The sequence below is a fragment of the Herbaspirillum sp. NPDC101397 genome (genome assembly GCF_044767325.1).
Taxonomy (GTDB): Bacteria; Pseudomonadota; Gammaproteobacteria; order Burkholderiales; family Burkholderiaceae_D; genus Herbaspirillum.
Window position 1 is genome coordinate 514,913 of the sequence record NZ_JBIWNS010000002.1, and the last position, 115,343, is coordinate 630,255.

97 protein-coding genes and 1 other RNA gene (2 of these 98 running past the window's edge) are annotated in these 115,343 nt (G+C 61.2%); 52 read left to right on the top strand and 46 right to left on the bottom strand.

Translation table 11 applies throughout. From position 1 onward, the window contains the following. The 9 genes from ACIROW_RS07120 to ACIROW_RS07160 form a co-directional block, all read left to right on the top strand. Window positions 1-722, top strand: the final stretch of a protein-coding gene (locus ACIROW_RS07120) for an aldehyde dehydrogenase family protein (RefSeq protein WP_402273491.1). The gene continues 790 nt to the left of window position 1, outside the view; the window shows 722 of its 1,512 coding nt (coding positions 791-1,512); its start codon lies beyond the left edge, outside the window; it ends in the stop codon at window positions 720-722. Window positions 723-797: 75 nt separating this feature from the next. Then, on the top strand, window positions 798-1,886 hold the full coding sequence (locus ACIROW_RS07125; RefSeq protein ID WP_402273494.1) for an ABC transporter ATP-binding protein: 1,089 nt from the start codon (window positions 798-800) through the stop codon (window positions 1,884-1,886). Then, window positions 1,879-2,754, top strand: a complete 876-nt coding sequence (locus ACIROW_RS07130) for an ABC transporter permease (protein WP_402273496.1) — start codon at window positions 1,879-1,881, stop codon at window positions 2,752-2,754. The genes ACIROW_RS07125 and ACIROW_RS07130 overlap by 8 nt, the downstream gene beginning before the upstream one ends. Before the next feature lie 15 nt (window positions 2,755-2,769). Continuing rightward, window positions 2,770-3,567, top strand: a complete 798-nt coding sequence (locus tag ACIROW_RS07135; RefSeq protein WP_402273498.1) for an ABC transporter permease — start codon at window positions 2,770-2,772, stop codon at window positions 3,565-3,567. After that, window positions 3,564-3,866 carry a (2Fe-2S)-binding protein gene (locus ACIROW_RS07140; protein WP_402273500.1) on the top strand — a complete coding sequence of 101 codons (303 nt, stop codon included), beginning with the start codon at window positions 3,564-3,566 and terminating at the stop codon, window positions 3,864-3,866. The genes ACIROW_RS07135 and ACIROW_RS07140 overlap by 4 nt, the downstream gene beginning before the upstream one ends. Beyond that, entirely contained in the window at window positions 3,863-5,281 is a 1,419-nt protein-coding gene (locus tag ACIROW_RS07145) for an FAD-dependent oxidoreductase (protein ID WP_402273502.1), read from the top strand. The genes ACIROW_RS07140 and ACIROW_RS07145 overlap by 4 nt, the downstream gene beginning before the upstream one ends. Next, entirely contained in the window at window positions 5,278-6,435 is a 1,158-nt protein-coding gene (locus ACIROW_RS07150) for an NAD(P)/FAD-dependent oxidoreductase (protein ID WP_402273504.1), read from the top strand. Before ACIROW_RS07145 ends, ACIROW_RS07150 begins: the two co-directional genes overlap by 4 nt. Before the next feature lie 78 nt (window positions 6,436-6,513). Beyond that, entirely contained in the window at window positions 6,514-7,563 is a 1,050-nt protein-coding gene (locus ACIROW_RS07155) for an ABC transporter substrate-binding protein (RefSeq protein ID WP_402273507.1), read from the top strand. A 133-nt stretch (window positions 7,564-7,696) separates the two neighbouring features. Further along, window positions 7,697-8,905, top strand: coding sequence for a PLP-dependent aminotransferase family protein (locus ACIROW_RS07160; protein ID WP_402273509.1), 1,209 nt, complete (start codon window positions 7,697-7,699; stop codon window positions 8,903-8,905). A gap of 21 nt (window positions 8,906-8,926) precedes the next feature. Here ACIROW_RS07160 and gshA read toward each other — a convergent pair whose 3' ends face one another. Beyond that, window positions 8,927-10,531, bottom strand: a complete 1,605-nt coding sequence (gene gshA, locus ACIROW_RS07165; protein WP_402273512.1) for a glutamate--cysteine ligase — start codon at window positions 10,529-10,531, stop codon at window positions 8,927-8,929. 195 nt (window positions 10,532-10,726) lie between these two features. Here gshA and folD point away from each other — a divergent pair, with 195 nt between their 5' ends. The 11 genes from folD to ACIROW_RS07220 all read left to right on the top strand — a co-directional run bounded on the left by folD (window position 10,727) and on the right by ACIROW_RS07220 (window position 21,772). Continuing rightward, window positions 10,727-11,572, top strand: a complete 846-nt coding sequence (gene folD, locus ACIROW_RS07170) for a bifunctional methylenetetrahydrofolate dehydrogenase/methenyltetrahydrofolate cyclohydrolase FolD (protein WP_116433698.1) — start codon at window positions 10,727-10,729, stop codon at window positions 11,570-11,572. Between the two features lie 6 nt (window positions 11,573-11,578). Next, a complete protein-coding gene (locus ACIROW_RS07175; RefSeq protein ID WP_402273515.1) occupies window positions 11,579-13,669 on the top strand; it encodes a M3 family metallopeptidase in 2,091 nt (696 codons plus the stop codon). 60 nt (window positions 13,670-13,729) lie between these two features. Next, window positions 13,730-13,804, top strand: a non-coding RNA gene (locus ACIROW_RS07180) — sX9 sRNA. Between the two features lie 79 nt (window positions 13,805-13,883). Beyond that, window positions 13,884-14,303, top strand: a complete 420-nt coding sequence (locus ACIROW_RS07185; protein ID WP_402273518.1) for a DNA polymerase III subunit chi — start codon at window positions 13,884-13,886, stop codon at window positions 14,301-14,303. Window positions 14,304-14,307: 4 nt separating this feature from the next. Next, entirely contained in the window at window positions 14,308-14,823 is a 516-nt protein-coding gene (locus tag ACIROW_RS07190; RefSeq protein ID WP_402273521.1) for a hypothetical protein, read from the top strand. A 180-nt stretch (window positions 14,824-15,003) separates the two neighbouring features. Then, complete coding sequence (locus ACIROW_RS07195) at window positions 15,004-16,311, top strand: D-amino acid dehydrogenase (protein WP_402273523.1); 1,308 nt, start codon at window positions 15,004-15,006, stop codon at window positions 16,309-16,311. A 308-nt stretch (window positions 16,312-16,619) separates the two neighbouring features. Then, window positions 16,620-17,519: a lipid A hydroxylase LpxO gene (gene lpxO, locus ACIROW_RS07200; RefSeq protein ID WP_402273525.1), complete on the top strand. Its 900-nt coding sequence runs from the start codon at window positions 16,620-16,622 to the stop codon at window positions 17,517-17,519. Window positions 17,520-17,553: 34 nt separating this feature from the next. Continuing rightward, entirely contained in the window at window positions 17,554-17,850 is a 297-nt protein-coding gene (locus ACIROW_RS07205) for a hypothetical protein (protein ID WP_402273528.1), read from the top strand. Window positions 17,851-18,066: 216 nt separating this feature from the next. Next, window positions 18,067-19,107: a GGDEF domain-containing protein gene (locus tag ACIROW_RS07210; protein ID WP_402273531.1), complete on the top strand. Its 1,041-nt coding sequence runs from the start codon at window positions 18,067-18,069 to the stop codon at window positions 19,105-19,107. Between the two features lie 213 nt (window positions 19,108-19,320). Next, on the top strand, window positions 19,321-20,391 hold the full coding sequence (locus ACIROW_RS07215; RefSeq protein ID WP_402273533.1) for an asparaginase: 1,071 nt from the start codon (window positions 19,321-19,323) through the stop codon (window positions 20,389-20,391). A gap of 310 nt (window positions 20,392-20,701) precedes the next feature. After that, window positions 20,702-21,772 (top strand): type II asparaginase, encoded by a 1,071-nt coding sequence (locus ACIROW_RS07220; protein WP_402273535.1) that lies wholly within the window; start codon window positions 20,702-20,704, stop codon window positions 21,770-21,772. Between the two features lie 78 nt (window positions 21,773-21,850). Here ACIROW_RS07220 and ACIROW_RS07225 read toward each other — a convergent pair whose 3' ends face one another. Both ACIROW_RS07225 and ACIROW_RS07230 read right to left on the bottom strand, forming a co-directional pair. Beyond that, window positions 21,851-22,495, bottom strand: coding sequence for a DedA family protein (locus ACIROW_RS07225; RefSeq protein WP_402273536.1), 645 nt, complete (start codon window positions 22,493-22,495; stop codon window positions 21,851-21,853). A 103-nt stretch (window positions 22,496-22,598) separates the two neighbouring features. Next, window positions 22,599-23,822 (bottom strand): serine hydrolase domain-containing protein, encoded by a 1,224-nt coding sequence (locus ACIROW_RS07230; RefSeq protein ID WP_402273538.1) that lies wholly within the window; start codon window positions 23,820-23,822, stop codon window positions 22,599-22,601. Window positions 23,823-24,025: 203 nt separating this feature from the next. On the opposite strand from ACIROW_RS07230, the gene ACIROW_RS07235 reads away from it, so the two are divergent. After that, window positions 24,026-24,247, top strand: a complete 222-nt coding sequence (locus tag ACIROW_RS07235; protein ID WP_402273540.1) for a hypothetical protein — start codon at window positions 24,026-24,028, stop codon at window positions 24,245-24,247. Here the strand turns inward: ACIROW_RS07235 and ACIROW_RS07240 are convergent. After that, the gene (locus ACIROW_RS07240; RefSeq protein WP_402273543.1) at window positions 24,201-24,905 is read right to left on the bottom strand and encodes a GntR family transcriptional regulator; all 705 of its coding nucleotides are present in this window, start codon (window positions 24,903-24,905) and stop codon (window positions 24,201-24,203) included. The two genes, ACIROW_RS07235 and ACIROW_RS07240, sit on opposite strands and share 47 nt — an antisense overlap. Window positions 24,906-25,379: 474 nt before the next feature. Between ACIROW_RS07240 and ACIROW_RS07245 the strand changes: the two genes are divergently transcribed. From ACIROW_RS07245 to ACIROW_RS07300, 12 genes are all read left to right on the top strand, one after another. Beyond that, on the top strand, window positions 25,380-26,642 hold the full coding sequence (locus ACIROW_RS07245) for an ABC transporter substrate-binding protein (RefSeq protein WP_402273545.1): 1,263 nt from the start codon (window positions 25,380-25,382) through the stop codon (window positions 26,640-26,642). A 100-nt stretch (window positions 26,643-26,742) separates the two neighbouring features. After that, window positions 26,743-27,618: a branched-chain amino acid ABC transporter permease gene (locus ACIROW_RS07250; RefSeq protein ID WP_116433711.1), complete on the top strand. Its 876-nt coding sequence runs from the start codon at window positions 26,743-26,745 to the stop codon at window positions 27,616-27,618. Window positions 27,619-27,626: 8 nt separating this feature from the next. Then, a complete protein-coding gene (locus ACIROW_RS07255) occupies window positions 27,627-30,149 on the top strand; it encodes an ATP-binding cassette domain-containing protein (protein WP_402273549.1) in 2,523 nt (840 codons plus the stop codon). 31 nt (window positions 30,150-30,180) lie between these two features. Next, window positions 30,181-30,963 (top strand): SDR family oxidoreductase, encoded by a 783-nt coding sequence (locus tag ACIROW_RS07260; protein ID WP_402273552.1) that lies wholly within the window; start codon window positions 30,181-30,183, stop codon window positions 30,961-30,963. 34 nt (window positions 30,964-30,997) lie between these two features. Further along, window positions 30,998-31,930, top strand: coding sequence for a 3-hydroxyacyl-CoA dehydrogenase (locus ACIROW_RS07265; RefSeq protein ID WP_402273555.1), 933 nt, complete (start codon window positions 30,998-31,000; stop codon window positions 31,928-31,930). 376 nt (window positions 31,931-32,306) lie between these two features. Continuing rightward, window positions 32,307-33,239 (top strand): 3-keto-5-aminohexanoate cleavage protein, encoded by a 933-nt coding sequence (locus ACIROW_RS07270; protein WP_402273557.1) that lies wholly within the window; start codon window positions 32,307-32,309, stop codon window positions 33,237-33,239. 435 nt (window positions 33,240-33,674) lie between these two features. After that, entirely contained in the window at window positions 33,675-34,412 is a 738-nt protein-coding gene (locus tag ACIROW_RS07275; RefSeq protein WP_402273560.1) for a gluconate 2-dehydrogenase subunit 3 family protein, read from the top strand. Window positions 34,413-34,492: 80 nt separating this feature from the next. Then, on the top strand, window positions 34,493-36,271 hold the full coding sequence (locus tag ACIROW_RS07280) for a GMC family oxidoreductase (RefSeq protein ID WP_402273562.1): 1,779 nt from the start codon (window positions 34,493-34,495) through the stop codon (window positions 36,269-36,271). Next, entirely contained in the window at window positions 36,268-37,602 is a 1,335-nt protein-coding gene (locus ACIROW_RS07285) for a c-type cytochrome (RefSeq protein WP_402273565.1), read from the top strand. The genes ACIROW_RS07280 and ACIROW_RS07285 overlap by 4 nt, the downstream gene beginning before the upstream one ends. Before the next feature lie 781 nt (window positions 37,603-38,383). Next, the gene (locus tag ACIROW_RS07290; RefSeq protein WP_402273567.1) at window positions 38,384-39,178 is read left to right on the top strand and encodes a thymidylate synthase; all 795 of its coding nucleotides are present in this window, start codon (window positions 38,384-38,386) and stop codon (window positions 39,176-39,178) included. Between the two features lie 240 nt (window positions 39,179-39,418). Then, complete coding sequence (aqpZ, locus tag ACIROW_RS07295; protein ID WP_402273570.1) at window positions 39,419-40,117, top strand: aquaporin Z; 699 nt, start codon at window positions 39,419-39,421, stop codon at window positions 40,115-40,117. 117 nt (window positions 40,118-40,234) lie between these two features. Continuing rightward, complete coding sequence (locus tag ACIROW_RS07300) at window positions 40,235-40,456, top strand: hypothetical protein (protein WP_402273572.1); 222 nt, start codon at window positions 40,235-40,237, stop codon at window positions 40,454-40,456. A gap of 41 nt (window positions 40,457-40,497) precedes the next feature. On the opposite strand, the gene ACIROW_RS07305 is transcribed toward ACIROW_RS07300, so the two are convergent. The 4 genes from ACIROW_RS07305 to ACIROW_RS07320 are packed head-to-tail and all read right to left on the bottom strand — an operon-like array spanning window position 40,498 to window position 47,387. Continuing rightward, the gene (locus ACIROW_RS07305) at window positions 40,498-41,976 is read right to left on the bottom strand and encodes an efflux transporter outer membrane subunit (protein ID WP_402273574.1); all 1,479 of its coding nucleotides are present in this window, start codon (window positions 41,974-41,976) and stop codon (window positions 40,498-40,500) included. Between the two features lie 16 nt (window positions 41,977-41,992). Further along, the gene (locus ACIROW_RS07310) at window positions 41,993-43,225 is read right to left on the bottom strand and encodes an efflux RND transporter periplasmic adaptor subunit (RefSeq protein ID WP_402273845.1); all 1,233 of its coding nucleotides are present in this window, start codon (window positions 43,223-43,225) and stop codon (window positions 41,993-41,995) included. 29 nt (window positions 43,226-43,254) lie between these two features. After that, entirely contained in the window at window positions 43,255-45,828 is a 2,574-nt protein-coding gene (gene mdoH / locus ACIROW_RS07315; protein WP_402273577.1) for a glucans biosynthesis glucosyltransferase MdoH, read from the bottom strand. Further along, complete coding sequence (locus tag ACIROW_RS07320) at window positions 45,801-47,387, bottom strand: glucan biosynthesis protein G (protein ID WP_402273580.1); 1,587 nt, start codon at window positions 47,385-47,387, stop codon at window positions 45,801-45,803. The genes mdoH and ACIROW_RS07320 overlap by 28 nt, the downstream gene beginning before the upstream one ends. Before the next feature lie 403 nt (window positions 47,388-47,790). On the opposite strand from ACIROW_RS07320, the gene ACIROW_RS07325 reads away from it, so the two are divergent. Further along, entirely contained in the window at window positions 47,791-48,330 is a 540-nt protein-coding gene (locus tag ACIROW_RS07325; RefSeq protein ID WP_402273582.1) for a dihydrofolate reductase, read from the top strand. A 37-nt stretch (window positions 48,331-48,367) separates the two neighbouring features. On the opposite strand, the gene ACIROW_RS07330 is transcribed toward ACIROW_RS07325, so the two are convergent. Continuing rightward, entirely contained in the window at window positions 48,368-48,568 is a 201-nt protein-coding gene (locus ACIROW_RS07330) for a hypothetical protein (RefSeq protein WP_116433731.1), read from the bottom strand. A 129-nt stretch (window positions 48,569-48,697) separates the two neighbouring features. Here ACIROW_RS07330 and ACIROW_RS07335 point away from each other — a divergent pair, with 129 nt between their 5' ends. Then, on the top strand, window positions 48,698-50,962 hold the full coding sequence (locus ACIROW_RS07335) for an Orn/Lys/Arg decarboxylase N-terminal domain-containing protein (RefSeq protein ID WP_402273584.1): 2,265 nt from the start codon (window positions 48,698-48,700) through the stop codon (window positions 50,960-50,962). Window positions 50,963-51,053: 91 nt separating this feature from the next. On the opposite strand, the gene ACIROW_RS07340 is transcribed toward ACIROW_RS07335, so the two are convergent. Further along, the gene (locus ACIROW_RS07340; protein ID WP_402273586.1) at window positions 51,054-51,578 is read right to left on the bottom strand and encodes a chromate transporter; all 525 of its coding nucleotides are present in this window, start codon (window positions 51,576-51,578) and stop codon (window positions 51,054-51,056) included. After that, on the bottom strand, window positions 51,575-52,204 hold the full coding sequence (locus ACIROW_RS07345) for a chromate transporter (RefSeq protein WP_402273588.1): 630 nt from the start codon (window positions 52,202-52,204) through the stop codon (window positions 51,575-51,577). The genes ACIROW_RS07340 and ACIROW_RS07345 overlap by 4 nt, the downstream gene beginning before the upstream one ends. Window positions 52,205-52,324: 120 nt before the next feature. Between ACIROW_RS07345 and ACIROW_RS07350 the strand changes: the two genes are divergently transcribed. After that, a complete protein-coding gene (locus ACIROW_RS07350) occupies window positions 52,325-53,248 on the top strand; it encodes a LysR family transcriptional regulator (protein WP_402273590.1) in 924 nt (307 codons plus the stop codon). A gap of 68 nt (window positions 53,249-53,316) precedes the next feature. On the opposite strand, the gene dcd is transcribed toward ACIROW_RS07350, so the two are convergent. Together dcd and hrpA are read right to left on the bottom strand one after the other, a co-directional pair. Beyond that, complete coding sequence (dcd, locus tag ACIROW_RS07355) at window positions 53,317-53,883, bottom strand: dCTP deaminase (RefSeq protein WP_016833037.1); 567 nt, start codon at window positions 53,881-53,883, stop codon at window positions 53,317-53,319. A gap of 86 nt (window positions 53,884-53,969) precedes the next feature. Then, window positions 53,970-58,097: an ATP-dependent RNA helicase HrpA gene (gene hrpA / locus ACIROW_RS07360; RefSeq protein ID WP_402273592.1), complete on the bottom strand. Its 4,128-nt coding sequence runs from the start codon at window positions 58,095-58,097 to the stop codon at window positions 53,970-53,972. Between the two features lie 52 nt (window positions 58,098-58,149). On the opposite strand from hrpA, the gene argA reads away from it, so the two are divergent. The 3 genes from argA to ACIROW_RS07375 all read left to right on the top strand — a co-directional run bounded on the left by argA (window position 58,150) and on the right by ACIROW_RS07375 (window position 62,803). Continuing rightward, window positions 58,150-59,478: an amino-acid N-acetyltransferase gene (argA, locus tag ACIROW_RS07365; protein WP_402273595.1), complete on the top strand. Its 1,329-nt coding sequence runs from the start codon at window positions 58,150-58,152 to the stop codon at window positions 59,476-59,478. A gap of 113 nt (window positions 59,479-59,591) precedes the next feature. Then, window positions 59,592-59,867 (top strand): oxidative damage protection protein, encoded by a 276-nt coding sequence (locus ACIROW_RS07370; protein WP_116433740.1) that lies wholly within the window; start codon window positions 59,592-59,594, stop codon window positions 59,865-59,867. A gap of 203 nt (window positions 59,868-60,070) precedes the next feature. Next, a complete protein-coding gene (locus tag ACIROW_RS07375) occupies window positions 60,071-62,803 on the top strand; it encodes a M16 family metallopeptidase (protein WP_402273598.1) in 2,733 nt (910 codons plus the stop codon). A gap of 87 nt (window positions 62,804-62,890) precedes the next feature. Here the strand turns inward: ACIROW_RS07375 and rpiA are convergent, their stop codons facing one another. The 3 genes from rpiA to ACIROW_RS07390 all read right to left on the bottom strand — a co-directional run bounded on the left by rpiA (window position 62,891) and on the right by ACIROW_RS07390 (window position 66,360). After that, window positions 62,891-63,562 (bottom strand): ribose-5-phosphate isomerase RpiA, encoded by a 672-nt coding sequence (gene rpiA, locus ACIROW_RS07380; protein ID WP_402273600.1) that lies wholly within the window; start codon window positions 63,560-63,562, stop codon window positions 62,891-62,893. 28 nt (window positions 63,563-63,590) lie between these two features. Then, entirely contained in the window at window positions 63,591-65,354 is a 1,764-nt protein-coding gene (locus tag ACIROW_RS07385; protein WP_402273602.1) for a cation:proton antiporter, read from the bottom strand. Between the two features lie 496 nt (window positions 65,355-65,850). Further along, entirely contained in the window at window positions 65,851-66,360 is a 510-nt protein-coding gene (locus ACIROW_RS07390) for an Lrp/AsnC family transcriptional regulator (protein WP_016833047.1), read from the bottom strand. A gap of 271 nt (window positions 66,361-66,631) precedes the next feature. On the opposite strand from ACIROW_RS07390, the gene ACIROW_RS07395 reads away from it, so the two are divergent. After that, window positions 66,632-67,774 (top strand): branched-chain amino acid ABC transporter substrate-binding protein, encoded by a 1,143-nt coding sequence (locus tag ACIROW_RS07395; RefSeq protein WP_402273606.1) that lies wholly within the window; start codon window positions 66,632-66,634, stop codon window positions 67,772-67,774. 146 nt (window positions 67,775-67,920) lie between these two features. Here the strand turns inward: ACIROW_RS07395 and ACIROW_RS07400 are convergent, their stop codons facing one another. Continuing rightward, on the bottom strand, window positions 67,921-68,232 hold the full coding sequence (locus ACIROW_RS07400) for a c-type cytochrome (RefSeq protein WP_116433745.1): 312 nt from the start codon (window positions 68,230-68,232) through the stop codon (window positions 67,921-67,923). 199 nt (window positions 68,233-68,431) lie between these two features. Beyond that, on the bottom strand, window positions 68,432-70,102 hold the full coding sequence (gene ilvD, locus ACIROW_RS07405) for a dihydroxy-acid dehydratase (RefSeq protein WP_402273609.1): 1,671 nt from the start codon (window positions 70,100-70,102) through the stop codon (window positions 68,432-68,434). A gap of 205 nt (window positions 70,103-70,307) precedes the next feature. Here ilvD and ACIROW_RS07410 point away from each other — a divergent pair, with 205 nt between their 5' ends. After that, a complete protein-coding gene (locus ACIROW_RS07410; RefSeq protein WP_402273611.1) occupies window positions 70,308-71,213 on the top strand; it encodes a LysR substrate-binding domain-containing protein in 906 nt (301 codons plus the stop codon). Between the two features lie 48 nt (window positions 71,214-71,261). Then, window positions 71,262-72,074, top strand: coding sequence for a prolipoprotein diacylglyceryl transferase (gene lgt, locus ACIROW_RS07415; RefSeq protein WP_402273614.1), 813 nt, complete (start codon window positions 71,262-71,264; stop codon window positions 72,072-72,074). Window positions 72,075-72,187: 113 nt separating this feature from the next. On the opposite strand, the gene ACIROW_RS07420 is transcribed toward lgt, so the two are convergent. Both ACIROW_RS07420 and edd read right to left on the bottom strand, forming a co-directional pair. Continuing rightward, on the bottom strand, window positions 72,188-72,811 hold the full coding sequence (locus ACIROW_RS07420) for a bifunctional 4-hydroxy-2-oxoglutarate aldolase/2-dehydro-3-deoxy-phosphogluconate aldolase (protein ID WP_402273616.1): 624 nt from the start codon (window positions 72,809-72,811) through the stop codon (window positions 72,188-72,190). Continuing rightward, window positions 72,808-74,661, bottom strand: a complete 1,854-nt coding sequence (gene edd, locus ACIROW_RS07425) for a phosphogluconate dehydratase (RefSeq protein ID WP_402273618.1) — start codon at window positions 74,659-74,661, stop codon at window positions 72,808-72,810. Before edd ends, ACIROW_RS07420 begins: the two co-directional genes overlap by 4 nt. A 260-nt stretch (window positions 74,662-74,921) precedes the next feature. Between edd and pgi the strand changes: the two genes are divergently transcribed. From pgi to tal, 5 genes are all read left to right on the top strand, one after another. Continuing rightward, the gene (gene pgi, locus ACIROW_RS07430) at window positions 74,922-76,580 is read left to right on the top strand and encodes a glucose-6-phosphate isomerase (RefSeq protein WP_402273620.1); all 1,659 of its coding nucleotides are present in this window, start codon (window positions 74,922-74,924) and stop codon (window positions 76,578-76,580) included. A gap of 48 nt (window positions 76,581-76,628) precedes the next feature. Continuing rightward, window positions 76,629-78,098 carry a glucose-6-phosphate dehydrogenase gene (zwf, locus tag ACIROW_RS07435; protein WP_402273623.1) on the top strand — a complete coding sequence of 490 codons (1,470 nt, stop codon included), beginning with the start codon at window positions 76,629-76,631 and terminating at the stop codon, window positions 78,096-78,098. A gap of 68 nt (window positions 78,099-78,166) precedes the next feature. After that, on the top strand, window positions 78,167-79,021 hold the full coding sequence (locus tag ACIROW_RS07440; protein ID WP_116433752.1) for an SIS domain-containing protein: 855 nt from the start codon (window positions 78,167-78,169) through the stop codon (window positions 79,019-79,021). A 58-nt stretch (window positions 79,022-79,079) separates the two neighbouring features. Further along, window positions 79,080-80,309, top strand: coding sequence for an AGE family epimerase/isomerase (locus tag ACIROW_RS07445; RefSeq protein ID WP_402273625.1), 1,230 nt, complete (start codon window positions 79,080-79,082; stop codon window positions 80,307-80,309). A 55-nt stretch (window positions 80,310-80,364) separates the two neighbouring features. After that, window positions 80,365-81,300, top strand: a complete 936-nt coding sequence (gene tal / locus ACIROW_RS07450) for a transaldolase (protein ID WP_402273628.1) — start codon at window positions 80,365-80,367, stop codon at window positions 81,298-81,300. An 88-nt stretch (window positions 81,301-81,388) separates the two neighbouring features. On the opposite strand, the gene ACIROW_RS07455 is transcribed toward tal, so the two are convergent. The 26 genes from ACIROW_RS07455 to gyrA all read right to left on the bottom strand — a co-directional run bounded on the left by ACIROW_RS07455 (window position 81,389) and on the right by gyrA (window position 109,832). Next, window positions 81,389-81,763 carry a DUF3597 domain-containing protein gene (locus tag ACIROW_RS07455; RefSeq protein WP_402273630.1) on the bottom strand — a complete coding sequence of 125 codons (375 nt, stop codon included), beginning with the start codon at window positions 81,761-81,763 and terminating at the stop codon, window positions 81,389-81,391. A gap of 240 nt (window positions 81,764-82,003) precedes the next feature. Then, window positions 82,004-82,855 carry an ABC transporter permease gene (locus ACIROW_RS07460; protein ID WP_116433756.1) on the bottom strand — a complete coding sequence of 284 codons (852 nt, stop codon included), beginning with the start codon at window positions 82,853-82,855 and terminating at the stop codon, window positions 82,004-82,006. Window positions 82,856-82,906: 51 nt separating this feature from the next. Further along, entirely contained in the window at window positions 82,907-83,716 is an 810-nt protein-coding gene (locus tag ACIROW_RS07465) for an ABC transporter ATP-binding protein (protein WP_016833060.1), read from the bottom strand. 166 nt (window positions 83,717-83,882) lie between these two features. Next, the gene (locus ACIROW_RS07470; RefSeq protein WP_402273634.1) at window positions 83,883-84,920 is read right to left on the bottom strand and encodes an ABC transporter substrate-binding protein; all 1,038 of its coding nucleotides are present in this window, start codon (window positions 84,918-84,920) and stop codon (window positions 83,883-83,885) included. 50 nt (window positions 84,921-84,970) lie between these two features. Next, the gene (locus ACIROW_RS07475) at window positions 84,971-86,218 is read right to left on the bottom strand and encodes a CaiB/BaiF CoA transferase family protein (RefSeq protein WP_402273636.1); all 1,248 of its coding nucleotides are present in this window, start codon (window positions 86,216-86,218) and stop codon (window positions 84,971-84,973) included. A 17-nt stretch (window positions 86,219-86,235) separates the two neighbouring features. Then, complete coding sequence (locus ACIROW_RS07480; protein ID WP_402273638.1) at window positions 86,236-87,303, bottom strand: esterase; 1,068 nt, start codon at window positions 87,301-87,303, stop codon at window positions 86,236-86,238. A 91-nt stretch (window positions 87,304-87,394) separates the two neighbouring features. Then, on the bottom strand, window positions 87,395-87,991 hold the full coding sequence (gene recR / locus ACIROW_RS07485) for a recombination mediator RecR (RefSeq protein ID WP_402273640.1): 597 nt from the start codon (window positions 87,989-87,991) through the stop codon (window positions 87,395-87,397). Then, window positions 87,988-88,290, bottom strand: coding sequence for a YciI family protein (locus ACIROW_RS07490; protein ID WP_116433760.1), 303 nt, complete (start codon window positions 88,288-88,290; stop codon window positions 87,988-87,990). Before ACIROW_RS07490 ends, recR begins: the two co-directional genes overlap by 4 nt. A 52-nt stretch (window positions 88,291-88,342) precedes the next feature. Further along, window positions 88,343-88,669 carry a YbaB/EbfC family nucleoid-associated protein gene (locus ACIROW_RS07495; RefSeq protein WP_116433761.1) on the bottom strand — a complete coding sequence of 109 codons (327 nt, stop codon included), beginning with the start codon at window positions 88,667-88,669 and terminating at the stop codon, window positions 88,343-88,345. A gap of 109 nt (window positions 88,670-88,778) precedes the next feature. Continuing rightward, a complete protein-coding gene (locus ACIROW_RS07500; RefSeq protein WP_402273644.1) occupies window positions 88,779-90,794 on the bottom strand; it encodes a DNA polymerase III subunit gamma/tau in 2,016 nt (671 codons plus the stop codon). Window positions 90,795-90,908: 114 nt separating this feature from the next. Beyond that, window positions 90,909-92,354, bottom strand: coding sequence for a mannose-1-phosphate guanylyltransferase/mannose-6-phosphate isomerase (locus ACIROW_RS07505; protein WP_402273847.1), 1,446 nt, complete (start codon window positions 92,352-92,354; stop codon window positions 90,909-90,911). A 59-nt stretch (window positions 92,355-92,413) separates the two neighbouring features. Continuing rightward, a complete protein-coding gene (locus ACIROW_RS07510) occupies window positions 92,414-93,382 on the bottom strand; it encodes a diguanylate cyclase (protein WP_402273647.1) in 969 nt (322 codons plus the stop codon). A 306-nt stretch (window positions 93,383-93,688) separates the two neighbouring features. After that, window positions 93,689-94,066 carry a ComEA family DNA-binding protein gene (locus tag ACIROW_RS07515; protein ID WP_402273649.1) on the bottom strand — a complete coding sequence of 126 codons (378 nt, stop codon included), beginning with the start codon at window positions 94,064-94,066 and terminating at the stop codon, window positions 93,689-93,691. Between the two features lie 195 nt (window positions 94,067-94,261). Continuing rightward, window positions 94,262-95,206 (bottom strand): D-glycero-beta-D-manno-heptose-7-phosphate kinase, encoded by a 945-nt coding sequence (gene rfaE1 / locus ACIROW_RS07520; protein ID WP_402273651.1) that lies wholly within the window; start codon window positions 95,204-95,206, stop codon window positions 94,262-94,264. A gap of 4 nt (window positions 95,207-95,210) precedes the next feature. Further along, window positions 95,211-96,587, bottom strand: a complete 1,377-nt coding sequence (locus ACIROW_RS07525) for a UDP-glucose dehydrogenase family protein (RefSeq protein ID WP_402273653.1) — start codon at window positions 96,585-96,587, stop codon at window positions 95,211-95,213. Window positions 96,588-96,620: 33 nt separating this feature from the next. Next, a complete protein-coding gene (lapB, locus tag ACIROW_RS07530; protein ID WP_116433767.1) occupies window positions 96,621-97,796 on the bottom strand; it encodes a lipopolysaccharide assembly protein LapB in 1,176 nt (391 codons plus the stop codon). 12 nt (window positions 97,797-97,808) lie between these two features. Next, window positions 97,809-98,135: a lipopolysaccharide assembly LapA domain-containing protein gene (locus ACIROW_RS07535; protein WP_402273656.1), complete on the bottom strand. Its 327-nt coding sequence runs from the start codon at window positions 98,133-98,135 to the stop codon at window positions 97,809-97,811. Window positions 98,136-98,344: 209 nt separating this feature from the next. After that, window positions 98,345-98,650 (bottom strand): integration host factor subunit beta, encoded by a 306-nt coding sequence (locus ACIROW_RS07540; protein ID WP_007876341.1) that lies wholly within the window; start codon window positions 98,648-98,650, stop codon window positions 98,345-98,347. A gap of 13 nt (window positions 98,651-98,663) precedes the next feature. Continuing rightward, window positions 98,664-100,379 (bottom strand): 30S ribosomal protein S1, encoded by a 1,716-nt coding sequence (gene rpsA, locus ACIROW_RS07545; protein ID WP_402273658.1) that lies wholly within the window; start codon window positions 100,377-100,379, stop codon window positions 98,664-98,666. A 175-nt stretch (window positions 100,380-100,554) separates the two neighbouring features. After that, on the bottom strand, window positions 100,555-101,217 hold the full coding sequence (cmk, locus tag ACIROW_RS07550) for a (d)CMP kinase (RefSeq protein WP_402273660.1): 663 nt from the start codon (window positions 101,215-101,217) through the stop codon (window positions 100,555-100,557). Between the two features lie 34 nt (window positions 101,218-101,251). After that, a complete protein-coding gene (gene aroA, locus ACIROW_RS07555; RefSeq protein ID WP_402273662.1) occupies window positions 101,252-102,583 on the bottom strand; it encodes a 3-phosphoshikimate 1-carboxyvinyltransferase in 1,332 nt (443 codons plus the stop codon). A gap of 72 nt (window positions 102,584-102,655) precedes the next feature. Next, window positions 102,656-103,552, bottom strand: a complete 897-nt coding sequence (locus ACIROW_RS07560) for a prephenate dehydrogenase (RefSeq protein ID WP_402273664.1) — start codon at window positions 103,550-103,552, stop codon at window positions 102,656-102,658. An 11-nt stretch (window positions 103,553-103,563) separates the two neighbouring features. Next, complete coding sequence (hisC, locus tag ACIROW_RS07565; protein WP_402273666.1) at window positions 103,564-104,670, bottom strand: histidinol-phosphate transaminase; 1,107 nt, start codon at window positions 104,668-104,670, stop codon at window positions 103,564-103,566. Between the two features lie 18 nt (window positions 104,671-104,688). Next, window positions 104,689-105,762, bottom strand: coding sequence for a prephenate dehydratase (gene pheA / locus ACIROW_RS07570; RefSeq protein ID WP_402273668.1), 1,074 nt, complete (start codon window positions 105,760-105,762; stop codon window positions 104,689-104,691). Window positions 105,763-105,932: 170 nt separating this feature from the next. Next, window positions 105,933-107,033 (bottom strand): 3-phosphoserine/phosphohydroxythreonine transaminase, encoded by a 1,101-nt coding sequence (gene serC / locus ACIROW_RS07575; RefSeq protein ID WP_402273670.1) that lies wholly within the window; start codon window positions 107,031-107,033, stop codon window positions 105,933-105,935. 141 nt (window positions 107,034-107,174) lie between these two features. Then, a complete protein-coding gene (gyrA, locus tag ACIROW_RS07580; protein ID WP_402273672.1) occupies window positions 107,175-109,832 on the bottom strand; it encodes a DNA gyrase subunit A in 2,658 nt (885 codons plus the stop codon). 302 nt (window positions 109,833-110,134) lie between these two features. Here gyrA and ACIROW_RS07585 point away from each other — a divergent pair, with 302 nt between their 5' ends. From ACIROW_RS07585 to ACIROW_RS07605, 5 genes are all read left to right on the top strand, one after another. Next, window positions 110,135-110,818 (top strand): OmpA family protein, encoded by a 684-nt coding sequence (locus ACIROW_RS07585; protein ID WP_402273674.1) that lies wholly within the window; start codon window positions 110,135-110,137, stop codon window positions 110,816-110,818. Between the two features lie 284 nt (window positions 110,819-111,102). Beyond that, the gene (gene ompA, locus ACIROW_RS07590; protein ID WP_116433778.1) at window positions 111,103-111,723 is read left to right on the top strand and encodes an outer membrane protein OmpA; all 621 of its coding nucleotides are present in this window, start codon (window positions 111,103-111,105) and stop codon (window positions 111,721-111,723) included. A 109-nt stretch (window positions 111,724-111,832) separates the two neighbouring features. Beyond that, a complete protein-coding gene (gene ubiG / locus ACIROW_RS07595) occupies window positions 111,833-112,531 on the top strand; it encodes a bifunctional 2-polyprenyl-6-hydroxyphenol methylase/3-demethylubiquinol 3-O-methyltransferase UbiG (protein WP_402273676.1) in 699 nt (232 codons plus the stop codon). A 103-nt stretch (window positions 112,532-112,634) separates the two neighbouring features. After that, entirely contained in the window at window positions 112,635-113,297 is a 663-nt protein-coding gene (locus ACIROW_RS07600; RefSeq protein ID WP_402273678.1) for an HAD family hydrolase, read from the top strand. A 115-nt stretch (window positions 113,298-113,412) separates the two neighbouring features. Next, window positions 113,413-115,343, top strand: partial view of a DUF748 domain-containing protein gene (locus ACIROW_RS07605; protein ID WP_402273680.1) — the 5' portion only. Its footprint extends 1,810 nt past the window's final position; 1,931 of the gene's 3,741 nt are visible here — the first part of the coding sequence; its start codon is at window positions 113,413-113,415; the stop codon falls past the right edge of the window.

Genomic DNA, 115,343 nt, shown 5'->3' on the forward strand with positions numbered 1-115,343 from the left:
CCATGATCGTCGCGCCGTCGGCCGACCTGAGCCTGGCGCTGCGCGCCATCACCTTCTCCGCCGTCGGCACTGCCGGCCAGCGCTGCACCAGCCTGCGCCGCCTGTTCGTCCACAGCAGCATCCATGACCAGGTGGTCGCGCAGATCAAACGCATCTATGCCAGCGTCAAGGTCGGCGATCCGTTGCTGGCCGATACGCTGGTCGGCCCGCTGATCGACAAGGCCGCTTACGACGCCATGCAAAGCGCCCTGCAGCAAGCGCGCGGACAAGGCGGTGAAGTCACCGGCGGCGAGCGCGTCGACGTGCTCGGCGATGGTGTCTATGTCCGTCCCGCACTGGTCTGCATGCCCGGCCAGACTGCCATCATGCATCACGAAACCTTCGCGCCGATCCTGTATGTCGTCAAGTACGACGACCTGGCCGACGCCATCGCACTCAACAACGCCGTGCCGCAAGGCTTGTCGTCGGCGATCTTCACCAATGACGTGCGCGAAGCGGAAACCTTCGTCTCCGCCGTCGGCAGCGACTGCGGCCTGGCCAACGTCAACATCGGCACCAGCGGCGCTGAAATCGGCGGCGCCTTCGGTGGTGAAAAGGAAACCGGCGGCGGCCGCGAATCCGGCTCCGACGCCTGGAAGAACTACATGCGCCGCGCCACCAATACGATCAACTACAGCAAGACCTTGCCGCTGGCGCAGGGAGTGAAGTTCGACATCGACTGATCACTGCCTGAACGTCACCGCGCCAAAGAATAAGCAAAATAAGCAGTCAGCCACATAGCCACCGGAGATGCATCGATGTCGTTCCTCAAGTTGGAAAACCTGTCCAAGCGCTACGGCGATTTCACCGCCGTGGAAAACCTTGACCTGACAGTGGAAAAAGGCGAGTTCGTCTCGCTGCTCGGCCCTTCCGGCTGCGGCAAGACCACCACGCTGCAGATGATCGCCGGCTTCGTCGAAGCCAGCGCCGGACGCATCCTCCTCAACGGTCGCGACATCACCAACGAGAAGCCCAACCGGCGCGGCCTGGGCATCGTGTTCCAAAGCTATGCGCTGTTCCCGCACATGACAGTGGCGGACAACGTCAAGTTCGGCCTGGAGATGCGCAAGGTCGGCGCGGCGGAAAGTGCCGAGCGCGTCAAGCAGGCGCTGGCGCTGGTGCACCTGGACAAATTCGGCCATCGCTATCCGCGCGAATTGTCCGGCGGCCAGCGTCAGCGCGTGGCGCTGGCGCGCGCTTTGGTGATCCAGCCGCCGATCCTGCTGCTGGACGAGCCTATGTCCAACCTCGACGCCAAGCTGCGCGAAGAAATGCAGATCGAACTGCGTGAAATCCAGCGCAAGGTCGGCACCACCACCATCATGGTCACGCACGATCAATCCGAAGCGCTGTCCATGAGCGACCGCGTGGTGGTGATGGAAGCCGGCCGCGCCGTGCAGGTCGGCAAGCCGTTGGAAACGTACGAGAACCCGGTCAACGCCTTCGTCTCACAATTCGTCGGCAAGGCCAACCTCTTGCCCGGCACGGTCGAATGGGTCAGGGACGACAGCGCCGGCGTACGCGTCGGCAACCATGTGCTGGAAGTGCAAGGCACGGCCCTCACGGTCGGCGAGCAAACCACGCTGTGCATCCGTCCGGAAAAAATCGAATGCTGTACCGAAGCCGAAGAACAATTGGGCGGCGTGGTCGCTTCCAGCTTCTTCCTCGGCAATCAATGGCTGTATCGTTTCGAAACCGATTGCGGCGATATTTTGGTGATCCTGAAGAACAACGGCCAGACCTCCTGCCAGCCGGGCCAGCGCGTGTCGCTGCGCTGGCCGACGTCGGCCATGCGCGCGGTCGAGCCGGCGCCTGAATCTGCGAGCTTGCGGAGCGCGCATGTCTGACCGCGCTGCGTCCTCACTCAAGCCAAAGCGGTCGCTGCCCTATATCCTGACGGCGCCGGCCACGCTGCTGTTCGCCACGATGGTGCTGGTGCCGCTGCTGCTGACCGCGCTGCTGGCGCTCAACAGCTACGACGACAGCGTCGGCATCAAGTCGACCTACGACCTGCACAATTACCTGGCGATCTTCGGCGACGATTATTACCTGCGCATTTTCTGGCGCACCTTCTGGATCGCCGGACTGACCACGCTGATCTGCGTCATCGTGGGCGCGCCGGAAGCCTACGTGCTCAGCCGCATGAGCCGCAAGTGGCGTGCCTTCTTCCTGATCGTGATCCTGGCGCCGCTGCTGGTGTCGGTGGTGGTGCGTGCGTTCGGCTGGAGCATGCTGCTCAGCGCCGACGGTCTCATCAACCATGCCCTGCAAGCCTTGGGCATGGCGCCGGTGAAGATGCTCTACACCTCCGGTGCGATCGTGGTGGCGCTGGTGCACGTGATGCTGCCGTTCATGGTGATCCCGGTGTGGACTGCGCTGCAACGGCTGGACCCGACCGTGGAACACGCGGCCTTGTCGCTCAATGCTTCGCAAGCGACCGTGCTGCGCCGGATCCTGTTGCCGCAAGTCGCTCCCGGCGTGCTCTCGGGCAGTCTGATCGTGTTCGGCCTGAGCGCCAGCGCCTTCGCGATCCCCGGCCTGCTGGGCGGACGCCGCCTGAAGATGGTCGCCACCACCGTGTACGACGAATTCCTCGGTTCGCTCAACTGGCCGCTGGGCGCCTCGATCGCCATCGTGCTGCTGGTTGCCAATCTGATCATCATGATGACTTACAACCGGATCCTGGAACGCCGCTATTCCAAGACCCTGGGCTGACGGAGACACAAGAATATGCGACGCAACGGTCCGATTGCCCTGCTCTTCCACGCGCTGGTGGTGACCTTCGTGCTGGCGCCGCTGGTGCTGGTATGCCTGGTCGCCTTCACGGCGCAAGACACTTTGTCACTGCCGTTTGCCGGCGCGTCCCTGCGCTGGTTCAAGGCGGTGTTCGATCACCCCGACTTTTTGCAATCCTTCTACAACAGCCTGCAATTGGCGCTGCTCTCGGCCACGCTGTCGGTCTGCATCGCTTTGCCGGCCGGCCTGGCGCTGGGACGCTATCGTTTCCCCGGACGCGACGCGCTCAACGGCCTGTTCCTGTCGCCGCTGATCATTCCGTCGCTGGTGCTCGGCGTGGCCTTCATGCGGATGTTTTCGGTGATGGGCATCACCGGTTCGTTCTTCTGGCTCGCCATTGCGCATACCGTCGTCATCACGCCCTATGTGCTGCGGATGGTATTGGCGGCGGTGATGGGCATCGACCGCAGCAGCGAACAGGCGGCGCAATCGCTCGGCGCAGGTCCGTGGACGGTGTTTCGCCGCATCACGCTGCCGGCGATCCTGCCTGGCCTGAGCGGCGGCTGGATGCTGGCCTTCATCAACAGCTTCGACGAGCTGACGATGTCGATCTTCGTCACCACGCCGGCCACCGTGACGCTGCCGGTGCGCATGTACATGTACGCCACCGAATCGATTGATCCGATGATGGCGTCGGTGTCGGCGCTGATGATCCTGATCACGGGTGGCGCCATGCTGATTCTTGACCGCCTGTATGGGCTTGACCGTATCCTCATCGGGGAACGCGTATGAGCCTGCTCAGGCGCGTGGCGGAACAGGAGCGCCAAAGCGTTTCATTCTGGCTCGACGGCAAGCCGCTCAGCGCGCGCGCCGGCGACAGCGTGCTGACGGCGATATTGACGCAGACCGATCAGTTGCGCCGCAGCGAATTCAGCGGTGCGCCGCGCGCCGGCTTTTGCCTGATCGGCTGCTGCCAGGATTGCTGGATGCGCAGCGAAAACGGCGTCGCCGTGCGCGCCTGCACCACCGAGATTGCGGAAGGCATGCGCCTGCTCAGCGGCACGGCTCCGTTAGCGGGAGAGACCAAGTGAGTTCCTCCCCGGCATCCCCGAACATTGTCATCATCGGCGCCGGACCGGCCGGTGTACGCGCAGCGCAGACGCTGGTGGAAGCCGGTCTGCGCCCGATCGTCATCGACGAAAACCGCCGCGCCGGCGGCCAGATCTACCGCCAGCCGCCGCCGGGTTTCGTACGCTCCAGGAAAGAACTCTACGGCTTCGAAGCCGCCAAGGCCGAAGCGCTGCACAGCAGCTTCGAACAACTGCGCGCGAAGATCGATTACCGTCCAGACACGCTGGTATGGAACTGTATGCCTGGCGATCCCGGACAACTCGACCTGCTGCACGCGCAACGCCATGCCGAACAAGCTTACTCGCACCTGATCCTGTGCACCGGCGCGCTCGACCGCGTGATGCCCTTCCCCGGCTGGACGCTGCCCGGCGTCTACACGCTGGGCGCGGCGCAGGTTGCACTGAAGGCGCAGGGCTGCGTGCTGGACGGCCGCGTCGTCATCGCCGGCTCCGGCCCGCTGCTGTATTTGCTGGCCTATCAATACACCAAGGCCGGCGCAAATGTGGTCGCCGTACTCGACACCGCGCGCTTCGGCGGCAAGCTGCGCGCGCTGCCGGCGCTGCTGCGCCAGCCGGTGACGTTCGCCAAGGGCCTGTATTTCATGGGCTGGCTGCGCGCCAAAGGAATCCCGCTCCTGGACGGCGTTGAACAGATCGCCGCCGACGGCAAGCAAGCCATCCAAAGCCTGCGCTGGACGCGCGCCGGCAAGACCACCGAGATCGCCTGCGATGCGCTGGCGACCGGCTTCGGCTTGCGCTCGGAAACCCAGCTGGCCGAACTGGCCGGTTGCCGTTTCGTCTTCGATGAACTCAACCAGCAATGGCTGCCGCAACGCGATGACGCCGGACGCAGCAGCGTGCCAGGCGTGTATCTGGCCGGCGACGGCAGCGGCATCGCCGGCGCCGACGCCGCCGAACTAAGCGGACGCGCCGCGGCGTTGGCCTTGCTGCAAGACCTCTGTCTGCCCGCGAGCGCCGCCGCCAAGGCCGCCGCGAAACAAGAAAGCCGGCGGCTGGCGCAGACGCTGCGCAGCAACTTGCAATTCCGCCAGGGACTGGAAACTGCTTTCCCGACCGCCGTGCACTGGGCGCGCGATTGCGCCGACGATCTGATGATTTGCCGCTGCGAAGAAATCACCGCCGGACAATTGCGCCGCAGCGTGCAGCAGGAAGGCACCGTTGAAATCAATCGCCTCAAGGCAATGACACGCGTCGGCATGGGCCGCTGCCAGGGCCGCATGTGCGGCGCGGCTGCAGCAGAAATTCTGGCCCACGCCACCGGCGTCAGCGTCGCCGAAGCAGGCCGCCTGCGCGTGCAGGCCCCGGTCAAGCCGATACCGGTCAGCGCCGCGCTGGCTGCGGAAGAACAAACATGAGTGCGCCCATGGACAAGGTCATCGACACCGACGTCGCCATCATCGGCGGCGGCCTCATGGGCACCTCGGCGGCGCTGGAATTGCGCCGCCAGCAACGCTCGGTGGTCGTGCTCGAACAAGGCTGGTGCGGGGCGCAAGCCAGCGGCGTGAACTACGGCGGCGTACGACGCCAGGGCCGCGCCGCCTGCCAGTTGCCGCTGTCGCAGCGCGCGCACGCGATCTGGCGCCGACTCGCACAAACCATCGGCAGCGACGGCGAATACATCGCCTCCGGCCATCTGAAACTGGCGCGCAGCGACGCCGACATGCAGGAGCTGATCGCCTATCGCGAGATGGCGGCCGCTTACGGACTGGAACTCGAATTGCTCGAAGCCGAGGCCCTGCGCCGCCGCTATCCATGGATAGGTAAGCAAGCTTATGGCGCATCGTTGTGCGCCGAAGACGGTCACGCCAATCCGCGCCTGATCGCTGCTGCGTTTGCGCGCACCGCCGAACAGGCCGGCGCACGACTGCTGCAACAGAGCGCCGTCCGGGAATGCAGTTTCGACGGCAATTATTTCGTACTGATCAACAGCCGCGGCGAGCGCGTGCGCAGCCGCTTCCTGCTCAATTGCAGCGGCGCCTGGGGCAAGGAAATCGCCGAACGTTTCGGCGAAACCGTCTTGGAACAGGCGATCTATCCCAACATGTGCGTGACCGAACCGCTGCCGCCGCTGATGAACCTGAGCCTGGGCGTGGTCGGCGGCGCGTTTTACGCACGCCAGGTCGAGCGCGGCAACGTCGTGCTCGGCGGCGGTCGCGGCATCGGCAACCTGGCGCTGGATGCCACGCGGCCGCGTGCAAGCTCCAGCTTCAAGGCGCTGGCTGCGCTGACGGAGATGGTGCCGGCGCTGCGCAACGCGCTGGTGATCCGCACCTGGAGCGGCGTCGAAGGCGAGACGCCCGATCACCAGCCGGTCATCGGCCCGAGCGCCACTACGCCGGGCCTGTTGCATGCATTCGGTTTTTCGGGGGCGGGTTTCCAGCTCGCCCCGGCCGTCGGCGAAGTATTGGCCGAACTGGTCACCAAAGGAGAAAGCAGCACCCCGATTGACGCATTTTCAATCAAGCGATTTGCCGTTTCACAGCCATCAAAAGAAGAATCAAGGGTTTAACCGTTTCAAGTTGAAAAGTTTGAATTCCCCGGCTCACAAGGTTCCGGGGGTCGTTTTTACCGCCAAGGAGATCCACAAATGAACATGAAATATCTAACGCTGACCTGTATCCTGACCGCCGTCCTCGGCGTGTGGTCGTCTGCCCAGGCCCAGACCAAAACCCTGTACGTCGGCATGAACGGCGGCACCATGGAAAAGAATTACACCTCGGGAATCTTCCCCGATTTCGAGAAAGCCAATAACGTCAAGGTCGTGGTCGTGCCCGGCACCTCGTCCGACATCATCGCCAAGATGCAGGCGCAAAAAGACAAGCCGCAAATGCACGTGGTCTTCCTCGACGACGGCGTGATGTACCGCGCGGTCAACATGGGCCTGTGCGAAAAAGTGCGCGACACCCCGGTACTCAAGGACCTCTATCCGTTCGCACGCCTGGCCAACGACCAGGCCGTGGCGGTCGACATGGGCGTGGTCGGTATCGGCTACAACAAGAAGATGTTCGCTGAAAAGAACTGGCCTGCGCCGACCTCGTGGCTGGATTTCGCCGATCCGAAGTACAAACAGAAGGTCGTGTTCCAGTCCATCTCAAGCAGCACCTTCGGTCTGTATGGTTTCATGATGTACAACCGCCTGGTCGGCGGCACCGACAAGAACGTCGAGCCGGGCTTCAAGAAATGGCCTACCTCGGTCGGTCCCAACGTGCTCGAATATCTGTCGAGCTCGGCCAAGATTTCGGAAATGATCCAAACCAACGAAGCCGCGATCTTCCCGCTGACCGTGACTGCCATCGCCAACCTCAAGGCCAAGGGCATCCCGGCCGAGTTCGTCACGCCGAAAGAAGGCGGCGTGCTGCTGATGGTCGGCGCCTGTGCGCTCAAGAACAACAGCGAGCCTGACCTATCGCAAAAGCTGATCGAATATCTGCTGAGCGTGCCGGCGCAAACCAAGGGCATGGAGATGGCCGCGTCGATCCCGGTCAACCGCAACGTCAAGCTGACCGAAGCGGCGCAGGCCAAGCTCGGCGGCAAGACCGAAGTCCTGACCAAGAACATGAACACCATCGATTGGGATTCGGTCAACGAAAAACGCACCGAGTGGAACAACCGCTGGAACCGCATGGTTGAGCAGTAATTGGGTTAGGTGCGTCGGATCTCGGTCCGGTGCACACAACTTAAGTCTTTTTCAGGATTTATCAGGAACCGGCGGCATGGCTCCATGCCCGCCGGCTTCCTCTCCTTCCGCATTCTGCACATCTGCACACGCCATGAAACCAGCCTATCGTTTTAACCCCGCGTTTCAGACGCCGCAGGGTTCCCCTATTCGCGAGCTGTTCAAGTACACCCAACAGCAGGGCATGATCTCGTTTGCCGGCGGCTATCCCTCGCCGGCGCTGTTCGACGCCGAAGCGCTGGCGCATAGCGGTGCCGCCGTGTTGCGGGAGTCGCCGACGGCCTGCCTGCAATACGGCGCGACCGAAGGCGTGCCGGCGCTGGCCGATGCATTGCGCACTCTCACGCGCGAGCGCACCGGCGGCAAGGCTGCGGCGGAAAACCTGCTGATCACCACAGGCTCGCAGCAAGCTTTCGAACTGCTGCTGCGCGTGCTGGTCGGTCCCGGCGATTGCGTGGCGATTGAGCGGCCGGCTTACCCCGCCGCGATTCAGGCCCTGCGGCTGGCCAATGCCGACATGCTGGAAATCCCCAGCGACGACGACGGCATGGATACGCAAGCGCTGGAAAAAATGCTGCTGGCCGGCGCCCGTCCCAAGCTGCTGTATGTGGTGCCGACCTTTGCCAATCCTACCGGCGCAACCCTGCCGCTGGCGCGCCGCCGCCATCTTCTGGAACTGGCGGTGCGCTATCAGATGCTGGTGATTGAAGACGATCCTTACGGGGAATTGCGCTTTGCCGGTGCGCCGCAAGCGCTGTTGCTGGAAGTCGCCGCCGAGGTCCCGGGCGGTCCCGACTGGCTGGTCTATCTGTCGAGTCTGTCGAAGATCGTCGCGCCCGGCCTGCGCATCGGCTGGATGAGCGGCCCCGCCGAAATCCTGCGGCGCGCGGTCATCGCCAAGCAGACCGGCGACCTGTGCACGGCGCCGTGGATGCAGCTCGCCGCCGCACGCTATCTGCACGACGGCTGCCTGGCGCGACACCTGCCGACCATCATTGCGACCTACAAGGAGCGTTGCGAGACCATGCTGACAGCCTTGCAGGAATGTTTCGGCGACACGCTGGAAGTCACGGTCCCGCAAGGCGGCATGTTCGTGTGGGCACGCTGGCGCGATGGCACGGAAGCCAACGCACTATTGCAAAAGGCGGTTCTTGAGAATGTGATGTATGTGCCGGGCAGCGCCTTCTATGCCGGCACCGCCGATCCGGCGCGGCTGCGACTGTCGTTCGCCACGGCTTCGCCGAAAGAAATCAGGACCGGGGTGGCGCGCCTGAAAACGGCGCATGACAAATTGAGGGGCTGACCTCAGCGCGAGCAATCTTGCTCAGACGCTGATATTGCCCAGCGTGCTGGCGCGATAGGCGGCCACGAAGGTATCGAAATCACCGACCTGGGTGCGCTCGATCGATTGCTGATCTTCGATCGACGTGTTGGCGGTGGCGACGAATTCTGCGGTTTGCTCTGCGCTCAGCGGGCGCGCCAGGAATTGCGCGGCCTGCTCCTTGCTCTGGTTCAGTGCAAAGGCGGCGAAGGAGTTGCCGGCCGCACGCACTTCACGCAGCACGCGCGCCGACGGCGTCAGCTCGGCATCGCGCAATTTCTCACGCTGCGCCTGCAGCGCCTCTGCATGCTCGGAACCGCCGGCCTGGGCATCCAGCAAATCGGCGATCGGCTGCATGCGTTCCAGCAGCGAGAGGCCCCAGTCCTGCAAGCCAACCTCTTTGCCTTCCTGTTCCAGCTGCAAACCGGGACGACGACCTTCCTTGACCACGCGCGAGAAATTGCAGCGGCTTTCGGCGCCGCTCTCGTCGGAGGTCAGCGAGCTCTCTTCAAACGCGATGAAATGCAGGAACACGTCGAGGAAGCGCGACGCCTTCAGGCTCACGCCGAGCGGCTCGAACGGGTCGATGTCCATGCAACGCACTTCGACGTATTGCACGCCGCGCGCCGCCAGCGCCTGCACCGGCCGTTCGCCGCTGTAGATCACGCGCTTGGGACGGATCGCCGAGTAGAACTCGTTTTCGATCTGCAAGATATTGGTGTTGATCTGGATCCATTCGCCGTCACGCTTGGTGCCGAGTTCTTCGTACGCGGGGTACGGTTGGCTGACCGCCTGCGACAGGCTTCTTATGTAGCTATGCAGGTTGTTGTAATGCGGCGTGATGTTGGCCTGGGCGTTGCTCTGGTAGCCGAGGTCGCTCATGCGCAGGCTGGTGGCGTACGGCAGGTAGAGCGTGTCGTCGCTGAGCGTCTCCAGCTTGTGCGGACGGCCGCGCAGGAAATTCGTCGCCAGCGCCGGCGAGGCGCCGAACAGATACATCAGCAGCCAGCTGTAGCGGCGGAAATTGCGGATCAGCGCGATATAGCTTTCCGACTGGTAATCGCGCGCCGAGAACGACGGCTCGACGCTTTGCTCGCGATCGTCCAGCTCGCGCAACAAGGTCCAGACGTCTTCGCTGAGCGAGAAGTTGTAGTGGATGCCGGCGATGCATTGCATGGTCTTGCCGTAGCGCAGCGCCAGGCCGCGCCGGTAGACGTGCTTCAGCGTGCCGATGTGCGAGGTGCCGTACCAGGCGATGGGAATGTCTTCTTCGGGCGGCAGCACACAGGGCATGGACTCGTTCCACAGCAGTTCGCCGTTCAGATTGGCGTGCACGAAGCGGTGGATTTCATCGAGGCGTTGGAGCGCCTCGGCGATGTCGTGTTTGGCCGGGGTGATGAATTCCAGCAAGGATTCCGAATAGTCGGTGGTGATCTGCTCATTGGTCAGCGCCGAGCCGAGCACGGCCGGATGCGGCGTGGTCGCCAGCTGTCCGTTCGTGGTCACCCGCAAGGTTTCCCGTTCCACGCCGCGCAGACCACGACCGAGCAGCGCACGGTTTTCCGGGCTGGCAAAAAGGGCTAGGCGGCGGGTCAGCAGATCGGTCATGCAAGGTCCTCAGATGTCACTCAATTCGATTGGTTGGCGGAGCATAACCGAAAATTAAAATCAGCGTTGTCCGACGCCCCGGTGTCGAAATCGGGACGACGACTCGCATCCCGTCCGTCCACGGCTCCGCGACCGCCGAAGGCAAGGCCCCTTATAATGACGCTTTATTTTCCCTCTTTTTCAGCCCCAGCCACCATGCCAGCACAACTCATCGACGGTAACCTGCTCTCCCAACAACTGCGCGCCGACGTCGCCAAACGCGCCGCCGCCCTCACCGCCAAGGGCAAACAGGCCGGCCTGGCCGTGATCCTGGTGGGCGACAGCCCGGCCTCGCAGGTCTACGTACGCAACAAGGTCAAGGCCTGTGAAGACAACGGCCTGCACTCGGTGCTGGAAAAATACGACGCCGCCCTGACCGAGGCCGAGTTGCTGGCGCGCATCGACGCCCTGAACAAGGACCCGAAGATCAACGGCATCCTGGTGCAATTGCCGCTGCCGGCACATATCGACGCCCATAAGGTAATCGAAGCGATTGCCGCCGAAAAGGACGTCGACGGTTTCCACGTCAGCAATGCCGGCCTGCTGATGACCGGCCAGCCGCTGTTCCGCCCGTGCACGCCTTACGGCGTCATGAAGATGCTGGAATCCATCGATTATCCGGTGCGCGGCGCCAATGCCGTGGTGGTCGGCGCTTCCAACATCGTCGGCAAGCCGCAGGCCATGTTGCTCTTGCAAGCCGGGGCTACCGTCACTATCTGTAATTCAAAGACCCGCGATCTGGGCCACCATACCCGCCAGGCAGACATTCTGGTGGTGGCCACCGGCAAGCGCAACATCGTCACCGCCGACATGGTCAAACCCGGCGCAGTCGTTATTGATGTCGGCATGAACCGCGACGATAACGGAAAGTTGTGCGGCGATGTGGATTTCGCCAATGCCAAGGAAGTCGCAGGTTACATCACCCCCGTGCCCGGCGGCGTGGGCCCGATGACCATCACCATGTTGCTGGTCAACACCATTGAAGCTGCTGAAAGAACCTGAGTTCCTATGACGACCACTACAGATACTGCGATTACTCCTGACAACAACCCGCTGCTGGACTTTTCGGGTCTGGCGCGTTTCGACGCCATCAAGCCTGAACACGTCACACCGGCCGTCGACACGCTGCTGGCCAAGGCCGCCGCACTGGTCACCGAGTTGGAAGCGCCGATGGCGCAGGTGACATGGGCCAATTTCGTCGAGCCGCTGGAAAACGCCACCGAGCAGCTGGGCCGCGCCTGGAGCATCGTCGGGCATCTGAATTCGGTGGTCGATACGCCGGAACTGCGCGCCACTTACAATGAAAACCAGCCTCGTCTGGTCGAGTTCTGGACTGCGCTGGGCCAGAACCTGGCGCTGTTCGAAAAATACAAGGCGGTGCAAAACGGCCCGGAATACGCCAGCCTGTCAGGCGCCCGCAAGAAGGTCATCGACAACGCCGTGCGCGACTTCCGCCTGTCCGGCGCCGAGCTGTCCGACGACCAAAAGGAACGCTTCGCCGAGATCCAGGAAAAGTCGGCCGCGCTGACCACCCGCTTCTCGGAAAACATCCTCGACGCCACCAACGACTTCGGCCTGTTCGTTGAAAACGAAACCGACCTGGCCGGCCTGCCGGACGACGTCAAGCAAGCTGCACGCGCGGCTGCCGAAAAAGACGGGACGCCGGGTTTCAAATTCACGCTGCATTTCCCGTCCTATTTCCCGATCCTGCAATACGCGCACAGCCGCAGCCTGCGCGAGCAGATCTATCGCGCCAACGCCACCAAGGCCTCGGAGCTGGGCGCCAAGCCGGAATGGGACAACACCGCCAACATGCAGGAAATCCTGCAATTGCGCCATGAAGAAGCCGTGATGCTGGGCTTCAAGAATTTTGCAGAGCTGTCGCTGGTGCCGAAGATGGCGCAGTCGCCGCAAGAAGTCATCGGCTTCCTCGAAGACCTGGGCCGCCGCGCGCGTTCCTATGGTGAAAAGGACTGGGAAGAACTGCGCGCCTTCGCGAAGGACGAGCTCGGCATCGACACGATCGAAGCCTGGGACATGACCTACGCCGCTGAAAAGCTGCGTGAACAGCGCTATGCCTTCTCGGAGCAGGAAGTGAAGCAATATTTCCCTGAGCCGAAGGTAACCGAAGGCCTGTTCCAGGTCATCCAGCGCCTGTTTAACGTCAGCATCAAACCCGACAGCGCCCCGGTCTGGCATCCGGATGTGAAATTCTTCCGCATCGAACGCGACGGCAAACTGGTCGGCCAGTTCTATCTCGATCTGTACGCCCGCAGCGGCAAGCGCGGCGGCGCCTGGATGGACGACGCCCGCAGCCGCCGCATGACGGCCAACGGCGTGCAGACGCCGATCGCCTACCTGGTCTGCAACTTCACCGAACCGATGACCGTTGACGGTGTGAAAAAGCCGGCGCTGTTCACCCACGATGAAGTCATCACGCTGTTCCACGAATCCGGCCATGGCCTGCACCACATGTTGACGCAAGTCGACGAAGTCGGCGTGTCGGGCATCTCCGGCGTGGAATGGGACGCGGTCGAACTGCCGTCGCAGTTCATGGAAAACTTCTGCTGGGAATGGGACGTGCTGCAGCACATGACCGCCCACGCCGACACGGGTGCGCCGCTGCCGCGTGAACTGTTCGACAAGATGACCGCCGCCAAGAACTTCCAGTCCGGCCTGCAGATGCTGCGCCAGGTCGAGTTCTCGCTGTTCGACATGCACATCCATTACGACTACGACGCTTCCGGCAAGGACAGCGTGCAGTCGGTGCTGAACGCCGTGCGCGACAAGTTCGCCGTGATCCGCCCGCCGGAATTCAACCGCTTCCAGCATTCGTTCAGCCACATCTTCGCGGGCGGCTATGCGGCCGGCTATTACAGCTACAAGTGGGCGGAAGTCTTGTCCGCCGACGCTTACAGCGCGTTTGAAGAAGCCGCCGCCAAGGGCGACAACGTGGTCTCGATCGAAACCGGCCTGCGCTTCCAGAAAGAAATCCTGGCCGTCGGCGGTTCGCGTCCGGCGATCGAGTCGTTCAAAGCCTTCCGCGGCCGCGAACCGAGTATTGATGCTCTGCTACGTCATAGCGGCATGGCTGCTTAAACCTGTCCACGATCTTACTGCGAGGCCGTGATCCGGCGTCGGGCGGTGCTCGGAATCCTCATGTACTGAAGTACATTCCGGTTCCTGCGCTCCGTCCGCCACCGGCTGACGGCCTCTCGCTACAGATCGTGAACAGGTTTAACGTCAAGGAACGAGGATGTTTTAATTCCCTCTCCGGGTTTTCCTCGATCGGCTATATGTCTATACTTCGTCCATGACCCGCATCGATTTCCACAGCAATGTCCCCAATAAACTCGCCTACGCCTGCCGCCTGGTGCGCAAGGCGCGCGCCGCGCAGTGCAAAATTGTGCTGCTCGGCAAGGATCGCGGCGAACTGACCCAGCTCGATCAGCTGCTGTGGTCGTTCTCGGAACAGGACTTTATTCCCCATGTGCATGCCAACGATCCACTGGCGGCGCAGACGCCGGTGATCCTGACTGACAGCGAAGCCGTCGAGCTGCCGCACCATCACGTGCTGATCAACCTGTCGGGCAATACGCCGGAACATTTCGCCCGCTTCGAGCGCATGTTCGAGATCATCTCTTCGGACGAAGCCGACAAGGCCGCTGGCCGCGACCGTTACCGCTTCTATAAAGAACGCGGTTATCCCCTCAGCCACTTCGTCGCCGACTGAGATCATGAGCCAATCGTCCGCCGACAACAGCATCCCGCTCCTGACCGAGGTCATTGCTCCACCCGCCGCGCCGGAGAGCCAGGCGCCGCAGGCCTTGCAATGGGACGACCATCAGCCGCAACACAATCAGCATCATCAGCCGAATCACCAACCAGACTATCAGCAGCATTTCCAGCCGGAGCCGATCCAGGCCTTCCAGCCGCAATACCAGCCCACGTACGATGCGGCGCCGTTGCCGGTGGCTATCAGCACGCCGCTGCCGGCCGTTGCGCCGGAACCCAGCGCCGAACAACTGCGCCAGATTCGCCAGGACATCCAGGAAAACGTCATGCAGACGCTGCTGGGCCAGGTCGACAGCGTGCTGCACCAGCATCTGCAGGATCACCTCGCGGTCATCCTCGACAACATGGCCGACATCCTCAAGACCCGCGTGCGCGCCAGCCTGGAACAGGCGCTGGCCGAAACCGTGACGCAAGCGCTGGCGGAGGAAATGGCAAAATTTGAAAATGCAAAATATTAAGTTTTAAACAAAAATATTTTGTTTTTCAAACACATTTACTGCCTATTCATTAAAAAATAGAAATACAGGCACGCTGATTGCTTACCTAAAAAACCGATTACTTCTTACAATTTCACCATTAAAGACCTGTACCAGTCGGGGCGATTTGGGCAGGTTCTAACATCGAACAAGGAGAATGTGATGAAAGTCATCGTATTGGGAGCAGGCATCATCGGCACCGCGTCCGCGTGGTTCTTGAAGCGTGAAGGTCACGACGTCACCGTCATCGACCGCCAACCCGGCGCCGCCCAGGAAACCAGTTTCGCCAACGGTTGCCAGATTTCGGTCTCGCACGCCGAGCCCTGGGCCAATCCCTCCGCTCCGCTCAAGGTCCTGAAATGGCTGGGCAAGGAAGACGCCCCGCTGCTGTATCGCTTCCGTCCCGAATGGCTCCAATGGAAATGGGCCGTCAGCTTCCTGCGCGAATGTACGCCTGCGCGCACCGACGCCAACATCCGCCAGATCGTCGCGCTGTGCGAATACAGCCGCCAGACGCTGGTGGCCTTGCGGGCGGAAACCGGCATCCAGTACGATCACCTGAACAAGGGCATCCTGCACTTCTACACCGAAGAAAAGGAATTCGAGCTGTCGTTGCCGGCCGCCAAGCTGATGCGCGACCTCGGTTGCCAGCGCGACTCGATCAGCGCCGATGAAGTGATCAAGATCGAACCGGCCCTGGCCAGCATCCGCGACAAGATCGTCGGCGGCGACTTCACCGCCTCCGATGAGTCGGGCGACGTCTACAAGCTCACCACCGGCCTGGCGCAAAAGGCGGAAGACGCCGGCGTCGACTTCCAGTTCAACACCACCATCACGCGCCTGTTGACCGAAGGCACCGGCGCCGCCGCCAAAATCACCGGCGTTGAAGTCATCGACGGCGCAGGCCGCCACAAGGTGCTGCGCGCCGATGCCTTCGTGGTCGCCATGGGCAGCTTTTCGGAGCCGCTGCTGCGCCCATTGGGCATCAACCTGCTGCTGTATCCGGGCAAGGGCTATTCGGCGACCTACAAGGTCACCAATCCGGACGCGGCGCCGACCGTCTCGCTGACCGACGACGGTTACAAGCTGGTGGTGTCGCGCCTGGGCGACCGCCTGCGCGTGGCCGGCACCTGCGAACTGAACGGCTACACCCGCGAACTGAACACCACCCGCTGCGACGCCATCACGCGCCGCACCCGTGAACTGTTCCCGGACGGTTGCGATTACGACAACCCGGTCTACTGGACCGGCCTGCGCCCGCTGACGCCGTCGAACATTCCTTACGTCGGCAAGACCAAGTTCAACAATCTCTACCTCAACACCGGTCACGGCACGCTGGGCTGGACCATGGGTTGCGGCTCGGGCCGTGCGATCGCCGAAATCATTGCCGGCCGTCAACCCGAGATCGACTTCGGCTTCACCGGCCTGCCACGCAAGGCGCCCGGCAAGCTTTCTGCACAGCCTGCGTAATCTGGAGTAGTCCGGAACACCTCGGCGGCAGGCACGTCCTGCCGGTCACCGAATACCGTTTTGCCCCTCCTTGTCGACCCGGCCTGTTCTCCTTTTCAGGCCCGGTCGGCATTTTTTACGTTTCTTCACTGATCTCCCGCAAAGCTGCCCCAAACCGCTTGGTGTAGAATCAGCCCCATCCATCGTGGCGCATCCGCCCGATTTCCAGATCAAACTCTTACAGCATTGATATCGCGCATTGAGCGCTTATCTGGTGCGTATCTATACGAGATGGCCGCCGCTGCAGCCATCGTCATGAGGACATTGCAATGAAGTGGGTCGTTGTCGGCATTTATCTGTTTTCCATCCTGTTCATCCATTTCCGAGGAAAGGTGAGACTGCCGTTTTTCCGGCAATTCTTCGACCATTCCTCGATCATGGCGCCGATCAATCTGTTCATGTACGCGTTTTCGCGCGTGCCGGCCGTGCCTTATCCGGCGGTCAATGATTTCCAGAATCTGCACCTGCTCGACGACAACTGGGAAACCATCCGCGCCGAAGCGGTCAACCTGCAGAACATCTCCAAGATCAAGGCCGCCGAAAAGAATGACGACGCCGGCTTCAATTCCTTCTTCAAGGCCGGCTGGAAACGCTTTTACCTGAAGTGGTACGACGCCAGCCATCCGTCGGCCGAACAGTTCTGCCCCAAGACCGTTGAAATCCTGCGTCAGATCCCTTGCGTCAAGGCGGCGATGTTTGCCGAACTGGCGCCGGGCGGCACGCTCAATCCACATCGCGATCCCTACGCCGGTTCACTGCGCTATCACCTCGGCCTGGTCACACCCAACGACGACCGCTGCTTCATCGAAGTCGACGGTCAGCGTTACAGCTGGCGCGACGGCAAGAGCGTGGTGTTCGACGAAACTTTCATTCACTGGGCGCAGAACGGCGCCGAGACGAACCGCATCATCCTGTTCTGCGACGTCGAACGTCCGTTGCGTTATCGCTGGGCCCAGACCATCAACAAGTGGCTCGGCAAGACCATGATGACCGCCGCCAGCTCGCCCAACGAGACTGGCGACCAGACCGGTCGCATCAACAAGCTGTTCCGCTTTGTCTGGATCGCCGGCCAATACCGCCGCAAGTTCAAGAACTGGAATCGCAACGCCTATCGCGCCACCAAGTTCGGCCTGATCATCGCCGTCGCGCTGGCTATCATCTATCTGTAATTCCTCCGCTTTGCAGCGGCGCAATGCGAACAGCTTGCGCCGCATCGCTTCCCTTTCTTCCCTGCTCTTCCGCTTTCTGTTTTCCCCTGCTGCAACATTTCCGGTGAGCGGGAACGAAGCGTCCGGCGTGCATCCCGTAAATAGTTTGCACCGCGACGGCGCGCAGCTGAGCAATGGGTGTCGGATTGAGAAAAAAATCATCGCCGTACGCATCAAACTACACCCCCACACGACACGCTCCGCATCGCGCCATGCCAATATAGTGCGGACATTGCGCATAAAATCACGCGAAAATTTCCACTCGGAAATGAAAGCAAATTTTTCCTTTTGATTTTGCGTTAACTCAATAGCTGTTCCACTGAGCAGCGTGTAAAATCCCCTGCTTCATGGCTTGATTCATGGCGTGATTCTTGCGTAAGTTCTTATGCATTCTATGAATGGTAAAGCCTATCAAAACCTGCCGGCGGCGTTCGCACGCAACGTCAGCAGGTTCTTAGAGTACCCACTAAACATAGAATAATGTGCTCAAGCAGGAGTCGACATCCGGATGATGAAACAGCTTCTAAAGAACCTGGTAGATATCACAGCCCAGCGTGAAAACTCGCGCCTCGCCGGCGCAGTAATCACTGGCCTGTATGAACTGACCAAGGTCAAACAAATTCGCGTGCTCGACATCTTTTCGCTACGCGAAGAGATGTTCGTGCAAGAAAAGATGTACCTCAACGAGGGCCATCTGAGCACCATCGCCGAACACACGGAAGACGATCCCAAGGAACCGCTGAGCCACTATCCGGCCATCGTCGAATGCATCCGCGAGCACAAGAACGAACACTACGAAATCGCCGCCGACGGCTGGCACGTGCTGTGGCTGCCGGTATGGCTGCACGGCAAGGTCAACACCTGTCTCGAGATCCGCAATCCGCATGCCTACGACACCGCCACGCTGGAACTGATCGACGGCATCTTCGGCATCTACTGCAATTACCAAAGCCTGCTTGATTACAGCGAGCGCGACGCGCTGACCGGCCTGTTCAATCGCAAGACCTTCGACGAACAATTCTCGCGCCACGCCTTCGCACTGGCGCCGCATGAAGCGCATTCGCTCGACAACAACGAGCGCCGCAACGGCGGCGAGACCAAGGCGCACTGGCTGGCCGTGGTAGACATCGATCACTTCAAGCAGGTCAACGATCAGTTCGGCCATCTGTACGGCGACGAAGTGCTGATCCTGGTCGCCAATATCCTGCGCACCTCCTTCCGCTCGCACGACCGCATCTTCCGCTTCGGCGGCGAAGAGTTCGTGATCCTGCTGCGCTCGACCACGCTGGCCGACGCCAGCAAGATCTTCGGCCGCTTCCGCCAGCACGTGCAGGATTACGATTTCCCGCAGGTCGGCAAGGTCACCGTGAGCCTCGGCTTCGTCGGCATTTCGCAGGAAACGCCGGTGGTGATCCTGGGTCATGCCGATCAGGCTCTGTACCACGCCAAGAAGAACGGTCGCAACCGCATCTGCTACTACGATGAACTGGTCACTTCGGGCGTCCTCAGCAACGAAATTTCGACCAACGATATCGTCGAATTCTTCTAAATAATTAGCGTATTTTTTTCTTTTTAAAAGCCTATGCGCCTGCCGCATAATCTTTCAAAACTCATGCTTTAAAAGCATAAGACTTCGCAATCGCTATTCCGTACTATCCTTGCGTGCCGTTTCACAACGTAAAACTAACCGGTACGAATGTCGCCGTTGCGCGCATGTTCAGGGGCGCAATGGCGGGACCCATCTATTGCTCAGGAGATCCTTATGCAACATCTGAAGTTGAAACAACTCGGTGGCGTATTGCTGCTGTCGGCCGCCATGTCGCTGTCGGCACAGGCGCAAGAGAAGAAAGCCAACGTCGTCGTCATCGGCACCGGCGGCACCATCGCCGGTGCGGGCGCCTCCAGCGTCAACACCGCCGCCTATCAATCCGCAGTGGTCCCGGTCGACAAGATCATTGCCGCCGTGCCTGAAATCTCGAAGATCGCCAACGTGCGCGGCGAACAGATTTTCCAGATCGGCAGCGAAAGCTTCAACGACGAGCGCCTGCTGAAACTGGGCAAACGCGTTTCCGAACTGCTCAAGCAAAGCGACGTCGACGGCATCGTGATCACCCACGGCACCGACACCATCGAAGAAACCGCCTACTTCCTGAATCTGACTCTCAAGAGCGACAAGCCTGTCGTCGTGGTCGGCTCCATGCGTCCGGGCACCGCCCTGGGTGCAGACGGCGCGCTGAACCTGTATGACGCTGTGCTGGTGGCTTCCAGCAAGGACGCTGCCGGCAAAGGCACGCTGGTGGTCATGAACGACGAAATCCATTCCGGCCGCGACGTCACCAAGACCAACTCCTTCAAGGTCGAAACCTTCCGCTCGCCCTACGGCCCGTTGGGTTATGTGGTCGAAGGCAAACTGATGTTCTACCGCTTGCCGGCACGTCCGCACACCACGCAGACCGAGTTCGACATCGACAAGATCAACAGCCTGCCGCGCGTCGACATCGCCTACAACTACGGCAACGTCAGCCGCGCTGCGTATGACGCCTTCGTCACCGCAGGCGCCAAGGCGATCATCCATGACGGCACCGGCAACGGCAGCGTCGCCGAGCAGATCGTCCCGGTCCTGCAGGAAGTGCGCAGCAAGGGCCTGCAAGTGGTCCGCGCGACACGCACCGGCAGCGGCGTTGTGATCCGCAACGGCGAACAGAACGACGACAAGTTCGACTGGGTTGTCACCGACGACCAGAATCCACAAAAAGCACGCATCCTGACCGCGCTGGCGCTGACCAAGACCAACGACAGCAAGGAACTGCAAAAGATCTTGTGGAAGTACTGATGCCGGTTTAGCGGCGCGGGTTGCAGTTACGGCTGCAGCCGCTGCAGCACCGCATGTCTGCACCACGCCCGATGGCCTCCATCGGGCGTTTTTTATTGCGCTGCCGCCCTGCAGCGGCGCCAATCATCCGAATTCTCCGGGTTTTCCCGCTCTGTTCCGATTATCAAATAGACAATTCCGGCCGCACCATGGGCAGGTTCGTCGCCGACATACATCAACGGCAGGCCTGCATGCAATGGCCATCGCGCCCCTCCGGGCCGACACAGACCGTCCCCTGCTTCTTTCTTCGTTCAACAACAAGGAGACGCCCATGCTGCACCTGCAACCGAGACATCTCGCCGGACCCCTGCTTCTTTTCCTCGCCTCGTTCTGTCTCAGCCTGCAGGCACAGGAAAAGCCCAACATCCTGATCGTCGCCACCGGCGGCACCATCGCCGGCGCCAGCATCTCCAGCGTACGTTCGCCCGCCTACCAGTCGGCCGTGGTCCCGGTCGACCGCATCATCGCCGCCGTGCCCGACATCGCCAAAGTCGCCAACGTCACAGGCGAACAAATCTTCCAGGTCCCCAGCGAAAGCTTCAACGACGAGCGCCTGCTCAAGCTCGGCAAGCGTCTTGCGGAATTGCTCAGGCAACGCGACGTCGACGGCATCGTCGTCACGCACGGCGTCGACACGATCGAGGAAACCGCTTACTTCCTCAACCTCACGCTCAAGAGTCGCAAGCCGGTCGTGCTGGTCGGCGCCATGCGTCCGGGCACGGCACTCAGCTCGGACGGCGCGCTGAATCTTTATGAAGCGGTGCTGGTCGCCGCCAGCAAGGAAGCCGCCGGCAAGGGCACGCTGGTGGTCATGAACAACGAAATCCACTCCGGCCGCGACGTGACCATGAACGATGCGGTCAAGACCAATACGCTGCGTTCCCCCTACGGCCCGCTCGGCCTCGTCGTCGAAGGCAAGGTCATGTTCTACCGCCAGCCGACGCGTCCGCATACGGTCGCCAGTGAGTTCGACATCGACAAGCTGAGCACGCTGCCGCGCGTGGACATCGTCTACAACTACGGCAATGTCAGCCCGGTGGCATATGAAGCGCTGGCCAACGCCGGCGCCAAAGCCATCATCCACAACGGCACCGGCAACGGCAGCGTCGCCGAGCAGATCATCCCGGTATTGCAGGACATCCGCAGCAAGGGCATCCACGTGGTGCGCGCGTCGCGCACCGGCAACGGCGTGGTGATCCGCGACGGCGAGCAGCCGGACGATCGCTTCGACTGGCTGGTCACGGGCGACCAGAACCCGCAGAAGGCGCGCATCCTGATGGCGCTGGCACTGACCAGGACCAACGACCGCCAGACCTTGCAGGACATCCTGTGGAAATATTGATGGCAACGTACTGAACGTCGCCGGATAAAAAAAGCCGTTCATCACTGAACGGCTTTTCACTTTATCGGCTACGGAAACTCAGCGTGACGATTTCATGCGCTGGCGCAGGTAGCCGATCACGCCCGGCAGGATCGACAGCACCACGATCGCCACGATCAGCAGGCTGAGGTTCTGCTTCACCACCGGCAGGTTGCCGAAGAAGTAGCCGGCATAGCCGAAGCTGGCCACCCACAAAATGCCGCCGATCACGTTGTACGCGAAGAAGCGTGTGTAGGTCATCGCACCGACGCCGGCCACGAACGGCGCGAAGGTGCGCACGATCGGGGCGAAGCGCGCGATGATCACGGTCTTGCCGCCGTGGCGCTCATAGAAGGCGTGGGTCTTGTCGAGATACTCGCGCTTGAAGATGCGCGAGTTGGGCCGGTCGAATACTTTCAGTCCTATGGCCTTGCCGATCTGGTAATTGACACTGTCGCCGAGGATCGCCGCAATGATCAGCGTCAACACCATCAGGTGGATATCGAACGCGCCGGTGGCGGCAATCGCACCGGTCACGAACAGCAGCGAGTCGCCCGGCAGGATGGGTGTCACCACCAGGCCGGTTTCGGCGAAGATGATCAGGAACAGGATCAGAAACAGCCACGGGCCGTAAGACGCGGCCAGCTCGGCCAGATGACGATCAATATGGACGATGAAGTCGACCAGGAACAGAAGAAAATCCATGAGCACCCGCGGCAAGGTTGAAGAATGAACTGAAAAGTTAAGCATTAAAGCGAACGCGCATTGTATCAATACGCGCGCTCACTCCCGATAACGCATCCTGTCGTTACGGGGCGAACTGGCGATACAGTTTTTCCGCCACCGCGAACAAGGCGTCGTTTGCGCCCTGGCTGGCGATGTTGGTCACCACCACGATGGCAAAATCCTTTTCCGGGCTGAGCCAGACATGCGCCAGGTTCTTCTGGTTGGAGCCGCCGTGGAACACCAGTGGCTGCGGCGCCCAGTCCATCTTCGCCGTCACCCAGCCGAGGCCGTACTTGCCGTCGGTCGGCGTGCCCGGTTCCGGATTCTGCACATGCGGCATGTCGATCACCGGCGCATGCATCAACTTCAGCGTTTCAGGCTTGAGCAACGCCGGACCGCGCTTGCCTTCACCGGCGTTCCAGCCGGCCCAGCGCGCAAAATCCAGCACCGACATATTGGCGCCGCCGGCTGGTGCGATCAATTGCGGATTGTCGTCGCCGGGGCCGGCCATGAAGGGCTTGGCGATATCTTCACCGACCAGCACGTGACCCAGCGCGGCATCGACCCGGCCCAAAGTCGCCTGCGAACCGAGGCCGGCGCTCTTGAGTTCCATCGGATCGAAGATCCATTCATTGATCAGCTCTTCCCAGCTCTTGCGCGCCACCCTTTCAATCATCGCGCCGGCGATCGTGTAACCCAGGTTGGAATAGGCGAAACGTTGTCCAGGTTGCGCCTGCAGCGGCTTGCTCATCCATTGCTGCAAAGTCCAATAGCGCAGGTCGTCGAGATTGCCCTCTTCAAACATCGACTTGGCCAGCAGTTCGAGGAACTCGGCGTTGTCGGCCGGGATGCCGGACGTATGCGACAGCAGCTGGCTGATGGTGATGCGGCGAAAATCCGGATCCATCTTCGGCGCCAGTTCCGGGAAGGCTTCGCCCAGCGTGGTGGTCCACGCCATCGAACCGCGATCGACCAGAATGCCGGCCAGCGTGGCGGTAAATGCCTTGGTGTCGGAACCGATGTGGAAACGGTCATTGACCGTCACCGCGATGCCCGAGCCGACCTTGCGCGTGCCGACCGCGCCGGCGGCGATAATGCGGCCGTCCTGCACCACGGCGGCGGCCAGCGCCGGCAATTTGTACTGGACCAGGTAAGACGTCAGGGTCGGTTCAAGCGGCGCGAAGGTCAAGGGCGCGACCGGCGCAGGAGCGAGGATCTGGGCCCCGGCGAACTGGCAGGCGCACCACAGCAGCGCGGAGACCAGCGCCTTGCGGGAATTGAAATGCGAAACGTACGAAACGGACATGAGATCCCTTTGATTGAAAGGTATTCGTAGATGATCGGGTGCCCGCATTTTATCCGCATTCGCGCCCACGCAAACTTACCTTTCTTTACGCAGAAATCGCGCAAGTCTTGCACGCCGCAGTCGATATCCATGACAGGACTCCGCGCCGCGGAATCCATCCACCATTTTCACCATTCATCCTTCACGCATCCAAGGAGAACAGCATGCGACTTCGATTGATGGCGGGATTGTCCGCCGTGTTTTTGTTACTGCTGATGGCGTTCGCAACGCACTACAAAGTGCGGTTGGAAATGATAGAACAGAGCGCCGGCATCCTGGAGATGCTGGCCGCAGCGATACCGCTGCTCAGTCTGGTGGTGGCGAGCCTGTTTGCAGACCCTAATCCGGCAAACCGTCGCCGGCCAGGATCATCTGCGCGGCGCTGAGCAGGTCGCCCGACAAGCCGGCGCGCGCCTGCTCCGGCGACTTGTCCTGCAAGCCCTTGAGCAGCGCGGCGTGATGCACCAGCGCCGGCGCTTCCGACAGGCGGCGTGAACCGGCGCGCAGGTCGAGGTTGATGACCGGACCGACTTGCAGCCACAGGCTTTCGATCAGGCCCACCAGCGTCGCCATGCCGGAACCCTCATAAGCAGCAAAGTGCAGTTGCTTGTTGAGGCGGATGATCAGGTCGACGTCGGGTTTCTTGCGGTGCATTTCGATGCACAGGGTGTCGTGCAGGTCGGCCACGGCCTGCAGGCCTTCGACCGAAATGTTCTGCGCCGCGTGCTCGACCGCCAGCCCTTCCAGCGCCAGCCGGATCTTGAGCAGTTCGCGGAATTTGTCCTTGGTCATCAGCGGCACGCGCACGGCGCGGTTGGGCAAAATTTCCAGCGCCCCTTCCGCGGACAGCTGGCGGATCGCTTCCCGCACCGGCATCTGGCTGGTGCCGAGCGCCTCCGACAGGCTTTTCAGCGTCAGCTTCTGACCGGGGCGGACTTGTCCTGCCAGCAGCAGCTCGCGCACATCTTCATACACGCGCTGCGACAGCGTGGCGTGGGTGATTTTGCGTATCTGCGAAAGGTCCGCAAGTATCGTGTGTTCCATGGTCCCCGGCTTCTCACTTGAAACCATTTCATCCGTGCCGATGAAATGCGTCTGTTATTCAAAATTGCCGCGGATTATAGCAGTCGCCTTCTTCCGCTCTTCTCTTCCAATGCAGCACCGCAGCGCGGTTACGATGGTTTGACACCCTCCCGGGACGCAGCTTTTCCCAGCGACATCCGGCGCCGCAAACTTGTCCAACCGTGCTGCATCGCCGATTGACACATCCCAATTCTATCGAATACATTTGATCACATGTCAAATAACTGACATAAAAAAGAGGCTGTTGCAAAAATCACGAGACGGAAGCCGATCGGGCCGACAACAGCGATGACTGTGTCTTTCCAATCATTTCCCGCCTTGTCCTGCTTGCAACCAGCACTCCATAAGAAAACAAGCCGTTCCGGCAGCCCACTGCCGTTACCGGCTTTTCATCGAGACACCCGGCTCGCGCCGGACCCTTAGGAGGTATGCACCATGGAACAAGACAACAGCAAGATCCTGTCGCCCGGCCGTCGCACCGTACTCAAAGCCGGCGCCGCCGTCGCCGCCACGTCGGCAATGGGCTTCCCCGCCATCGTCAAGGCGCAGTCGGACAAAATCATCATCGGCCACCTGACTCCGCGCACCGGTTTCCTCGGCCCGCTGGGCGAATACGCCGTCATGAGCATCACGCTGGCGGTGGAGGAACAGAACAAGGCCGGCGGCCTGCTGGGGCGCCAACTCACCCTGATTTCGGAAGACTCGGTCAATCCGCCGACCGCCTCCTCCAAGGCGCAGCGCCTGCTGGAACGCGATGGTGCGGCCGTGCTGATCGGCGAAATCTCGTCCGCCTCGGCGCTGGGCATCGCGCAAGTCGCGCAGCGCAACAAGAAGCTGTTCATGAACACCGGCTGCAACTCCGACGAGCTGCGCGGCAAGAGCTGCAACAAATACATGTTCCACATCGAGGCCGCCAACTCGACCTACGTCAAGGCCTGCGGCCGCTCGCTGCTGCGCGACAACCTGATCAAGGGCAAGAAGCTGTACGCGCTGTCGGCCGATTACGCCTTCGGCCACGACCTGCTGCGCGCCGCCAAATCCTTCGTCTCCGCCAACGGCGGCACGATCGCCAATGACGAGCTGGTGCCGACCGACGCCACCGACTTCAGCCCTTACCTGCTGAAAATCCGCCAGGCCAAACCGGACCTGGTCATCTCCAACCTGGCCGGCAACCAGATTACCAACTTCATCAAGCAATACTCGGAGTTCGGCCTGCCGTTCCCGATTGCCGGCTTCGGCTTCGACACGGCGGTGGCATGGGGCGCGGGTGCGGACAGCTTCGCCGGCACCTGGCCGACCACCTGGCACCACGACGTCAATGCGCCGTCGGCCAAGGCCTTCGTCGCCGCCTTCACCAAGAAATTCGGCAAACCGCCGGAGAACCAGGCATGGGGCGAATACGTCGCCTTCCGTTCGATCGTGCAGGCGATCACCGAAACCAAGACGCTCGACACCGCCAAGCTGATCGACTACTTCGAAAAGGGCGCGCAGGTCGACGTGCTGAAAGCGCGCAAGGGCGTCTATCGCGCCTGGGATCACCAGTTGCTGCAGGAGATGTACACCGTCACGCCGAAGCCGAAGGCGCAGGTCAAGGACAAATGGGACTTCATGCTGCTCGGCTCGTCGGTGCCGGGACCGAATGAGTCGCTGGAAATCCTCGCGCCGACCATGCAAGAGAACGCCTGCACGTTCACCTGAGTCCAGGTGAACCGTCGCCGTCGCTCCGGTGCATGCCGGAGCGACGGCGGAAGGTTTCGTGCGTCACTCGTTTTTTCCCGTACTCCCCTCCGGAGCAGCAATGCAAATCGTTTTCCTGTTGGAACAAATCCTCAACGGCCTGCTGGTCGGCGGGTATTACCTGCTGATCGCGCTTGGACTGTCGCTGATTTTCAGTCTCGGCGGCGTGGTCAATCTGGCGCACGGCGCCTTCTATGCCATCGGCGCCTACCTCGCGGTGGAGATCACCAAGTACCTCGGCTTCACCGGCGCCCTGATCATCTCGCCCCTGCTGGTGGCGCTGATCGGCATCCTGTTCGAGCGCTTCCTGCTGCGCCGCTTCTATTCGGCCGATCCCATCCTCGGCCTGCTGCTGACCTTCGGGCTGGCGATGGTGGCGGAACAGGTGATCCGCATTTTCTGGGGCGCATCGCCGTTGCCGGCATCGATCCCGCCCGCGCTCAAGGGCCAGATCATGGTCGGCGATTTCATGTATTCCAAATACCGCCTGCTGATGCTGGCGGCGGTCATCGTCGCGCTGACGCTGATCTGGATACTGCTCAACAAGACTTCGTTCGGCCGCGTGGTGCGCGCCGGCGTGCAAAAGCCCGACATGGTGGCGGTGCTCGGGATCAAGCTGCAGCCCTACATGACGGCCATCGTGATGCTCGGCGTCGGTCTGGCTGCGCTGGCCGGCGTGCTGTTCGCGCCGATCTCCGGCGTGCATCCGGCCATGGGCGCGGAAATCATGACCGCCGCCTTCGTCGTGGTGGTGATCGGCGGACTCGGCAGCTTCTGGGGCGTGGTGCTGGCGGCGTTGCTGGTGGGCGTGGTGCGCGGCATCACGATCCAGTTTTATGCGCCGGCCGGCGAAGCGTCGATGTATCTGCTGATGCTGCTGGTCCTGATCTTCCGTCCGCGCGGCTTGCTCGGCGAGCGCATCGAACGTTTTGAATGAGAGCGGACATGTACAACAAATATCAATCCCTGTGGATCGGCGCACTGGCGCTGATCATCGTCCCCATCCTGCTGCAACTGCTGGGCCTGACCATGTCGTCCTCCACCGACGTCGTCATCTACGCCATCGCGGCGATGGGCCTGAATCTGCTGGTAGGCTACACAGGCCTGACCTCGTTCGGCCATGGCGCCTGGTTCGGCGTCGGTGCTTATGCGGCGGCGCTGTCGCAGAAATATTGGTTCCCCGGCCAGATCGTGGCACCGATGCTGTTCACTATCGCCTTCATTGCGGTGTCGGCGGCGATCGTCGGCTTCCTGATCCTGCGCCGGCGCGGTGTGTACTTTTCGCTGCTGACGCTGGCCTTGTCGGCGCTGACGTTTGCGATCGCCTTCCGCTGGACTGACTTCACCGGCGGCGAATCGGGACTCGGCAATGTGGTGCGCCCGGTCGTGGCCGGCATCGATCTGGATCAGTCGATTCCCTTCCTCGTCTTCGTCAGCGTGATTGCGCTGATCGTGCTGTACGTGCTGCAACGCGTGATCCGCTCGCCGTTCGGCCACACCATCGTGGCGATCCGCGAGAACGAGCAGCGTGCGCGCTTCCAGGGTTACAGCACCATCGTCTACAAGCTGATCATGTTCATCGTGTCGGCCAGCGTGACCGGCCTGGCGGGAGCGTTGCTGGCCTTCCATCACCGCTTCGCCTCGGCCGAACCGACCTCGGTCGCGTTCTCCGGCGAGTTGCTGGCGATGGTGGTGATCGGCGGCATGCGCAGCTTCCTCGGCCCGGCGCTGGGCGCGCTGTTCTACATCCTGTTCCGCGAATGCCTGTCGATCTGGACCGAGAACTGGCTGCTGTGGTTCGGCCTCGCCTTCGTCGGCTTCATCCTGTTCTCGCCGACCGGGCTGGTCGGAATATGGCAGCAGGTCAAGCGTCGCCTGCGTCCGCCGGCCGAAGTCGGCGCGGCGATGAGCCAGCGCCAGATCGTCGACGGCCTGCCTTTGCCTGCGTTCCTGCAACCACCTCGCCAAGACGGGCTGGTGCTGGAGGTCAAGGATGTCGACATCCGCTTCGGCGGCATCCAGGCGGTCAAAAGCGCACAGATCAATCTGCATGCCGGCGAAATCCATGCACTGATCGGTCCCAACGGCGCAGGCAAGACCACGACCTTCAACCTGATCTCCGGCATGTTCGTGCCCAACCACGGCACAGTGAAACTGAACGGTGAAGAAATCCAGGGCCTGACGCCGGGCCAGATCTGCCAACGCGGCCTCGCGCGCTCGTTCCAGATCACCAACCTGTTCAAGGGCCTGAGCATCTACGAAAACCTGCGGCTGTCCCTGCAAGCGCGCCACGCTTCGCGCTTCAACATGTGGAAGGACATCGACAGCTATCCCGAGATCCACGCCGAGACCGATGAGTTGATGCGCTTCCTCGGACTCAAGGGCATCGACCAGATCGAAGGCGGCGCACTGTCCTACGGCGGCCAGCGCCTGGTCGATCTAGGCATCGCGCTGGGATCGAAGCCGCACGTGCTGCTGATGGATGAACCGCTGGCCGGCCTCGCCGCCGCCGAACGCGAACGCGTGTCGCGCCTCGTGAAGATCATCGCCGAGAACATCCCGGTGCTGATCGTCGAACATGACATCGACCGCGTGCTCGGCTTCTCGCAACAGGTAACGGTGATGAACCAGGGCAGCGTGCTGATGTCGGGCACGCCGGACGAAGCACGCGCCGACCAGCGCGTACAAGAGATCTACACCGGCACCGGTACGCCGCCGGTCACCGGACGGGTGGCAGGCGATGCACAGGAACGTCCGCAGCTGCTGGCCTTCGACAAGGTCAACGCCTTCTACGGCAAGAGCCACATCCTCAACGACGCCACGCTGGAAGTGCGCGAAGGCGAAATCGTCGCCCTGCTCGGCCGCAACGGCGCCGGCAAGTCGACGCTGCTCAAAGCGCTGACCGGTTTGCTCAAGCCTGCTTCGGGCGCCATCCGCTACAACGGCAAGGACATCGCCGGTCTCAGTGCGCCCGACATCGCGCGCCTGGGCATCGGCTACGTGCCGCAAGGACGCGGCCTGTTTGCCGGCATGACGGTGGCGGAAAATCTTTCGCTGGGACGCCTCGCACGCAAGACCGATTCCAGCAACGGCATCGCCTGGAGCGAAGAAAAAATCCTGCACTACTTCCCGCGCCTGAAAGAGCGCCTGCATACACCGGCCGACTTCCTCTCCGGCGGCGAGCAGCAAATGGTGGCGGTGGCGCGCGCCCTGTCGGGCAACGTCAGGCTGTTGCTGCTGGACGAGCCCTTCGAAGGTCTCGCGCCGGCTGTGGTGCAGGAGCTGTTCACCGTCTTCGATCAACTGCGCAAGGAAGTCTCCATCGTCATCGTCGAGCACAACCTCGACCTCGTGCTGGCGCTGGCCGACCGTGTGTTTGCGCTGGAACGCGGTGCGGTGTTCCACACCGGCCCTGCCGAACCGCTGCTGACCGATCTCACGTACCGCAAACAGATTCTCTGGCTGTAATTTCTCATTTTTTCAAGTAACAAGGACCAACATGAACACCAGTTTGAAAGATCAACGCGTCGTCGTCACCGCAGGCGCCCAAGGCATCGGCCTGGCCATCACCGCTTCCTTCGTCGAGGCCGGCGCGCACGTCCACATCTGCGACGTCAGCGACGACTTCCTCAACAGCGCGCGCAAGCAGTTCGCCGACGCGCCGGTCAGCTACAGCAAGACCGACGTCGCCAACGAGTCGCAGGTCGACGCCATGTTCGCCGAACTGACGCAACGCTGGGGCACGCTCGACGTGCTGGTCAACAATGCCGGCATCGCCGGTCCGACCGCCAAGGTCGAAGAGACCGAACTGTCGGCCTGGGACCAGACCATCGCCGTCAATCTGACCGGCCCTTTCCTGTGCACGCGCCGCGCGGTGCCGCTGCTCAAGAAAGCCGGCGGCGGCTCCATCGTCAACATCTCGTCGGCCGCCGGCCGTCTCGGCTTCCCGCTGCGCACGCCCTACTCGGCCTCCAAGTTCGGCGTCATAGGCCTGACCGAAAGCTGGGCGATGGAGCTCGGCCCGTCCAACATTCGCGTCAACGCCATCCTGCCCGGCATCGTCGCCGGTGAGCGCCAGGAGCGCGTGATCGCTGCCAAGGCAGCGTCCTACAACATCGGCCACGAAGAAATGCGCGAGCGCCTGCTGTCCAAGGTCTCAATGCGCAAGATGGTGACCGCGCAAGACATCGCCAACCAGATCATCTACATCTGCTCGCCGGCCGGCTCGGCCATCAGCGGGCAGAGTTTGTCGGTCTGCGGTAATGTCGAGCATCTTGGCTAATCACGTTGATTTGGCACCCATTCGAGGAGACAGCATGAATGAAAAAATCGCCGTCATCGGCGCCGGCCTGATCGGCCGCGCCTGGGCCATCGTCTTCGCCCGCGCCGGCTGCAGCGTCGCCATCTACGACGCCGTGCCGGAAGCGCTCAGCGCCTGCACCAAGCTCCTGCACGACAACATCAGCGACCTGGCCAAACATGGCCTGATCACTGAAACGCCCGAGGTCGTGCTGGCCCGCATCAAGCCGGTGGACACCCTGGCCGAAGCACTCAAGGGCGCGGCGCTGGTGCAAGAGAACGTCAAGGAAACCGTCGAAGTCAAACGCCAGATCTTCGCCGAAATGGACAAGCTGGCCGCACCCGACACCATCCTCACCAGCTCGACCTCGTGGATCCCGACCTCGGAGTTCTCCGAACACCTGCCCGGCCGCCACCGCATCCTGGTCGCCCATCCGGTCAATCCACCGTACCTGGTGCCGCTGGTCGAACTGGCGCCTGCGCCGTGGACATCAGATGAAACAGTCAAGCGTGCCCACGACATCTACACCCGCGCCGGCCAGTCGCCGGTATTGTTGAAAAAGGAAATCACCGGCTTCCTGCTCAACCGCATCCAGGGCGCGGTGCTCAACGAAGCGCTGAACCTGTACGAAAACGGCTACGCCTCCTCCGAAGACCTCGACAAGGTATTGAAAGATGGCCTCGGCCTGCGCTGGTCCTTCATGGGCCCGTTCGAAACCATCGATCTCAACGCACCGGAAGGCGTGATCGACTACGCCAACCGCTACGGCCACACGTACCGCGACGTAGCGAAGACGCAATTGCCGAACGAATGGAATGCAGCAACACTGAAACAGATCGAAGACGAACGCCGCTCCGTGCTCAAAGCCGATCAACTGGAAGAACGTTCGCGCTGGCGCGACAACCGATTGATGGGGCTGGTGGCGCACAAGCGGAAGCAAGCAACGTAATTAGCTGAAAAGAAGGAAAAGAATCACGATGCCGCAGGCGAGCCCCCAAGGCAATGCGAAGCGAGCCGAAAAAAGAATTCCGCTTATGAGTCGCCGTTGGTGACGTGCTCAAATCGGAAAAAGAAGGGAAACTTGTCTGAGCGCAGCGAGTTTGTTTCCCTTCCCGATTTGAGTGCGGCGCCAACGGGTACCCCGCGCAGCGGGGCGGCGAATCGCGGTCGCCTTTCTTTGCTTACTTTCTTTGGCGAAGCAAAGAAAGTGAGCGGCTGCCGGGCCGCCCCCGGCAACCCCGGTAGTCCGAAGAGAAAACAGAATTAGCTACAAAAAAAGAACTCGAACCAAACGAACTCAAACCAACAATCACCAGGAGAACCAAATGAGCAAACCCAAAAAAGTCATCATCACCTGCGCCGTCACCGGCGCGATCCACACGCCCTCCATGTCCCCCCACCTGCCGATCACGCCGGATGAAATCCGCGACGCAGCCCTGGGCGCGGCAGAAGCCGGCGCCGCCATCGTCCACTTGCACGCCCGCGACCCGCAAAACGGCAAGCCCACGCAAGACCCGGCAGAATTCCGCAAATTCCTCCCGCAGATCAAGGCCAAATCCAACGTCGTCATCAACCTCACCACCGGTGGCGCCCCGACCATGGGCGTGGAAGAACGCCTCCAACCGGCACTGCAACTCAAACCCGAAGTCGCCTCCCTCAACATGGGCTCGATGAACTTCGGCCTGTATGAAATGCTGCAGCGTTTCAAGGACTTCAAGTACGACTGGGAAAAGCCCTACCTCGCCGAATCCGACGATCGCATCTTCCGCAACACCTTCAAGGACATCGCCTACATCCTTGAATCGTGCAGCGCCAACCAGACCCGCTTCGAGATCGAGTGCTACGACATCGGCCACCTCTACACCGCCGCCCACTTCATCGACCGCGGCCTGATCAAGCCGCCGTTCCTGATCCAGTCGGTATTCGGCCTGCGCGGCGGCATCGGCAACGATGTCGAAGACGTGATGCACATGAAGCGCACCGCCGACCGCCTGTTCGGCGACGACTACTACTGGTCGGTGCTGGGCGCCGGCCGCGGCCAGATCCCGATCGCCACGATGTCGGCGGCGATGGGCGGACATACCCGCGTCGGCCTGGAAGATTCGCTGTGGGACGGTCCGGGCAAGCTGGCGCAAAGCAACGCCGCGCAAGTCAAACGCATCCGCACCGTGATCGAGGCGCTGTCGCTGGAAGTGGCGACCCCTGACGACGCACGTCAGATGCTCAAGCTCAAAGGCGGCGACAACGTCGGCTTCTGAGCGAGCCGTCCCGACCACTGCCTACCACCTCACCTACACGCCTCTTCAGTCCACTCCTACAGGCCATGTAGGAGCAGCTTTACTTTTTATCTCCCGCGGCGCTTCACGATTTTGTGAGCGCCGTTTTTTTTATTTTTCTTTTATCGTCAGCTTTCTTTTTGGATCGAAGAAGATGGTTTCAGATGACGTCATTTCTCCGTCAGTTCGCCGGTTCTATGTCTGTCCCGCTGTCAGCTTGTGAAAGCGAGTCTGACGGCGGCATGCTTGCCTGCGGAACATCATTGCGACCGCCCCGGTCGAACTTTCAGCAAAAACAAAAAGGCCGAAGCTTCTTGCTTCAGCCGACCCCAGGTAAACGGCGCAGCAGGTCCGCAACCGCTCGAACAGGCAGTCGCAGTTCGTGTCGCGCCGCGTGCTAACCAGCCCAGGTGAACAATGAAAAAAGATAACCCGCCTCCCAGCGAACCCGGCGTAGCTTCACGCCGCGGATTCCTCTTCAAGACCATCGCCATCGTTCCGGCAGCATCTGCACTGACTACCGCCGCGCTGCTGCCATCGGCAGCGCAAACCGCCGATATCGGCGCCGCAAGTGCGGACTACCAGCCGCGCTACTTCAATGCCGATGAATGGACTTTCCTCAAGGCTGCCGTCGACCGCCTGATTCCGGCCGATCCGGAAGGACCGGGTGCGCTAGAACTGAACGTGGCCGCCTTCATCGACGGCCAGATGGAGTCAGGCTTCGGCCACGCCTCCAACTGGTACATGCAGGGACCGTTCAAGGGCGACGCGCCGGCGCTGTTCGGCTACCAGGCCAGCATGCCGCCGCGTGAGCTATATCGCGCCGGCATCGCCGCACTCAATGAACACTGCCGCAAGAATTTCAGCGGCAAGACCTTCGCGCAACTGGCTCCGGCCGAACAGGAACAGCTCTTCAAGGATATGGACGGCGGCACGCTGAAATTCGAGCAGGTGTCGGCGCAGTGGTTCTTCACCTTCCTGCTGCAGAACACCAAGGAAGGCTACCTGTCGGACCCGATCCACGGCGGCAACAAGGGCATGGCCAGCTGGAAGATGATCGGCTTCCCCGGCGCGCGCGCGGACTTCCTCGACTTCGTCGGCCCGGCCGACAAGGTCTATCCGTATGGTCCGGTGAGCATCGGCAAGCGTAGCTAATGTAGCTAAGAAGGTAGCTAAGACGTCAAGGAACTGAGTGAGGCAACGCCTCACCCACAACAAGAACAAGGAAGAACAGCATGGCAGACATCACCAAACCGAAAGTAGACGTGGTCCTGGTCGGCATGGGCTGGAGCGGTTCCATCATGGGCATGGAAATGACCGAAGCCGGCCTCACCGTAGTCGGCCTGGAGCGCGGTGAAAACCGCGACACCAATCCCGACTTCGCCTATCCCAAGATCGCCGACGAACTCACCTATGCGCAGCGCTACAAGCTGATGCAAAACCTCAGCAAGGAAACCGTGACGGTGCGCCACTCGCCCGACGAAGACGCGCTGCCGTATCGCCAGCTCGGCTCCTTCCTGCTCGGCAACGGCGTCGGCGGCGCCGGCGTGCACTGGAACGGCGTCACCTGGCGCGCCTACGATGCCGAGCTGCAGATCCGCAGCCATTACGAGCAGCGCTACGGCAAGCATTTCATCCCGGTCGACATGACGATCCAGGACTGGCCGATGACCTATGCCGAACTGGAACCGTTCTACGACCGCTTCGAATACATCGCCGGCGTGTCGGGCAAGGCAGGCAACATCGACGGCAAGATCATCGAGGGCGGCAATGTGTTCGAAGCGCCGCGCAAGCGCGACTATCCGCTGCCGCCGCTGAAGAACAACGCGGCCGCCAATCTCTTTGAGAAAGCCGCGCGCGAAGTGGGTTATCATCCCTTCCCGATTCCCGCCGCCAACGCCTCACAGGCCTACCAGAATCCCTACGGCATGCAACTCGGGCCGTGCAACTACTGCGGCTTTTGCGAGCGCTTCGGCTGCTACATGTATTCGAAGGCGTCGCCGCAAACTTGTATCCTCCCGGCGCTGCTGAAGAAGCCCAATTTCGAACTGCGCGACAAGTCCTACGTCACCAAGATCAATCTTGCGAGCGACGGCAAGACCACCACCGGCGTCACCTACATCGATGCACAGGGACGCTCGGTCGAACAGCCGGCCGACCTGGTGATCCTGTGCGCCTACCAGATGCACAACGTGCGCCTGCTGCTGTTGTCGGGCATCGGCAAACCCTACAATCCGAAGACCGGCGAAGGCGTGGTCGGCAAGAATTACGCGTATCAGAAGAACAGTTCGGTATCGCTGTTCTTCGACAAGGACGTGGCGATCAATCCGTTCGCGGGCGCCGGCGCCGGCGGCCAGGTGTTGGACGATTTCAACGGCGACAATTTCGACCATGGTCCGCACGGTTTCGTCGGCGGCGCCTACATCAGCGCGATGGTCACGGGCGGCCGTCCGATCGGGCAATCCATCGTGCCGCCCGACACGCCCAAATGGGGCAGCGGCTGGAAGAAGGCGCTCAAGGACAATTACCTGCACTCGTTCAATATCGGTTCGGAAGGATCGGTCATGGCCAATCGCGACAACTACCTCGACCTCGATCCGACGTATCGCGATGCGTGGGGCCTGCCGCTGCTGCGCATGACGTTCGACTGGAAGGAAAACGAAATCCGCATGACCCAGTACGTCACCGATCGCGTGGTCGACGTCGCCAAGGCGATGAAGCCGAAACTCATGCACGCCAGCGCCGGCAAGTCCGGCGAACACTACGATGTGCGCCCCTACCAGACCACCCACACCACCGGCGGCGCCATCTGCGGCGACCGCCCCGACAACAGCGTGATCAACAAATACCTGCAATCGTGGGACGTGCACAACCTGTTCATCATGGGCGCCAGCGCCTTCCCGCAGAACTGGGCCTACAACCCGACCGGCATGGTCGGCGCGCTGGCATACTGGTCGGCGACCGCGATCCGCGAGCGCTATCTGAAAAACCCCGGCCCGCTGGTGCAAGCATGAGCGCGCTCCTCTTCACGCAGGCGACACGGGCCCTGTTGGCGACCGCAACGCTGAGCCTGTCGACAATCGCCGCCGCGCAGACCGTCAACCCGACGCCGTCGACACCGCAACCGCAGCAGATCCAGCGCGGCGAATATCTCGCGCGCGCCGGCGACTGCATGGCCTGCCACACGGTCAAGGGCAAAGCGCCGTTCAGCGGCGGCCTGGCGATGAACACGCCGTTCGGCACCATCTATTCGACCAACATCACGCCGGACAAGCAGACCGGCATCGGCGACTACAGCTACGACGATTTCGCCTCGGCGCTGCGCAAGGGTAAGGGTCGCAACGGCGTGCGCTTGTATCCGGCGATGCCTTACACCTCATTCGCCAAGCTCAGCGACGAGGACGTCTCGGCGCTGTACGCCTACTTCATGCAGGGCGTGAAGCCGGTGCAGCAGGACAATCCGAAGACGGCGTTGCCGTTCCCGTTCAACATGCGCATCCTGATGGCGGGATGGAACATGCTGTTCTTCGAAAGCAAGCCGTTCAAGGCCGACTCGACTCAAAGCATCAGCTGGAATCGCGGCGCCTATCTGGTGCAAAGCCTCGGCCATTGCGGCGCCTGCCATACGCCGCACGGTCGTTTCGGCCAGGAGAAATCATTGGACGGCAGCGATGACGGCTTCCTGTCCGGCTATACGCTGGACAACTGGCACGCGCCCAGCCTGCGCAACGACAAGGACGGCCTGGGCCGCTGGAACAAGGAACAGATCGCGTCCTACCTGCGCACCGGCCGCACCACCGACGGCGCGGCGTTCGGCGCAATGAGCCAGGTCATCAACGATAGCACGCAGCATCTCAGCGACGCCGACCTGCTGGCCATCGGCGAATACCTGAGCAGCCTGCCGGGCAAGAAGCCGGCTGACGGCGCCGCCAAGGCGCCGGTAGCGACGGCGGCGTCCAACGCCGCCGGCGCGGATCAGCCGGCCACGCTGGAGCTGCGTTCAGGCAAGCTGCAGACCGCCGGTGCACTGGTATATCTCAACAACTGCAACGCCTGCCATCGCTCGGACGGCACCGGGGCGATGAAGGCTTTCCCGGCGCTGGGCAAGAATGCGGTGGTCAATGTGGCGGATCCGACGTCGCTGATTCATGTGGTGCTGGCGGGTAGCGCGATGCCTTCCACCAAGTCGGATCCTTCGCCGATGGGGATGCCGGGGTTTGGGTGGCGGTTGAGTGATCAGGAGGTGGCGGAGGTGGTCAGCTTTATTCGCGGGAATTGGGGGAATCATGCTGGGGCGGTTAGTGCTGAGCAGGTGGCGGCTGTGAGGAAGGGTGTGGAGAAGTGAGCGTGACGCTTGATCTTCTTCTGTGACGGTTGTTCCGACTTCCGTTTTTGGATAGCTTCTATTGTTTGTTCTTCGGACTACCCTGCCGGGGGTAGCCCGGCGGCTACTCACTTTTCTTGTCTCGCCAAGAAAAGTAAGCAAAAGAAGCGACCGCAAGTTCGTAGCCCCCTGCGGGGGTTCCCGGCGTCGGCAGGCACAAATCGGGAGGGGAAACAAACTCGCTGCGCTCAGACAAGTTTCCCCTCTTTATCCGATTTGCACCTGCCGCCACCGGCTACTCGCAAGCGGACTTCCAGACTGGCTCGCTTCGCATCGCCAGGGGACGGAGATGGAGCGATGGTCGCAGTCCTCCGCCACCAATAAAACCAAGAATGATAATCACGATGCCGAAGGCGAGCCACCCAAGGCAATGCGGAGCGAGCCGAAAAAAGAATTCCGCTTATGAGTCGCCGTTGGTGACGCGCATAAATCGGATAAAGAAGGGAAACTTGTCTGAGCGTAGCGAGTTTGTTTCCCTTCCCGATTTGTGCGTGGCATCAACGGGAACCCCGCGTAGCGGGGCGGCGAATCGCGGTCGCCTTTCTTTGCTTACTTTCTTTGGCGAAGCAAAGAAAGTGAGCGGCTGCCGGGCCGCACCCGGCAGGGTCGTCCGAAGAACAAACAACTCAAGCTACCGACGAACCGCCAGTCGGAACAACCGACAAGCCCCGAGCCCCGCCCAAACCCTGCCCCCTCCCCCAAATAAGTTACAATCCCCCTCATTCCATCAGCACCAAATCCCATGCGCCAATACCTCGATTTCATGCGCCACGTCTACGAACATGGCACCGAAAAAACCGACCGCACCGGCACCGGCACGCGCTCCGTGTTCGGCCACCAGATGCGCTTCAACCTGCAGGAAGGCTTCCCCCTGCTGACCACCAAGAAGCTGCACATCAAGTCCATCGTGCATGAACTGATCTGGTTCCTGGCCGGCTCGACCAACATTGCTTATCTGAAAGAAAATGGCGTCAAGATCTGGGACGAATGGGCCGATCCGGAAGGCAACCTCGGACCGATCTACGGCTACCAATGGCGCTCCTGGCCCGCACCCAACGGCGAGCATATCGACCAGATCGCGCAGGTCGTCAGCCAGATCAAGAACAATCCGGACTCACGCCGCCTGATCGTGTCGGCATGGAACGTGGCCGACATCCCGCAGATGAAGTTGCCGCCCTGCCATGCCTTCTTCCAGTTCTACGTGGCCGACGGCAAGCTGTCCTGCCAGTTGTACCAGCGCAGCGCCGATATCTTCCTCGGCGTGCCGTTCAACATCGCGTCCTACGCGCTGCTGACCCATATGGTGGCGCAACAGACCGGCCTCGAGGTCGGCGACTTCGTCTGGACCGGCGGTGACTGCCATCTGTATTCCAATCACATGGAACAGGTGCAAGAACAACTGGCGCGTACGCCCGGCCCGTTGCCGAAACTGGTCATCAAGCGCAAACCCGATACCATCTTCGATTATCAGTTCGATGATTTCGAGATCACCGGCTACGAAGCCCAGGCTCATATCAAGGCGCCCGTAGCAGTCTGACGCCCGCTTTCTCCGAACGTCAAAACGCCTGCAATCGCAGGCGTTTTTGTTTTTGTACATCGTGCATCTATTCCTCCGCCTGCCCCTTCCAATAAATTCAAGCAAATCGCCGACGCATTTTTGAATTTCCCCCCTTTCTGCCCGCTGCACCTTGGATTCACGTCGAGCAGCCATAAGCTCTTGCTCCATTGCCGCTCACCCCGGCAATGCCACATCCAACCAATCGAAAAAGGGCAAACAATGCATCTCTCAAAAAAACTGGCGGCTGAACTCATCGGCACGTTCTGGCTGGTCTTCGGCGGCACCGGCAGCGCCGTGCTGGCGGCCGGCTTTCCCGGTCTCGGCATCGGCTTTGCGGGCGTCTCACTGGCGTTCGGCTTGACCGTGCTCACCGGCGCTTACGCGCTCGGGCATATCTCCGGGGGACACTTCAATCCGGCCGTCACCATCGGCCTTGCCACCGCGCGTCGCTTCCCCGTGCGCGACATCGCGCCCTACATCGCGGCGCAACTGGCGGGCGCGGTAATCGCCAGCGCCGTGCTGGCCTGTATTGCCAGCGGCAAGCCGGGTTTCGACCTGGTGACGAGCGGTTTTGCCGCCAACGGCTACGACGCGCATTCTCCTGGTCTGTATTCGCTGGGGGCGGCGTTGATCATTGAAGCAGTGCTGACCTTCTTCTTCCTGATCGTGATTCTCGGCGCCACCGACAAACGCGCAGCGGCGGGATTTGCGCCCATCGCCATCGGTCTTGCGCTGACGCTGATCCACCTGATTTCCATTCCGGTAACCAACACGTCGGTGAATCCGGCGCGCTCTACCGGCCCGGCCTTGTTCGTGGGCGGCTGGGCCCTGGAGCAGCTGTGGCTGTTCTGGCTGGCGCCGGTCGTCGGCGCGATTGCGGCGGGCGTCGTCTATCCGTTCATCGCTGAGAAGGAATAAGCGCTCGTGTGCATCTAAGCTTCATCTAACGGCATCTAAGCTAAGTTGCATTTGTTATTTCCCTTCGGCGGCGCGACGTCCTATATTGAATCACTCACCGCCCCGAAGGGAAATCCCATGCGCTCAGGAAGAAACATTGCTCTGTTGACATTCATCTGCACTTTGCTGGTGCTTGCACTGCCAAGTTTGCCGGCATGGGACGCTCTGTGCGCAGCGGTCACGATCATGATCGTTGGTATCGGCGTGCTCTATCCTCTGCTTGTTTCCGGGCAGGCGAATGGTCCCCAGCACATGCAGGACGTAGAAGTCGGACCAGCGACGAGCGCGATCCTGTTCTGAAGAAATTCTGAAATGAAGTACTGAAATGAATCGAACGGCGCTCAGGAAGCGCCGTTGATTTTTTGCGGGGTGCCGCCCGAGTCGGTGCCGGGATTGCCGTAGCGTACGTCGTCGCGCCAGCCGCCGCCCAGCGCCTTATACAGCGACACCGTGGCCTGCAGGCGTTGCAGCTTGATCTGGCCCAGCTGATTCTGCGCTTCCGACAGGATGCGCTGCGTATCGAGCACCACCATCAGATCTTCGGCGCCGCTGCGATAGCGGATTTCCGACAACTCAAACGCAAAGCGGGCCTGATCGACTTCCTGGTTCTTGAGGCGATAGCGTTCTTCCAGGCTGCGGATCGCGCCCAATGATTTTTCGACTTCCGACAAGGCGCTTACCACCGCCGAGCGATAGACCTGCACCAACTCCTGCTTCTGCGCCACGGCAAGGTCGCGGCGGCTGCTCAGGCGGCCCGCATCGAAGATCGGGGCCGTCAGCGAGGCGCCCAGATTGGCGAGCAGGTTGGGACCGTCGAACAGCGACAGCAAGGCATTGCTTTGCGCGCCGGTGGAACCGGTCAGGCGGATGCTCGGGAACAGCGCCGCGCGCGCCACGGCGACGTTGGCGTTGGCTTCGGCCAGGCGCGCTTCGGCGCGGCGAATGTCTGGACGGCGCGTCAGCAATTCGGACGGCAAACCGGCGGCGATCTTCGGCATTTGTATGGTCGCCAGGCCTTTCTCACCGACGCTGAAATTCTGCGGCGGACGTCCCAGCAGGATCGCCAGCGCGGTCTGCGCGTCGCGCTCCTGCTGCATCAGGTCGGGCAATGCCGCCTGCTGGTTGGCGAGCGCTGAACGCTGGCGTGCAAGGTCCAGCGGCGAGGCGGCGCCGGCGCGGCTTTGCGCTTCCACGAGCTTCAACACGCGCTGGGCGTTGGCGACGTTTTGCTGCGCAATCTGCAGACGGTCGCGCAGCGACAGCACTTGCAGGAAGGTGGAAACAATGCCGCTGGTGACCGTCAGTGCGACGGTTTCGCGGTCATACATGTTGGCGCGCAGCGAGGCTTCCGCCGCTGCCAGGCCAGCCCTGTTCTTGCCCCAGAAATCGACTTCGTAATTGATCTCCAGCATGCCGCTGGCGGAGGTGGTCGGACTGCCGCCGCTCAAAGGCAAGGCGCGGTTGGCGCTGCTGGCGATGTCGGCATCGGGCAGCAACGGCGCGCCGGCGATGCGCGCATTGGCCTCTGCCTGGCGCACGCGCGACATGGCGGCGGCGATTTCAAAATTGTTCTGCTGACCTTCGTTGACGAGGCTGCTCAGCTCGGCGCTGCCGAACTGCTTCCACCAGTCGGTGTCGAGCACCAGCTGCACGGCGCCGTCCTTGCCGTTGGCGCCTGAACCATCACCCCACTGTTTGGGCACATCGACCTTCTGCACCGGTTCGACCTCGACCTGGGTCGCGGCGCAGCCGGCCAACAGCAACGCCAGCGCAGCCAGCGCGACGGGCTTCATCGAAGGAAACGAAAGAGGCAAGATCATGAACGAATACCTGTCATCAGCCGGCGTTGCCGCGCTGTTGCTGTGCTGGCTGCGGTGGCTCCACTGTTGTTGCCGACGACGCCGGCAACAACACCTGCTCGCCCTCGGCCAGGCCGGTCAGGACCTGTGCCTTGTCGGCGTTGCGCAAGCCGATGCGCACGTCGCGCGTTTCCAGCTTGCCGTCAGCGTGCAGGACCTTGAGTTTTTGCATGCCCTTGTTGTTCGGCTTGACCACCAGCGAGGCCGGAATGGTGACGGCGCGTTCGGCCTTTTCCAGCACGAAGAAGACGTCGGCGGTCATGCCGGCCATCAGCTCGCGGCTCGGATTGGCGACGTCGAACAACACCGTGTAGAAGGCCTTCTTGCCCTGGCGACCGCTGTCATCCGCAGGCAACAGCATGATCTGGCGCAACTTGCCGGCCCAGCGTTTGCCGGGATAACCGGGCGTGGTGAAGTAGGCAGTCATGCCCTTGGTGAGGCGCGTCACATCTTCTTCCGCGACGCGCGCCTGCACGCTCATCTTGCTCAGGTCGGCGATGCGCATGAGCACATCCTGGTTGGCCGACAGGGTCTGGCCGACGCGTGCCGACAAGGCCACCACGGTGCCGCCGATGGGAGCCACGATGCGGGTCTGCTTCTGGATCGCTTCGTCTTCCTTCATGGCGGCGTCGAGCTGCTGGATCTGCGCGTTGATGGCGTCCACCTTGGCCGCCGCCGAGTACATGCCCATGCGGCTCGATTCGTAGGTTTCTTCCCGCGTGGCGTTCTCGGCTTTCAACTGCGTCTGGCGCTGGAATTGCAACTGGGCGAAATCGAGTTGGGCGTTCTGTCCGGCCAGCTCAGCTTTCAGTCGCGCCATCTGGGCGCGGTTGTTTTCGACCCGGCCGGCCTGCACCACCGGCGAGACCGTCACCAGCAACTTGCCTTCCTTGACGGTTTCGCCGATGCCGACATACACATCGGAAATCTGTCCGGAGACCTTGGTGCCGACGTCGACGTAACTCTGCACGGCGACGTTACCGGTGGCGTTGACCACCTGCTCGATATCGGCGCGTTCAGCGATCACTGTTTCCAGTCGCACCGGCACCGCTTGCGGATGGCGCTGGCGGAAGCTGTACCAGCCGGCGACGCCGGCGGCGATCACCAGCACCAGGGCCAGCCCACTCCAACCGCGTCGCGCCAACGTGCGGCGGCGCTCGGCGGCAGCCGAGTCGATCGGGTCGCCCAGATGGCGATCTTCGGCAGTCATGTCGTCGAGGTTGTCCACGGGCTCCCTCCTCATGCCAACGCCAGCCAGGAAGAGTGCCGCGTCGGCTGGCTCCACACGGCATAGTGCAACGCCGACAGCAGGCGCGGATCGTCGAGCAAGGTATGTTTTTGCTTCTCTGTCAGCACCGCAGGGCCGCGGCGCAGCGCCTGCAGCACCAGCGAATCGCCGGCGGCGCGGCTGAGATCGGGCATGCGCGGATGGCCGTGCGCGCCGGCGCAGACCAGTGCGTTGACAGCCGGATCAACCACGGCGTCGACGAAACCGGGCAGCGGTGCGGTGGCATTGAGGTGGGCCACGGTGTCGCGCAGTTCGCGCGGCGCGTCGACTTCTTCCGGGATCACGAACAGTTGAAAACGGCGGAACAGGCGACCGAACGAAACGCGGCTCGACAGCACCGACAGCGGCACCGAGAACATCAGCGAACCGGCGATCGGCATCAGCCACCAGATGAAGGACGGATTGAGCCAGTACACCAGCGCGCCCCAGGCCACACCCAGCACCGAGTGCACGCCGTGGCGGCGCACCGCCTGGCCCCAGCCGGTTTCATTGTCGGCGCGCGGCGGCGACTTCCAGCTCAGCGCCCAGCCGAGGAAAGCGCCCAGTACGAAGCGCGTGTGGAACAGCATGCGCACCGGCGCCAGCATCATCGAGAACAGCAATTCGATCAGCATGCTCAGCGTCACGCGCAGCGCGCCGCCGTAACCTTTCGCGCCCTTGACGATGATCAGCAACACGCTGAGCACCTTCGGCAGGAACAGAATGGTGGCGGTGGCGGATACCAGCGCCAAGGCTTTTTCGGGATGCCATTCGGGCCAGATCGGGAACAGCTGGCGCGGCTCGACGAAGTATTGCGGATCGATCAGCGTATGCGTGGCCAGCAGCACCGTCGACAAGGCCAGGAACAATGCCCACAACGGCGCCGACAGGTAAGCCATGACGCCAGTGACGAACACCGCGCGATGCACCACATGCATGCCGCGCGCCAGGAACAGGCGGAAATTCATCAGGTTGCCCTGGCACCAGCGGCGGTCGCGGCCGAGTTCGTCGAGCAGCGCCGGCGGCATTTCTTCGTAGCTGCCGTCGAGGTCGTAGGCGATCCACACCGACCAGCCGGCGCGACGCATCAGCGAGGCTTCGACGAAGTCGTGCGACAGAATCGGGCCGGACAGGTTGCCCTCGCCCGGCAGCGGCGCCAGCGCGCAATGCTTCATGAACGGCGCCAGCCGGATGATGGCGTTATGCCCCCAGTAATGCGACTCGCCGAGTTGCCAGTAATGCAGGCCGGCGGTGAACAGCGGGCCGTAGACGCGCGTCGAGAATTGCTGGATGCGGGCGTACAGCGTGTCGCGTCCGGCGGCGCGCGGCGCGGTCTGGATGATGCCGGCGCCGGGATGCGCCTCCATCAGGCGCACCAGCGTCGACAGGCATTGTCCGCTCATGACGCTGTCGGCGTCGAGCACCAGCATGTAGCGGTAGTCGGCGCCCCAGCGGCGGCAAAAATCGTCGATGTTGCCGCTCTTGCGTTTGACGCGACGGCGGCGATGGCGATAGAAGATGCGGCCGAAGCCGTCGACTTCCTTGCACAGCGCGGCCCAGGCCTGCACTTCGGCGGCGCAGATATCGGACTCGCCGCTGTCGCTGAGGACGAAGAAATCGAAACGGTCAAGGTCGCCGCTGCGCTGCACCGATTCGTAGGTCGCACGCAAGCCGGCGAACACGCGCGCCACGTCTTCGTTGCAGATCGGCATGACGATGGCGGTGCGCGCATCAGGCGCGATCCATTTCGGTCCGGCCTGCTCGTGCGAAATCAGATACGGATCGTCGCCGCGCATGAGCACCAGGAAGCCGGTCATGGCGGTCCAGAACCCGGCCGAGACCCAGCAGAACAGCAAGCCGAACAAACCGAGGATGACCATTTCGAGCGGCTTCTCGCCGTGATACGGCAGCACGTCGCTCATGAAATAAGTAGCCAGCGCGCTTTGCATCAGCATCAGGATCAGCAGCACCACCCGGCGCACGTTGCCGCTGTGCGTCCAGTAGCCGCGCGGATCCGGCGAATCGGGCAGGTCGAGGGTATCTTCGACGAAGGCCGGTTCTTTCGGCGGCAGGCCCTTGCGGCGTGCGGCGCGCTGCTCGAAGGCGCGTGTGGCTTCTTCGACCCAGCGCGACAATGGATTGAGCGTGCCCCAGGGGCGCGGCACCATCGAGCGGCGATTGAGCGGCGGCGCCACCTTGATGTTGTCGCCGGGACTCGGAACCGGCCTTGGCGATTCAACCGCGCGAGCTCGCGCGGCAGGCGCCATGGCGTCGGCCGCCGCGCGCGGATAAGTCAGTTCGAGACGGGCGGCGACGGAGTCCTGCGCGGGATTGTCATGCAGATTGTGCTGCTCTCCTGCCAGCAGGCCGTGCAGGTTGCCCATGGCGTCGCCGGCATCCTGCTCGCCCACGCGGGCGAGCAACGCCTGGCGCTGTTCAGGCGTCAGCGGCAGGCGATCGAGGTAACGCTCCAGCTGTTGCGACGCGTGAGATTCGTGTGCTGCGTCGGAGGCGTGCCTCAGTTGGGGGGTAATATGTAGCTCCACGTTTCGGACAGGGTTGCGCCGGCGCCGCTCTGGGCGGCATTCCTCAGGAATCCGCGCAGTTCGACCGGCTTGTTATCTTCATTGCGGCGCAGTTTCAACTCCATGCGCCAGCCGCCAGTGACGTCGTTGCGTCGTGTTGTCACACTCACGATCTTGCCGTTGCCGTCACTTTCCACTGTCCCCTCCACCCTCGCATTGGCAGGCAGCTTCTTGAGCGCGCCGCCGTCGAAGTCGATCGACATGCCGATGCTGTCATCGGACTTGGCGCGGTAGCCGTGTCCTAGACGCGTCTGCGCCACCCAGGCCAGCGGCGGTTTTTTCTCGCTTTCCTTTTGCCAGTACATCTTGTACTCGACGTTGAACGGCTGGCCCGGCTTGGGCATGGCGTTCGGCATCCAGTACGCGACGATGTTGTCGTTGGTCTCGTCGGGCGTCGGGATCTGCACCAGTTCTACGCGGCCCGCGCCCCACTTGCCCTTGGGTTCGATCCAGGTGCTCGGCCGCGCTTCGTAATGGTAATCCAGGTCTTCATAGCTGGAGAACTGGCGGTCGCGCTGCATCAGGCCGAAGCCGAGCGGATTGTCGAGGCTGAACGCGGTCACCAGCAGGCGTTTCGGATTGACCAGCGGACGCCAGATCCATTCGCCGGTGCCGGACTGGATCGACAGGCCGTCGGAGTCGTGCACCTCGGGACGGAAGTCGTCGTTCGGTCCGTTCTGGTTTTCGCCGAAGAAGAACATGCTGGTCAGCGGCGCGATGCCGAGCTTGGTAACGTTGGCGCGCAGGTACAGCTGCGCCTTGACGTCAATGGTCGTGTCCACGCCGGGACGCAGCACGAAACGATAGGCGCCGGTGGCGCGCGGCGAATCCAGCAACGCGTAGATGGTCAGTTCCTTGTCGCCCGGATTCGGTCGCGCCAGCCAGAACTCGGTGAAACGCGGGAATTCTTCGCCCGAATACAGCGCTGTGTCGAGCGCCAGGCCGCGCGCCGAAATGCCGTAGCCCTGGCCCTTGCCCATGGCGCGGAAATAGCTGGCGCCGAGGAAGGTCAGGACGTCGTCTTTTTCCTTCGCGGAATTGACTGGATAGCGGATGCGGAAACCGGCGAAGCCGATGTTGCGCACACGGCGCGGATCAATGCGCGTGTGGCTGTAATCGAACAAGGCCGAATTGAAGGCGATCTCGCGCACGCCGCCGCCGACGATTTCATTGATGCGCACCGGCTCGACGTAACCGCCGCCCTGATGCACGAATGACAACTCGAAGGGCAGTTTTTCCGGACGCCAGTAGGCGCGATCTTGCTTAAAATGCAACTGATTGGCTTGCTCGTAGCTGAGATCCTTGATCTCCTTGGGCAATTTGTCGGCCGGCTTCTTGTACGACTTGCCAGCCAGCGCCTTGGCGCGCACCGCGACGTCGTTGAAGTCGAACGCCGCCGCATTGTTTCCATATAAGGCCAGCAGCGCGGTCAGCGCAGCCGGCACGAGCACCTGGCCCAGAAGACGGGAGGATGTGACGGCAGCTTTCAAGGCGCCCCGCCGATACAAAGATAAGACCATTGGATTTCCGTCTGACATGCAGTTTTTCTTGTCCGATAACGCGCTTCCACGTTTCGAAATATGGCGTAGTTTACCCAATGTTGCCCAAGTTGACCGAACACTTCGTCGGGAAACAGGCAAGACCGTGAAAGATCGCTGCGTTGGCCGGGCTACCGCGCCCATGGGCCTCCCGCAACAGTGCTGCAGGCTACGCCGGCATCGAAGTTGCCGCAAAGAACCATCGCTGACTCACTGGATACGGGCTGGCCAGGTTCTTGCGGACGCTACCGGGGATACCTCTATAAGGACAGCTGCGCCCCATAAAGTTCCATTCGGGTCGGACTGTCCTGTAATATGACGCGCTCACCGGCGACGCAAGACCATCAGGCGCGCCGGACTTCGGCAATCCTACACAAGTATCGGCATGTCACCTACACCTTCCGCCTCCGGCGCACTGTGCGTCATCGTCGCCACCGACAGCCAGAACGGCATCGGCATCAACAATACCCTGCCCTGGCATCTGCCGGAAGACCTCGCCCACTTCAAGCGCACCACCTCGGGCCATCCCATCATCATGGGCCGCAAGACCTTCGACTCCATCGGACGCCCTTTGCCGAATCGCCGTAATATCGTCATCACGCGCAACCGCGACTGGTCGCACGCCGGCGTCGAAACAGTGTCATCCTTGCAAGAAGCCGCAGCGCTGGTGGCCGGCGCCGACGCCTTCATCATCGGCGGCGCCCAGATCTACGCCGAGTCGCTGCCGCTGGCGACGCGCCTGATCGTGACCGAAATCGACAAGGCCTTCGACTGCGACGCCTTCTTTCCGGCCATCGACGCCGGGGTGTGGCGCGAGACGGCGCGTGAAACCCACCGTGCTGAAACACAGGAGTCTGCGCAAGGATTTGCTCAGGGATTTACTCAGGGATTTAATTACGCATTTGTGACATACGAAAGACGCTGAAAGGCCTGCAGGCCTTTTTGTTGTTTTTCCCTGATTTTCAACAAGAACGCGCGGATTTTTCGCCCCATCGTTTGGCGATATCTGCGAAAATTCGGCTTCTTTTTAAAACCTGCCTCCGCTGCACCGTCGCCGCGATCCGGAACGCCAGCACGAGCAACAGGTCCACGAAGGTTCTGCCAGGCTGGAAGCGCACCGGATCCGGAACATTCCGATCCTGCCTTTCAACTTGCAGCGACATTGTTTTGACCGGTTTGCCCTATCAAAAAGCAACCGTCCGAGCGCGTAAGCTTTTCGCCCAGGCGCAGTCCAAGTGTTAACTGAACTGAACGCATACCTCTGATCTCACATGCGTTCTCCTGGAGAACCTATGAAATTCCGTTTCCCCATCGTCATCATCGACGAAGATTTCCGCTCTGAAAACACTTCCGGCCTGGGCATCCGCGCCCTCGCCGACGCCATCAAGGAAGAAGGCATGGAAGTGCTGGGCGTGACCAGCTACGGCGATCTGTCGCAGTTTGCCCAGCAGCAATCGCGCGCCTCCGCCTTCATCCTGTCGATCGACGATGAAGAATTCGGCGCCGGCTCGTCCGAGGAAACCGACTTCGCGCTGAAATCGCTGCGCGCCTTCGTCGGCGAAATTCGCCACAAAAACGCCGACATCCCGATTTATCTGTACGGTGAAACCCGCACCTCGCGCGATATCCCCAACGACATCCTGCGCGAACTGCACGGCTTCATCCATATGTTCGAAGACACGCCCGAGTTCGTGGCGCGCCACATCATCCGCGAAGCCAAGTCCTACCTCGACGGCCTGGCGCCGCCGTTCTTCCGCGCGCTGGTGCATTACGCGCAGGACGGTTCGTATTCCTGGCACTGCCCCGGCCACTCGGGCGGCGTCGCCTTCCTGAAGTCGCCGATCGGCCAGATGTTCCACCAATTCTTCGGTGAAAACATGCTGCGCGCCGACGTCTGCAACGCCGTCGAAGAACTCGGCCAGCTGCTCGACCACACCGGTCCGGTCGCCGATTCGGAACGCAATGCCGCGCGCATCTTCAACGCCGACCACTGCTACTTCGTCACCAACGGCACCTCGACTTCCAACAAGATGGTCTGGCACTCGACGGTCGCTCCGGGCGACATCGTCGTGGTGGACCGCAACTGCCACAAGTCGATCCTGCACTCCATCATCATGACCGGCGCGATCCCTGTCTTCCTGATGCCGACGCGTAATCACCTCGGCATCATCGGACCGATCCCGCTGGAAGAGTTCACGATGGAAAGCATCCGTCGCAAGATCGAAGCCAATCCGTTCGCCCGCGAAGCCGTCAACAAGAAGCCGCGCATCCTGACCATCACGCAATCGACCTACGACGGCGTGGTCTACAACGTCGAGACGCTGAAGGAAATGCTGGACGGCGAAATCGACACGCTGCACTTCGACGAAGCCTGGCTGCCGCACGCGACCTTCCATGATTTCTACAAGGACATGCACGCGATCGGCAAGGACCGTCCGCGCGCCAAGAAGTCGATGATCTTCTCGACCCAGTCGACCCACAAACTGTTGGCCGGCCTGTCGCAGGCGTCGCAAATCCTGGTGCGCGAATCGGAAACCGTGCAGCTCGACCAGGACGCCTTCAACGAAGCCTTCCTGATGCACACCTCGACTTCGCCGCAATACTCGATCATCGCCTCGTGCGACGTCGCCGCGGCGATGATGGAAGCGCCGGGCGGCACCGCACTGGTGGAAGAAAGCATCCTCGAAGCGCTGGACTTCCGCCGCGCCATGAAGAAGATCGACCAGGAATTCGGCCAGGACTGGTGGTTCCAGGTGTGGGGCCCGAACAGCTTCTCGGCCAACGGCATCGGCGAGCGCGAAGACTGGGTCATCAAGGCGGAAGACGACTGGCACGGTTTCGGCAACCTGGCCCCGGGCTTCAACATGCTCGACCCGATCAAGGCGACCATCGTCACTCCGGGCCTGTCGCTGGACGGCAAGTTCGGCGAGAACGGCATCCCCGCTTCGATCGTCACCAAGTATCTGGCGGAGCACGGCGTTATCGTCGAGAAGTGCGGCCTGTATTCCTTCTTCATCATGTTCACCATCGGCATCACCAAGGGCCGCTGGAACACGCTGGTGACGGCGCTGCAGCAGTTCAAGGACGACTACGACAAGAACCAGCCGATCTGGCGCATCCTGCCCGAGTTCGCCGCCGCGAACCAGGGCCGCAACGCGCGCTACGAGCGCCTCGGCCTGCGCGACCTGTGCCAGCAGATCCATGAAACCTATCGCGCCTACGACGTCGCGCGCCTGACGACCGAGATGTATCTGTCCGACATGCAGCCGGCGATGAAGCCGTCCGACGCGTTCTCGAAGATGGCCCACCGCGAGATCGACCGCGTGCCGCTGGACGAGCTCGAAGGCCGCGTTACCTCGATCCTGCTGACGCCTTACCCACCGGGCATCCCGCTGCTGATTCCGGGCGAGATCTTCAACAAGACCATCGTCGACTATCTCAAGTTCGCGCGTGATTTCAACGAGAAATTCCCGGGCTTCGAAACCGACGTGCATGGTCTGGTCAAACGTGAAGTGAACGGCCGCCGCGATTACTTCGTGGATTGCGTACGCCAGTAAGCGACAGCGTCATGGGCAAGTGAAAAAGCCGATCCGGGGAAACCACGGATCGGCTTTTTTATTGCCGGGATACCTCTGAAACAATCTCAGGTTATCGCAGGAAAATCATTCCCGCCATGGCGCCGCCGAACAGCAGCCACAGGGGATGCAGCTTGGTCTTGAGCGCGATGATCACCGTCGCCGCCGTGATCGCCGCGAGGATGCCGTTGCTGATGGATGCATGCGCGATCAGCGCGGCGCTGGCGGCCACCAGTCCCGCCGTCACCGGCAGCAGGCCGGATTGCACATGGCGCCGCCACGGCCGGTCCTTGAACCGCTCCCATACGTGCAGCATCAGGATGGTCACCAGCGACGACGGACCAAACTTGGCGATCGTCGTGACCAGCATGCCGTAGAAGCCGGCCACGTGCCAGCCGACCAGGGTCACGATCATCAGATTGGGACCGGGCGCGGCCTGGCCGAGCGCGAACAGTGCGCTGAAATCTTCCGCAGTCATCCAGTGGTGCACTTCCACCACCTGGCGCTGCATCTCGGGCAGGATGGTGTTGCCGCCGCCGAAGGCCAGCACCGACAGTTCCGAAAAAATCAGTCCCAGCGCGATCAGGGTTTCGCTCATGATGCGGCTCCCTTCTTTGCGTCACTATTTGCGTCGTTCCTGCCTGCGAACTTCGCCGTGACCAACACGCTCACCGGCGTCATCACCAGCATGGTCCACAGCAGCGGAACGCGCAGCCAGGCGATGGCGATGAAGCAGATCGTCGCCAGTCCGGCCAGCACGAGGTTCTTGCGCAGCGGCAGCGCGATCTTCACCGCCATCTGGATCAGCAAGCCGGACGCGGCCGCAGCCAGCCCGGCGAACAGGTGCTTGATCAAGGGATCGTGCTGGTAGTGCTGATACAGGATCCCGAGCATCACCACCACCATCGAGGGCACCGCGATCAGACCGAAGATCGCCGCCAACGCGCCTTTGACGCCGCGAAAACGCATGCCCAGGGCGACCGACAGGTTGATGATGTTGCCGCCCGGCAGGAACTGGCACAGCCCCAGCAGCTCGACGAATTCGGCTTCGGTCAGCCAGCGGTGGCGCTCGACCACCATGCGGTGCGCCAGCGGCAGCGCGCCGCCGAAGGCGGTCATGCCAAGTCCGAGGAATCCCAGGAACAACTCGCGCGAGGTGGGTACAACGCGGACTTCCTGCGTGACCGGCGGAGTGGGTGAAAGTGGATTGTTGTCGTTGAGCATGCTGTTGGCCTTCTGTTCTGCCTTCTGTTCTGTGGGTCGTTGCGACCACAAACTGAAGGCTACTCTTGCGTCGTTATTTTGTCTAATATATGGCAAGCAGACCAACCATACATAATTCATATGTCAGCCATCGACCTGCGCCTGTTGCGCTACTTCATTGCCGTGGCCGAAGAAGGCCATCTCACCAAGGCCGCGCAGCGCATCGGCATCCAGCAGCCGCCGCTGAGCCAGCAGATCCGCGCGCTCGAGACCGAGCTTGGTGTCACGCTGTTCAACCGCCTGCCGCGCGGCATGGAGCTGACCGAAAGCGGCCACGCGCTGCTGACCGATGCGCGCTCCATCCTGGCCCAGGTCGACTCCACCGTGGCCGGCGTGCGACGCATCGCACGCGGCGAGCTGGGCCGCATTGCGGTGGGCTTCACCGAATCCGCCTCGTTGCATCCGTTCGTGCCGACCGTGATCCGGGCATTCCGCGACGCCGCACCGGATGTTGCGCTGACGGTGGAGGAAAGCAGCACCACCGATCTGGTCGCGCTGATGAGCCGAAATCGCATCGACGTCGCCTTCATCCGCTCGCCGGTGGGCGACGTCAGCGACATCACGATCGAAACCATGATGGTGGAGGAAATGATCGTCGCCCTGCCGGCGGCTCATCCTCTGGTGCGCAACAAGCGGCGCAAGAGCGTGGCGCTGGCGGCACTGGCCGAAGAAGTGTTCGTGCTCAACCGGCGCCCCAGCGGCCCCGGGCTGTACGACACCATCATCGCCGCCTGCCGCGCCGCCGGCTTCAGCCCTCACGTCGAACAGGAAGCGCGCAAGAACCTGTCCACGCTGAGCCTGGTGGCGGCCGGCCTGGGCATCTCCATCATCCCTGCCTCGATGCGCCACGTCGAACTGGAGTCGGTCAGCTATCTCGGCATCGACGACGCGCCCGACCTGAAAGCGCCGCTGCATCTGGCGTATCGCGACAGCGGCCAGTCGGGGGCGGTCAAGCGGTTTATTACGGAGGCGAGGAAGTGCGCGAAGGCGAGCAGCAAGCGTTGATGACGCGCCAATAAAAAAACAGCCGCATGTTCCGAAACATGCGGCTGTTTTTTATCGTGCAATACGACTCAGGTCTTCGGCAAAGTCACGCCGTGCTGGCCCTGGTACTTGCCGCCACGATCCTTGTACGAGGTCTCGCAGATCTCGTCGCTTTCGAAGAACAGCACCTGCGCGCAGCCTTCGCCGGCGTAGATCTTGGCCGGCAGCGGCGTGGTGTTGGAGAACTCCAGCGTGACGTAGCCTTCCCATTCCGGTTCGAAGGGCGTGACGTTGACGATGATGCCGCAACGCGCGTAGGTCGACTTGCCGAGGCAGATCGTCAGCACGCTGCGCGGGATGCGGAAGTACTCAACCGTGCGCGCCAGCGCGAACGAGTTCGGCGGGATGATGCAGACGTCGCCGTGGAAATCGACGAAGGATTTTTCATCGAAGTTCTTGGGATCGACGATGGTCGAATTGATGTTGGTGAAGATCTTGAATTCGTTGGCGCAGCGGATATCGTAGCCGTACGACGAGGTGCCGTAGGAGACGATCTTCTGGCCGTTGGCCTCACGGACCTGTCCGGGCTCGAAAGGCTCGATCATGCCTTCGCTTTCCGCCATGCGACGGATCCATTTGTCGGATTTGATTGCCATTGTCTTTTTGGAAATAGATTGCGGTAAAAGTGCTGCAATTCTACGCTAAACGCAGCATCGTTCTTCAAATACTACACGCCGGACCATCAACGCTGCATGGTCTCCCACACCTTCTGCAGCCGCTTGACCGACACCGGCATGGGGGTCTTCAACTCCTGCGCGTAGAGCGACACCCGCAGCTCTTCCAGCAGCCAGCGGAATTCCTGCATCTTGGGGTCGCTTGCGCCGCGGTCTTTTTGCGCACGCTGCCAGGGTGCGGCGACCTGGGTCCATTCGGACAACAGGCGCGCGTCGCGGGTCGGATCGGCGCGCAGCTTTTCCAGGCGCACGTTGATCGCCTTGAGATAGCGCGGGAAGTGCATCAGGTTGTTGTAGTCGCTGTCGGCGATGAAGCGCTTGCCGACCAGGTTCTGCAACTGCGACTGAATGTCCGCCGAGGCCTGCGCATGCGCCTTGATGGTCTGCAGCTTTTTCGGCAGCGTGTAGTACTCGGCCAGCACCAGCCCGGCCAGGCGTGCAATCTCATTGACCAGCAGGCCGAAACGCGCCTTGCCTTCCTCCTTGCGGCGGTTGAACTCGTCGGCGTTCTTCGGCAGCGGGTCCTGCATGAAGGCGCGTTCCAGGCCTGCGGACAGGATCTGGTCGCGCAGCTCTTCCTGCGAACCGAGCGCCATGAACTGCATGCCCATCTGCTGCAGGCCGGGGATATTCTTTTCCTGATACTTGAGCTGCTCCTTCAGTTGCAGCGCGAACAGGCGGCGCAGGCCGGCAAAATGCTGGCGTGCGGCGTCGGCGGGGTCGTCGAAGACTTCGAGGTCGCAATGGGTCTTCTTGTCGACCAAGGCGGGGAAACCGATCAGCGTCTGTGATTTTCCGGAATTTGGCCCGACTGCGCCACGCTGGATTTCCAGCAGCTCGGGCAGCTCGCCGAAGGTCCAGTTGGTGAGGTTGCCGTACTCGGAGACCGACGATGCAGTCGCTCCTGAAGGTGTAGCCGGTGCAGCTTTTCCGGCGACCGGTTTCGCAGTGGTTACAGCCGAATTTGCAACCGCAGGCGTGGCAATCCCGGTAATCGCCGTCTGTTCAGCCAGCTTCTGGAACTGCTCGCGCGCCTGTCCGCCGAATTCCGCTTGCAGGCTGCCGAGGTTGCGCCCCATCTCCAGCTGGCGACCGTGTTCGTCGACGATCTTGAAGTTCATCGCGTGATGCGCGGGCAAGGTCTCCTGCTTGAAGTCGGTGCTCTTGACCATGATGGTGATCTGCTCGCGGATGTCGGCGATCAGCGCATCGATCAGGTCGCCCCGGCCGAACAGATGACGCTCTTCCATGCGCGCGCAGAAACCGGCGGCGTAGTCGGGCAGCGGCACGCAATGGCGGCGCAGCTTTTGTGGCAGCGACTTGAGCAGCAGGTGCACCTTTTCCTTGAGCATGCCGGGCACCAGCCATTCGCAGCGCGCAGCGGAGACCTGGTTCAGCGCATACAGCGGCACCGTCAGCGTGACGCCGTCGCGCGGCGTGCCGGGTTCGAAGTGATACGACAACGCCATCGACAGCCCCGCCACGGTCATGGTCTTGGGGAACAGCTCGGTGGTCACGCCGGCGGCCTCATGACGCATGAGGTCGTCGCGGTTCAGGAACAGCAGCTTGGGATCGGCGTTGGCGGCGGTGGCGTCCTTGTGCCACTTCTCGAAAGTGATGCCGTTGCAGATGTCGGCGGGAATCAGCTTGTCGTAGAAGGCGGCGATCAGTTCGTCGTCGACCAGCACGTCAAGGCGGCGCGATTTGTGTTCGAGGTTTTCGATCTCGCGCACCAGCTTCTGGTTGTGTGCGAAGAACGGCGCACGCGTATCGAAGTCGCCGCCGACCAGCGCGTCGCGGATGAAGATTTCGCGCGCTTCCTGCGGATTGATCAGGCCGAAGTTGATGCGGCGCTGGCTGTACACCACCAGTCCGTACAGGGTGGCGCGCTCGGAAGCGGTGACTTGCGCGCTGCGCTTTTCCCAGCGTGGCTCGCCCCAGGATTTCTTGAGCAGATGGCCGCCGACGCGCTCCAGCCATTCGGGCTGGATCTGCGCCACGCAGCGGGCATACAGGCGCGAGGTGTCGACCAGCTCGGCGGCGACGATCCATTTTCCTGCTTTTTTCTGCAAGCTGGAACCGGGCCAGATGTGGAACTTGATGCCGCGCGCGCCCAGGTAATGGGGATCCTCGTCCGACTTGAAGCCGACGTTGCCAAGCAAACCGGTCAGCAAGGCGGTGTGCAGTTGCTCGTAAGTCGCCGGCGCTTCGTTCATGCGCCAACCCTGCTCGCGCACGATGGTCAGCAATTGTGAATGGACGTCGCGCCACTCGCGCAGGCGCAGCTGCGAGAGGAAATTGGCGCGGCAATGGTCTTGCAGCTGGCGATTGGACTTCTTGTGCTCGACGGCTTCTTCGAACCACTTCCAGATTCGCAGATAACTCTGGAATTCCGATTTCTCGTCGGCGAATTTCTTGTGCGCCTGGTCGGCGGCGGCCTGCGCTTCCATCGGACGGTCGCGCGGATCCTGCACCGACAGCGCGGAGGCGATGATCAGCAGTTCGGAGAGGCAGGCGTTCTCGCGGCCGGCCAGAATCATGCGCCCCACGCGCGGGTCCAATGGCAGCTTGGCAAGTTGATTGCCGAGCGGCGTCAGCTGGTTGAACTCATCGACTGCGCCCAGCTCTTGCAACAGCTGATAGCCGTCGGCGATGGCGCGGCCCAACGGCGGCTCGATGAACGGGAAGGTTTCGACATCGGCCAAATGCAACGACTTCATCCGCAGGATGACCGAGGCCAGCGACGAGCGCAGGATTTCCGGCTCGGTGAATTTCGGTCGCTGCAGGTAGTCCTGCTCTTCGTACAGGCGGATGCACACGCCCGCAGCGACGCGGCCGCAACGGCCGGCGCGCTGGTTGGCGGCCGATTGCGCGACCGGCTCGATCTGCAGTTGCTCGACCTTGTTGCGGTAGCTGTAACGCTTCACGCGCGCCAGGCCCGCATCGACCACGTAGCGGATGCCGGGCACGGTCAGCGAAGTTTCGGCAACGTTGGTGGCCAGCACGATGCGGCGCGCGTTGCTCGACTTGAAGACGCGTTCCTGCTCTTGCGCCGACAGGCGCGCGAACAACGGCAGGATTTCGACGTGCGGCGGATGGTGCTTGCGCAGCGCTTCGGCGGCGTCGCGGATTTCGCGTTCGCCAGGCAGGAACACCAGCACGTCGCCGGAACCGATGCGCGCCAGTTCATCGACGGCATCGACCACGGCGTCCATCAGGTCGCGCTGGTCGCGGTCCTTCTGCGCCTGCGTGGCGCGGCCTTCGGCGCGCGCGCGCGCGTTGGCCACTTCCGGTGCGAGGTTGCTGCGGTCGGCATTGTCGACCGGGCGATAACGGATCTCGACCGGATACAGCCGGCCGGATACTTCGATCACCGGCGCCGGCTTGAGCTCGCCCTTGACTTCGGTGCCGAAGTGGCGCGAGAAGCGGTCGGCGTCGATGGTCGCCGAGGTGATGATGACCTTGAGGTCGGGCCGTTTGGGCAGCAACTGTTTCAGGTAGCCGAGCAGGAAGTCGATGTTGAGGCTGCGTTCGTGCGCCTCGTCGATGATGATGGTGTCGTACTGCCTGAGCAGCGGATCGGTCTGCGTTTCCGCCAGCAGGATGCCGTCGGTCATCAGCTTGACCCAGGCGCCTTTGGTGAGCGTGTCGTTGAAGCGCACCTTGAAGCCGACATGCTCGCCCGGCGGCGTGCCGAGTTCCTGCGCGATGCGCTTGGCGGTCGACGACGCGGCGATGCGGCGCGGCTGGGTGTGGCCGATCAGGCCTTTTTCACCGCGACCGAGCTGCAGGCAGATCTTGGGCAACTGGGTGGTCTTGCCGGAACCGGTCTCGCCACTGACGATGATGACCTGGTTGGCTTGCAGCGCCTCGGCGATTTCCTGGCGGCGGCCGGAGACCGGCAGCTCTTCGGGGAAGGTGATCTCGGGCAGCGGGTTGCGCACCTGCACACGCGGCGGCGCGGCAACGCGCGGTGACTGCTGGGCGGACTTGTTTTTGGGCTGGGGAGCTTGAGGGGAATTGGGAGCGGACATAACGGCTGGCATTATACCTACTCCCCGCGCCCTGGCCTTGCTTGGCCTGCATCGGCGGTGCGAAAACGGTTTTGTCGCGCGTGCGGAACAGCACTGCAACATTGCGGTGCAAAAAACGGCCCGTCGCCAAACATCCGCGGTGTGACTGGTTATAATGCGCAACATGGAAAATGACACCGATTTCGCCAGCTTCGTGGCCTGGCTGCGCTCCGTAGCGCCTTACGTTCACGCCTTCCGCGGCAAGACCTTCGTGATCGCCTTCCCGGGCGAGCTGGTCACGGCCGGCGGGCTGGCCGTGCTGGCCCAGGATCTGTCGCTGTTGCATGCGCTCGGCATCCGTATTGTCGTGGTGCACGGCTCGCGCCCGCAGGTCGAAGAGCAACTGGCGCTGCGTAACGTCGAGGCGCGTTTCCACAACGGCCTGCGCATCACCGACCCAGCCGCGCTGGAATGCGCCAAGGAAGCCGCCGGCGAGTTGCGCCTGGACATCGAAGCGGCGTTCAGCCAGGGCTTGCCCAACACACCGATGGCGCATGCCGCGATCCGCGTCATCTCCGGCAATTTCGTCACCGCGCGCCCGATGGGCGTGATCGACGGCGCCGACCTGCAGCTGACCGGCATCGTGCGTAAAGTCGCGGCCGACACCATCCATCCCATCCTCAATGCCGGCGGCATCGTGCTGCTGTCGCCGCTGGGCTTCTCACCAACCGGCGAAGCCTTCAACCTGGCGATGGAAGACGTGGCGGTGACTGCCGCCATCGCGCTGCGCGCCGAGAAGCTGATTTTCCTGAGCGAAACACCGCTCATGCACGACGCCGGCGGCACCGATATCCGCGAGCTGTCGTCACACCAGGCCGAAGCCGTGCTGCAGGCCAATTTCCTGCCGCCCGACGCCGCCTTCTATCTGAAGAGCGCGGTCAAGGCCTGTAACGCGGGCGTCTCGCGCGCCCACATCGTGCCGTTCGCCACCGACGGCTCGGTGCTGCTGGAGCTGTTCACGCATGACGGCATCGGCACCATGATCACGTACGAGAACCTGGAAAGCCTGCGCGAAGCCACCATTGAAGACGTCGGCGGCATCATCAAGCTGATCGAGCCGCTGGAAGCCGACGGCACGCTGGTCAAGCGCGGCCGCGAACTGATCGAGCGCGAGATCCATTACTTCTCGGTGATCGAGCATGACAACGTGATCTTCGGCTGCGCTGCGCTGTATCCTTTCCCCAAGGAAAGAATGGGTGAAATGGCCTGCCTGACCGTCAATCCGGAAGTCCAGGCGCAGGGCGACGGCGAGCGTATCCTCAAGCACATCGAAACGCGCGCGCGCGAGTCGGGCCTGACCAAGCTGTTCGTGCTGACCACGCGCACTTCGCACTGGTTCCTGCGGCGCGGCTTCGTGCCGGCCACCGTGGACGACCTGCCGAAAGACCGCCAGCACATGTACAACTGGCAACGCAAGTCACTGGTGCTGATCAAAAACTTATAATGCAAGAATCAGGACGTGAGATCGCATTGCCAATGCGCTCAACCGCTGACCTCCCAAAGCCGGTCTCATGTCTTCCCTGAATACGTCATCAATGTTTTAACCAAGGAATCAACATGGCACGCACCATCCACTGCATCAAACTGAACAAGGAAGCCGAAGGCCTCGACTTCCCGCCGTACCCGGGCGAGCTGGGCAAGCGCATTTACGAAAGCGTTTCGAAGGAAGCCTGGGCCGGCTGGCTCAAGCACCAGACCATGCTGGTCAATGAAAACCGCCTGATGTTGGCCGATGCGCGCGCGCGCAAATACCTGGCCGTGCAAATGGAAAAGCATTTCTTCGGCGAAGGCGCCGACGCCGCGCAAGGTTACGTCCCGCCACCGGGCGACTGAGCTGCACGCTGAATCGTACTGCCGCGGTTCAGGTGCATCACGCCGCCTGAACCGTCTCTCTCCTTCCTGCCTGGCCCCCCTGCTTTATTTTCCGCTGCGGATATTTCCCGCGCCAGCCCGGTCTTATTCCGGTCTCAACGGCTTTGTCCTGCATTCCGTAGAATAGCCGTCACGCCGTCCCTTCGATTACCCATCAGGAAACCATGCCCCTGCTCCGCCCCTCTTCACTGGCCCGCTGTCTGCTCCCCTTGTTCCTGACCGTCGGCGGCGCCAATGCGCTGGGCCAGACGCTGCCTGCGCTGTCCTTACCCTCCGGCGTCAGCCAGGGCCCTTCCGCCGAAGGCATCACCGAATACCGCTTCAGCAACGGCTTCAAGCTACTGCTGATGCCGGACGCCAGCAAGCCGACCGTGACCGTCAACATGACCTACCTGGTCGGCTCGCGCCAGGAGAACTACGGCGAAACCGGCATGGCGCATCTGCTGGAGCATTTGATGTTCAAGGGCACGCCGCAGCACGGCGCGATTCCGCAAGAGTTCAGCAAGCGCGGCATGAGCTTCAACGGCACCACCTCGCTGGACCGCACCAACTATTACGAATTCTTCCCGGCCGGCGATGAGAACCTGCAATGGGCCATCGCCATGGAAGCCGACCGCATGCTCAACTCCTTCATCGCCCAGAAGGATCTCGACAGCGAAATGACGGTGGTGCGCAACGAGTTCGAAAGTGGTGAAAACTCACCAAGCTCGGTCATGGTCAAGCGCATGCAAAGCGTCGCCTTCGACTGGCACAACTACGGCAACTCGACCATCGGCAACCGCAGCGACATCGAGCACGTGAAGATCGAGAACCTGCAGGCCTTCTATCGCACCTACTACCAGCCCGACAATGCGGTGCTGCTGGTGGCCGGCAAGTTCGATCCGGCCAAGGTGCTGGCATGGGTCGACCGCAGCTTCGGCAAGATGCCGAAACCGGCGCGCGCGCTGCCGACGTTCTGGACGGTGGAACCGACCCAGGACGGCGAGCGCCAGTTCACCATCCGCCGCAGCGGCGACGTGCAGCTGGTCTATGTCGGCTACAAGATACCATCCGGCATCCATATCGACTCCGACGCCGCCGGCGTAGCCGCCGACATCCTGGCCGACACGCCCAACGGCCGTCTGCACAAGCTGCTGGTGGAAACCGGCAAGGCCAGCGCGATCGTGCAATTCCAGTTGAGCGGTTATGCACCCGGACTGCAGATCATCGGCGCGGTCGTCAAGAAGGGCGAGCCGCTGGAGCCGGTGCGCAAAGCGCTGACCGACGCTATCGAATCTTTCGCCACCACACCGCCGACCGACGCCGAAATGGCGCGCGTGCGCGTGTCCAACGCCAACGGCTATGAACGCCTGCTGAGCGACCATCAGCGCATCGGCATTTCGCTGTCGAACGTGCTGGCGCTGGGCGACTGGCGTCTGCTGTTCGCCGGACGCGACCAGGTCGACGCGATGAGCGCACAGCAAGTCGCCGACGCCGCCGCACAATACTTCCGCCGCGACAACCGCACGGTGGGGCTGTTCATTCCTGAAGACCAGCCGCAGCGCAGTGAAATCCCGGTCGCACCGAGCGTGGAAAGCGCACTGCAATCGTATCGCCCGCGCGCCGCGATCGCGACCGGCGAAGCCTTCGATACCTCACCCGCCAACCTGGACCTGCGTACTACGCAATTGCACGTGGGCGGACTCAAGCTGGCGTTGCTGCCCAAAAAGACGCGCGGCCAGACCGTGTCGGTGCGCATCAAACTGGACTGGGGCGATGAAAAAACCTTGTTCGGCAAGAAGACCATCGCCGCCATGACCGGCGAGATGCTGTCGCGCGGCAGCATGTCGATGACGCGCGAACAACTGGCGGATGAATTTGCGCGCCTGAAGATCGCCGGCGGTGTGAACAATTTCCAGACCACGCGCGACAATCTCGATGCCGCGTTGAAGCTGATGGCCGACATCCTGCAACATCCGCGTTTCGATCCGGCCGAGTTCGAGCAATTGCGCAAGCAGATTCTCGTCAGCCTGGAGTCCTCGCGCAATGATCCGACCGAGCGCGCCTCAGAAGCCTTGTCGCTGCACTTCGACCACTACCCCGCCGGCGACTGGCGCGCGGCGCGCACGCTGGACCAGCGTATCGCGGCGGTACAAGCCTTGACGCTGGATGACGTGAAGGCCTTCCATCGCGATTTCTACGGCGCCTCCTCCGGACAGATCGCCATCGTCGGCGACTTCGACCCCGATGCAGCCGCACGCGTGATCCAGCAAAGCCTGGCCGGCTGGAAGAGCGCCACGCCTTATCAACGCGTGCTGCAAGATTATTCCGAGGTCGCCCCGACGCGCCAGTTCATCAACACGCCGGACAAGGAAAACGGCACTTACCTGGCCAAGCTCGGTCTGGATATCCGCGACGAGGACGCCGACTATCCGGCGCTAGTGGTAGCGAATTACCTGATCGGCGGCGCCAGCATGAAGTCGCGCCTGGCCGACCGCGTGCGCCAGCGTGAAGGCCTGTCGTACAGTATCGGCACCTCGCTGTCGGTCGGCGCGCTCAGCAACGCCGGCCAGTTCGGCATCGGCGCCATCGCCGCTCCCCAAAACCTCGGCAAGGTCGACGCCGCCATCCGCGAGGAATTACAGCGCCTGATCACCGAAGGCTTCACAGCGGAAGAACTGGAACGCGCCAAATCCGGCATCCGCCAGCAACGCGAACAGTCGCGCGCGCAGGACGACACCATCAGCAACGGCTGGGTCAACCTGCTCGACCTCGATCGCACCTATGCCTGGGCGGCGCAACTGGATGAGCGCATCGCGGCACTGACGCTGGACCAGCTCAACAGCACGCTGCGCAAGAGGATAGTGCCGGCGAACATGAGCGTGGCGATTGCGCGGGATGAGGGGAAGGCGAAATAGCCCTAGCCTTGAGCACGTAACGACGCCCAAAGAAAAAGCCGCCCGATGAGGGCGGCTTTTTCTTTGGGCGTTCCAATCAAAGGCTGATCAGAACTCCAGTTTCTTCACCCCATCCGGCGTACCCAGCAGGCAAACATCGGCGCCTTGACGCGCGAACAAGCCCACCGTCACGACGCCGACAATGTTGTTGATCGCGGCTTCAATCTCAGCCGGCTCGGTGATGCTCAGTCCCACCGCGTCGAGGATGTAGCAGCCGTTGTCGGTCACCAGCGGCTTGCCGTCCTTCAGGCGCAGCTTCGCCTCGCAACCGAGCGCGGACAATTTGCGCGCGGCCACGCTGCTCGCCATCGGGATCACTTCCACCGGCAGCGGGAACTTGCCCAGCACGTCGACCAGCTTGGAGCCGTCGGCGATGCAGACGAACTTCTGCGCAACGGAGGCTACGATCTTCTCGCGCGTCAATGCCGCACCGCCGCCCTTGATCATCGCGCCCTTGGCATCGATCTCGTCGGCGCCATCGATGTAGACCGGCATGGTTTCGACGTCGTTGAGGTCGAATACCTTGATGCCGTGGCCGCGCAGGCGCTCGGCGGTAGCTTCCGAGGACGCCACGGCGCCCTTGATGCGGTCCTTGATCCTGGCCAGCTCATCGATGAAGAAGTTGGCGGTCGAGCCGGTGCCGACGCCGATGATTTCGCCGTCGACCACGTAGTCGATGGCGGCGCGGGCTACCGCTTGTTTGAGTTCGTCTTGAGTCATGACAATGGGCAATGAATGGTTAAAACAATTAGTGGGAATCTTCAGGCTTCTCGTCCAGCGTTTCGAACAGCGCGATCTGCAGGCGCGAATGCAGCTTGACCAGCTTGCTCCACAACAACCACAGCAGCCCGGCCACGCCCAACAGCACGAAGGCCAGCAGGTTGAGCGGCGGCAAGATGCTGGCGCTCAGGACAAAGATCAGCAACATGATACCGAGAATCGACATCACCGGTATCACTTCGGAAATCACGCGGCGCACACCGGTTGTGTAGGCTCCGGCAAATTCCGGCTTGACCCCGACCTCGGCCAGCAGCATGGCCAACGCCTGCAGCTTGCGATAAGTCGCAATCAGGAACGGCAGCGATAATACCAGAGCGCCGCCCCAGATCACGGCCTTGCGTACTTGCCCGTCGCCGATCCAGGTCGACAGCCAGCCGCCGATGCCGTCCACGAAGAAGGCGCCGCACAGGAAGATCGCCACCACCAGCGCGATGTTGACCAGCACCTGCACCAGGATGCGCCGGATGATCTTGCTGATCTCGGCCTTCTCGCCTTGCGGCTGCAGGCTTTCCAGCCAGCTGGCGTACATGCCGAAGATGCCGGAAATCTTTTTCGGCACCAGCTCCACCGCCTTGGCCGACAGCGGATCGGCGGCCTTGATCAGGTAAGGCGTGAGCAGCGCGGTCACGGCCGACACCGCCACCACGATCGGGTACAGGAAATCGCTGGTGACCTTGAGGCTGACGCCGAGCGCGGCGATGATGAAGGAGAACTCGCCGATCTGCGCCAGGCCCATGCCCACGCGCATCGGCGTGCGGCCGCCATGGCCGGCCAGGAACGTGCCGATGCCGCAGCTGAACAGTTTGCCGAACACCACCGCGAAGGTGATGACCGTGATCGGCAGCCAGTATTTGGCCAGTACGTTGGGATCGAACAGCAGACCAATGGCGACGAAGAAGATGGCGCTGAACATGTCGCGGATCGATTCGATGATGCGTTCGATGCGATGGATCTGGCGCGATTCGGCCATTACCGCGCCGACCAGGAAGGCGCCGAGCGCGACGCTGTATTCCAGCTTCATGACCAGCAGGCAGAAACCGAACAGGATGCCCAGCACCGTCACCAGCAGCATCTCGTTGCTCTTGAAGCGGGCGACGTAGTTGAGCAGGCGCGGCACGATCAGGATGCCGACCACCAGCGACACCACCATGAACAGCAGCAGCTTGCCCACCGTGTTGACGACTTCGCCGGAATCGACCGAGCCGCTGGTGGCGATGCCCGACAGCAACGCGATCATGCCGATGGCGAGGATGTCTTCGACGATCAGGATGCCGAAGATGATCTGGGCGAACTTCTCATTCTTCATGCCCAGCTCGTTGAGCGCCTTGACGATGATGGTGGTTGACGACACCGCCAGCATGGCGCCGAGGAAGACGGCGTCCATGGTCTTCCAGCCGAAATAGATGCCGATCTCGTAGCCGATCCAGATCATCAGCATGATCTCGGCGACGGCGGCCACGACCGCAGTGGCGCCGACCTTGGCCAGCTTCTTGAGGCTGAATTCCAGGCCCAGCGAAAACAGCAGGAAGATCACGCCGAGCTCGGACAGGATGTGGACGGTCTTGTCGTCCTGGATCAGGTTGAACGGCGGCGTGTGGGGGCCGATGATGACGCCGGCCACGATATAGCCGAGCACCACCGGCTGCTTGAAACGGTTGAACACGACGGTGACGACACCGGCGATCAGCATGATCACGGCAAGGTCCTGGATAAACAGTTCAACAGCATGCATGCGTACGATTCCCCTTCAGGTCTGCCGCCAGGCGGCATGGTGGATGATGTGCGGCTGGCTTTTAGCAGATGCCTGGCCAGTTTTCGGATTGGACGCACCCTGCTTGCCGTCTGTGCGGCAATGCGTCGAAGCGTCGATGACTCAATTGGATTTGCGCCTTGACCGGGCCAGCGCAAGGCTGAATCCCGACCGGGTTCGCGGATATGGTTCGCCGGTGACAACGGAGCTGCAGTTTGTTTCGGCTTGTTCGACTTAGTCAGACTAGCTGCAGTCGATAGTGAATGCGACGATTGGATTTGGTGCACCGAACAAAGTTGCTGCACCGTATCGTCGCTGGCAGGCGCAAAGTTAGCACAGACGAGGAGCGCTCTGCAAATTTTATCGAGATGCGGGCAGTCAATATCGGCGCGGGTCGGCGCATTTCCTGCCGAGGGAGCGCCGCATAAAAACGGCGCAGGCACAGAAAGTGCTAAGAAGTTGGCTTTGCTGCTGCGCCCTACTCCGGCACACGCACCTGAATTTCGGCAGCTTTTTCGTCAAACGCGATCCGTGTGGCGAACTTGGCTCGCTTCATCGGGAAACGCGACTGGAAGTGGCGTACATTTCCGGAACCGGAAATGACGCGGCGCACGAACTGATAGTACGCGTCCATATCGATCACATGCACCGCCAGAAAATAGTCATATTCGCCCGACACGAAGTAGCACTGCATCACTTCGGCCTCCTTGGCCATGCGCTGCTCGAACTCCTGCATATGCTCGTCGGACTGGTTATTGAGCGAAATCTCAAGGAAAGCCAGCATGCCGTAGCCCAGCGCAAACGGATCCACCATCGCCACTTCGGCGTTGATGATGCCGGCTTCGCGCAGCTCGCGGATGCGCCGCAGGCAGGTCGGTTGCGATATATGCAATTTCTCCGCCAAGATACGAGTCGGAATCTGATTGTCCTTTTGCAGCAGGTTCAGGAGCTTGCGATCAACCTTGTCAAGCGTATGGTATTTAGGCATAAAAACGAAAGTTCAATTTTTTTCAATTCGGCACTCAAAAAACCTTTGCAAGCCGTTTCTTATGTTGTACCGTCTGCATTATTCGGAAACCGACGTTGAATAGTACAGGGTGTTTTGTATCTGCGAAACGTCTCTGAATAAGCAAAAAAGAGGCTGTTGCAAAATCAGGAACATCGGCCGCTTCGGAGGAAGACATCGAAGGATGCGAGCCGGAAGAGATTTTCAGCAGTCCTGAGCAAGCGTAGTTTATTTCAATCTACAGAGGGAATTTATGAAACTCAAGAGCACAATTATTCCATTGACCGGCGCCATTGCACTCGCTTTTGCCGGCGCAGCTTATTCACAGGAAGTCATCAAGATCGCTCACGTCGGTCCACTCTCCGGCCCGAACGCCCACATGGGCAAGGACAATGAAAACGGCGCCCGCATGGCGATTGACGAACTGAACGCCAAGGGTTTCACCATCGGCGGCAAGAAAGTCAAATTCGAACTGGTCGGTGAAGACGACGCATCGGATCCGAAGCAAGCGACTGCCGTCGCTACCAAGCTGGTCGACCAGAAGGTCGCCGCAGTTATCGGTCACTTGAATTCCGGCACCACCATCCCGGCTTCGAAGATCTACAACGACGCAGGCATCCCGCAAGTGTCGCCATCGGCTACCAATCCCAAGTACACGCAACAAGGCTTCAAGACTGCCTTCCGCGTAGTCGCCAACGATGCGCAACTGGGCGCCGTGCTGGGTAAATACGCCGTCACCGCACTGAAGACCAAGAACGTCGCGGTCATCGATGACCGTACTGCGTACGGTCAAGGCGTTGCTGAAGAATTCGCCAAGGGTGCACAAGGCGCGGGCGCAACTATCGTCGGCAAGCAATTCACCAACGACAAGGCGACCGACTTCAATGCGATCCTGACTTCGATCAAGGCCAAGAAGCCTGAAGTCGTGTTCTTCGGCGGCATGGACGCTGTCGGCGGCCCGATGCTGCGTCAGATGAAGCAACTGGGCATCACTGCCAAGTTCATGGGTGGTGACGGTATCTGTACCGGTTCCCTGCCAGGTCTGGCCGGCGATGGCCTGATCGACGACCAGGTCGTCTGCGCTGAAGCAGGCGGTGTGGATGAGTCCGGCAAGAAGGGCATGGACGACTTCCGCGCAGCTTACAAGAAGAAGTTCGGCATCGACGTGGTCTACAACGCTGCCTACGCTTACGATGCAACCCTGACTGTCGCCGACGCGATGAAGAAGGCAAACTCGGCTGATCCGGCCAAGTACCTGCCTGAACTGGCAAAGATCAGCCACAAGGGCGTGACAGGCACTATCGCCTTCGACGCCAAGGGCGACATCAAGAACGGCTCGCTGACGCTGTACACATACAAGAAGGGTGAACGCACCCTGCTGGCTGTGGTCAAGTAAGCTTCCGCTTCTGTAGCTCCTGCATGAAGAACGCGCCTGATGAAAGTCAGGCGCGTTTTTTTGTTGCCTGAACGATTTGCCGTCAATGGCAGCGGGCAATAAAAAAGCGCCCTCGCGGACGCTTTCGATACGGCTTGCTTCAGTGTTTACTTCAGGCTCAGCACCCATTTCACCAGCGTGCGCGCTTCAGCTTCCGACACTTGCGCGTTGGCCGGCATCGGGATTGCACCCCACACGCCGGAACCGCCCTTGAGCACTTTTTGCGTCAGCTTGTCTTCGGCATCCTTCTGACCGGCGTACTTCTTCGCCACGTCCTTGAAGGCCGGACCGACGATCTTGGTCTGGATCGAATGACAGGCCATGCAGTTCTTTGCCTTGGCCAGGTCGGCATTGGCGGAAGCCTGGGCGGAGACACCAAATGCCAGCACAGCTGATGCGATGAATAGAAGCTTTTTCATTATTACCCTCCAAGAAGTTCTGCGTATTCTACAACCGATTGGAATGGCAACTGTATGCGCGAGCGCATATAAACATCATGTTTTTTGATGCGCATCAAACAGATAAAAACGAGATGCATTTACCTATGAAGGACGCGTTAAAAAAGCCGGATCGTTCCGGCTTTTTTAATTGCTTGCGGTCTACGTCAGAAGAACGCCATCACCCCGTGACGGCGCCCTTGCTGGCAGTCGACGCCAAGGTCGCATATTTGGCCAGTACGCCGCGCGTATAACGCGGCGCCGGCTGCTTCCAGTGGCTGCGGCGGCGTTCGATTTCGGCGTCGTCGACGTTGAGCTGGATCAGCAGCTGGCGCGCATCGATGGTGACCGAGTCGCCCTCTTCCACCAGGCCGATGACGCCGCCGACGAATGCTTCCGGCGCGACGTGACCGACCACCATGCCCCAGGTGCCGCCGGAGAAACGGCCGTCGGTGATCAGGCCGACCGATTCGCCCAGACCCTTGCCGATCAGCGCGGAAGTCGGTGCCAGCATTTCCGGCATGCCGGGGCCGCCCTTCGGTCCGAGGTAGCGCATCACCAGCACGTCGCCGGGCTTGATCTTGTCGGCCAGGATGGCGTCCATGGCGCTGTACTCATCATCGAACACGCGCGCGGGGCCGGTGATGACCGGGTTCTTGAGGCCGGTGATCTTGGCCACGCAGCCTTCCGGCGCCAGGTTGCCCTTGAGGATGGCCAGGTGGCCTTGCTTGTACAGCGCTTTGTCGATCGGACGGATGACGTCCTGGTCGGCGCGCAGCGCAGGGATGTTTTCCAGTTCTTCGGCCAGGGTCTTGCCGGTGATGGTCAGGCAGTCGCCGTGCAGCATGCCGGCTTCGTGCAGCACCTTCAGCACGGCCGGGATGCCGCCGGCCTTGTGCAGGTCGGTGGCGACGTATTTGCCGGACGGCTTGAGGTCGCAGATGACCGGGACTTTCTGGCGCACGCGCTCGAAGTCGTCGATGGTCCATTCGACTTCCGCTGCGTGGGCGATGGCCAGGAAATGCAGCACCGCGTTGGTCGAGCCGCCGGTGGCCATGATCAGGCTGACGGCGTTCTCGATCGACTTGCGCGTGATGATGTCGCGCGGCTTGATGTCCTTCTTGACGGCTTCGACCAGCACGCGCGCCGACTCGGCGGCGGAGCCGGTCTTTTCGTCGTCGGGGTTGGCCATGGTCGAGGAATAGAACAGGCCCATGCCCAGCGCTTCGAACGCCGACGACATGGTATTGGCGGTGTACATGCCGCCGCAGGAGCCGGACGACGGACAGGCGTTGCGCTCGATGCCGTCGAAGTCTTCCTGCGACATGCGGCCGGCGGAAAACTCACCGACGGCTTCGAAAGCCGAGACGATGGTCAGGTCCTTGCCCTTCCAGTTGCCCGGCTTGATGGTGCCGCCGTAGACATAGATGCCCGGCACGTTGGTGCGCGCCAGCGCGATCATGCCGCCCGGCATGTTCTTGTCGCAGCCGCCGATGACGACGACGCCGTCCATCCACTGGCCGTTGACGGCGGTCTCGATGCAGTCGGCGATGACTTCGCGCGAAATCAGCGAATACTTCATGCCTTCCGTGCCCATCGACATGCCGTCGGAAATGGTCGGCGTGCCGAACACCTGCGGATTGGCGCCGGCCTGCTTGATCGCGGAAATCGCAACGTCGGCCAGCTTCTGCAGGCCCGAATTGCACGGCGTGATGGTGGAATGGCCGTTGGCGATGCCGATCATCGGCTTGTCGAAGTCTTCCTTTTCGTAGCCGAGGGCGTAATACATCGAGCGATTGGGGCTACGCGAAACGCCTTGCGTAATGTTCTTTGAGCGGCGGTTGAATGACATGCTGGTCTCCTGGTTGATACGAATTGCCGACGGAACCCTTGCGGTCCACACCAGAAGCCAAACTGGCGCGAACCTGTCCGATTGTTCGATTGTTCGATGATGGCGCGGACGCGGTTCTGGCTGCCGCTTAGATTGCCTTGCGCAATGCCCGCTGTCAAATATATGATTCATTGCCGATAAATATGAATTAGATATTACCAACCGCATGAACACCGAATCCCGCCTGGAGCTGCGCCAACTGCGCTATTTCGTCGCCGTTGCCGAGGAAAAACACTTCGGCCGCGCCGCCGTGCGATTGCACATGACCCAGCCGCCGCTGTCCCAGACCATACAGGCGCTGGAGGAAATGCTGGGTACGCCTCTGTTCGCGCGCACCAAGCGCAGCGTCGCGTTGACGCCTGCGGGACTGGCGCTGTTGCCCGAAGCGCAGCGCATCCTGCAACAGGCGAACGCCCTGCCCGACCTGGCGCGGCGCGCAGCCAGCGGCGCTTCCGGACTGCTGTCGCTGTCATTCATTTCGACCGCCGACTACAGCATCCTGCCGCCGCTGCTGCAACGCTTCCGCGCGCGCTATCCGCAGGTGCAGATCGACCTGCGCGAAGCCACCACCGACATCCAGCTGGAAGACCTGATGCAGGGCAAGATCGACGCCGGCCTGCTGTTACCGCCGCTGCCGGAAAAATCCCAAGCCGCGCTCGATTACCTGCCGCTGCTGTCGGAACCGCTGGTGGCGGCCGTGCCAAGCGGCGTGGTGCGCAGCAAGAACGCCGTGACGCTCAAAAGCCTGCGCGAGCTGCCGCTGATCATTTTCCCGCGCCGTATTTCGCCGGCCTTCCACGACACCATCCTGAGCTGCTTCCGCGACGCCGGCGTGACGCCGCATATCGGCCAGGAAGCCATCCAGATGCAGACCATCGTCGGCTTGGTGTCGGCTGGCATGGGCATGGCACTTGTGCCACAATCCGTGTCTAACCTGCAGCGTCCCGGCGTGGATTACCGCCCGCTCAGCGGCAAGACGCCGCTGATCGAAACCGGACTGGCCTGGCGGCGCGACAGTGCGTCGCCGGTGCTGCGCGCGTTTCTTGACATGGTGGCGACACCGCCGGCATAGACCGGTCTGTCCCGACATCATCACCCCAATTGTTCTGAAAGAGTTTCCATGCTGATCCACCCGATGCCCGACCCCATCGCCTTTTCCATCGGCCCGCTGCAGGTGCACTGGTACGGCCTGATGTACCTGCTGGCGTTCGCCCAGTTCATCGCGCTCGGCCGCCTGCGCATCAAGCAACCGCACATCGCCGCAGTCGGCTGGAAGAAGGAAGACCTCGACGACATGCTGTTCTACGGCGTGCTGGGCGTGGTCATCGGCGGGCGTCTCGGCGAAGTCCTGTTCTACAACCCCAGCTACTACTTCGCCAATCCGGCCGACATCATCGCGGTATGGAAAGGCGGCATGTCCTTCCACGGCGGCTTCCTCGGCGTGCTGATCGCGATGTACATCTGGGGTCGCAAGCGCGGACGCCATCTGATGGACATCATGGACTTCATCGCGCCGATGGTGCCGCTCGGCTATGCGGCCGGCCGCCTGGGCAACTTCATCAACGCCGAACTGCCGGGTCGCGTCGCCGATGCGTCCTTGCCGTGGGCCATGATCTGGCCCAACGTCGACAACCTGCCGCGCCATCCTTCGCCGATTTACCAGATGCTGGTCGACGGCATTCTGCTGTTCATCATCCTGTGGTTGTTCGCGCGCAAACCGCGTCCGCGCATGGCGGTGGCCGGGATGTTCTCGCTGCTGTACGGCTGCGCGCGCTTCTTCACCGAATACTTCCGCACGCCGGACTACAACGTCAGCTTCGGCGGCATCACGATTTCGGCAGGACAGATGCTGTCGGTGCCAATGATTATTCTTGGCATCGTGCTGCTGGTGGTCGCATACCGAAAGAAGAGCGCGGCGGTGTCACCGGCCTGACGTCTGCTGAACATCCGCTGCTGCAAACGACAACGCCCTTGCTGAAATCAGCAAGGGCGTTGTGCATTGTGGCGCCGTGTTATCACAACGGCGCCACCGGGATTACATCAGGATTACGGACGCAATGCGCTGGCCGCCTTGGCCAGTGCAGTGATCTTGTGCCAGTCGCCGATTTCGATGGCGTTCTTCGGCGTCAGCCAGGAACCGCCGACGCAGGCCACGTTCTTCAGGGCCAGGAATTGCGACGCGGTCTCTTGCGAGATCCCGCCGGTCGGGCAGAACGTGATGTCGCCCAGCGGACCGGCAATCGCGTTGAGCATGCCGATGCCGCCCGCCTGCATCGCCGGGAACAGCTTCAGCTGGCGGAAACCGGCTTCGCGCGCGGCCATCACTTCCGACGGCGTCATCACACCCGGCAGCAAAGGCAGGCCGCTGGACTTGGCGGCGGCGATCAGCGCTGCCGTCAGGCCGGGGGAGACGCCGAACACGGCGCCGGCATCACGCGAAGCGGCGAATTCTTCCGGGCTGGTCAGGGTGCCGACGCCGACGATGGCCTCCGGCACTTGTTCCGCGATGGCGCGGATCGCCGGCAGGCCGTGTTCGGTGCGCAGGGTTACTTCCAGCACGCGGATGCCGCCTGCCACCAGCGCCTTGGCCAGCGGCACGGCGTGTTCCAGTTTGTCGATGGCGATCACCGGGATGACCGCCGAAGTACGCATGATTTCCAGGATATTCATACTGTCACTTTCTCATTTTCGAGGATTGGGGGCAGACCAAAGCTGGTACCGCCCTCTTCTGCCGCGCTCACGTTGGCGCGGAAGACACTGAACAATTCACGGCCCATGCCGGTCTGGTTGCCTGCCAGGTTGGCGGTATCCGAGGTGCGTGCAGCCCATTCGGTTTCCGACACCAGCGCTTCCAGGATGCCGGCTTCGGCGTCCAGACGAATCATATCGCCAGTCCGCACAAAACCCAACGGTCCGCCGGCCAATACTTCCGGCGTCACGTGGATCGCCGCCGGCACTTTGCCCGACGCGCCCGACATGCGGCCGTCGGTGACCAGCGCCACGTGGCGCCCCTTGTCCTGCAGGATGCCCAGCGCCGGCGTCAGCGCATGCAGCTCCGGCATGCCGTTGGCGCGCGGGCCTTGAAACGTCAGGACGGCGACGAAATCCTTGTCGAGTTCACCGGCCTTGAAGGCCTTCATGAAGGCTTCCTGCGAATGGAACACGATGGCCGGCGCCTGCACGGCGCGGTGTTCGTGCTTGACCGCCGAGACCTTGATGACCGAACGGCCGAGATTGCCTTGCAACAGCTTGAGGCCGCCGTCTGCGGAAAACGGGTTGGTCGCGGGACGCAATACGGTGTCGTCGCCACTGTCTTTCGGCGTCGCCTTCCAGGTGACCTTGCCGGCGTCGTCGAACAAGGGCTCGGTGGCGTGGGCGCGCAGACCCTGGCCGAGGATGGTCATGACGTCGTCATGCATCAGACCGGCGTCGATCAGCTCGCGCAACACGAAACCGGTGCCGCCGGCGGCGTGGAAATGATTCACGTCGGCAGTACCGTTCGGATAGATGCGCGTGACCAGCGGCACGACCGAGGACAGCTTCGAGAAATCGTCCCAGTCGATCACCAGGCCGGCCGCCTTGGCGATGGCGACCAGGTGCAGCGTATGGTTGGTGGAGCCGCCCGTCGCCAGCAGCGCGACGATGGCGTTGACGATGGACTTCTCGTCGACCAGGCGGCCGACCGGCGTGTATTGCTGGCCCTGCGCGGTGATCTTCAGCGCCTGTTTGGCGGCGGCGGCAGTCAGCGCGTCGCGCATCGGCGTATTCGGCGTGATGAAGGCGGCGCCCGGCAGATGCAGGCCCATCGCTTCCATCAGCATCTGGTTACTGTTGGCAGTGCCGTAGAAAGTGCAGGTGCCGGCGTCGTGGTACGACTTCGATTCGGCCTCGAGCAATTCGGCGCGACCGATCTTGCCTTCGGTGTACAGCTGGCGGATCTTGACCTTTTCGCTGTTGGTCATGCCGCTGGTCATCGGACCGGCGGGAACAAATACCGCCGGGATGTGGCCGAAGTGCAGTGCGCCAATCAGCAGGCCCGGCACGATCTTGTCACATACGCCCAGATACAGCGCCGCGTCGAACATGTTGTGCGACAGCGCGACCGCGGTGCCCATGGCGATGGCGTCGCGCGAGAACAGCGACAGCTCCATGCCGGTCTGGCCTTGCGTGATGCCGTCGCACATGGCCGGCACGCCGCCGGCGAACTGCGCCACGCCGCCGTCTTCACGGACCGCGTCGCGAATGATTTGCGGATAACGTTCAAAAGGTTGATGCGCCGACAACATGTCGTTGTACGACGAAACGATGGCCACGGAAGGCGCCCGATCCTGCTTCAGCTTGAGCTTGTCGTTGGCGGGGAAAGCAGCAAAGCCGTGCGCCAGGTTGGTACATGACAGCGCCCCGCGCTGCACGCCCTCATGACGCGCAGCGTCGAGGCGGGCGAGATAGGCGGTGCGATAAGGCCGACTACGTTCGGCGATGCGTCGCGTGACGCTGGCTAAGGTAGCGTTAAGAGACATGTTGGGTTCCTGATAGCGTTAACAAATGTAATTTTACTACAAAATTTTAAATAAAACTTCTTCTTTCGCTTGTTTTACCTGACTACATTTAATTGAAACCATTTTGCATTTCCAACCACTAACGACTGTAAACAGGCGCTGTACGAGATACTGCCGGCATTGCACAACAATCAATATTGTAGTGAAATTACCATAAAAGTAGTAAATCCTGTATAGTAAAGATTCTTCCCGACCCCTCACTTCAGCCAAGATTGCAGAACATGCCGCATACAGCACTTACCGCGACCGCAGCCTTCCAAGCACTTTTGTCTCACCATGCCGAGGTCCGTGACCGGCACATGCGCGACCTCTTCGCCGCCGACGCCAAACGCTTCGACCACATGACCGTCAAGGCCGCCGGCATTTTGTTCGATTACTCCAAAAACCGTGTCGACCATACTACGCTCAAGTTGCTGTTCGAGCTGGCGCGCGAACGCGGCGTGGAGCGGCAGCGCGCCGCCATGTTCAGCGGCGAGAAGATCAATTTCACCGAACACCGCGCGGTTCTGCACACGGCCCTGCGCGCACCGCGCGGCCAGGCGCTGCAAGTTGATGGACAGCACATCGGCGAGGACGTTCATGCCGTATTGGATCGCATCCACGGCTTTACCGAGCGCGTGCGCGAAGGCCAGTGGCTGGGCCTGAGCGGCAAGCCGATCACCGACATCGTCAACATCGGCATCGGCGGCTCGCATCTGGGCCCGCAAATGGCCTGCACGGCGTTGCGCACTTTCGCCCATCCGCGTCTGACGATGCACTTCGTCTCCAACGTCGACGGCCATGATCTGCACGACGTTCTGCAGCGTGTTGATGTTGAGACAACCCTGTTCATCGTCGCCTCCAAGACCTTCACCACGCAGGAAACCATGATGAACGCCGGTTCGGCGCGTGACTGGTTCCTGCAGCGCGCCGATCAGGCCGAGTTGGCGAAACATTTCGTCGCGGTGTCGACCAATACCGAAGCCGTACGTGCTTTCGGCATCGACACCGACAACATGTTCCCATTCTGGGACTGGGTCGGCGGACGCTATTCGATGTGGTCGTCGATCGGACTGTCGATCGCGCTGGCGATCGGATTCAAGAATTTCAGTGAACTGCTGGCCGGCGCCCATGCGATGGACAAGCATTTCTGCGAAGCGCCGCTGGAACAGAACATGCCGATCATCCAGGCGCTGATCGGCATCTGGAACCGCAACTGCTTCAACAGCGAATCGCTGTCGATCGCGCCTTATCATCACGACCTGCGCCACTTCCCCGCTTACCTGCAACAGCTGGAAATGGAAAGCAACGGCAAGCGCATCACGCGCGACGGCAGCGCCGTCGGTGTGGCGACCTGTCCATTCATCTGGGGCGATGTCGGCACCAACGGCCAGCACGCGTTCTTCCAGCTGCTGCACCAGGGCACCGACATCACGCCGATCGACTTCATCGCCGTATTGCACGCGACGCACGACTTGCCCGGCCATCATGCGGTGCTGCTGGCCAACTGTTTTGCGCAGTCGGAAGCCTTCATGCGCGGCAAGCAAGCCGAGGAAGTGCGCGACGACCTGAAGAAGCTGGGCGTCGACGACGACGAAGTCAATTTCCTGCTGCCGCACAAGACCTTCAACGGCAATCGTCCGAGCAACACGCTGCTGCTCGATGCGTTGACGCCGGCCACGCTGGGCGCCCTGATCGCGCTGTACGAACACAAGACCTTCGTGCAAGGTACGATCTGGGGCATCAACAGCTTCGACCAATGGGGCGTGGAACTGGGCAAGGTATTGGCCAAGACCATCCAGTCCGAACTGTCCGGTGAAGCGGTGCCGGCGCGCCATGACTGCTCGACCAACGCGCTGATAGCACTGGCGAAGAAGGCCTTGTCCGATACCCAGGATTGATGCGCGAACTGACGTTTACCCGAACAACAAACCAACAAGAAGACTGCTATGGCTATTTCCGATTTTGACCTGGTTCTATTCGGCGGCACCGGCGACCTGGCGATGCGCAAGCTGTTGCCGGCGCTGTACGCCCGCGACCGCGCCCGCGACCTGGTGCCGAGCGCGCGCATCATCTGTATCGGCCGCGACAACAAGAGCAATGAAGACTTCCTGCAGATCGTCGAGAAGAATTCCAAACCGCACGTCAGCAGCGCCACCATGGATGCCGAGGTCTGGCAGCGCTTCTGCGGTCGCATACAGTACGTCTCGCTGAACGCCAAGGAGCCGGCGACCTACCAGAACCTGGTGGCCGCCATGCGCGACGCCCCGGAGATTTCGCGCGTGTTTTACCTGGCCACCCCACCGACGCTGTTCTCGATGATCTGCGACAACCTGTCGCAAGCCGGCCTGGCCACGCCGAACGCCCGCGTGGTGCTGGAAAAGCCGCTCGGCCACGATCTCGAAAGCGCCAAGGACATCAACAAGCAGGTCGGCCGCTATTTCAACGAATCGCAGATCTTCCGTATCGACCACTACCTCGGCAAGGAGGCGGTGCAGAACCTGCTGGCGCTGCGCTTCGGCAACGTGCTGTTCGAGCCGCTGTGGCGCCGCGAATGGATTTCCGACGTGCAGATCACCATCGCCGAAGAACTCGGCGTGGGCGGTCGCTTCGATTATTACGACACCTCGGGCGCGCTGCGCGACATGCTGCAGAACCATCTGTTGCAGCTGCTCTGTATCGTCGCCATGGAGCCGCCGGTATCGAATTCGGCCGACTCCGTGCGCGATGAAAAACTCAAGGTGCTGCGTTCGCTCAAACGTTTCACGCCAAGCACGCTGGCCATGAACGTGGTGCGCGGCCAGTATCGCGCCGGCCACGTCAACGGCGTCGCGGTGCCGGGCTATCGCAAGGAAGAAGACGCCAATCCCGATTCGCGCACCGAGACCTTCGTCGCGGTCAAGGCCGAGATCGACACCTGGCGCTGGGCCGGCGTACCGTTCTACCTGCGCACCGGCAAGCGCATGGCCGACAGCCTGGCCGAAATCGTGGTGCGCTTCAAAAGCGTGCCGCATTCGATCTTCGCGCAAAACAGCCGCAGCACGCCGAACTGCCTGGTGATCCGCCTGCAGCCGGATGAAGGCCTGCACATGAACCTCATGGCCAAGACGCCGGGCGACGGCATGCGCCTGAAGCCGGTGGAACTGGAACTGGATTTCCGCGAAAAATTCAAGACGCCTCGCATGGAAGCCTACGAGCGCCTGCTGCTCGACGTGCTGCGCGGCCAGCTCACGCTGTTCATGCGCAGCGACGAACTGGAAGCGGCGTGGGAATGGGTCGAGCCGATCCTGGAACACTGGGACCAGGAAGAAAGCGACCCGATCCCCTACAGCGCCGGCACCTGGGGTCCGGCCGCAGCCAGCGCGCTGATCGGTCGCGACGGCCTGCAGTGGCGTGAAGAAGCGCTGCCGGAAGTTTAAGTTTCAATCAAGCTGCGGGACAACGACATTGTCCCGCAGCGTTCCACATCAGAGGCCCGACCACGTCCATGCTACTCGACTCCATCCGCACGCACATCAACTCGCTCTCCAAGTCGGAGAAGAAGGTAGCGGCTGCGATCCTCGCCAATCCGCAACTGGCGCTGCAGGAAAACCTGACCGCGCTGGCCAAGAACGCCGAGGTGTCGGAGCCGACCGTGATCCGCTTCTGCCGTGCCATCGGTTATGAAGGCTGGCACGACTTCAAACTGAAGCTGGCGCAAAGCCTGGCGCTGGCCCTGCCCGGCGCGGACGAGTCGCTGGCCCAGGACGACCTCGCGGTGGACCTGGTCAACAAGATCTGCAGCCGCTCGATCAACACGCTGCTGGACCTGCGCAATCATCTCAATCCGGACGCCATCCAGCTGGCGCTGGACGTGCTGGCGCGCGCCAGCAAGATCGAGTTCTACGGCCAGGGCACCTCGGGCATCGTGGCCAACGACGCGCAACACAAGTTCTTCCGTTCGGGCGTGCCGACCGTGGCCTACTCCGATCCGCACATCCACAGCATTGCAGCCTCGCTGCTCAAACCCGGCGACGCGGTGGTGGCGATCTCGCAGCGCGGCGGCAACGCAGCGCTGCTGCGCAGCGTGCAACTGGCGCGCAAGGGCGGCGCCGACATCATCGTACTGGGACCGAGCGGCACGCCGCTGGCCGAATTGGCGACCGTGCTGGTGCCGATCGACCTCAGTTTCAACATCGACCCGTATACGCCGATTTCGGCGCGCCTGGCGCATCTGGTGGTGATCGACATCCTCGCGGTAGGACTGGCGCTGCGGCGCGGTCCGGAATTCCGCAAGAAGATGCAGAACGCCCAGAAGTCGCTGCAAAAATTCGACATGCAATTCGATTCGTTCTTCCGCTGATTTTTACGCTGATTTTTTGACCTGATCCTCAAGCTGACTTTTACGCCGAGCTTTTTTCATGAATTCGACTACGACGCCAACTACTCCTTTCCGCACCCCCGCCTTCCTGCACGAGCGCCTGCAACGCGACATCGGCTTCTTCACGCAACATGCGTTCGACCCGGCCGGCGGTTTCTTCCATTACCTCAACGACGACGGCAGCGTCTACGACAACAGCCGCCACCTCGTCAACAGCACGCGCATGGTGTTCTGCCACGCGCTGGCCTACCGTTTCAACGGCAAGGAAGAACACCGCGACGCCGTGCGCCACGGCCTCGAATTCCTGCAAGAGCAACACTGGCAGCCGAGCTACGGCGGCTACGCCTGGGTGCTCAAGGACGGCGCACCGGTCGACCGCACCCAGCATTGCTATGGCCTGGCCTTCGTGCTGCTGGCGTATGCCCATGCGCTGGAGATCGGCATAGAAGAAGCGCGTACACACATCGACGCCACCTTCAACCATATGGAAAAGCTGTTCTGGTCCGAACAGCATGGCCTCTACGCCGATGAAGCGACACCCGAAGGCGTAGTGTCCGACTACCGCGGCCAGAACGCCAACATGCATAGCTGCGAAGCCTTGCTGGCCGTCTTCGAGGCGACCGGCGAACCGCGCTTCCTGCATCGCGCCGAACGCATCGCACGCAACATCACGGTCCGTCAGGCGGCGCTGGCCAACGGCTGGATCTGGGAACACTACAGCGCCGACTGGAAGATCGACTGGGAATACAACCGCCACGACAACACCAACATGTTCCGCCCCTGGGGCTATCAACCGGGCCACATGACCGAATGGTCCAAGCTGCTGCTGATCCTCGAGCGCCACGCCGAGCACTTGCAAGACGACGCAAGCTGGCTGGCGCCGCGCGCGCGCGCGCTGTTCGACGCCACCATTCCGGTGGCCTGGGACGAAGAACACGGCGGCCTGTTCTACGGCATCGCGCCCGACAACAGCGTCTGCGACGGCGACAAGTATTTCTGGGTGCAGGCCGAGTCGCTGGCCACCGCCGCCTTGCTGGCGCAGCGCACCGGTGAAGCTATTTATTGGGAAGTCTATGACCAACTCTGGCAGTACAGCATGCAGCACCTGATCGATCAGGAACGCGGCGGCTGGTATCGCATCCTGCAGCGCGACAACACACGCTACGGCCCCGAGAAGCCGCCGCACGGCAAGACCGACTTCTACCATCCGCTGGGTGCGTATCTGGAGTCGCTCAATGCTATTGGTGCGCCGCTGCCGAAAAAACGGTGAGACCAACGTCCCACGTTAGAATGTCATTTAATTCATCACATCGAGATTGATTGCCATGACTCAGCTAGACCAACTCAAGCAATACACCACCATCGTGGCCGACACCGGCGACTTCCAGGCGATGAAGGCATTCGCGCCGCAAGATGCGACGACAAATCCCTCGCTGATCCTCAAGGCTGTGCAAAAGGACGAGTACAAGCCGCTGCTGGAAAAGATCGTGCGCGAGCATGGCAAGCTGAGCACCGACGGCATCATCGATCAGTTGCTGGTGGCCTTCGGCCTGGAGATTCTGAAATTGATCCCCGGCCGCGTCTCCACCGAAACCGATGCGCGCCTGTCATTCGACACTGAAGGCACTATCGCCAAGGGCCGTGCGCTGATCAAGCTGTACGAAGCAGCCGGCATCAAGCGCGAGCGCATCCTGATCAAGATTGCCTCGACCTGGGAAGGCATCCGTGCGGCGGAAGTATTGGAAAAGGAAGGCATCCGCTGCAACCTGACGCTGCTGTTCTCGCTGCCGCAAGCAATCGCCTGCGCCGAAGCCAAGGTCCAGCTGATATCGCCGTTCGTCGGCCGCATCTATGACTGGTTCAAGAAATCGTCCGGCCAGGAATATACCGGTGCCGACGATCCGGGCGTGCAATCGGTGCGCAGCATCTACACCTACTACCGCAAGTTCGGCTACACCACCGAAGTCATGGGTGCGAGCTTCCGCAATACCTCGCAGATCGTCGAGCTGGCCGGTTGCGACCTGCTGACCATCAGCCCGGACCTGCTGCAAAAGCTGGCGGAAAGCGATGCGCCGGTGGAGCGCAAGCTGAGCAAGGAAGCCGCACAATCGGCCGACCTCAAGAAAATCTCGCTGGACGAGAAGAGCTTCCGCCTGGCGCTCAACGACGACGCCATGGCCTCCGAAAAGCTGTCCGAGGGCATCCGCCAGTTCTGCGCCGATGCGGTCAAGCTGGACAAGATCGTGGATGGTTTGCGCTGATCTTGCTATTGCAGACAAAAAAAGGGACGCATCTGCGTCCCTTTTTTATTGGCTACGGTCGATTGCAGTCTCCCGCCCGGCTTCCATTTCAGCCCTGCAGTTCGGCCGGCACCTTGCCGCCGTTCTCGGCGAACCTGGTCATGACCTGTTTGTGCAACCAGATGTTCATCGCGGCCGAATCGCCAACATCACCTTGATAGGCAAGTTCGGTAGCCAGCTCCTTGCGTGCGGCCAGGCTGCTGTCGAGATCGAGCAATTTCATCAGGTCGACGATCGAGCTGCTCCAATCGAGCTTTTGCGGGTTCTTTGCAGCCATCCCGTCGAGGATCGCGGCGACATCCACCAACGGCATCGTCTGGCCAGGGAGCGCTCCGGAATTGGGTGCGGTGGTGTTTGGAGCATCGTTTTGCGCGGGATGGGAAGAAGGAAAAATCTTGCTGAAAATAGTGCTCAGAATACCCATGCTGTTCTCCTGAATTGGTTGAAAGAACGTTGCTTTTAAGACGAGGTAATGCAAGCAACGGCCAGTTCTGAGAACCCTCGCCGGGCGAAGTTCCTGAGCCTTCTGCGAGACGCCGACAAGTGTCCGGCTTTCAAAAGATATTCGAGAAGTACAACGATTTTTCTGCTGCTAAAAATAAAAAGAGGCGGAATCTCCGCCTCTTTTTTTCCATGTCGGCCAGCGCCGACCATGCTGCGCCGATTACATTTTCTCGGTCTCACCTGATTTCGGCTGCCACTTCATCAGGCGCTTCTCAATCACGCCCACGGCCACGTCGAGCACCAGCGCAAACGCCGTCAGCACGACGATGCCGGCGAACACGGTATTGATGTCGAAGCTGCCCTCGGCCTGCAGGATCAGATAGCCGACGCCGCGCGCCGAGCCCAGGTATTCACCCACCACGGCGCCGACGAAGGCCAGGCCGATGGATGTGTGCAGACTCGAAAACACCCACGAGGTCGCCGACGGCAGGTACACCGTCCGCAGCAATTGCCGCGCGTTGGCGCCGAGCATTCGGGCGTTGGCCAGCACCACAGGGCTGACTTCCTTGACCCCCTGGTAGACGTTGAAGAACACGATGAAGAACACCAGCGTCACCGCCAGCGCCACCTTGGACCAGATGCCGAGGCCGAACCACATCGCGAAGATCGGCGCGAGAATCACGCGCGGCATCGAGTTGGCGGCCTTGACATAAGGATCCAGGATCGCCGAGGCCAGCGGCGACAGCGCCAGCCACAGACCGATGCCCAGGCCCAGCACGGTGCCGATGCCGAAGGCCAGAACGGTTTCTGTCAGCGTGACCAGCAGGTGCGAATAGATTTCCGCCGGGAAGTTCAGCGTGAAAAAAGTAGTGTCGCCGAAACCGACTTCCAGCGAGCCGCTGCCGACGGTGAACCACTGCCAGATGCGCACGGCGACCTTGAGCGGCTCGCCGAAGAAGAACGCGGTCTGTTCGTTGCGCGTGGCGATGTGCCATACCGCAAGGACCACGACCAGCACCAGCAATTGCCAGAAGCGCAGGTTTTTATGACTAGGTTTGAGGAGTTTCCACATGATGTTTCTTTGCCCGAATTTTTATAGGTGCCGGCCGCCGTTGGCTTAAATCTAAGCCGCGGTCTTCTGTTGTTGATATCCCTTGAGCACTTCATCGCGCAGGACCGACCAGATCTGCTGGTGCAGTTCGACGAAGCGCGGATGCGTGCGGATCTCGGCGACGTCACGCGGACGCGGCAGGTCGATCGTGAATTCGCCGATGGGATGCGTCGCAGGACCGGCCGACAGCACCACCACGCGGTCCGACATGGCGATCGCTTCGTCAAGGTCATGGGTGATGAAGAGCACGGCCTTTTTCTTGGCGTTCCACAGGTCGAGCACTTCGTTTTCCATCAGCTGGCGAGTCTGGATGTCGAGCGCCGAGAACGGTTCATCCATCAGGATGATGTCCGGATCCATGATCAGCGTCTGCGCCAGCGCCACGCGCTTGCGCATGCCGCCGGACAGCTGATGCGGATAACGGTCGCCGAAGCCCTTGAGACCGACGCGCGCCAGCCATTGTTCGCCGAGCGCCTTGGCTTCACCGTCTTCCAGGCCGCGGTATTGCAGGCCGGCGATGACGTTTTGCAGCGCGCTGCGCCACGGCATCAGCGCTTCGGCCTGGAACATGTAGCCGGCACGCTGGTTGATGCCGACCAGTTCTTCGCCGAACACCTTGATGCTGCCCGAGGATGGTTGCAGCAGGCCGGCGCCGACGTTGAGCAGAGTTGACTTGCCGCAGCCGGTAGGGCCGACCACCGAGACAAACTCGCCCGGCGCGATCGCCAGCGTGGTGTTGGCGACGGCGGTATAGCGCTGGTTGCGATCGTCCTTGGAAACGAAGGTGCAGGTAATGTCGTCGAGGAAAAGTGCTGGCGTCATAGCGAGGAGTCTCCGGCCAGGCCGAATTCTTGTATGTTGAAAAAAGATATCGAGAGCGACATCGGATGGTGCATCGGTTTGGACATCGTCATGGCAAAAAATACGGTACTGAAAATTGCAGACGGGCACCCGAAGGCGCCCGTGTGTTTTGCCTTATGTTCAACGCTTACTTGTGCTTGGCGTTGGCCTTCTTGGCGAACTCGTTGGTGTAAGTCTTGGACAGATCGATCTTCTTGCTGGCCAGGTCAGGCTCGAACGCTTGCAGCGTCCGCAGCGCGGTGGCAGGACCGGCGTCCGGGAAGATGCCGTCCGGTGACATCGCTTCACGCACTTTCAGGAAGGCCGAGATGTACAACGCGCGGTCGCCCAGCAGATAGCTCTCCGGCACCGCCTTGATGATGTCGGAAGGACCGGCTTGCTGGATCCACTTGAGCGCGCGCACCATGGCGTTGGTCAGCGCCTGGGTGGTGTTCGGATACTTCTTGATGAAGGCTTCCGGTGCGTACAGCGTGGCAGCCGGCATCGGGCCGCCGAATACGGCGTCGGTGTCCTTCAGCGTACGTGTGTCGGCGACGGTCTTGATCTCGTTCTTTTGTTCCAGCATGGAGATGACCGGATCCAGGTTGGCGATCGCATCGATCTGACCCGAACGCAATGCCGACAACGCTCCTGCTGCGGCGCCAACGCCGATGAAGGACACGTCCGTCGGCTTCAGTCCGGCCTTGGCCAAGACGAAGCTGGCCATGATGCTGGTCGAGGAGCCCGGCGCGGTGACGCCGATCTTCTTGCCCTTCAGGTCAGCCACGCTCTTGTAGTTCGGCATGGTCTTGTTGCTGACAGCCAGCACGATCTGCGGCGCGCGGCCTTGCAGCACGAAGGCGACGATGGGCTGGTTCTTGGCCTGCATGTTGATGGTGTGCTCGTAAGCGCCGGACACCACGTCCGCGCTGCCGCCGACCATGGCCTGCAGCGCCTTGGCGCCGCCGGCGAAGTCGGAGATCTCGACTTGCAGGCCTTCATCCTTGAAGTAGCCGAGTTGCTCGGCCACCGTCAGTGGCAGGTAATAGAACAGGTTCTTGCCGCCGACGGCGATGGAAACCTTCGGCTTTTCCAGCGCCTGAGCGAACAGGTTGGTGTTGAATGTCAGGTAGCCGGCCAAGAACAGCGCCAGCGCAATGGCGAATTGCTTCAGGTTGAATTTCATGTGGTCTCCTCCTATGAACTTTGCAATATCAGGGCAGTTTTTCACTGCCTTCAAATGACCTTGTCTTGGCGCAACTGCGCAATTTGTGCGTCATCATACCCCAGCGAACGCAAGATTTCAGCGTTATGCTGGCCAAGCTCCGGGCCGATCCATTTGGTGCCGCCCGGCGTCTCCGACAACTTCGGGGTCACCGCAGGCAATTTGATCGGCGTACCATCGGCAAATGCATGCTGTTCGAACATGTTGCGCGCCAGGAATTGTGGATCGCTCATCATGTCGCGCACCGAATAGATCTTGCCCACCGGTACGTCGGCCGCCTGCAGGATCGCCAGCGCATCATCGATGGTCTTGCCGCTGCACCACGCCTGGATGGCGCGGTCGATTTCTTCCGTGCGCGGCACGCGGCCGTCGTTGCGCTCCAGTTGCGGGTCATTGGCCATGTCCGCACGGTCGATGGCCAGCATCAGGCGCTTGAAGATGGCGTCGCCGTTGCCGGCAATCACGACGTTCTTGCCATCGGCGGTGGTGTAGGTGTTGGACGGCACGATGCCGGGCAAGGCGCCGCCAGTGCGCTCGCGCACCACGCCGGCCTGGTCGAATTCGGGCACCAGCGATTCCATCAGGTTGAAGACCGATTCGTACAGCGCGACGTCGACCATCTGGCCCTGCCCTGCCACCCGCAACTCGCCATCCTTGCCGTTCCAGCGACCGCCGGTAACGTCCCGGTGGCGCAGCGCCATCATCGCGCCGATGACGCCATGCAAGGCGGCAACCGAGTCGCCGATGGAAATGCCGATGCGCACCGGCGGGCGGTCCTGATGGCCGGATACATAGCGGATGCCGCCCATCGATTCGCCGATCGCGCCGAAGCCCGGCAAGTCCTTCAGCGGCCCGGTCTGGCCGTAGCCGGACAGGCGTACCATGATGATGGCGGGATTGAGTTTCTTCAGGTCTTCGTAGCCCAGATTCCACTTCTCCAGCACGCCGGGGCGATAGTTTTCGATGATGATGTCAGCTTCCAGCGCCAGCTTGCGAGCAATGTCCTGGGCCTTCGGATCCTTCATGTTGAGCGTCAGGCTTTTCTTGTTGCGTGCCTGCACCGACCACCACAGCGAGGTGCCGTCCTTGAGCACACGCCACTGGCGCAGCGGGTCGCCGACGCCGGGCGCTTCGACCTTGATCACGTCGGCGCCGAATTCGGCCAGCATGCGCGAGCAGAACGGCCCGGCGATCAGCGTGCCGAGTTCGAGTACTTTGATGCCGGCCAGCGGGCCGGGGGATGATGTCGTGGTTGTCATGAATGAGGTGTGGCAGGTTATTTCATCAATCCGTTCTTGTCCATCCAGGCCTGCACAAGTGCAGCGACCTGGTCGGAGTTGCGGTCCATCATCAGCATGTGGGAGTTGCCCTTGATGCCTTGCTGCGGCAGGTCGAGCCGGTCGGCCACGCCGCCTTGTGCGCGCAGCGCCCGCTGAAATTTGTTCGGCGCTACGGTGTATTGCTTCCAGGACGTATTCTGATCGATGAAATCGCCCCACACAAACAGGAAGGGAATATTTTTCAGCGCCGAGATATCGACCTTGTCGGGATCGGGCGCGCCGGATCCTTCGACCGCCACGATGGCCTTGATCTTGTCCGGTGCATGCAGCGCGGCATTGATGGCGAAGTTGCCGCCCTGGCTGTGCACCACGATCACGCAGGGACAGACCTGTTGCACCAGCGCATCGTAAGCGGCCTGTGTGGCGACGTCGTTGGTGGCCCAGCGCGGGATGCCCTGTTTGGAAAACTGGTCGTAGGCGGCAACCGGAAACTGCGTGCCGGCATAGGCGAGGCGTTTGGCAGGATCGCTGTCGTAGGACCCTGCAGCACCGATGCGGAACAGCTCCCAGCCTTCCTGCTTGGTGCGGAAGAACGGCTCGGTTTTATAGACTTCGGGATAGCGCGACCAGGAGGCGCGGCCGCGCTCCACGGCATCGGTAACGTAGACGGTGTGCCCCTGCGTCAGGAAGAACTGCTGCCAGCCGGGTGAGCCGTCTGGCTTGGTTTCCCAGGTCGTGCCGGCAAGACCGCCGCCGTGCCACATGAGCAGCGGATAACGGGCACGGGGATTTTTCAGCCGGACGTATTGGGCGTACATCTGCCCGGTTTCAAAGTCGCCGTTGGGATCGACCTTGCGCGGTGCGGCGCCTTCGGTAAACACGATCTCGCGCGACGGCAATCCTGCCAGCGTCACTTGCCCGCCGCCGACATGGAAGCTGCCGACTTCCGCGACCTCATAGCTGCGCTGCGTCGACGAGGCGGCGCAGCCGGCCAGGATCGAGGCGGCCGTCAGCAAGGACGCCGGCAAGCTCAAGCGGGGGGTTCGACGTGGAAGAAATTGCATGTTTGTCTCCTGCATGGATTTGATCATCACTAGCGTCTGCTCTGTGGCAGATCGTCCATCATGATGCGCTGATCAACGCGGCGTCAGATGATCAGGTGGTACGTCGGTCCAGCATGGCGCGCGCGATGGTGCCTGCGTCCACGTATTCCAGTTCGCCGCCGACCGGCACGCCCCGCGCCAGGCGGCTGACCTTGAGGCCGCGCGCCTTGAGCGTCTCGCTGATGTAATGCGCGGTGGCTTCGCCTTCGTTGGTGAAATTGGTGGCCAGCACGACTTCGGCGACCACACCGTCGGTGGCGCGCGTGATCAGCTTTTCAATGTGGATGTCCTTGGGGCCGACGCCGTCCAGCGGCGACAGGCGTCCCATCAGTACGAAGTACAAACCCTTGAAGGTCAGTGTCTGCTCGATCATCAACTGGTCGCTCGGCGTTTCCACCACGCACAGGGTCGTGGCGTCGCGCTCGCCGTCCTGGCAAGTGTCGCAGATGACCTGTTCGGTGAAGGTGTTGCACAGCGCGCAGTGACGGATCGTCTCGGCCGCCTGAGCCAGCGCGCGACTCAGTTGCAGGGCGCCGTCGCGGTCGTGCTGCAGCAGGTGATATGCCATGCGCTGCGCCGATTTGGGACCGATGCCCGGAAGGGTGCGCAGGGATTCCGTGAGCTGGGTGAGACTGGACGGGGTTTTCAATTTCGGTCTGAGGTATGCCGGAAGACGGACAGCGCTTCGGCCGTCATGGATGGAACAAATTCGGTGATTTCATATTCGGCGACGCCGCCGATGTAGAACGGATCGGTTTCGATGATTGCTTCTACTTCAGCACGGTCGGCAGCATCGGCGATGATGATGCCACCGCTGCGCGGGACTTTGCGGCCGGACATCAGGAATACACCGTCGGCATACTGCTCGTTCAGGAATTGCTTATGCGCGGTCAGCAGCGCATCGATTTCGCTCGCCGACTTGGTATAGGTAATCGAGATCACGAACATGATGCCTCCTCATGAAAGCAGCCTGCAAAATCGTCGCGACTTCGCTGTCGCGTCAGAACGGCATCTTGAAGCCCGGCGGCAAAGGCATGCCGGAGGTCATGCCGGCCATCTTTTCCTGCGAGGTTGCTTCAGCCTTGCGTACGGCGTCATTGAAGGCAGCGGCGACCAGGTCTTCCAGCATGTCCTTGTCGTCGGCCAGCAGCGACGGATCGATCGAGACACGCTTGACGTCATTCTTACAGGTCATCACGACTTTGACCAGCCCTGCGCCGGACTGTCCTTCGACTTCGATCAATGCAAGCTGGTCCTGCATTTTCTTCATGTTGTCCTGCATCGCTTGAGCCTGCTTCATCAAGCCTGCCAGTTGGCCTTTCATCATGGTCATACTCCTTGGTAACTAAGTTGATTCATCTTGGTTCAGCCGTGGCGGAAATGGAACATTCGGCACAGTCACTACATTCCCCGTTTCCTGCCCGGCAATCTGCTTTTTACAACGGCCGGATCGATCCCGGCACGATGGAGGCGTCGAATTCACGCATCATGACTTGCACGAACGGATCGTTGTGCACGGTCTGCTCGGCTTCGCGTTGCCGCTCGGCGCGATCGGCTTGCGCCCTTGCGTTGGCCGTGAGCGCCACCGCACCGATCTCGGTTTCGATGCGCACGCTCTTGTTGAACCGCTCGCCGAGAACCGCCGTCAGTTTTTCAATATTTCCCGAGGCACGCAGAGTTTCCACCGGGATGCGCAAATGAAAAACCACGCTGTTGCCGCTTTGTTCGCAGCGCACCAGTTCGCTCTGCTGCGCCATCTGCGCAACCATGCCGCGCAACGACAGATCGGCGGCCAGTTGCGGCCAGTTGCCGTCCCAGCCAAGTTCGGCGGCGATCTTGGCGGTCTGCGCCGCCATCTCGGGCGTTACCGTGCTGGCCGGTGCCGCTGCGACGATAATGGCCTCGTCTGCGGCAAGTGCAGCCGGCGCAACAGCTGCCATCCCGGCTACGGCGTTGCTTGCTGAATATTGCTCAGTTTTTTTTTGAGCAGCGGCTGCTGCCGGCTCTTCATCCCACGGTGGCGGGGCCCGTTCGTCCAGAGCTGCCGGAACCGCAGATGCGGCAGGCGCCGGCGCGGCGACTGCCGGTGCGGGTGCAACAGGCTGCGCCGCCGGACGCGGCGAACTCTTGCCGGAGGCGGCGCGAGCTGCTTCCAGTGCAGCGGCGCGCGCGGAGTTGGCAGGCCCCGCCGGAGCAACTGCGGCAGGACGCGCAACCGGCGTGCTGGCGGTGGCAACTTGCGGCGCTGCGCTCAAAGGCGCGACGGCGGGATTCTGACGCGAAGGCGCTGCGGCCTGAGGCCGTGCCGCCGCTGTCGGTGCGGGCGCACTACCCGCAGCTGCCGCATTGGCAGCCACCGGACGGAACGCCAGCATGCGCAACAAGGTCATGCTGAAACCGGCATATTCGTCCGGCGCGAGGCCGAGTTCGTTGCGGCCATGCACCACGATTTGATAGAACAATTGCGCCTCTTCAGCGCGGAATTGCGACGCCAGACGCACGATGTCTTCTCGCTGCGGCAGATCTTCAGCCAACGCCGCCGGCACGGTCTGCGCCAGTGCGATCTGGTGCAACAACGTCGCCAGGTCTTGCAATGCGGCGTTGTAGGACAGGCTGCGCGTGGCCATCTCGTCGGCCACGGCGAGCAAGCCGCTTCCATCTTGTGCAGCCAGCGCATCAAGCACACGGATCAGATATGACTGATCGAGCGCGCCAAGCATGCCCTGCACTGCCTCCAGCGTCACTTTGCCGGCTGCGTAGGCGATCGCCTGGTCGGTCAACGACAGCGCATCGCGCATCGAGCCGTGCGCGCCTTGCGCCAGCAGGCGTAGGGCCGGCGCTTCGAATTCAATGTTTTCCTGCCCGAGGATGTTGTCCAGGTGGCTGATGATATGGCCCGGCGGCATCTGCTTCAGGTTGAACTGCAGGCAGCGCGACAGCACGGTCACGGGAATTTTTTGCGGGTCGGTCGTCGCCAGGATGAACTTGACGTGCTCCGGCGGCTCCTCCAGCGTCTTCAGCATGGAGTTGAAGGCATGGTTGGTGAGCATGTGGACTTCGTCGATCATGTAGACCTTGAAGCGCGCATTGGACGGCGCATAGACCGCCTGCTCCAGCAATTGCGCCATCTCGTCGACGCCGCGATTGGAGGCCGCATCCATTTCGATGTAATCAACGAAGCGGCCGGCGTCGATCGCCACGCAGGCATCGCAGACGCCGCACGGTTGAGCCGTGATGCCGCCATTGCCGTCCGGCCCCTGGCAATTCAGCGATTTGGCCAGGATGCGCGACAAGGTCGTCTTGCCGACGCCGCGGGTGCCGGTGAACAGGTAGGCGTGATGCAGCCGTTGCTGTTCCAGCGCATGCGTCAGCGCCCGCACGACGTGCTCCTGCCCGACCAGCGTGTCGAAGCTGCGGGGGCGGTATTTACGGGCGAGGACTTGGTAGGACATAAACGTGAGTTACCTGCGTTGGTTCAGACGGGCATTTTATTCTATTTCGCGCCCGTCTTTGCCGACTATCGCCGAATTGCCCTGATTCCCCCGCCTGAACAGGACGAGACCGGCTTACTTGCGGCCGTAAGTATCGTCGAAGCGCACGATATCGTCTTCGCCGAGATAGCTGCCGGATTGCACTTCTATCATTTCCAGGGGGAATTTTCCGGGGTTCTCCAGCCGGTGCGTCACGCCCAGAGGGATGTAGGTCGACTGGTTCTCGGACAGCAGGAACACCTCGTCGCCGCGCGTAATGCGCGCCGTGCCCTTGACGATGATCCAGTGCTCGGCGCGATGATGGTGCATCTGCAGGCTCAATGCGCACCCGGGATTGACGACGATACGCTTGACCTGGAAGCGCTCGCCGCTGTCGATGGAGTCGTACCAGCCCCAAGGGCGATGTATTTTGCGATGCGTCAGCGCCTCGTCGCGCCGCTGGGTCTTGAGGCGGGCAACAATACTCTTGACCTCCTGCATCTTGTCCTTGTCGGCCACCAGCACCGCATCCGGCGTTTCGACCACGACCATGTTGTCGATGCCGACGCACGCGACCAGTCGCCCTTGAGCGAACACCAGATTGTCCGACGCTTGCTCCAGCATGACGTCGCCGCGCGTCACGTTGCCGGCGCCGTCCTTTTCGGACACTTGCCACAAGGCGTCCCAGGCGCCGACATCGGACCAGCCGGCCGACAGCGGAATGATGCGGCCCTCGATGCCCAGATCCGGCGTATCGACCAGCTTCTCCATCACGGCGTAGTCGATCGAGTCGGCTGGACAGGCCTCAAACGCCGCTTTGTCGATGCGATAGAAATCGTTGTCCTGCTTGCCGCCGTCGAAAGCAGCGCGGCAGGCCTTGCCCATCGCGGGCTGCAGACGCTCGATGGCGCGCAGCCAGACGCTGGCGCGCACCATGAACAAGCCGCTGTTCCACAAGTAGTCGCCGGAGTCGATATAAGTCTGCGCGGTGGCCGCGTCGGGCTTTTCCACGAAACGGGCGATCGCATGCGCACCGTCGACTGGCGCGCCGCGCTGGATGTAGCCGTAACCGGTTTCGGGACGATCGGCGACGATGCCGAACGTCACCATGGCACCGGCCGCGGCATGCGGCACGGCCTGCCGGATCGCGGCCTGGAAGGCGCCGACGTCGCGAATGACATGATCGGCCGGCATTACCAGCAGCACCGGATCGATATCTCCCTGCGCCGCCAGCAAGGCAGCCAGAGTCAGTGCCGGCGCGGTATTGCGACCGACCGGTTCAAGCATGATGTGCTGTGTGGATTTTCCTGCGGCGCGCAGCTGTTCTGCGGTAATGAAGCGATATTCCTCATTGCAGACCACCACCGGCATCGACGCCAGCGCATAGTCCTTGCCGCCATCCTGAATGCGCAGCGCGGTCGCCTGCAACATGGTCTCGGTGCCGATCAGCGGCAATAGTTGCTTCGGATGCTGCTCTCGCGACAGCGGCCATAAGCGGGTGCCGGAACCGCCCGAGAGAATTACCGGTTGCAGATGGATCATCAGGTCAGTCGCTGTAGTCAATATTCAGTCCGCCAGGTGCGTGCTGTCACGCAGGCAGGCTAGGGAGCTTCGCGGCGACGTTTCTTCTGTTGGTACATCAAGGCGTCGGCGCTGCTCATCAGATCGCCAATCGTATCATGTACGACCGCATCATATTCAATCGCGCCGACGCTGTACAAGAGATCGTAGCCACGCTTGTTGGTCTGGTTGTGCAAGCCTATCGCCTGCTCGAAATGCCCGAGTACGGTGGCCGTTTCCTGTGCGCTGGTGTTGGTGAGGAATACCGCAAACTCGTCGCCGCCCAGACGCCCGATCACGTCCGATTCGCGGAAATTGGCAGCCAAAATATTGCTGAAGGCCACCAGCGCGCGATCACCTTCGGCATGACCGAAACGATCATTGATCTGCTTGAACAGATCGAGATCAAAGTACAGCAGCGAGGCTGGCTTGCCGAGCCGCTTGCACATGCTCAGCGCATGCTGGGACAGCGATTCGAAACCGCGCCGGTTGGACAGCTTGGTCAGTTCATCCATGGTGGCCAGATGCACCGCGACCATTTCCTGCTCGACCATGCGCGCCAGATCGCTCAACAATGCCTGGTCGTCGGCGTCGAACCGGCGTGGAATGGTGTCGAGCAGACACAGCGTGCCCAGCTTGTGGCCATGCGGACTACGAATCGGGCAACCGGCATAGAAGCGGATGAACGGCTCCCCCACTACCAGCGGATTGTCCCTGAAACGTTCATCGTCCAGCGCATTGGGTACGACCATCACATCGTCGCGCAGAATGGCGTGGGAACAGAAGGAAACGTCGCGCCCGGTTTCACAGGCATCGACCCCGACACGCGCCTTGAACCACTGGCGTTTGGTGTCGACCAGGCTGACCACGGCCATCGGCACCGAAAAAAGCCGGCGCGCCAGCCTGGTCAGACGGTCAAAGCGTTCTTCCGGTGGCGTATCGAGAATCTGCAGCCCATGGAGGTCGGCTACGCGCGCTTGTTCATCGACGGGAATATCAGCGATTTTCATCGGTGTCTGTGCCCAGTTATTGATTGAAATTCAGCCCGCAGACGCGTGCGATGCAAGTGAGTCCTGCCTGCCGAAAACCATGTAGATACAAGTACCCCGGCCATGTCATGGCTGCTGCCCCATCTTGCACGCAAAACCAACATTGCCAGCCAAACAATTTATCGGTGCGTTATTAGTTATTTTTCTATCTGTGACTGTAATGCCGATCAGGCGTCTCCGCAAGCATCCGGCTCACCCATATGCAGGAGTAAACAAAAAACCCCGCGACAGCGGGGTTTTTCGATAGCACGGCAATGCGTTGCGGCATCAGCCTTTTGCGGCCGCCGGTTTGTCCATTGCGGCGTCTTCCTTGCCTTCCTTGCCCTTCTTGCCGAACGGCTTGCCCGCTGACTTGACCGGCGCCACAGCCGATTTTCCGCGCGCCTGGCCGTTGACGGTCAGGCCGGCATCCGACAGCTTGACGGCACTCTTCTCGCCTACGCCCTTGACGCGCGTCTCGAAGTCGGACCAGTCCTTGAATTCACCTTTTTTGCGCTCGTCGAGGATGCGCTTGGACATCGCCGGGCCGATGCCCTTGATGCCGTCCAGCGCAGCCTGATCGGCCTTGTTGACGTCAGCCTGGGCAAATGCCAGGCCGGCGCTGAGGATGAAAGCGAAAACGGCGGCAATGAGTTTCTTCAACATGGGTATTGTTCCTTTAATGGGTCATCGTTACATCGTGGAAAGGGGAATCTCAGCTGGCGAATTTCGGCTGGCTGAGAAATTTAACGATTCCCTGGAACAACAGTTGACAAAATGAAAACTAAATTGCGCTCGTATTAATTCTTCGTGCCTGCGCCCGATTTTCGGAATGCGGGCACGATGCCTGAGAAAACCGGCTCAGAGCGCCAGTTCTTCGCGCGTGACGGTCGCCGTGCCGAGCTTGCCGACCACGATGCCGCCGGCCAGGTTGGCGATGCGGACCGCTTCCTTCAACCCGACGCCGTTGCCGAGCATGACCGCCAGCGTGGCAATCACGGTGTCGCCGGCACCAGAGACGTCGAACACTTCGCGCGCCACTGCGGGGAAGTTCACGACCTCGTTGTCCTGATACAGCGTCATGCCCTCTTCCGAACGCGTCAGCAGCAGCGCTTCCAGATCGAGCGAACGACGCAGGTTTTGCGCCTTCGTCGTGAGTTCTTCTTCCGACTTCCAATTGCCGATGATGCGGATCAGCTCGGAACGGTTCGGCGTCAGGATGGACGCGCCCTTGTAACGCGCAAAATCGTCGCCCTTGGGATCGACCAGAATACGCTTGCCGAGCTTCTTGCCGACGCTGATCATGTCGGCGACGTTCACCAGACTGCCCTTGGCGTAGTCGGACAGAATGATGACGTCGTACCTGTCGATCAGTGCATTGAACTGCGTGAGCTTGTCGCGCAGTACGGTATCGGTCGGCGCATCTTCAAAATCCACGCGCACCAGTTGCTGCTGGCGGCCTATCACGCGCAACTTGATGATGGTCGAGATGGCGGGGTCGCGATTGAGGTAGCTGCTGATGCCGAGGTCCGTCAGCAGGCCTTCGACCACCGCACCTGCCTCGTCTTGACCGATCACACCCAGCAAGCCGGTCTGCGCCCCCAGTGTAGCGGCGTTGCGCGCCACATTGGCGGCGCCGCCCAGACGTTCTTCGCGGCGCTCGACACGCACCACCGGCACGGGCGCTTCCGGCGAAATGCGGTTGACTTCGCCGAACCAGTAACGATCCAGCATGACGTCGCCAACGATCAGGATGCGCGCATCGCTCAGGCTAGCGAGGGAGTTCAGGGAATTCGGAATTGTCATCGGTTTAGCTCTTGGTGAGGATGGAGCGGCCGATACCGTGGTATTCGATACCGGCGTCCGCCATAATCTGCGGCTCGAACAGATTGCGGCCGTCGAAGATCACCGGCGCTTTCAGTTTGCTCTTGAGCTGGTCGAAATCGGGGCTGCGGAAGGCCTTCCATTCGGTCACGATGGCCAGCGCGTCGGCGTCTTGCAACGCGTCCATCGGGCTTTCGCAGAAACGGATGCGGCTCAGAATACTTTCGTCGTCATTGAAGTCCAGCGCCAATACGCGTCTGGCTTCCTTCATGGCGACCGGATCGAACACCGCCACCGTCGCGCCGCGCGCGATCAGCTCTCCGAGCAGTACACGCGACGATGCTTCCCGCATGTCATCGGTATTGGGCTTGAAGGCCAGCCCCCAGATCGCGAAATGGCGACCTTGCAAATTGTCGCCGAAGCGCGCCACGATCTTCTTGCCGAGCACGTGCTTCTGATTGTTGTTGACCTGCTCGACGGCGCGCAGGATATGCAGTTCCTGGCCGTACGCGCGCGCAGTGCGTTCCAGCGCCTGCACATCCTTGGGGAAACAGGAGCCGCCATAGCCGCAACCGGCATACAGGAAACTGTGGCCGATACGCGGATCGGAACCGATGCCGTGGCGCACGGCCTCAATGTCGGCGCCAACCTGGTCCGCCAGGTTGGCCAGCTCATTCATGAACGAGATGCGTGTCGCCAGCATGGCGTTGGCAGCGTATTTCGTGAATTCGGCGGAACGAACATCCATCCAGTAGGTACGTTCATGGTTGCGGTTGAACGGCGCATACAGCTTCTTCATGGCGGCGTATGCCTGCATGCCTTCGGCCGTATTGTCATGGCCGATCACGATGCGGTCGGGGCGCATGAAGTCTTCGACAGCGGCGCCTTCCTTGAGGAACTCGGGATTCGATACCACCGAGAATCTGGCTTCAGTGTTGGCGCGCTGCTGCAGCTCCCCTGCAATTGCGGCGCTGACCTTGCCGGCGGTGCCGACCGGGACGGTCGACTTGTCGACGATCACCTTGAAACCGGTCATGTGCTTGCCGATGTTGCGCGCAGCTGCCAGCACGTATTGCAGATCCGCCGAGCCGTCTTCATCGGGCGGTGTGCCGACTGCGATGAATTGCACGTCGCCGTGCGCCACGCTGGCGGCGACATCGGTGGAAAACTTCAGGCGCCCGGCGGCGCGATTGCGTGCCACCACATCTTCCAGGCCCGGCTCATGGATGGGAATGCCGCCGTTGTTGAGAATGTCGACCTTGTTCTGGTCGACATCGAGGCAAAATACGTCGTTCCCCAGTTCAGCCAGGCAGGCGCCGGTGACGAGGCCGACATAACCGGTGCCAATAATGGTGATTTTCATAATATTTCCTACAGATGCGAGTGCAGGAGCACTCTAGTTCATCACGTTCAATTCTTCGGTGCGGCGCGGCGGATAGGTTTCCCAATGGTTGCAGCCAGGGCAATGCCAATAGAACTGGCGCGCCTTGAAGCCGCAATGAGTGCATTGGTAACGCGCCAGCTTTTGCGTGTAGCTGTGCACCAGCGTTTTCACCACGGCGAGTTCCGGACGTATTTCCGCAGGCGCGTTCAGCATGCGCGCCTCAAGGAATTTGTCGAGGCCGAGCAAGGTCGGCGTGCGGCGCAACTCGTCGCTCACCAGTTGGTTGGCGGCTTCCACGCCTTCCAGTTCCAGCACCGCCTTGAACACCACTTCCAGCAAATCGATCGAGGGTGCTTCGGCCAGATAGGAGCGCAGCAGATTCAGGCCTTCTTGCATGCGCCCCACCGCCTGGTAACCGTCGAGCAGTCGCTGCGCCACCAGCGCGGCATGCGGAACGCTTTGGTGTTCGACCCGGCGCCAGGCCAGCAAGGCGGCTTCGATATCGCCCTTGGCGCGGTAAACGTCGCCCAGCAGCATGGTCGCGCGCACGCTCTTGCGATCCGTCGCCAAGGCTTTTTCCAACAGGCTCATGGCGGCGTCGGGATGCGTGTGCACCAACTCGTCTTCAGCCAATTCACAATAGAACTGGGCGATCTCTTTTTGCCGGCCACCGGCGCCTGCAGATTGCAGGGTTTCCGCGGCCTTGATGGCGCGCGCCCATTCTTTTTCACGCTGGTAGATTTCCAGCAACGCGCGCCCGGCCTGAGCGCCATATTGCGTGTCGTTGAGCAGATGGAAGGTCTCTTCGGCGCGATCCAGCAGACCGGCCTTGAGATAATCCTGACCGAGCTCGTACTGGGCGTGCGCCTTGTGCTCGGCCGGCAGATCGGGACGCGCCAGCAGGTTCTGATGGACCCGGATGGCGCGTTCGGTTTCGCCGCGGCGGCGGAACAGATTGCCAAGGGCAAAATGCAGTTCCACCGTTTCAGGATCAAGTTTGACGATTTCGATGAAAGCGTCGATGGCTTTGTCGGGTTGCTCGTTGAGCAGGAAATTCAAGCCCTTGAAATAGCCGCGCGGCAGCGTGCGCGACTCGGACAACAATTGATTGATGTCGACGCGGGCCGCGATCCACCCCAGTCCGAAAAAGACCGGAATGCCCAACAGCCACCAGAATTCAAATTCCATATAAAACCGCGATCAGATGAGGTGCTGCGGTGGAACTACGCTGTCCGGCTGCGGCGGCTGAGTCTGGGCCAGCAACTGGGCTTCGCGTTCCTTCTGCAGCACGGAAAGACTCTTCCTTTGTTTCGACGCTTCGCGACGATGGCGGAACACCAGCGGCGTCATCGCCAGCACGCCGAGAATGGCGCCGCCGACGAAGCACACCAGCAGCACCAGTACCAGAGGATCGGTGCGCTCATAGCCGAGGAAGAAATGCAGCGTGATTTCCTGCGTGTTCTTCAACGCGAAGAAAAAGAAAAGAATAAAGAGGACCGCCGCAATCAGTCTTGAAATTATCTTCATGGCGCAAATCCTTTTTCGATGTATTGGCCGGCCGGGCAGGCACGGCGACAGGGTACTGCCTGACCGCTCGCGCAGGAGGCGCGGCAGATATGAAATTGTACGTGAAAAAAAACGGCATCCAAAGATGCCGTTCATTTTGTTAAGCGCTATTTACACTCTTACATGCATGGCGCCCAACTGCTTCGCCAATACAGCGACGAAGCGTCAACTTAGTCTTCCTTGATGGGTTGCCCCACCATGGCGTCGACACGCTCCCGCAATTCCTTGCCGGGCTTGAAGTGAGGTACGCGCTTTTCCGGCACCATCACTTTGTCGCCCGACTTGGGATTGCGACCGATGCGAGGCGGCCTGCGATTCAACGCAAAGCTGCCAAAACCACGGATCTCGATGCGCTGGCCGGTCGCTAATGCGTCGACCATGGCATCGAGGATGGTTTTGACCGCGTAATCCGCATCCTTGGCGACAAGTTGCGGATAACGCTCAGCCAGGCGAGCGATCAGCTCAGACTTGGTCATTGTGCTCGACTAATCAGTTCTTGTTGTCGAGCTTTGCCTTCAGCAGTGCACCCAGGCTGGTGGTACCGGAAGCGGCGCTGGAGTCCGAAGACATCTTTTGCATTGCTTCCTGAGTCTCAGCGTTGTCCTTTGCCTTGATGGACAATTGGATGCTGCGTGCCTTGCGGTCGATATTGATGACCAGCGCTTCAACGCTGTCGCCGACCTTCAGGTGTGTACCGGCATCTTCAACGCGGTCGCGCGAGATTTCGGATGCACGCAGGTAGCCTTCGACTTCTTCCGACAACTGAATCACTGCGCCCTTAGGCTCGACCGACTTAACCGTACCGTTGACCAGTGCGCCCTTGTCGTTCATTGCTGCGAAGTTGTTGAACGGATCGCCTTCCAGCTGCTTGACGCCCAGGGAAACGCGCTCGCGCTCGACGTCGATTGCCAGAACAACTGCTTCCAGTTCGTCGCCCTTCTTGAACTTGCGCACGGCTTCTTCGCCGGTTTCAGTCCAGGACAGGTCGGACAGGTGAACCAGACCGTCGATGTTGCCGGTCAGGCCGATGAACACGCCGAAGTCGGTGATCGACTTGATTGCGCCCTTGACCTTGTCGCCCTTCTTGTGGCTGATCGCGAAGTCGTCCCATGGGTTCGGCTTGCATTGCTTCATGCCCAGGCTGATACGGCGACGCTCTTCGTCGATTTCCAGAACCATGACTTCAACTTCGTCGCCCAGTTGAACAACCTTGTTAGGCGCGACGTTCTTGTTGGTCCAGTCCATTTCGGAAACGTGCACCAGGCCTTCGATACCTTGCTCGACTTCGACGAATGCGCCGTAGTCTGTCAGGTTGGTGACCTTGCCGAACAGGCGTGTGCCTTGTGGGTAACGACGGGACAGACCGGTCCATGGGTCGTCGCCCAGTTGCTTGACGCCCAGCGAAACGCGGTTCTTCTCTTGATCGTACTTGAGGACCTTGGCAGTGATCTCTTGACCGACTGTGAGCACTTCCGACGGGTGACGCACACGACGCCATGCCAGATCGGTGATGTGCAGCAGGCCGTCGATGCCACCCAGATCCACGAACGCGCCGTAGTCGGTGATGTTCTTGACGACGCCGGTAACCACGGTGCCTTCTTTCAGGGTTTCCATCAGCTTTTGACGTTCTTCGCCCATCGACGCTTCGATGACGGCGCGACGCGACAACACGACGTTGTTGCGCTTGCGATCCAGCTTGATGACCTTGAATTCCAGGGTCTTGCCTTCGAAAGGCGTTGTGTCCTTGACTGGACGTGTATCCACCAGCGAGCCTGGCAGGAAGGCACGGATGCCGTTGGTCAGAACGGTCAGACCGCCCTTGACCTTGCCATTGACAGTACCAACGACGATCTCGCCGGACTCCATCGCTTTTTCGAGCGAGAGCCACGATGCCAGACGCTTGGCCTTGTCACGCGACAGGATAGTGTCGCCGAAACCGTTTTCCAGCGATTCGATCGCGACGGAGATGAAATCACCGACGTTGACTTCGAGTTCGCCGTTGTCATTTTTGAATTCTTCGATAGGAATGAAGGCTTCGGACTTCAGGCCGGCGTTGACGATAACGAAGTTATGGTCGAGACGGACGACTTCAGCCGAAATGACTTCACCAGAACGCATGTCTTGACGTGACAGCGATTCTTCAAACAGCGCTGCAAATGCATCAGCGCCAGCGGCTCCAGGAGCCAGGACAGTAGTGGTAGACATAGAATTTAAGAAAGGTGTTGGCCAGTATCCGGTCGCAACTTGCATAAATCAGACTGCTGGAGATGCATGCAAAAGGCGATGAATAATGGGTTTAGGTTTATCAACACTCGCCGGACTTTGCATCAGGCGAGCACCAATGGCGTTACAGAAACAACAGATAAAGCTGCAATAAAACTTATAAAGCCGCGTACCAACTGAGTACCTGCCTGACCGCCTCATCAGCCGTCATGTCGGAAGTATCCAGTAAATGCGCACCCTCCGCCGGCTTGAGCGGCGCCGACGCACGATTCATATCGCGCGCATCGCGTTCCCGCAAGTCCTTGGAGAGGTCTTCCATATTAGCAGGAAAACCCTTGTCAATCAATTGCTTATAGCGTCTTTGCGCCCTCGCCTCGACGCTGGCGGTCAAAAAGACCTTCAACGGTGCATGCGGGAAGATCACCGTGCCCATGTCGCGACCATCCGCGACCAGGCCTGGTGCTTTGCGAAAACTGAGTTGCAGGCCGTACAACGCATGACGCACCGTTGCCAAAACAGCAATCTTCGAGGCTGTATTTCCCACTTCTTCCGCCCGGATGGCCTGGGAAACGTCTTCGTTGGCAAGGAAAATATGGCCGCCGTCGAAATGGCAGTTAAGATGCTCGGCGCTCTTGGCCAGGCCGTGTTCGTCATTCATTTCGACGCCGCGGCGGATCGCCGACAGTGCCGTCAGGCGGTACAAGGCGCCTGAGTCGAGATAGTGAAAGCCCAGTTGCTGAGCCACTCGTTGCGCCACCGTACCCTTGCCCGATGCAGTCGGGCCGTCAATGGCGATGACGGGAATATTTGCCGTGTTCATGGGAATCCCCGCTTGTTGGTTAAGTCTGGATAAGTCAAATCAATGTCTGTTCGGCAATGTGCTGGAACACCCGGAAATAATCCGGAAAAGTCTTGGCCACGCATTTCGGATCATTGATGCGCACCTGCGTCCCGCGACGCGCAGCGCCATCCAGCGATGCCAGCGAGAAACACATCGCCATGCGATGGTCGTCGTAGGTGTCTATGGTGGCCGGCGTCAGTTGTTGCGGCGGCGTCACGCTCAGGTAATCCTCCCCCTCTTCCACAGTCGCACCGAGCTTGCGCAACTCGGTCGCCATCGCGGCCAGGCGGTCGGTTTCCTTGACGCGCCAGCTGGCGACATTGCGCAGCACGCTGGTGCCGTCGGCATACAAAGCCGCCACCGCGATGGTCATGGCGGCATCGGGAATGTGGTTGAAATCGGTGTCAATGGCCTTGAGCACCCCATTCGACGCCGCCTCGATCCAGTTGTCGCCCATGGTGATGGTCACGCCCATCTGGCGCAGCGCTTCTACAAAGCGCACGTCGCCCTGTATGCTGTCCTTGCCGACGCCTTCCACGCGGATCGGACCGCCGGCGATAGCGCCGGCCGCCAGGAAATACGAGGCCGACGAAGCGTCACCTTCGACGTGAATGACGTCCGGGCCTTGATAATGCTGACCGGCTGCGATCGTGAAGGACTGCCAGCCGTCGCGCTGGACGTCCACACCGAAGCGGCGCATCAGGTTCAGCGTGATCTCGATGTAAGGCTTGGAAATCAGCTCGCCGATCACCTCGATGGTCATCGGCTCATCCTTGGCCATCAACGGCGCCGCCATCAGCAAGGCCGTCAGGAACTGACTGGAGACATTGCCGCGCACTTTCATGCGATGCGCATTGAGCATGCCGCGACGGATATGCAGCGGCGGATAGCCGGGATTGCCGGTGTACTCGATGCGCATGCCGACGTCGTTGAGTGCATCGACCAGATCACCGATCGGCCGTTCGTGCATGCGCGGCACGCCATGCAGTGTGTAATCGCCGCCGATCACTGCCAGCGCAGCCGTCAACGGACGGATCGCGGTGCCGGCGTTGCCCATGAACAGATCGGCCTGGTGCACCGGCAATGTGCCGTCGACACCGTGCACGATGTAATCCTGGGTGCCTTCGACCTGCTCCCATTTGACGCCGAGTTGCTGCAAGGCCATCAGCATCACGAGCGTGTCGTCGGAGGCCAGCAAGTCCATGATCTTGGTGGTGCCGCGCGACAACGCCGCCAGCAGCAGGATGCGGTTGGAGATGCTTTTGGAGCCGGGCAGTTTGACCGTGCCCTGGACATGCGCCACGGGATTGAGGTCGATATGGCGAGGATAGGAAGCTGGCTTCATCGGGAATAGTTGTCGTGATGGTTCTGTGGGTAGTTCAGCGGCTTGTTCCGAAAATCCGGTGGACAGACGTACTCAGTCGCCGCCCTCTTTGCTCTGCCGCTCGGCGGTTTCGATCGCGGCAGTCCAATTGTGACGCGCCTGCTGGGCATTGGCGTAAATTTTTTCCAGGCCGTCGCTGTCGCGCTCGACCAGCATCTTGCGCATGCGGATCAGTTGCACCAGATACGCATCCAGCTCATGCAGCAAGGCGGCGCGATTGGCCAGCGAAATATCGCGCCACATTTCAGGCGACGAACCGGCAATGCGCGTGAAGTCGCGGAAACCGCTGGCAGCGTACTGAAACAGGATGGGCGCATGCGGTTTGGTAGCGATGTCATCCACCAGCGCGTAGGCCAGCAGGTGTGGCAAGTGGCTGACCGAAGCGAACACCGCGTCATGCTCTTGCGGGCTGAGGCGATGGATGGTCGCGCCACAGGCTTGCCAGGCTTGCGCCACGCGTTCGACGTCTTGTTCGATATTTTCATCGAGCGCCGTGATGACGGTCTTCTTGCCGACGTACAAATCGGCCAACGCTGCATCAGGGCCGTTTTGCTCGCGCCCGGCAATCGGATGGCCGGGCACGAATTGCCCGATCTTGTCGCCCAGCGCAGCGCGCGCCGCCGCCACCACATCAGCCTTGGTGCTGCCGGCATCCGTCACTACGGTGCCTGACCGCAAATGCGGCTCGATGCTCGCCAGGATTGCACCGGTCTGCGCCACCGGCGCCGCCAGCAGGATCAGATCCGCATCCTTCACCGCATCGGCAACCGAGGTGCAGGCCTCGTCAATGATGCCCAGTTCTTTCGCACGCAACAGCGATGCCTCGCTGCGGCCGACGCCAACCACATGCGCGACCGCACCGGCTTTTTTCAGCGCCAGGGCAAACGAACCGCCGATCAGGCCGACGCCGAAAACAACAATTTTCTTCACTGTGTGCCGCCTCAACCCAGGATGGTTTTCAGCGCGGCGATGAAGGCTGCGTTTTCTTCCGGCAGGCCGACGGTGATGCGCAACCATTGCGGCAAACCGTAGTTGCCGACCGGACGCACGATGATGCCCTGCTTGAGCAGCGCCAGATTGACGCGCGCGCCGGCGCCGTCATCGTCACCGACCTTGACCAGCACGAAATTGCCGTAAGACGGCACATAGGTCAGGCCGAGTTCATCGAAGGCCTGGACCAATTGCTTGTAACCCTGCGCGTTGACCTCGGCGCTTTTTTGCAGGAAAGCCTTGTCGGTGAGCGCGGCAACCGCAGCGGCCTGCGCCAGCGAATTGACATTGAACGGCTGACGAATGCGGTTGAGCAGATCGGTCACGCCCGGCTGCCCGATCGCGAAACCGACGCGCAGGCCGGCCAGGCCATAGGCTTTGGACATGGTGCGCGAGACAATCAGATTCGGGAAAGTGCGCACCCATTCGGTCGATTCGTATTGCAGGTCAGCCGACAGATATTCGTTATAAGCCTCGTCGATGACCACCACCACGTGCTGCGGCACGGCCTTGAGGAATGCCTCCAGCTCGGCCGCCGGCAGAAAGGTGCCGGTGGGGTTGTTCGGGTTGGCGATGAACACCAGGCGCGTATCGTCGGCAATCGCCGCCGCCATGGCTTGCAGGTCATGGCCGAAGTTCTTGGCCTTGACTTCGATGGCGCGCGCGCCGACCGCTTGCGTCGCCAGGGCGTAGACCAGGAAGCCGTATTGCGCATACACCACCGATTGCTTCGGCTGCACGAAAGCGTGCGCCGCCAGTTCGAGGATGTCGTTGCTGCCGTTGCCCAGCGTGACCCAGTCCTGCGGCACGCCGTACTTGGCGCTGATCGCGGCTTTCAGGTCGAAACCGTTGGCGTCCGGATAGCGGCCGATGTCGGCCACGGCCTGCTGCATCGCCAGCCGTGCCGACTCCGGCATGCCAAGCGGATTTTCATTGGACGCCAGCTTGATGATCTTGCTCTCGTCGAGCCCGAATTCGCGGGCGACTTCAGCGATCGGTTTGCCTGCCTGGTAAGGCGCCAGCGCGCGCACGTATTCCGGACCAAATGGTGTGGACATGATGAACCTTCGAATGATTTATACGGTAAAGGGGTAAGAACCGAGCAGCTTGAAGAACGCGGCGTTCTCCTTGAGCTCAGCCAGCGCCTTGGCGACTTTTTCGTCCTGCTCGTGACCTTCGAGGTCGACGTAGAAATAATATTCCCACGCGCCCATGCGCGCCGGGCGCGATTCAAAACGCGTCATCGATACGCCATGCTTCGCCAACGGCGCCAACAGGTTGTAGACCGCGCCGGCCTTGTTCGGCACGGACAGCACGATGGAAGTCTGATCACGACCGGACGGCGCCGTCTGCAGGCGGCCGATGACGGCGAAACGCGTGCGGTTGTGCGGGTCATCCTGGATGTGCGCATTGACGGTTTGCAGGTTGTATTTCTGCCCGGCGATTTCACCGGCGATCGCGGCCACGCTAGTATCTTCACCGGCCATGCGCGCCGCTTCGGCGTTGGACGCCACGGCCTGGCGCTCGACGCCGGGATAATTCTGGTTGAGCCATGCGTTGCATTGCGCCAGCGCCTGCGAATGCGCGCAAATGCGCGTCACGCCTTGCATGCCGCCCGCTTTGGTCATCAGGCTGTGGTGCACCGGGATCGAAATCTCGCCGCTGATGCGCAGCGTGGTTTGCAACAGCAGATCGAGAGTGCGGTTGATCACGCCTTCGGATGAATTCTCGATGGGCACCACGCCGAAATCGGCGGTGCCGGCTTCCGCATCGCGAAACACTTCGTCAATCGATACGCACGGCAGACCTTCGACGGCGTGGCCGAACTGCTGGTACACGGCTTGTTCGCTGAAGGTGCCTTCGGGACCGAGATAGGCCACCACGACGCGCTTCTCCAGCGCACGACAAGCCGACATGACTTCACGGAAAATGGTCTGGATATCGGTACCCAGCAGCGGCCCCGGATTGCGCTCGGCGGCCTTGCGCAGCACTTGCGCTTCGCGCTCGGGACGGAATACCGGCGCATTGGTCTCGGCCTTGACGTGCCCGACTTCCTGCGCGACGCGTGCGCGCTGGTTCAGCAAATCAAGGATTTGCGCGTCGATGGCGTCAATCTTCTGACGCAAGGGCAAGAGTTTGTCTTCACTCATTGTTGTGGTCTTTCTTGTTCAATCCGTTCCGGCCGCCAGCAAATAAATGCAGTCAGCCCAACCCTCAGAGACCGGCTGGCAAAACGCCGGTGGCAAGGCGCGCCGATGCAGACAGTACGCTAGTACGGCAAGGAGGTGCAACGCCGCCAGCGGTGTTTTTGCAGTCGCTCTCAGCCGCGTGTACGTTCGAAGTGGCGGAGGTACTCCACCAATGCTTCAACGCCTTCTATCGGCATCGCGTTGTAGATCGATGCGCGCATGCCGCCGACCGACTTGTGGCCTTTCAGCTGCAGCAGGCCGCGCTCTTTGGCGCCGGCCAGGAATGTCTCGTTCAATGTTTCGTCATGCAGGAAAAATGGCGCGTTCATGCGTGAACGACAGTCTTTCGCAATCCGTGTTGTATAAAACTCGGTGCTGTCGAGGTAGTCATACAGCAGGTCGGCCTTGGCGATATTGCGGCGCTCCATTTCGGCCACGCCACCTTGGCGCTTAAGCCACTGGAACACCAGGCCGGCGATGTAGATGGCATAGGTCGGCGGCGTGTTGTACATCGAGTCGTTGTCGGCGACGATTTTCCAGTCGAAGGCCGAGGGACAGATCGGCAAGGCGTGGCCGAGCAGGTCTTCGCGCACGATGACGATGGTCAGGCCGGCCGGGCCGATGTTCTTTTGCGCGCCACCGTAGATGACACCGTATTTGGACACATCGACCGCGCGCGACAGGATGTGCGACGACATGTCGGCCACGATGGGCGCATTGTCGGTGTCGGCTGCGACGTCGGGCGTGAACTGGTATTCGACGCCATCGATGGTTTCGTTGGTGCACAGATGCACGTAGGCGGCGTTGCGGGAGAGCTTCCAGGTGTCGCGCGCCGGGATGCGGGCGAATTTTTCAGCTTCGGACGAGGCGGCGACGTTGACTTCGCAATAGCGCCGCGCTTCCTTGATCGACTTGGTCGACCACGAGCCGGTGTTGACGTAGTCCGCCACGCCCGCGCCTTTGCCGCGCAGACCGGCGAGGTTCATCGGGATGATGGCGTTCTCGGCGATGGCGCCGCCTTGCAGGAACAGGATCTTGTAGTTGGCCGGCACCGCGAACAGCTCGCGCATGTCGCGCAAGGCCGTCTCGATGATCGACATGTATTCCTTGCCGCGATGACTCATTTCCATCACGGACATGCCGCTGCCGTGCCAGTCCAGCATTTCGTCGGCAGCTTGCTGCAATACTTCTTTCGGTAGTACGGCCGGACCGGCGGAAAAATTGTAGACCATGATCTAGGTAAAAAATAAAGAAAAGACGAAGCAACGATACAAGAACAAGGCCAGGAAGGACAGCAACAGACGACCGAACAAACAAACGCAACAGGATGAAAATGACCGGCCATCAGCCGGTCATTTTCTGTTCAACCCGAATTATTCGGCAGTGGCGTCGCCTTCACCGGCGACGGCATCACCGTTGCCTTCGGCATCACCTTCAACCTTGTCTTCCTCGGCGTCGGATTCCACCACGCGTTGCAGGCCGCTCAGCTTGGTGCCGTCTTCCACGGCAATCAGCGTCACGCCTTGCGTCGCCCGGCCCATTTCGCGGATTTCCGCGACGCGGGTGCGGATCAGCACGCCGCCGGTGGTGATCAGCATGATTTCATCGCTAGCCTCCACCAATGTTGCCGCAACCACCTTGCCGTTGCGTTCGCTGGTCTGGATCGCGATCATGCCCTTGGTGCCGCGGCCGTGGCGCGTGTACTCGGTGATCGGGGTACGTTTGCCGAAGCCGTTTTCAGTGGCCGTCAGGACCGACTGCTGTTCGTTTTCAGCGACCAGCAGCGCAATGACTTGCTGACCTTCTTCCAGGTTCATGCCGCGGACGCCGCGGGCGGTGCGGCCCATCGGACGCACGTCGTTTTCGTCGAAACGCACGGCCTTGCCGGAATCAGAGAACAGCATGACATCGTGCTGACCGTCGGTCAGCGCAGCACCGATCAGGAAGTCGCCCTCATCGAGGTCGACCGCGATGATGCCGGCCTTGCGCGGATTGCTGAAGTCGGACAACGGTGTCTTCTTGACGGTGCCAAGGCTGGTCGACATGAAGACGTACCGGTCTTCCGGGAAGACGCGGTTTTCGCCCGACAACGGCAGGACCACGGTGATCTTTTCGCCATCCTGCAGCGGGAACATGTTGACGATAGGCTTGCCGCGCGAATTGCGCGAACCCTGCGGCACTTCCCATACCTTCAGCCAATACAGGCGGCCGCGGTTGGAGAAGCACAGGATGTAGTCGTGCGTGTTGGCGATGAACAGTTGGTCGATCCAGTCGTCGTCCTTGGTCGCCATGGCTTGCTTGCCGCGGCCGCCGCGTTTTTGCGCACGATATTCGGAAACCGGCTGCGACTTCATGTAACCCGAGTGCGACAGCGTCACGACCAGGTCTTGCGGCGTGATCAGGTCTTCGGTGCCGAGATCAGTGGCGTTATGCTCGATGGTCGAACGACGCTCGTCCTTGACGCCGATGCCGAAGTCGTTCTTCGCAGCCGTCAGTTCGTCGGTGATGATGGCGGTCACGCGCGCCGGCTTGGACAGGATGTCCAGCAGGTCGGCGATCTGCTCCATCACTTCCTTGTACTCATTGACGATCTTGTCTTGTTCCAGACCGGTCAGGCGTTGCAGACGCATTTGCAGGATTTCCTGCGCCTGGTCGTCGGACAGCTTGTACAGGCCGTCGGTCTGGATGCCGTAATGCGCCGGCAGGTTTTCCGGACGGAAGGCTTCGATGCCGCTGCTGTTTTCCGCACCGGTGCGGGACAACATTTCGCGCACCATGGACGAATCCCAGGCGCGCGCCATCAGTTCGGATTTCGCGATCGGCGGCGTCGGGGCCGCACGGATGATCGCGATGAAGTCGTCGATATTGGCCAGCGCAACCGCCAGACCTTCCAGCACGTGGCCGCGTTCGCGGGCCTTGCGCAGTTCGAAGATCGTGCGGCGCGTCACCACTTCGCGGCGATGCGACAGGAAGCATTCCAGCATCTGCTTCAGGTTCAGCAGTTTCGGCTGGCGGTCGACCAGCGCCACCATGTTCATGCCGAAGGTATCCTGCAACTGAGTCTGCTTGTACAGATTGTTGAGCACCACTTCAGGCACTTCACCACGCTTGAGTTCGATCACCACGCGCATGCCCGACTTGTCGGACTCGTCGCGCAGGTCGGAGATGCCTTCCAGCTTCTTGTCGCGCACCAGCTCGGCGATACGTTCAAGCAAGGCCTTCTTGTTGACCTGGTACGGCAGCTCGTCGACGATGATCGCCGTGCGGCCTTCGCGACCGAATTCTTCAAAATGGGTCTTGGCGCGCATCACCACGCGGCCGCGGCCGGTACGGTAACCATCGCGCACGCCGGACACGCCGTAGATGATGCCGCCGGTCGGAAAATCAGGCGCCGGGATCAGTTCGATCAGTTCGTCAATCGTGCAGTCGGCATTCGACAGCACGTGCAGTGCGCCGTTGATGACTTCGGTGATGTTGTGCGGAGGAATGTTGGTGGCCATACCCACCGCGATGCCGGACGAACCGTTGATCAGCAGGTTGGGGATGCGAGTCGGCAGCACCGACGGCTCTTTTTCCTTGCCGTCGTAGTTGGGGTCGAAATCGACGGTTTCCTTCTCGATGTCGGCCAGCAATTCGTTGGCGATCTTATCCAGGCGGCACTCGGTATAACGCATCGCCGCGGCGCCGTCGCCGTCGATCGAGCCGAAATTGCCCTGGCCGTCCACCAGCATGTAGCGCAGCGAAAAGTCCTGCGCCATGCGCACCAGCGTGTCGTAAATCGACGCGTCGCCGTGCGGGTGGTACTTACCCATGACTTCACCGACCACGCGCGCACACTTCACGAACGGGCGGTTCCAGACGTTGTTCATTTCATGCATCGCAAACAGCACGCGGCGGTGTACCGGCTTGAGGCCGTCACGCACGTCCGGCAGAGCACGTCCGACGATCACGCTCATGGCGTAATCGAGGTAGCTCTTGCGCATCTCTTCTTCAAGGGAAATGGGGATGGTTTCTTTAGCGAATTGATCCATTGGCGAGTCGAGAGGTATTGATTTGAGTGGTTAAATCAGGCCCGAAACCTGTTCATTGCGGGCAGCGACTACAAACGAAGCATTCTAGCACGCCGCGCCTTTGCAGGACCGGTTTTAGCTCCCCGGCAATATGCATCGGCAAGCACAAACAAATACGGGCAAACGCGCCAATTGTGATTAAAATGCGAGCCTTCCGAAGAAAATGAGGCATCACGGAAATCGCGGCATGCACCGCGTTTCCACCAGGCAAACCGCGATGTTGCAGGCTGCCCCGTCGATGTCATCGCAACCAGCTAACTAATATGTCTTATAAATTTTCCGGTCTGCTTTGTCTGTTGCTGGGCATCGCCCTTTCCGCTCACGCCCAGAGCGCCCCTGATGTCGCAGCAACGCCGACGGCAGCCTACGGCCAGGATAACCAGGGCAGCGTCGCACGTAGCCAATATGGCCTGTGCTGGCGCACCGGCTATTGGACACCCGCGGACTCCCTCAGCGGCTGCGACGGCGAACTGGCGCCGCCCATCGCCAATCCCATCGCGCCCGCCCTGGTGAGCAATCCGGCCGCAATCACCACGAATGCCTTGGCATCCGTCAGCAGCAGCACTTGCGACTTCAGCGTCACGCTAAGCGACAGTCAGACATTCGGCTCCGGCAAGACGGTGCTGAACAAAGCGGCGCAGCAGCGCATCCAGGAACAAATTGTCGACCGACTGCCGGTTTGCGGTGGAATCGACGCAATTGTTGTCACCGGCCACGCCGACCGGCTTGGCTCCCGGAAACATAATGAAGAAATCGCCGTCAAACGAGCAGAAGCCGTTGCCGCATTTCTGAAGAGCAAGAATGTTGTCGCACCGATTCAAATCGTCGGCGCCGGTAGCAATGAACCCATCGCGCAGTGCGGACAAAACCTTCCCGCCAAGAAATTGGCAGGCTGCCTATCACCCGATCGCCGTGTGGTTATTCGCGTGCAAGGGCATGAAAAATAAGGTTTTTTAGCCAAAATTTGGCTTTTTTGGCAACGGAGTGCAGCACTTTGCGAAGGTAAACGTCTTGTTACCAAAAAACAACAGAGTGCTAAAAACGTTGATTGGACTATTTGGCAACGTTCGCTGATTGCACCAGCCTGTGGCAGAATGGCGGCTAAGTTCATTGCACGCCCTCCTGCAAAGTGGGGCATGTAACGACCTGAACACATGATATTATTCGTTTTTTTGATGTCGTAATTTTGTAGCGCAGTTTATCTGCGGATATCTCACCCGAGAGGAGAAACATGAACAAATTAGCAAAACTCGTCTTCGCTGCTGCGTCCGCAGCCATCGCTCTGTCTGCGACCGCACAGGAAATCAAGGACATCAAGGTCCGTCCAAACAGCCTGTACCTGCAAGACAGCCGTGACGTCGTTACCCGCAGCGGCTTCGGTCTGTGCTGGCAAACAGCGTTTGTCAACGGCCCATGCGAAGAAGCTCCTGCTCAAGCTGCTGCTCCAGCCGCTGCCCCAGCTGCTCCAGCTGCCGCTGCAGCAGCCGCTCCGACATCGGAAAAAGTTACTTACGCTGCTGACGCATTCTTTGACTTCGACAAGGCAGTTCTGAAGCCAGCCGGCAAGTCCAAACTGGACGAACTGGTTGCAAACCTGAACGGTCTGAACCTGGAAGTCATCATCGCTGTCGGCCACACTGACTCCGTCGGTTCCGTTGCCTACAACCAAAAACTGTCCGTCCGCCGCGCTGAATCGGTTAAGGCCTACTTGGTTTCCAAGGGTGTTGAAGCTAACCGCGTCTACACTGAAGGCAAGGGCAAATCGCAACCAGTCGCTGACAACAAGTCCGCAGCTGGCCGCGCCAAGAACCGCCGCGTTGAAATCGAAGTCGTTGGTACACGTAACAAGTAATACCAACAGTCGATTTTCAATCGAAAAAAACCCCGCTTCGGCGGGGTTTTTTTATGGAAATTTGCTTTGCAGCGAACAGCATCAAGCGGGTTCGGCTATCATTCAGCCTATGAATGCCGATCCTCAAGAACTGCAAAAATTTAGCGATCTCGCCCATCGTTGGTGGGACCCCACATCCGAATTTCGTCCTTTGCACGAAATCAATCCGCTCCGGCTGGAATGGATCAACGCCCGCGCCGCACTATCCGGCAAGAGCGTGGTCGATGTCGGCTGCGGCGGCGGCATCCTGGCCGAATCGATGGCGCGCAAAGGCGCCAGGGTAACCGGCATCGATCTTTCCGAAAAAGCGCTCAAGGTCGCCGACCTGCATGGCATGGAGTCCGGCGTCCAGGTTCGCTACGAAAAGATCGCCGCAGAAGACCTGGCGGCGCGTGAACCAGGCCAATTCGACGTCGTCACCTGCATGGAAATGCTGGAACACGTCCCTGACCCCGCCTCCATCGTGCACGCCTGCACAGCAATGGTGAAACCGGGTGGCCACGTGTTCTTTTCCACACTGAATCGCAATCCCAAGGCTTACCTGTTCGCCATCATCGGCGCCGAGTATTTATTGCGCATGCTGCCCCGAGGCACGCACGATTACGCCAAGTTCATCACGCCGGCCGAACTGGCGCGCTTCATCCGCGAAGCCGGCCTGGAACTCGATGGATTCAAGGGACTGTCCTACAATCCACTGACCAAGCTGTACTCGATCAACCAGGACACCAGCGTCAATTACATGGTGGCGTGCCGCAAGCCGCTGGCCTGATCACATACTCAATACGCAATAGCCGGCGACGTCCCGCAGCGGATATCGCCGGCAAATCGCAGCAGCTTCCGCTGTTGCCCCAACCGTCTTCACCGTAACGACCATGCCATTGAAAACACCCCGCGCCATCCTGTTCGACCTCGACGGCACGCTCGCCGACACGGCTCCCGACCTGGCCGAAGCCGTCAACCAGTTGCGCGCCGAACGCGGCCTGGAACCGACACCGTATGAACAATTGCGTCCGGTGGCATCCGCCGGCGCGCGTGGCCTGATCGGCGCAGCCTTCGGCGTCAAGCCTGACGACGCTGAATATGAGGACCTGCGCGTACGCTTCCTCAACAATTACGAAGCAAAGCTGGTCGTCAAAAGCAAACTCTTCGACGGCGTCGCCGCTCTGCTCACGCAATTGGAAGCGCGCGGACTCGCCTGGGGCATCGTCACCAACAAGGCATCACGCTTTACCGACCCGCTGGTGCCGCAAATCGGCCTGGGCCATGCGGGATGCGTGGTCTCCGGTGACACCACACCGCACACCAAACCCCATCCGGCGCCGCTGTATGAAGCGGCAAGCCGGTTGCAACTGAACCCGGCCGACTGCTGGTACGTCGGCGACGACCTGCGCGACATCCAGGCCGGACGTGCCGCCGGCATGCCCACCATCGCGGCCGCCTGGGGCTATTGTGGCCATGTGGAACCCGAATCATGGGAAGCCGACGTCTTGCTGCACGATCCGCTGCAGTTGCTGGAACTGATCAAAACGCAATAACCGTTACCGTCGTTGCCGTAGTTGAGTTACCGCCGACGCCTTTCCGGCGCCGGCCATACAATTAAACGAAGGCGCACGCCGCTGGCGCATGCGACCTTCCTCACGAGGAAAGATCATGGCCAATCATCCCCGTCCTGCCTGGCAGCTGCGCACCTTGCGCTGGTCCGCATACACCATCGTTTTCCTGCTATTGCTGGCGCTGGTCAGCTGGCTCGCCCTGCCGTCGCTGGTGAAGAAGGTCGCGATCGAACAGACGCAGGAAAAAATCGGCCGCAAGCTCGATATCGGCGAACTCAGTTTCAATCCATTCCTGCTTGCGTTGCGCGTGCATGACGTCACGCTGTATGAGCCGGACCAGAAGACTGCCGCCTTCAGCGCCAAGGAACTGGTGGTCAACGCGTCCTCCACTTCCGCGCTGCGCCTGGCCGCCATCCTCGACGAAATTCAGCTGGTCGAACCCAAGGTCCATATCGTTCGCCTGAGCGACGAAGGTATCGGTCGCTACAATTTCTCCGACATCATCGACCGCGTGCTGGCGATGCCCAAGAGCGAGGGCCAAACGCTGTTTTCGCTGGCCAACGTCCAATTGCAGAATGGCGCCATCCTGTTCGACGACAAGGTCAGCGGCAAGACCATCGACATCCGTGCGCTGAACATCGGCGTACCTTTCGTCTCCAACCTGCCGCGCAACATCGACACCTTCGTGCAACCGGTGCTGTCGATGACCGTCAACGGCACGCCGTTCTCGCTCAAGGGTCGCAGCAAACTCTTCGCCAGTTCGCTCGACACCACGCTGGCGATCGATATCGACAAGCTGGACGTCGCCAGCTATCTGCCCTTCTCGCCCGTTGCGCTGCCGGTCAAACTGGAAAGCGCGAAGCTCTCCACGCGACTGGACCTGACTTTCAGCCGCGACAAGGACAAACCGCAGATCGGCCTCGATGGTGACTTCACACTGGCCGACATTTCGGTGCAGGAGAAGAATGCCGCGCCACTCATCAAGATCGGTTCGGTGTCCGCCAAGATCGACAAGCTCGATCTGCTCAAGCTGAGCGGCGTAATTGACCAGATTGCCATCGACAAGCCGCAAATCTGGGCCGACATGAATGCCCGCGGAGAAATCAACTGGACTCGCATCGGCAAGAACGACACCCGGGCCAAACCCGCGGCATCTGCCAAGAAACCAGCAACCACCGCATCCGCGCCTGCAACCGCCCCCAAGACCGAAGCGAAAGACGCAGCGGCACCCGCCATCACTATCCGCAAACTGCTGGTGCGCGACGGCAGCGTGCAATGGACCGATGACGCCAACGCATCGCCGCGCCAGACTGTTCATCTGGACAAGATCACGGTCGACGCCGAAGAAGTCTCCACGCTGGCCGACGCCAAGCCGGCCAAACTTGCGCTGTCACTTACCGAAAACGGCAAAGGCGAAATCGGTTTCACCGGCGCATTGGCGCCGCTCAAAGGTGAAGTCAACGGCACCGCGACCCTGAAGGCGATCCAACTGAGCGGCTATCAAAACTATCTCAATCGCTCGCTCAACGGTGCGCTCAGCGGCCAGGTTTCAGGCAGCACCGAGGTGCAGGTTGCCGGCGGTCAGGTCAAGCTCGGCAAACTGGGCGTCGAAATCACCGACCTTAAACTGTCGCCCAAGACCAAGTCCGCCGCCGGCGTCATCGGTGCCAAAACCATCGCGCTCGACAACGCCACCATCGACTTGCTGGGCCGCAAAGCCGACGCGGACGCCTTCCGCATCGTCGGCCTCAATGGCGATCTGCGCCGCGACGCCAAGGGTGCGTTGAACCTGCAAGAGTTGCTGGCGGCGCCGGGAAGCAAACCCGCGACAGTCAACGTCAGCGAGCCTGCCAAAGAACCAGCCGTCGCATCCGCTGCCCCCGCAAAGAAACCAAGCGCCAATACCGCCGCCATCGCCTGGCAAGCACGTCTGCGCAGCCTGTCGATCAGCAACAGCAATATTTCCTACGAAGACAGCGGCGTGACGCCGACACAGAAGCTGCGCATCGAAGCTCTCGACCTCAAGGT

Bases quoted from the DNA above. Each gene is read 5' to 3' on its own strand.
- ACIROW_RS07125 (WP_402273494.1), top strand. From the start codon at position 798: ATGTCGTTCCTCAAGTTGGAAAACCTGTCCAAGCGCTACGGCGATTTC.
- ACIROW_RS07130 (WP_402273496.1), top strand. From the start codon at position 1,879: ATGTCTGACCGCGCTGCGTCCTCACTCAAGCCAAAGCGGTCGCTGCCC.
- ACIROW_RS07135 (WP_402273498.1), top strand. From the start codon at position 2,770: ATGCGACGCAACGGTCCGATTGCCCTGCTCTTCCACGCGCTGGTGGTG.
- ACIROW_RS07140 (WP_402273500.1), top strand. From the start codon at position 3,564: ATGAGCCTGCTCAGGCGCGTGGCGGAACAGGAGCGCCAAAGCGTTTCA.
- ACIROW_RS07150 (WP_402273504.1), top strand. From the start codon at position 5,278: ATGAGTGCGCCCATGGACAAGGTCATCGACACCGACGTCGCCATCATC.
- ACIROW_RS07155 (WP_402273507.1), top strand. From the start codon at position 6,514: ATGAACATGAAATATCTAACGCTGACCTGTATCCTGACCGCCGTCCTC.
- ACIROW_RS07160 (WP_402273509.1), top strand. From the start codon at position 7,697: ATGAAACCAGCCTATCGTTTTAACCCCGCGTTTCAGACGCCGCAGGGT.
- gshA (WP_402273512.1), bottom strand. From the start codon at position 10,531: ATGACCGATCTGCTGACCCGCCGCCTAGCCCTTTTTGCCAGCCCGGAA.
- folD (WP_116433698.1), top strand. From the start codon at position 10,727: ATGCCAGCACAACTCATCGACGGTAACCTGCTCTCCCAACAACTGCGC.
- ACIROW_RS07175 (WP_402273515.1), top strand. From the start codon at position 11,579: ATGACGACCACTACAGATACTGCGATTACTCCTGACAACAACCCGCTG.
- ACIROW_RS07185 (WP_402273518.1), top strand. From the start codon at position 13,884: ATGACCCGCATCGATTTCCACAGCAATGTCCCCAATAAACTCGCCTAC.
- ACIROW_RS07190 (WP_402273521.1), top strand. From the start codon at position 14,308: ATGAGCCAATCGTCCGCCGACAACAGCATCCCGCTCCTGACCGAGGTC.
- ACIROW_RS07195 (WP_402273523.1), top strand. From the start codon at position 15,004: ATGAAAGTCATCGTATTGGGAGCAGGCATCATCGGCACCGCGTCCGCG.
- lpxO (WP_402273525.1), top strand. From the start codon at position 16,620: ATGAAGTGGGTCGTTGTCGGCATTTATCTGTTTTCCATCCTGTTCATC.
- ACIROW_RS07210 (WP_402273531.1), top strand. From the start codon at position 18,067: ATGATGAAACAGCTTCTAAAGAACCTGGTAGATATCACAGCCCAGCGT.
- ACIROW_RS07215 (WP_402273533.1), top strand. From the start codon at position 19,321: ATGCAACATCTGAAGTTGAAACAACTCGGTGGCGTATTGCTGCTGTCG.
- ACIROW_RS07220 (WP_402273535.1), top strand. From the start codon at position 20,702: ATGCTGCACCTGCAACCGAGACATCTCGCCGGACCCCTGCTTCTTTTC.
- ACIROW_RS07225 (WP_402273536.1), bottom strand. From the start codon at position 22,495: ATGGATTTTCTTCTGTTCCTGGTCGACTTCATCGTCCATATTGATCGT.
- ACIROW_RS07230 (WP_402273538.1), bottom strand. From the start codon at position 23,822: ATGTCCGTTTCGTACGTTTCGCATTTCAATTCCCGCAAGGCGCTGGTC.
- ACIROW_RS07235 (WP_402273540.1), top strand. From the start codon at position 24,026: ATGCGACTTCGATTGATGGCGGGATTGTCCGCCGTGTTTTTGTTACTG.
- ACIROW_RS07240 (WP_402273543.1), bottom strand. From the start codon at position 24,905: ATGGAACACACGATACTTGCGGACCTTTCGCAGATACGCAAAATCACC.
- ACIROW_RS07245 (WP_402273545.1), top strand. From the start codon at position 25,380: ATGGAACAAGACAACAGCAAGATCCTGTCGCCCGGCCGTCGCACCGTA.
- ACIROW_RS07250 (WP_116433711.1), top strand. From the start codon at position 26,743: ATGCAAATCGTTTTCCTGTTGGAACAAATCCTCAACGGCCTGCTGGTC.
- ACIROW_RS07255 (WP_402273549.1), top strand. From the start codon at position 27,627: ATGTACAACAAATATCAATCCCTGTGGATCGGCGCACTGGCGCTGATC.
- ACIROW_RS07260 (WP_402273552.1), top strand. From the start codon at position 30,181: ATGAACACCAGTTTGAAAGATCAACGCGTCGTCGTCACCGCAGGCGCC.
- ACIROW_RS07265 (WP_402273555.1), top strand. From the start codon at position 30,998: ATGAATGAAAAAATCGCCGTCATCGGCGCCGGCCTGATCGGCCGCGCC.
- ACIROW_RS07270 (WP_402273557.1), top strand. From the start codon at position 32,307: ATGAGCAAACCCAAAAAAGTCATCATCACCTGCGCCGTCACCGGCGCG.
- ACIROW_RS07275 (WP_402273560.1), top strand. From the start codon at position 33,675: ATGAAAAAAGATAACCCGCCTCCCAGCGAACCCGGCGTAGCTTCACGC.
- ACIROW_RS07280 (WP_402273562.1), top strand. From the start codon at position 34,493: ATGGCAGACATCACCAAACCGAAAGTAGACGTGGTCCTGGTCGGCATG.
- ACIROW_RS07285 (WP_402273565.1), top strand. From the start codon at position 36,268: ATGAGCGCGCTCCTCTTCACGCAGGCGACACGGGCCCTGTTGGCGACC.
- ACIROW_RS07290 (WP_402273567.1), top strand. From the start codon at position 38,384: ATGCGCCAATACCTCGATTTCATGCGCCACGTCTACGAACATGGCACC.
- aqpZ (WP_402273570.1), top strand. From the start codon at position 39,419: ATGCATCTCTCAAAAAAACTGGCGGCTGAACTCATCGGCACGTTCTGG.
- ACIROW_RS07300 (WP_402273572.1), top strand. From the start codon at position 40,235: ATGCGCTCAGGAAGAAACATTGCTCTGTTGACATTCATCTGCACTTTG.
- ACIROW_RS07305 (WP_402273574.1), bottom strand. From the start codon at position 41,976: ATGATCTTGCCTCTTTCGTTTCCTTCGATGAAGCCCGTCGCGCTGGCT.
- ACIROW_RS07310 (WP_402273845.1), bottom strand. From the start codon at position 43,225: ATGACTGCCGAAGATCGCCATCTGGGCGACCCGATCGACTCGGCTGCC.
- ACIROW_RS07320 (WP_402273580.1), bottom strand. From the start codon at position 47,387: ATGGTCTTATCTTTGTATCGGCGGGGCGCCTTGAAAGCTGCCGTCACA.
- ACIROW_RS07325 (WP_402273582.1), top strand. From the start codon at position 47,791: ATGTCACCTACACCTTCCGCCTCCGGCGCACTGTGCGTCATCGTCGCC.
- ACIROW_RS07330 (WP_116433731.1), bottom strand. From the start codon at position 48,568: ATGTCGCTGCAAGTTGAAAGGCAGGATCGGAATGTTCCGGATCCGGTG.
- ACIROW_RS07335 (WP_402273584.1), top strand. From the start codon at position 48,698: ATGAAATTCCGTTTCCCCATCGTCATCATCGACGAAGATTTCCGCTCT.
- ACIROW_RS07340 (WP_402273586.1), bottom strand. From the start codon at position 51,578: ATGAGCGAAACCCTGATCGCGCTGGGACTGATTTTTTCGGAACTGTCG.
- ACIROW_RS07345 (WP_402273588.1), bottom strand. From the start codon at position 52,204: ATGCTCAACGACAACAATCCACTTTCACCCACTCCGCCGGTCACGCAG.
- ACIROW_RS07350 (WP_402273590.1), top strand. From the start codon at position 52,325: ATGTCAGCCATCGACCTGCGCCTGTTGCGCTACTTCATTGCCGTGGCC.
- dcd (WP_016833037.1), bottom strand. From the start codon at position 53,883: ATGGCAATCAAATCCGACAAATGGATCCGTCGCATGGCGGAAAGCGAA.
- hrpA (WP_402273592.1), bottom strand. From the start codon at position 58,097: ATGTTGCAGTGCTGTTCCGCACGCGCGACAAAACCGTTTTCGCACCGC.
- argA (WP_402273595.1), top strand. From the start codon at position 58,150: ATGCGCAACATGGAAAATGACACCGATTTCGCCAGCTTCGTGGCCTGG.
- ACIROW_RS07370 (WP_116433740.1), top strand. From the start codon at position 59,592: ATGGCACGCACCATCCACTGCATCAAACTGAACAAGGAAGCCGAAGGC.
- ACIROW_RS07375 (WP_402273598.1), top strand. From the start codon at position 60,071: ATGCCCCTGCTCCGCCCCTCTTCACTGGCCCGCTGTCTGCTCCCCTTG.
- rpiA (WP_402273600.1), bottom strand. From the start codon at position 63,562: ATGACTCAAGACGAACTCAAACAAGCGGTAGCCCGCGCCGCCATCGAC.
- ACIROW_RS07385 (WP_402273602.1), bottom strand. From the start codon at position 65,354: ATGCATGCTGTTGAACTGTTTATCCAGGACCTTGCCGTGATCATGCTG.
- ACIROW_RS07390 (WP_016833047.1), bottom strand. From the start codon at position 66,360: ATGCCTAAATACCATACGCTTGACAAGGTTGATCGCAAGCTCCTGAAC.
- ACIROW_RS07395 (WP_402273606.1), top strand. From the start codon at position 66,632: ATGAAACTCAAGAGCACAATTATTCCATTGACCGGCGCCATTGCACTC.
- ACIROW_RS07400 (WP_116433745.1), bottom strand. From the start codon at position 68,232: ATGAAAAAGCTTCTATTCATCGCATCAGCTGTGCTGGCATTTGGTGTC.
- ilvD (WP_402273609.1), bottom strand. From the start codon at position 70,102: ATGTCATTCAACCGCCGCTCAAAGAACATTACGCAAGGCGTTTCGCGT.
- ACIROW_RS07410 (WP_402273611.1), top strand. From the start codon at position 70,308: ATGAACACCGAATCCCGCCTGGAGCTGCGCCAACTGCGCTATTTCGTC.
- lgt (WP_402273614.1), top strand. From the start codon at position 71,262: ATGCTGATCCACCCGATGCCCGACCCCATCGCCTTTTCCATCGGCCCG.
- ACIROW_RS07420 (WP_402273616.1), bottom strand. From the start codon at position 72,811: ATGAATATCCTGGAAATCATGCGTACTTCGGCGGTCATCCCGGTGATC.
- edd (WP_402273618.1), bottom strand. From the start codon at position 74,661: ATGTCTCTTAACGCTACCTTAGCCAGCGTCACGCGACGCATCGCCGAA.
- pgi (WP_402273620.1), top strand. From the start codon at position 74,922: ATGCCGCATACAGCACTTACCGCGACCGCAGCCTTCCAAGCACTTTTG.
- zwf (WP_402273623.1), top strand. From the start codon at position 76,629: ATGGCTATTTCCGATTTTGACCTGGTTCTATTCGGCGGCACCGGCGAC.
- ACIROW_RS07440 (WP_116433752.1), top strand. From the start codon at position 78,167: ATGCTACTCGACTCCATCCGCACGCACATCAACTCGCTCTCCAAGTCG.
- ACIROW_RS07445 (WP_402273625.1), top strand. From the start codon at position 79,080: ATGAATTCGACTACGACGCCAACTACTCCTTTCCGCACCCCCGCCTTC.
- tal (WP_402273628.1), top strand. From the start codon at position 80,365: ATGACTCAGCTAGACCAACTCAAGCAATACACCACCATCGTGGCCGAC.
- ACIROW_RS07455 (WP_402273630.1), bottom strand. From the start codon at position 81,763: ATGGGTATTCTGAGCACTATTTTCAGCAAGATTTTTCCTTCTTCCCAT.
- ACIROW_RS07460 (WP_116433756.1), bottom strand. From the start codon at position 82,855: ATGTGGAAACTCCTCAAACCTAGTCATAAAAACCTGCGCTTCTGGCAA.
- ACIROW_RS07465 (WP_016833060.1), bottom strand. From the start codon at position 83,716: ATGACGCCAGCACTTTTCCTCGACGACATTACCTGCACCTTCGTTTCC.
- ACIROW_RS07470 (WP_402273634.1), bottom strand. From the start codon at position 84,920: ATGAAATTCAACCTGAAGCAATTCGCCATTGCGCTGGCGCTGTTCTTG.
- ACIROW_RS07475 (WP_402273636.1), bottom strand. From the start codon at position 86,218: ATGACAACCACGACATCATCCCCCGGCCCGCTGGCCGGCATCAAAGTA.
- ACIROW_RS07480 (WP_402273638.1), bottom strand. From the start codon at position 87,303: ATGCAATTTCTTCCACGTCGAACCCCCCGCTTGAGCTTGCCGGCGTCC.
- ACIROW_RS07490 (WP_116433760.1), bottom strand. From the start codon at position 88,290: ATGTTCGTGATCTCGATTACCTATACCAAGTCGGCGAGCGAAATCGAT.
- ACIROW_RS07495 (WP_116433761.1), bottom strand. From the start codon at position 88,669: ATGATGAAAGGCCAACTGGCAGGCTTGATGAAGCAGGCTCAAGCGATG.
- ACIROW_RS07500 (WP_402273644.1), bottom strand. From the start codon at position 90,794: ATGTCCTACCAAGTCCTCGCCCGTAAATACCGCCCCCGCAGCTTCGAC.
- ACIROW_RS07505 (WP_402273847.1), bottom strand. From the start codon at position 92,354: ATGATCCATCTGCAACCGGTAATTCTCTCGGGCGGTTCCGGCACCCGC.
- ACIROW_RS07510 (WP_402273647.1), bottom strand. From the start codon at position 93,382: ATGAAAATCGCTGATATTCCCGTCGATGAACAAGCGCGCGTAGCCGAC.
- ACIROW_RS07515 (WP_402273649.1), bottom strand. From the start codon at position 94,066: ATGTTGAAGAAACTCATTGCCGCCGTTTTCGCTTTCATCCTCAGCGCC.
- rfaE1 (WP_402273651.1), bottom strand. From the start codon at position 95,206: ATGACAATTCCGAATTCCCTGAACTCCCTCGCTAGCCTGAGCGATGCG.
- ACIROW_RS07525 (WP_402273653.1), bottom strand. From the start codon at position 96,587: ATGAAAATCACCATTATTGGCACCGGTTATGTCGGCCTCGTCACCGGC.
- lapB (WP_116433767.1), bottom strand. From the start codon at position 97,796: ATGGAATTTGAATTCTGGTGGCTGTTGGGCATTCCGGTCTTTTTCGGA.
- ACIROW_RS07535 (WP_402273656.1), bottom strand. From the start codon at position 98,135: ATGAAGATAATTTCAAGACTGATTGCGGCGGTCCTCTTTATTCTTTTC.
- ACIROW_RS07540 (WP_007876341.1), bottom strand. From the start codon at position 98,650: ATGACCAAGTCTGAGCTGATCGCTCGCCTGGCTGAGCGTTATCCGCAA.
- rpsA (WP_402273658.1), bottom strand. From the start codon at position 100,379: ATGTCTACCACTACTGTCCTGGCTCCTGGAGCCGCTGGCGCTGATGCA.
- cmk (WP_402273660.1), bottom strand. From the start codon at position 101,217: ATGAACACGGCAAATATTCCCGTCATCGCCATTGACGGCCCGACTGCA.
- aroA (WP_402273662.1), bottom strand. From the start codon at position 102,583: ATGAAGCCAGCTTCCTATCCTCGCCATATCGACCTCAATCCCGTGGCG.
- hisC (WP_402273666.1), bottom strand. From the start codon at position 104,670: ATGTCCACACCATTTGGTCCGGAATACGTGCGCGCGCTGGCGCCTTAC.
- pheA (WP_402273668.1), bottom strand. From the start codon at position 105,762: ATGAGTGAAGACAAACTCTTGCCCTTGCGTCAGAAGATTGACGCCATC.
- serC (WP_402273670.1), bottom strand. From the start codon at position 107,033: ATGGTCTACAATTTTTCCGCCGGTCCGGCCGTACTACCGAAAGAAGTA.
- gyrA (WP_402273672.1), bottom strand. From the start codon at position 109,832: ATGGATCAATTCGCTAAAGAAACCATCCCCATTTCCCTTGAAGAAGAG.
- ACIROW_RS07585 (WP_402273674.1), top strand. From the start codon at position 110,135: ATGTCTTATAAATTTTCCGGTCTGCTTTGTCTGTTGCTGGGCATCGCC.
- ompA (WP_116433778.1), top strand. From the start codon at position 111,103: ATGAACAAATTAGCAAAACTCGTCTTCGCTGCTGCGTCCGCAGCCATC.
- ubiG (WP_402273676.1), top strand. From the start codon at position 111,833: ATGAATGCCGATCCTCAAGAACTGCAAAAATTTAGCGATCTCGCCCAT.
- ACIROW_RS07600 (WP_402273678.1), top strand. From the start codon at position 112,635: ATGCCATTGAAAACACCCCGCGCCATCCTGTTCGACCTCGACGGCACG.